Source organism: Micromonospora sp. NPDC047762 (assembly GCF_043204655.1).
Classification (GTDB): Bacteria; Actinomycetota; Actinomycetes; order Mycobacteriales; family Micromonosporaceae; genus Micromonospora.
The window spans coordinates 113,544-223,134 of record NZ_JBIDCQ010000001.1 but is presented as its reverse complement, the minus strand read 5'-3'; the positions used below and the strand labels follow the sequence as shown (position 1 = coordinate 223,134).

Annotated in this window: 117 protein-coding genes, 2 tRNA genes and 2 pseudogenes (2 of these 121 only partly in view); 67 read left to right on the top strand and 54 right to left on the bottom strand. The window is 70.7% G+C overall.

Going from position 1 to position 109,591, the window contains the following annotated elements; all coding sequences use genetic code 11:
- The 3 genes in view from ACGF3C_RS01115 to ACGF3C_RS01105 are tightly spaced (at most 59 nt apart) and all read right to left on the bottom strand, a layout consistent with a single transcriptional unit that may run on beyond the window.
- On the bottom strand, window positions 1-468 hold the start of the coding sequence (locus ACGF3C_RS01115) for a DUF1800 family protein (RefSeq protein ID WP_393217611.1). The gene continues 831 nt to the left of window position 1, outside the view; only the first 468 of its 1,299 coding nucleotides appear in the window; its start codon is at window positions 466-468; its stop codon lies off the left edge, out of view.
- A gap of 59 nt (window positions 469-527) precedes the next feature.
- Complete coding sequence (locus tag ACGF3C_RS01110) at window positions 528-1,319, bottom strand: enoyl-CoA hydratase-related protein (RefSeq protein ID WP_355005093.1); 792 nt, start codon at window positions 1,317-1,319, stop codon at window positions 528-530.
- A 4-nt stretch (window positions 1,320-1,323) separates the two neighbouring features.
- Complete coding sequence (locus tag ACGF3C_RS01105; RefSeq protein WP_091394799.1) at window positions 1,324-2,142, bottom strand: PaaX family transcriptional regulator C-terminal domain-containing protein; 819 nt, start codon at window positions 2,140-2,142, stop codon at window positions 1,324-1,326.
- A gap of 189 nt (window positions 2,143-2,331) precedes the next feature.
- On the opposite strand from ACGF3C_RS01105, the gene ACGF3C_RS01100 reads away from it, so the two are divergent.
- The gene (locus ACGF3C_RS01100; RefSeq protein ID WP_007455245.1) at window positions 2,332-2,499 is read left to right on the top strand and encodes a DUF3117 domain-containing protein; all 168 of its coding nucleotides are present in this window, start codon (window positions 2,332-2,334) and stop codon (window positions 2,497-2,499) included.
- A gap of 147 nt (window positions 2,500-2,646) precedes the next feature.
- Window positions 2,647-4,122 (top strand): leucyl aminopeptidase family protein, encoded by a 1,476-nt coding sequence (locus ACGF3C_RS01095; protein ID WP_393217608.1) that lies wholly within the window; start codon window positions 2,647-2,649, stop codon window positions 4,120-4,122.
- A 54-nt stretch (window positions 4,123-4,176) separates the two neighbouring features.
- Here the strand turns inward: ACGF3C_RS01095 and ACGF3C_RS01090 are convergent, their stop codons facing one another.
- On the bottom strand, window positions 4,177-4,746 hold the full coding sequence (locus ACGF3C_RS01090) for an O-methyltransferase (RefSeq protein ID WP_393219035.1): 570 nt from the start codon (window positions 4,744-4,746) through the stop codon (window positions 4,177-4,179).
- A 315-nt stretch (window positions 4,747-5,061) separates the two neighbouring features.
- Here ACGF3C_RS01090 and ACGF3C_RS01085 point away from each other — a divergent pair, with 315 nt between their 5' ends.
- Both ACGF3C_RS01085 and ACGF3C_RS01080 read left to right on the top strand, forming a co-directional pair.
- A complete protein-coding gene (locus ACGF3C_RS01085) occupies window positions 5,062-6,516 on the top strand; it encodes a trypsin-like peptidase domain-containing protein (protein ID WP_357221836.1) in 1,455 nt (484 codons plus the stop codon).
- Window positions 6,517-6,613: 97 nt separating this feature from the next.
- On the top strand, window positions 6,614-7,039 hold the full coding sequence (locus ACGF3C_RS01080) for a preprotein translocase subunit TatB (protein WP_393217605.1): 426 nt from the start codon (window positions 6,614-6,616) through the stop codon (window positions 7,037-7,039).
- A 128-nt stretch (window positions 7,040-7,167) separates the two neighbouring features.
- Here the strand turns inward: ACGF3C_RS01080 and ACGF3C_RS01075 are convergent, their stop codons facing one another.
- The 3 genes from ACGF3C_RS01075 to ACGF3C_RS01065 form a co-directional block, all read right to left on the bottom strand.
- Window positions 7,168-8,316 carry an Mrp/NBP35 family ATP-binding protein gene (locus tag ACGF3C_RS01075; RefSeq protein WP_357221833.1) on the bottom strand — a complete coding sequence of 383 codons (1,149 nt, stop codon included), beginning with the start codon at window positions 8,314-8,316 and terminating at the stop codon, window positions 7,168-7,170.
- 76 nt (window positions 8,317-8,392) lie between these two features.
- Entirely contained in the window at window positions 8,393-9,043 is a 651-nt protein-coding gene (locus ACGF3C_RS01070) for a DUF1003 domain-containing protein (RefSeq protein ID WP_357221831.1), read from the bottom strand.
- Entirely contained in the window at window positions 9,036-10,322 is a 1,287-nt protein-coding gene (locus ACGF3C_RS01065) for a magnesium transporter MgtE N-terminal domain-containing protein (RefSeq protein ID WP_355005098.1), read from the bottom strand. Before ACGF3C_RS01065 ends, ACGF3C_RS01070 begins: the two co-directional genes overlap by 8 nt.
- Window positions 10,323-10,355: 33 nt before the next feature.
- Here ACGF3C_RS01065 and ACGF3C_RS01060 point away from each other — a divergent pair, with 33 nt between their 5' ends.
- Window positions 10,356-11,225, top strand: coding sequence for a PhzF family phenazine biosynthesis protein (locus ACGF3C_RS01060; protein WP_357221829.1), 870 nt, complete (start codon window positions 10,356-10,358; stop codon window positions 11,223-11,225).
- A 12-nt stretch (window positions 11,226-11,237) separates the two neighbouring features.
- Window positions 11,238-11,768 carry a hypothetical protein gene (locus ACGF3C_RS01055; protein ID WP_357221827.1) on the top strand — a complete coding sequence of 177 codons (531 nt, stop codon included), beginning with the start codon at window positions 11,238-11,240 and terminating at the stop codon, window positions 11,766-11,768.
- A gap of 8 nt (window positions 11,769-11,776) precedes the next feature.
- On the opposite strand, the gene ACGF3C_RS01050 is transcribed toward ACGF3C_RS01055, so the two are convergent.
- On the bottom strand, window positions 11,777-12,496 hold the full coding sequence (locus ACGF3C_RS01050; protein WP_357221825.1) for an HAD family hydrolase: 720 nt from the start codon (window positions 12,494-12,496) through the stop codon (window positions 11,777-11,779).
- A 106-nt stretch (window positions 12,497-12,602) separates the two neighbouring features.
- Here ACGF3C_RS01050 and ACGF3C_RS01045 point away from each other — a divergent pair, with 106 nt between their 5' ends.
- From ACGF3C_RS01045 to ACGF3C_RS01035, 3 genes are all read left to right on the top strand, one after another.
- Window positions 12,603-13,562, top strand: coding sequence for a DMT family transporter (locus tag ACGF3C_RS01045; RefSeq protein ID WP_393217600.1), 960 nt, complete (start codon window positions 12,603-12,605; stop codon window positions 13,560-13,562).
- A 98-nt stretch (window positions 13,563-13,660) separates the two neighbouring features.
- Complete coding sequence (locus ACGF3C_RS01040; protein WP_393217598.1) at window positions 13,661-14,185, top strand: SigE family RNA polymerase sigma factor; 525 nt, start codon at window positions 13,661-13,663, stop codon at window positions 14,183-14,185.
- Window positions 14,182-15,570 (top strand): hypothetical protein, encoded by a 1,389-nt coding sequence (locus ACGF3C_RS01035; RefSeq protein ID WP_393217596.1) that lies wholly within the window; start codon window positions 14,182-14,184, stop codon window positions 15,568-15,570. The genes ACGF3C_RS01040 and ACGF3C_RS01035 overlap by 4 nt, the downstream gene beginning before the upstream one ends.
- Here ACGF3C_RS01035 and ACGF3C_RS01030 read toward each other — a convergent pair.
- Entirely contained in the window at window positions 15,567-15,860 is a 294-nt protein-coding gene (locus ACGF3C_RS01030) for a hypothetical protein (protein WP_357224499.1), read from the bottom strand. The two genes, ACGF3C_RS01035 and ACGF3C_RS01030, sit on opposite strands and share 4 nt — an antisense overlap.
- Window positions 15,853-16,677, bottom strand: coding sequence for an SDR family NAD(P)-dependent oxidoreductase (locus tag ACGF3C_RS01025; RefSeq protein WP_357224512.1), 825 nt, complete (start codon window positions 16,675-16,677; stop codon window positions 15,853-15,855). The genes ACGF3C_RS01030 and ACGF3C_RS01025 overlap by 8 nt, the downstream gene beginning before the upstream one ends.
- 129 nt (window positions 16,678-16,806) lie before the next feature.
- Here ACGF3C_RS01025 and ACGF3C_RS01020 point away from each other — a divergent pair, with 129 nt between their 5' ends.
- Window positions 16,807-17,763: a CoA ester lyase gene (locus ACGF3C_RS01020; RefSeq protein WP_238680411.1), complete on the top strand. Its 957-nt coding sequence runs from the start codon at window positions 16,807-16,809 to the stop codon at window positions 17,761-17,763.
- 75 nt (window positions 17,764-17,838) lie between these two features.
- Here the strand turns inward: ACGF3C_RS01020 and ACGF3C_RS01015 are convergent, their stop codons facing one another.
- Entirely contained in the window at window positions 17,839-18,387 is a 549-nt protein-coding gene (locus ACGF3C_RS01015; RefSeq protein WP_393217593.1) for a DUF4190 domain-containing protein, read from the bottom strand.
- A 118-nt stretch (window positions 18,388-18,505) separates the two neighbouring features.
- Between ACGF3C_RS01015 and ACGF3C_RS01010 the strand changes: the two genes are divergently transcribed.
- On the top strand, window positions 18,506-19,411 hold the full coding sequence (locus ACGF3C_RS01010) for an SDR family NAD(P)-dependent oxidoreductase (RefSeq protein ID WP_091394758.1): 906 nt from the start codon (window positions 18,506-18,508) through the stop codon (window positions 19,409-19,411).
- A gap of 27 nt (window positions 19,412-19,438) precedes the next feature.
- Here the strand turns inward: ACGF3C_RS01010 and ACGF3C_RS01005 are convergent, their stop codons facing one another.
- Window positions 19,439-19,978, bottom strand: a complete 540-nt coding sequence (locus tag ACGF3C_RS01005) for a DUF4190 domain-containing protein (RefSeq protein ID WP_357224483.1) — start codon at window positions 19,976-19,978, stop codon at window positions 19,439-19,441.
- Between the two features lie 177 nt (window positions 19,979-20,155).
- On the opposite strand from ACGF3C_RS01005, the gene ACGF3C_RS01000 reads away from it, so the two are divergent.
- Window positions 20,156-21,352 carry an acyl-CoA dehydrogenase family protein gene (locus ACGF3C_RS01000; protein ID WP_357224481.1) on the top strand — a complete coding sequence of 399 codons (1,197 nt, stop codon included), beginning with the start codon at window positions 20,156-20,158 and terminating at the stop codon, window positions 21,350-21,352.
- A 136-nt stretch (window positions 21,353-21,488) separates the two neighbouring features.
- Here ACGF3C_RS01000 and ACGF3C_RS00995 read toward each other — a convergent pair whose 3' ends face one another.
- Window positions 21,489-21,896, bottom strand: a complete 408-nt coding sequence (locus tag ACGF3C_RS00995; RefSeq protein WP_393217590.1) for a CoA-binding protein — start codon at window positions 21,894-21,896, stop codon at window positions 21,489-21,491.
- A gap of 19 nt (window positions 21,897-21,915) precedes the next feature.
- Window positions 21,916-22,959, bottom strand: coding sequence for an Rv2578c family radical SAM protein (locus ACGF3C_RS00990; protein WP_393217588.1), 1,044 nt, complete (start codon window positions 22,957-22,959; stop codon window positions 21,916-21,918).
- A gap of 92 nt (window positions 22,960-23,051) precedes the next feature.
- Between ACGF3C_RS00990 and ACGF3C_RS00985 the strand changes: the two genes are divergently transcribed.
- Window positions 23,052-23,471 carry a thiol-disulfide oxidoreductase DCC family protein gene (locus tag ACGF3C_RS00985; RefSeq protein ID WP_112620689.1) on the top strand — a complete coding sequence of 140 codons (420 nt, stop codon included), beginning with the start codon at window positions 23,052-23,054 and terminating at the stop codon, window positions 23,469-23,471.
- Here ACGF3C_RS00985 and ACGF3C_RS00980 read toward each other — a convergent pair.
- The 3 genes from ACGF3C_RS00980 to trxA all read right to left on the bottom strand — a co-directional run bounded on the left by ACGF3C_RS00980 (window position 23,435) and on the right by trxA (window position 25,359).
- On the bottom strand, window positions 23,435-24,406 hold the full coding sequence (locus ACGF3C_RS00980; protein WP_357224467.1) for an HTTM domain-containing protein: 972 nt from the start codon (window positions 24,404-24,406) through the stop codon (window positions 23,435-23,437). The genes ACGF3C_RS00985 and ACGF3C_RS00980 overlap by 37 nt on opposite strands.
- Entirely contained in the window at window positions 24,403-24,843 is a 441-nt protein-coding gene (locus ACGF3C_RS00975; protein ID WP_357224464.1) for a hypothetical protein, read from the bottom strand. Before ACGF3C_RS00975 ends, ACGF3C_RS00980 begins: the two co-directional genes overlap by 4 nt.
- A 153-nt stretch (window positions 24,844-24,996) precedes the next feature.
- Entirely contained in the window at window positions 24,997-25,359 is a 363-nt protein-coding gene (gene trxA / locus ACGF3C_RS00970; protein WP_007455291.1) for a thioredoxin, read from the bottom strand.
- Window positions 25,360-25,907: 548 nt separating this feature from the next.
- On the opposite strand from trxA, the gene ACGF3C_RS00965 reads away from it, so the two are divergent.
- The 11 genes from ACGF3C_RS00965 (at window position 25,908) to ACGF3C_RS00915 (ending at window position 34,335) form a co-directional block, all read left to right on the top strand.
- The gene (locus ACGF3C_RS00965) at window positions 25,908-26,423 is read left to right on the top strand and encodes a MaoC family dehydratase (RefSeq protein ID WP_030486570.1); all 516 of its coding nucleotides are present in this window, start codon (window positions 25,908-25,910) and stop codon (window positions 26,421-26,423) included.
- A gap of 95 nt (window positions 26,424-26,518) precedes the next feature.
- Window positions 26,519-27,055 carry a hypothetical protein gene (locus ACGF3C_RS00960; RefSeq protein WP_357224461.1) on the top strand — a complete coding sequence of 179 codons (537 nt, stop codon included), beginning with the start codon at window positions 26,519-26,521 and terminating at the stop codon, window positions 27,053-27,055.
- 51 nt (window positions 27,056-27,106) lie between these two features.
- On the top strand, window positions 27,107-27,730 hold the full coding sequence (locus tag ACGF3C_RS00955) for an RNA methyltransferase (protein ID WP_357224509.1): 624 nt from the start codon (window positions 27,107-27,109) through the stop codon (window positions 27,728-27,730).
- Between the two features lie 10 nt (window positions 27,731-27,740).
- Entirely contained in the window at window positions 27,741-28,487 is a 747-nt protein-coding gene (locus ACGF3C_RS00950; protein WP_357195460.1) for a DUF6758 family protein, read from the top strand.
- A gap of 116 nt (window positions 28,488-28,603) precedes the next feature.
- Entirely contained in the window at window positions 28,604-28,762 is a 159-nt protein-coding gene (locus ACGF3C_RS00945) for a hypothetical protein (RefSeq protein WP_007455302.1), read from the top strand.
- A 6-nt stretch (window positions 28,763-28,768) separates the two neighbouring features.
- On the top strand, window positions 28,769-29,644 hold the full coding sequence (locus ACGF3C_RS00940; RefSeq protein WP_357195457.1) for a PH domain-containing protein: 876 nt from the start codon (window positions 28,769-28,771) through the stop codon (window positions 29,642-29,644).
- 103 nt (window positions 29,645-29,747) lie between these two features.
- The gene (locus ACGF3C_RS00935; protein WP_393217583.1) at window positions 29,748-30,530 is read left to right on the top strand and encodes a SigE family RNA polymerase sigma factor; all 783 of its coding nucleotides are present in this window, start codon (window positions 29,748-29,750) and stop codon (window positions 30,528-30,530) included.
- Window positions 30,527-31,789, top strand: coding sequence for a hypothetical protein (locus ACGF3C_RS00930; protein WP_393217581.1), 1,263 nt, complete (start codon window positions 30,527-30,529; stop codon window positions 31,787-31,789). The genes ACGF3C_RS00935 and ACGF3C_RS00930 overlap by 4 nt, the downstream gene beginning before the upstream one ends.
- Before the next feature lie 53 nt (window positions 31,790-31,842).
- Window positions 31,843-32,715: a PHP domain-containing protein gene (locus ACGF3C_RS00925; protein WP_357224450.1), complete on the top strand. Its 873-nt coding sequence runs from the start codon at window positions 31,843-31,845 to the stop codon at window positions 32,713-32,715.
- A gap of 41 nt (window positions 32,716-32,756) precedes the next feature.
- Window positions 32,757-33,371: a MarC family protein gene (locus ACGF3C_RS00920; protein WP_091394729.1), complete on the top strand. Its 615-nt coding sequence runs from the start codon at window positions 32,757-32,759 to the stop codon at window positions 33,369-33,371.
- A 43-nt stretch (window positions 33,372-33,414) separates the two neighbouring features.
- The gene (locus ACGF3C_RS00915) at window positions 33,415-34,335 is read left to right on the top strand and encodes a RecB family exonuclease (protein ID WP_393217578.1); all 921 of its coding nucleotides are present in this window, start codon (window positions 33,415-33,417) and stop codon (window positions 34,333-34,335) included.
- Window positions 34,336-34,354: 19 nt separating this feature from the next.
- Here the strand turns inward: ACGF3C_RS00915 and ACGF3C_RS00910 are convergent, their stop codons facing one another.
- Window positions 34,355-35,218, bottom strand: a complete 864-nt coding sequence (locus tag ACGF3C_RS00910) for an oxygenase MpaB family protein (protein WP_357231197.1) — start codon at window positions 35,216-35,218, stop codon at window positions 34,355-34,357.
- A gap of 59 nt (window positions 35,219-35,277) precedes the next feature.
- Window positions 35,278-35,706 carry a Fur family transcriptional regulator gene (locus ACGF3C_RS00905; protein ID WP_393217575.1) on the bottom strand — a complete coding sequence of 143 codons (429 nt, stop codon included), beginning with the start codon at window positions 35,704-35,706 and terminating at the stop codon, window positions 35,278-35,280.
- A 202-nt stretch (window positions 35,707-35,908) separates the two neighbouring features.
- Between ACGF3C_RS00905 and ACGF3C_RS00900 the strand changes: the two genes are divergently transcribed.
- Complete coding sequence (locus ACGF3C_RS00900) at window positions 35,909-36,391, top strand: DUF2231 domain-containing protein (protein WP_393219030.1); 483 nt, start codon at window positions 35,909-35,911, stop codon at window positions 36,389-36,391.
- Between the two features lie 34 nt (window positions 36,392-36,425).
- Here ACGF3C_RS00900 and ACGF3C_RS00895 read toward each other — a convergent pair whose 3' ends face one another.
- Window positions 36,426-36,935: a hypothetical protein gene (locus ACGF3C_RS00895; protein WP_393217573.1), complete on the bottom strand. Its 510-nt coding sequence runs from the start codon at window positions 36,933-36,935 to the stop codon at window positions 36,426-36,428.
- 143 nt (window positions 36,936-37,078) lie between these two features.
- Between ACGF3C_RS00895 and ACGF3C_RS00890 the strand changes: the two genes are divergently transcribed.
- Window positions 37,079-37,261 carry a hypothetical protein gene (locus ACGF3C_RS00890; RefSeq protein ID WP_355005124.1) on the top strand — a complete coding sequence of 61 codons (183 nt, stop codon included), beginning with the start codon at window positions 37,079-37,081 and terminating at the stop codon, window positions 37,259-37,261.
- A 126-nt stretch (window positions 37,262-37,387) separates the two neighbouring features.
- Here ACGF3C_RS00890 and ACGF3C_RS00885 read toward each other — a convergent pair whose 3' ends face one another.
- Window positions 37,388-37,585: a hypothetical protein gene (locus ACGF3C_RS00885; RefSeq protein ID WP_357231188.1), complete on the bottom strand. Its 198-nt coding sequence runs from the start codon at window positions 37,583-37,585 to the stop codon at window positions 37,388-37,390.
- A gap of 281 nt (window positions 37,586-37,866) precedes the next feature.
- Between ACGF3C_RS00885 and ACGF3C_RS00880 the strand changes: the two genes are divergently transcribed.
- Window positions 37,867-38,091 (top strand): hypothetical protein, encoded by a 225-nt coding sequence (locus ACGF3C_RS00880; protein WP_393219114.1) that lies wholly within the window; start codon window positions 37,867-37,869, stop codon window positions 38,089-38,091.
- A 14-nt stretch (window positions 38,092-38,105) separates the two neighbouring features.
- Here ACGF3C_RS00880 and ACGF3C_RS00875 read toward each other — a convergent pair.
- Window positions 38,106-38,312 (bottom strand): annotated as a pseudogene (locus tag ACGF3C_RS00875) (FmdB family zinc ribbon protein); the annotation flags it as partial.
- Window positions 38,309-38,986 (bottom strand): 5-formyltetrahydrofolate cyclo-ligase, encoded by a 678-nt coding sequence (locus ACGF3C_RS00870; protein WP_393217570.1) that lies wholly within the window; start codon window positions 38,984-38,986, stop codon window positions 38,309-38,311. The pseudogene ACGF3C_RS00875 and the gene ACGF3C_RS00870, both read right to left, overlap by 4 nt.
- An 84-nt stretch (window positions 38,987-39,070) precedes the next feature.
- Here ACGF3C_RS00870 and ACGF3C_RS00865 point away from each other — a divergent pair, with 84 nt between their 5' ends.
- The 6 genes from ACGF3C_RS00865 to ACGF3C_RS00840 all read left to right on the top strand — a co-directional run bounded on the left by ACGF3C_RS00865 (window position 39,071) and on the right by ACGF3C_RS00840 (window position 45,780).
- Window positions 39,071-41,425 carry a diguanylate cyclase gene (locus ACGF3C_RS00865; RefSeq protein ID WP_393217568.1) on the top strand — a complete coding sequence of 785 codons (2,355 nt, stop codon included), beginning with the start codon at window positions 39,071-39,073 and terminating at the stop codon, window positions 41,423-41,425.
- Between the two features lie 9 nt (window positions 41,426-41,434).
- Window positions 41,435-42,397: a UTP--glucose-1-phosphate uridylyltransferase gene (locus ACGF3C_RS00860; RefSeq protein WP_357226694.1), complete on the top strand. Its 963-nt coding sequence runs from the start codon at window positions 41,435-41,437 to the stop codon at window positions 42,395-42,397.
- Complete coding sequence (glp, locus tag ACGF3C_RS00855) at window positions 42,394-43,707, top strand: gephyrin-like molybdotransferase Glp (protein ID WP_088951399.1); 1,314 nt, start codon at window positions 42,394-42,396, stop codon at window positions 43,705-43,707. Before ACGF3C_RS00860 ends, glp begins: the two co-directional genes overlap by 4 nt.
- Before the next feature lie 111 nt (window positions 43,708-43,818).
- Entirely contained in the window at window positions 43,819-44,469 is a 651-nt protein-coding gene (locus ACGF3C_RS00850; protein WP_393217565.1) for a GNAT family N-acetyltransferase, read from the top strand.
- 200 nt (window positions 44,470-44,669) lie between these two features.
- Entirely contained in the window at window positions 44,670-45,452 is a 783-nt protein-coding gene (locus ACGF3C_RS00845; protein ID WP_357226687.1) for a hypothetical protein, read from the top strand.
- Window positions 45,453-45,703: 251 nt separating this feature from the next.
- Window positions 45,704-45,780 (top strand) — tRNA-Ala (locus tag ACGF3C_RS00840).
- Between the two features lie 62 nt (window positions 45,781-45,842).
- Here the strand turns inward: ACGF3C_RS00840 and ACGF3C_RS00835 are convergent.
- The 14 genes from ACGF3C_RS00835 to ACGF3C_RS00770 form a co-directional block, all read right to left on the bottom strand.
- On the bottom strand, window positions 45,843-47,099 hold the full coding sequence (locus ACGF3C_RS00835) for a tyrosine-type recombinase/integrase (RefSeq protein ID WP_393217562.1): 1,257 nt from the start codon (window positions 47,097-47,099) through the stop codon (window positions 45,843-45,845).
- A gap of 1 nt (window position 47,100) precedes the next feature.
- Window positions 47,101-47,295: an AlpA family transcriptional regulator gene (locus ACGF3C_RS00830; RefSeq protein ID WP_110564460.1), complete on the bottom strand. Its 195-nt coding sequence runs from the start codon at window positions 47,293-47,295 to the stop codon at window positions 47,101-47,103.
- Complete coding sequence (locus ACGF3C_RS00825; RefSeq protein ID WP_393217559.1) at window positions 47,292-47,495, bottom strand: hypothetical protein; 204 nt, start codon at window positions 47,493-47,495, stop codon at window positions 47,292-47,294. Before ACGF3C_RS00825 ends, ACGF3C_RS00830 begins: the two co-directional genes overlap by 4 nt.
- Before the next feature lie 90 nt (window positions 47,496-47,585).
- A complete protein-coding gene (locus tag ACGF3C_RS00820; protein ID WP_393217557.1) occupies window positions 47,586-49,175 on the bottom strand; it encodes a replication initiator in 1,590 nt (529 codons plus the stop codon).
- Entirely contained in the window at window positions 49,172-50,035 is an 864-nt protein-coding gene (locus tag ACGF3C_RS00815; protein ID WP_393217555.1) for a hypothetical protein, read from the bottom strand. The genes ACGF3C_RS00820 and ACGF3C_RS00815 overlap by 4 nt, the downstream gene beginning before the upstream one ends.
- Complete coding sequence (locus tag ACGF3C_RS00810) at window positions 50,032-50,238, bottom strand: hypothetical protein (RefSeq protein ID WP_393217553.1); 207 nt, start codon at window positions 50,236-50,238, stop codon at window positions 50,032-50,034. The genes ACGF3C_RS00815 and ACGF3C_RS00810 overlap by 4 nt, the downstream gene beginning before the upstream one ends.
- Window positions 50,239-50,252: 14 nt before the next feature.
- Window positions 50,253-50,675: a DUF3307 domain-containing protein gene (locus tag ACGF3C_RS00805; protein ID WP_357687221.1), complete on the bottom strand. Its 423-nt coding sequence runs from the start codon at window positions 50,673-50,675 to the stop codon at window positions 50,253-50,255.
- Complete coding sequence (locus tag ACGF3C_RS00800; RefSeq protein WP_393219027.1) at window positions 50,672-51,019, bottom strand: RRQRL motif-containing zinc-binding protein; 348 nt, start codon at window positions 51,017-51,019, stop codon at window positions 50,672-50,674. Before ACGF3C_RS00800 ends, ACGF3C_RS00805 begins: the two co-directional genes overlap by 4 nt.
- Before the next feature lie 770 nt (window positions 51,020-51,789).
- Window positions 51,790-52,215 (bottom strand): hypothetical protein, encoded by a 426-nt coding sequence (locus tag ACGF3C_RS00795; RefSeq protein WP_393217550.1) that lies wholly within the window; start codon window positions 52,213-52,215, stop codon window positions 51,790-51,792.
- Complete coding sequence (locus ACGF3C_RS00790) at window positions 52,212-52,745, bottom strand: hypothetical protein (protein ID WP_393217548.1); 534 nt, start codon at window positions 52,743-52,745, stop codon at window positions 52,212-52,214. The genes ACGF3C_RS00795 and ACGF3C_RS00790 overlap by 4 nt, the downstream gene beginning before the upstream one ends.
- 85 nt (window positions 52,746-52,830) lie before the next feature.
- Window positions 52,831-53,016, bottom strand: a complete 186-nt coding sequence (locus ACGF3C_RS00785; RefSeq protein ID WP_393217546.1) for a hypothetical protein — start codon at window positions 53,014-53,016, stop codon at window positions 52,831-52,833.
- A complete protein-coding gene (locus ACGF3C_RS00780; RefSeq protein ID WP_393217544.1) occupies window positions 53,013-53,882 on the bottom strand; it encodes an FtsK/SpoIIIE domain-containing protein in 870 nt (289 codons plus the stop codon). Before ACGF3C_RS00780 ends, ACGF3C_RS00785 begins: the two co-directional genes overlap by 4 nt.
- 107 nt (window positions 53,883-53,989) lie before the next feature.
- Window positions 53,990-54,919 carry a hypothetical protein gene (locus ACGF3C_RS00775; protein ID WP_393217542.1) on the bottom strand — a complete coding sequence of 310 codons (930 nt, stop codon included), beginning with the start codon at window positions 54,917-54,919 and terminating at the stop codon, window positions 53,990-53,992.
- 120 nt (window positions 54,920-55,039) lie between these two features.
- Window positions 55,040-55,372, bottom strand: a complete 333-nt coding sequence (locus tag ACGF3C_RS00770) for a hypothetical protein (protein ID WP_393217540.1) — start codon at window positions 55,370-55,372, stop codon at window positions 55,040-55,042.
- A gap of 197 nt (window positions 55,373-55,569) precedes the next feature.
- On the opposite strand from ACGF3C_RS00770, the gene ACGF3C_RS00765 reads away from it, so the two are divergent.
- Window positions 55,570-56,319, top strand: coding sequence for a helix-turn-helix domain-containing protein (locus tag ACGF3C_RS00765; RefSeq protein ID WP_393217538.1), 750 nt, complete (start codon window positions 55,570-55,572; stop codon window positions 56,317-56,319).
- 26 nt (window positions 56,320-56,345) lie between these two features.
- Window positions 56,346-56,816 (top strand): NUDIX hydrolase, encoded by a 471-nt coding sequence (locus ACGF3C_RS00760; protein ID WP_393217536.1) that lies wholly within the window; start codon window positions 56,346-56,348, stop codon window positions 56,814-56,816.
- Here ACGF3C_RS00760 and ACGF3C_RS00755 read toward each other — a convergent pair.
- The 4 genes from ACGF3C_RS00755 to ACGF3C_RS00740 all read right to left on the bottom strand — a co-directional run bounded on the left by ACGF3C_RS00755 (window position 56,804) and on the right by ACGF3C_RS00740 (window position 61,708).
- Window positions 56,804-57,358, bottom strand: a complete 555-nt coding sequence (locus ACGF3C_RS00755; RefSeq protein WP_393217534.1) for an HD domain-containing protein — start codon at window positions 57,356-57,358, stop codon at window positions 56,804-56,806. The genes ACGF3C_RS00760 and ACGF3C_RS00755 overlap by 13 nt on opposite strands.
- 73 nt (window positions 57,359-57,431) lie before the next feature.
- Window positions 57,432-58,997: a hypothetical protein gene (locus tag ACGF3C_RS00750; protein ID WP_393217532.1), complete on the bottom strand. Its 1,566-nt coding sequence runs from the start codon at window positions 58,995-58,997 to the stop codon at window positions 57,432-57,434.
- Window positions 58,998-59,971: 974 nt separating this feature from the next.
- Entirely contained in the window at window positions 59,972-60,466 is a 495-nt protein-coding gene (gene sepF, locus ACGF3C_RS00745) for a cell division protein SepF (RefSeq protein WP_393217530.1), read from the bottom strand.
- Window positions 60,467-60,973: 507 nt separating this feature from the next.
- Window positions 60,974-61,708 (bottom strand): hypothetical protein, encoded by a 735-nt coding sequence (locus ACGF3C_RS00740; RefSeq protein WP_357226682.1) that lies wholly within the window; start codon window positions 61,706-61,708, stop codon window positions 60,974-60,976.
- Window positions 61,709-61,767: 59 nt separating this feature from the next.
- On the opposite strand from ACGF3C_RS00740, the gene ACGF3C_RS00735 reads away from it, so the two are divergent.
- Window positions 61,768-62,853, top strand: a complete 1,086-nt coding sequence (locus tag ACGF3C_RS00735; RefSeq protein WP_393217527.1) for a Gfo/Idh/MocA family protein — start codon at window positions 61,768-61,770, stop codon at window positions 62,851-62,853.
- Between the two features lie 120 nt (window positions 62,854-62,973).
- On the top strand, window positions 62,974-63,990 hold the full coding sequence (locus tag ACGF3C_RS00730) for a hypothetical protein (RefSeq protein ID WP_393217525.1): 1,017 nt from the start codon (window positions 62,974-62,976) through the stop codon (window positions 63,988-63,990).
- A gap of 64 nt (window positions 63,991-64,054) precedes the next feature.
- On the opposite strand, the gene ACGF3C_RS00725 is transcribed toward ACGF3C_RS00730, so the two are convergent.
- Both ACGF3C_RS00725 and ACGF3C_RS00720 read right to left on the bottom strand, forming a co-directional pair.
- A complete protein-coding gene (locus ACGF3C_RS00725) occupies window positions 64,055-64,822 on the bottom strand; it encodes a hypothetical protein (RefSeq protein ID WP_393217523.1) in 768 nt (255 codons plus the stop codon).
- Between the two features lie 202 nt (window positions 64,823-65,024).
- Window positions 65,025-65,681 carry a 4'-phosphopantetheinyl transferase superfamily protein gene (locus ACGF3C_RS00720; protein ID WP_357226667.1) on the bottom strand — a complete coding sequence of 219 codons (657 nt, stop codon included), beginning with the start codon at window positions 65,679-65,681 and terminating at the stop codon, window positions 65,025-65,027.
- A 198-nt stretch (window positions 65,682-65,879) separates the two neighbouring features.
- On the opposite strand from ACGF3C_RS00720, the gene ACGF3C_RS00715 reads away from it, so the two are divergent.
- Entirely contained in the window at window positions 65,880-66,149 is a 270-nt protein-coding gene (locus tag ACGF3C_RS00715) for a hypothetical protein (protein WP_357207537.1), read from the top strand.
- Between the two features lie 46 nt (window positions 66,150-66,195).
- Here ACGF3C_RS00715 and ACGF3C_RS00710 read toward each other — a convergent pair whose 3' ends face one another.
- From ACGF3C_RS00710 to ACGF3C_RS00700, 3 genes are all read right to left on the bottom strand, one after another.
- On the bottom strand, window positions 66,196-66,978 hold the full coding sequence (locus ACGF3C_RS00710; RefSeq protein ID WP_357226662.1) for a peptidase: 783 nt from the start codon (window positions 66,976-66,978) through the stop codon (window positions 66,196-66,198).
- Window positions 66,978-68,255 (bottom strand): VWA domain-containing protein, encoded by a 1,278-nt coding sequence (locus tag ACGF3C_RS00705; protein ID WP_357226659.1) that lies wholly within the window; start codon window positions 68,253-68,255, stop codon window positions 66,978-66,980. The genes ACGF3C_RS00710 and ACGF3C_RS00705 overlap by 1 nt, the downstream gene beginning before the upstream one ends.
- A 365-nt stretch (window positions 68,256-68,620) precedes the next feature.
- A complete protein-coding gene (locus tag ACGF3C_RS00700; RefSeq protein WP_393219024.1) occupies window positions 68,621-70,282 on the bottom strand; it encodes a dolichyl-phosphate-mannose--protein mannosyltransferase in 1,662 nt (553 codons plus the stop codon).
- Between the two features lie 140 nt (window positions 70,283-70,422).
- Here ACGF3C_RS00700 and rsmI point away from each other — a divergent pair, with 140 nt between their 5' ends.
- The gene (rsmI, locus tag ACGF3C_RS00695) at window positions 70,423-71,262 is read left to right on the top strand and encodes a 16S rRNA (cytidine(1402)-2'-O)-methyltransferase (RefSeq protein WP_393219021.1); all 840 of its coding nucleotides are present in this window, start codon (window positions 70,423-70,425) and stop codon (window positions 71,260-71,262) included.
- Between the two features lie 31 nt (window positions 71,263-71,293).
- Here the strand turns inward: rsmI and ACGF3C_RS00690 are convergent, their stop codons facing one another.
- Window positions 71,294-72,355, bottom strand: a complete 1,062-nt coding sequence (locus ACGF3C_RS00690; protein WP_393217520.1) for a hypothetical protein — start codon at window positions 72,353-72,355, stop codon at window positions 71,294-71,296.
- A gap of 149 nt (window positions 72,356-72,504) precedes the next feature.
- On the opposite strand from ACGF3C_RS00690, the gene metG reads away from it, so the two are divergent.
- The gene (metG, locus tag ACGF3C_RS00685) at window positions 72,505-74,307 is read left to right on the top strand and encodes a methionine--tRNA ligase (protein ID WP_355005141.1); all 1,803 of its coding nucleotides are present in this window, start codon (window positions 72,505-72,507) and stop codon (window positions 74,305-74,307) included.
- Between the two features lie 42 nt (window positions 74,308-74,349).
- Here metG and ACGF3C_RS00680 read toward each other — a convergent pair whose 3' ends face one another.
- Window positions 74,350-75,597 (bottom strand): hypothetical protein, encoded by a 1,248-nt coding sequence (locus ACGF3C_RS00680; RefSeq protein WP_393217518.1) that lies wholly within the window; start codon window positions 75,595-75,597, stop codon window positions 74,350-74,352.
- A 129-nt stretch (window positions 75,598-75,726) separates the two neighbouring features.
- On the opposite strand from ACGF3C_RS00680, the gene ACGF3C_RS00675 reads away from it, so the two are divergent.
- From ACGF3C_RS00675 to ACGF3C_RS00650, 6 genes are all read left to right on the top strand, one after another.
- Window positions 75,727-76,626, top strand: a complete 900-nt coding sequence (locus ACGF3C_RS00675; protein WP_393217516.1) for a TatD family hydrolase — start codon at window positions 75,727-75,729, stop codon at window positions 76,624-76,626.
- Window positions 76,620-77,489 (top strand): 16S rRNA (adenine(1518)-N(6)/adenine(1519)-N(6))-dimethyltransferase RsmA, encoded by an 870-nt coding sequence (gene rsmA / locus ACGF3C_RS00670; RefSeq protein ID WP_355005144.1) that lies wholly within the window; start codon window positions 76,620-76,622, stop codon window positions 77,487-77,489. Before ACGF3C_RS00675 ends, rsmA begins: the two co-directional genes overlap by 7 nt.
- A gap of 86 nt (window positions 77,490-77,575) precedes the next feature.
- The gene (locus ACGF3C_RS00665) at window positions 77,576-78,523 is read left to right on the top strand and encodes a 4-(cytidine 5'-diphospho)-2-C-methyl-D-erythritol kinase (protein ID WP_393217513.1); all 948 of its coding nucleotides are present in this window, start codon (window positions 77,576-77,578) and stop codon (window positions 78,521-78,523) included.
- Window positions 78,524-78,643: 120 nt separating this feature from the next.
- Window positions 78,644-80,449, top strand: a complete 1,806-nt coding sequence (locus ACGF3C_RS00660; RefSeq protein WP_393217511.1) for an ABC-F family ATP-binding cassette domain-containing protein — start codon at window positions 78,644-78,646, stop codon at window positions 80,447-80,449.
- Between the two features lie 100 nt (window positions 80,450-80,549).
- Entirely contained in the window at window positions 80,550-81,005 is a 456-nt protein-coding gene (locus ACGF3C_RS00655; RefSeq protein ID WP_355005148.1) for a DUF4383 domain-containing protein, read from the top strand.
- Window positions 81,006-81,212: 207 nt separating this feature from the next.
- On the top strand, window positions 81,213-81,689 hold the full coding sequence (locus ACGF3C_RS00650) for a DUF4383 domain-containing protein (protein WP_357227784.1): 477 nt from the start codon (window positions 81,213-81,215) through the stop codon (window positions 81,687-81,689).
- A gap of 6 nt (window positions 81,690-81,695) precedes the next feature.
- Here ACGF3C_RS00650 and ACGF3C_RS00645 read toward each other — a convergent pair whose 3' ends face one another.
- Both ACGF3C_RS00645 and ACGF3C_RS00640 read right to left on the bottom strand, forming a co-directional pair.
- Entirely contained in the window at window positions 81,696-82,394 is a 699-nt protein-coding gene (locus tag ACGF3C_RS00645) for a TetR/AcrR family transcriptional regulator (protein ID WP_357227781.1), read from the bottom strand.
- 223 nt (window positions 82,395-82,617) lie between these two features.
- Window positions 82,618-83,583, bottom strand: a complete 966-nt coding sequence (locus ACGF3C_RS00640) for an acyl-CoA desaturase (RefSeq protein ID WP_357227778.1) — start codon at window positions 83,581-83,583, stop codon at window positions 82,618-82,620.
- Window positions 83,584-83,896: 313 nt separating this feature from the next.
- Here ACGF3C_RS00640 and ACGF3C_RS00635 point away from each other — a divergent pair.
- The 8 genes from ACGF3C_RS00635 (at window position 83,897) to ACGF3C_RS00600 (ending at window position 91,642) form a co-directional block, all read left to right on the top strand.
- Window positions 83,897-83,968 (top strand) — tRNA-Gln (locus ACGF3C_RS00635).
- A 110-nt stretch (window positions 83,969-84,078) separates the two neighbouring features.
- Window positions 84,079-85,611: a bifunctional UDP-N-acetylglucosamine diphosphorylase/glucosamine-1-phosphate N-acetyltransferase GlmU gene (gene glmU / locus ACGF3C_RS00630; protein WP_393217507.1), complete on the top strand. Its 1,533-nt coding sequence runs from the start codon at window positions 84,079-84,081 to the stop codon at window positions 85,609-85,611.
- Between the two features lie 58 nt (window positions 85,612-85,669).
- Entirely contained in the window at window positions 85,670-86,650 is a 981-nt protein-coding gene (locus tag ACGF3C_RS00625) for a ribose-phosphate diphosphokinase (protein ID WP_030329105.1), read from the top strand.
- Between the two features lie 332 nt (window positions 86,651-86,982).
- Window positions 86,983-87,678, top strand: coding sequence for a 50S ribosomal protein L25/general stress protein Ctc (locus ACGF3C_RS00620; protein ID WP_393217505.1), 696 nt, complete (start codon window positions 86,983-86,985; stop codon window positions 87,676-87,678).
- A gap of 95 nt (window positions 87,679-87,773) precedes the next feature.
- The gene (gene pth, locus ACGF3C_RS00615; protein WP_393217503.1) at window positions 87,774-88,364 is read left to right on the top strand and encodes an aminoacyl-tRNA hydrolase; all 591 of its coding nucleotides are present in this window, start codon (window positions 87,774-87,776) and stop codon (window positions 88,362-88,364) included.
- Between the two features lie 132 nt (window positions 88,365-88,496).
- Window positions 88,497-89,327: an inositol monophosphatase family protein gene (locus ACGF3C_RS00610; protein ID WP_357352548.1), complete on the top strand. Its 831-nt coding sequence runs from the start codon at window positions 88,497-88,499 to the stop codon at window positions 89,325-89,327.
- Between the two features lie 75 nt (window positions 89,328-89,402).
- Entirely contained in the window at window positions 89,403-90,314 is a 912-nt protein-coding gene (gene cysD / locus ACGF3C_RS00605) for a sulfate adenylyltransferase subunit CysD (protein ID WP_357199931.1), read from the top strand.
- Between the two features lie 74 nt (window positions 90,315-90,388).
- Window positions 90,389-91,642 (top strand): GTP-binding protein, encoded by a 1,254-nt coding sequence (locus ACGF3C_RS00600; RefSeq protein ID WP_355010213.1) that lies wholly within the window; start codon window positions 90,389-90,391, stop codon window positions 91,640-91,642.
- A 253-nt stretch (window positions 91,643-91,895) separates the two neighbouring features.
- On the opposite strand, the gene galK is transcribed toward ACGF3C_RS00600, so the two are convergent.
- The gene (gene galK, locus ACGF3C_RS00595; protein ID WP_357227766.1) at window positions 91,896-93,065 is read right to left on the bottom strand and encodes a galactokinase; all 1,170 of its coding nucleotides are present in this window, start codon (window positions 93,063-93,065) and stop codon (window positions 91,896-91,898) included.
- Entirely contained in the window at window positions 93,062-93,991 is a 930-nt protein-coding gene (gene galE / locus ACGF3C_RS00590; protein ID WP_393219017.1) for a UDP-glucose 4-epimerase GalE, read from the bottom strand. The genes galK and galE overlap by 4 nt, the downstream gene beginning before the upstream one ends.
- Before the next feature lie 249 nt (window positions 93,992-94,240).
- Between galE and ACGF3C_RS00585 the strand changes: the two are divergent.
- The 6 genes and pseudogenes from ACGF3C_RS00585 to ACGF3C_RS00560 all read left to right on the top strand — a co-directional run.
- A pseudogene (locus ACGF3C_RS00585) lies at window positions 94,241-95,245 on the top strand (hemolysin family protein); the annotation flags it as partial.
- A 198-nt stretch (window positions 95,246-95,443) separates the two neighbouring features.
- Window positions 95,444-96,469, top strand: a complete 1,026-nt coding sequence (gene trpS, locus ACGF3C_RS00580) for a tryptophan--tRNA ligase (protein WP_357199942.1) — start codon at window positions 95,444-95,446, stop codon at window positions 96,467-96,469.
- Between the two features lie 13 nt (window positions 96,470-96,482).
- A complete protein-coding gene (locus ACGF3C_RS00575) occupies window positions 96,483-97,064 on the top strand; it encodes a 2'-5' RNA ligase family protein (RefSeq protein ID WP_387351020.1) in 582 nt (193 codons plus the stop codon).
- 106 nt (window positions 97,065-97,170) lie between these two features.
- Complete coding sequence (locus tag ACGF3C_RS00570) at window positions 97,171-98,097, top strand: YhjD/YihY/BrkB family envelope integrity protein (protein WP_357228017.1); 927 nt, start codon at window positions 97,171-97,173, stop codon at window positions 98,095-98,097.
- Complete coding sequence (locus tag ACGF3C_RS00565) at window positions 98,097-98,483, top strand: GntR family transcriptional regulator (RefSeq protein WP_357228020.1); 387 nt, start codon at window positions 98,097-98,099, stop codon at window positions 98,481-98,483. The genes ACGF3C_RS00570 and ACGF3C_RS00565 overlap by 1 nt, the downstream gene beginning before the upstream one ends.
- An 81-nt stretch (window positions 98,484-98,564) precedes the next feature.
- Window positions 98,565-99,002, top strand: a complete 438-nt coding sequence (locus ACGF3C_RS00560; protein ID WP_357199953.1) for a hypothetical protein — start codon at window positions 98,565-98,567, stop codon at window positions 99,000-99,002.
- Between the two features lie 158 nt (window positions 99,003-99,160).
- On the opposite strand, the gene ACGF3C_RS00555 is transcribed toward ACGF3C_RS00560, so the two are convergent.
- Window positions 99,161-100,795: a glycoside hydrolase family 13 protein gene (locus ACGF3C_RS00555; protein ID WP_393217498.1), complete on the bottom strand. Its 1,635-nt coding sequence runs from the start codon at window positions 100,793-100,795 to the stop codon at window positions 99,161-99,163.
- A 32-nt stretch (window positions 100,796-100,827) separates the two neighbouring features.
- Window positions 100,828-101,874, bottom strand: a complete 1,047-nt coding sequence (locus ACGF3C_RS00550; RefSeq protein WP_357228027.1) for a LacI family DNA-binding transcriptional regulator — start codon at window positions 101,872-101,874, stop codon at window positions 100,828-100,830.
- A gap of 197 nt (window positions 101,875-102,071) precedes the next feature.
- On the opposite strand from ACGF3C_RS00550, the gene ACGF3C_RS00545 reads away from it, so the two are divergent.
- From ACGF3C_RS00545 to ACGF3C_RS00515, 7 genes are all read left to right on the top strand, one after another.
- A complete protein-coding gene (locus tag ACGF3C_RS00545; protein WP_357228029.1) occupies window positions 102,072-103,322 on the top strand; it encodes a maltose ABC transporter substrate-binding protein in 1,251 nt (416 codons plus the stop codon).
- Window positions 103,322-104,962 carry an ABC transporter permease subunit gene (locus ACGF3C_RS00540; RefSeq protein ID WP_393217495.1) on the top strand — a complete coding sequence of 547 codons (1,641 nt, stop codon included), beginning with the start codon at window positions 103,322-103,324 and terminating at the stop codon, window positions 104,960-104,962. The genes ACGF3C_RS00545 and ACGF3C_RS00540 overlap by 1 nt, the downstream gene beginning before the upstream one ends.
- Window positions 104,959-105,888, top strand: coding sequence for a sugar ABC transporter permease (locus ACGF3C_RS00535; protein WP_357228034.1), 930 nt, complete (start codon window positions 104,959-104,961; stop codon window positions 105,886-105,888). Before ACGF3C_RS00540 ends, ACGF3C_RS00535 begins: the two co-directional genes overlap by 4 nt.
- An 86-nt stretch (window positions 105,889-105,974) precedes the next feature.
- Window positions 105,975-106,316 carry a hypothetical protein gene (locus tag ACGF3C_RS00530; RefSeq protein ID WP_210857649.1) on the top strand — a complete coding sequence of 114 codons (342 nt, stop codon included), beginning with the start codon at window positions 105,975-105,977 and terminating at the stop codon, window positions 106,314-106,316.
- Between the two features lie 277 nt (window positions 106,317-106,593).
- Window positions 106,594-107,661, top strand: a complete 1,068-nt coding sequence (locus ACGF3C_RS00525) for a BMP family ABC transporter substrate-binding protein (RefSeq protein ID WP_357228039.1) — start codon at window positions 106,594-106,596, stop codon at window positions 107,659-107,661.
- Window positions 107,662-107,850: 189 nt separating this feature from the next.
- Complete coding sequence (locus ACGF3C_RS00520) at window positions 107,851-109,500, top strand: ABC transporter ATP-binding protein (RefSeq protein WP_393219013.1); 1,650 nt, start codon at window positions 107,851-107,853, stop codon at window positions 109,498-109,500.
- Between the two features lie 76 nt (window positions 109,501-109,576).
- On the top strand, window positions 109,577-109,591 hold the 5' portion of the coding sequence (locus tag ACGF3C_RS00515) for an ABC transporter permease (RefSeq protein WP_355010188.1). 1,350 nt of this gene lie beyond the right edge of the window; the window shows 15 of its 1,365 coding nt (coding positions 1-15); it begins with the start codon at window positions 109,577-109,579; the stop codon falls past the right edge of the window.

Here is a 109,591-nt window from a genome sequence, read left to right as displayed (position 1 = left end):
GATCAGGGCAGGGTCGCGCACCATCGCGGCGACCAGCGGGCCCAGCGGCCCACGACCGTGCCGGCGCAGCGTCTCCAACTGGCCCACCATCAGCCGCGCCGACTTGACCTTCTGGGCGCTGGTCGCCCAGTGCCCGTGCCAGAAGAAGACCAACTTCTCGGTCAGCCCGTCCTCGGCGGCCACCATCCGGTTCAGCCACCACTCGGTGACCTGCTGGAGTTGCCTGCGGCGCTCCGCGTTGGCCTGCTGCCGTTGCTCGCGGGTGGAGTCCTTGGTCAGCCCGGCGTACGGGTCCGGGGGCAGCGTCGGAACCGGCGTGGCCGCCGCACCCCGGTCCGTCGCCGGCGGGGTGAGCAGCCGGTCCAGGGTCGCCGCCGTCCCGGCCCGCTCGGCCGCGTCCACCTCGTCGGCGGTCGGGCCGAAGGTGGCCCGGCGCAGCAGGTGCGCCACCGCTTCACGATCGCTCATACCGGCCGACGCTAGGCGGCCCGTGTTCGAGGACGGTAAGGGCGGCGTCCGGATCGCGTTCAGCGTCCCTCGAAGACCGGTTTCTGCTTGCCGACGAAGGCGAGGGTGGCCGCCCGGTGGTCGGCGGTGGCGCCGCAGATCGCCTGGGCCTGCGCCTCGGCGGCGAGGGCGTCGGCGAGGGTGCCGGCGTCGGCGATGGAGAGCTGTCGCTTGATCGCCCCGTACGCGACGGTCGGGCCGGCGGCGAGGCGGGCGGCCAGCTCCTGGGCGACGGGCAGGACCTGCTCGTCGTCGTCCGTCAACCGGTTGAGCAGGCCCAACCGGCAGGCCTCCTCGGCGCGGACCGGCTCGGCCAGCATCAGCAGCTCCACCGCCTTGGCGTGCCCGACCAGTCGCGGCAACGTCCAGGAGGCGCCGGTGTCGGCGGCGAGACCGACCTTGGCGAAGGCCATCAGGAAACTGGTGGTCGGACCGCCGATGCGGATGTCGGCCAGGAACGCCAACGACGCGCCCGCCCCGGCGGCCATCCCGCGGACCGCGGCGATCACCGGCTTGGGCAGGTTGGCGAGCCGGGCGGCGATCGGGTTGTAGTGCGCCCGCACGGTGCCCAGCGGATCATTGCCGGAGTTTTCCAGGGTGGCCACGTGCTCGCGCAGGTCCTGCCCGGCGCTGAACGACCCGCCGGCCCCGGCCAGGACCACCGCGCGGCAGGACCGGTCGGTCTCCAGCTCGGCGAGGGCGTCACGCAGCGCCTCCTTGAGCGCCACGTCGAGCGCGTTCATCGCCTTCGGCCGGTTCAGCGTGAGGGTGACGACGGCATCGGTCCGGTCGACCAGCAGCGGCTCGGTCACGTGTCTAACGACCCTTCTGTCGGACGATGCGGTTGCCGGCGTCGAGGCACTGTTCGACGTACCGGTCGGCGGCCGGACGCAGGCGGGCCGCGTGCCGGTCGAAGAAACTGGCCGCGGCGGTGCCGGGCCACCGCTCGGGCAGCAGCGCCGGGGGCAACTGCGGATCCTGGAAGAGGAACGTACGCCAGGCGTGCACGAGGCGGAACCGCGTCGCGTACGCCTCCTCGTCGCTGCTGCGTACGGTGACCGCGGCGAGCAGCGGGCGCTGGTCCGCGACGAACCGCTCGTAGGCGCGGCCGATCTCGGCCAGGTTCCAGGCGCGTCGGACCACGCCCATCGCGCCGGGGGTGCCGGAGAAGTGCGAGGCGGTGAACCGCTCGAACCGGATGCCGGTCTCGGCGAGGAGCAGGTCGACATCCTCGGCGGGGCGGGTGGCGACCCAGGTCTGCTCGTCGAGCGTCCCGTAGCCGAGGAAGCTCAGGTTGGCGGCGAGCCGCTGGCGGTCCCGCCGGGAGCCCGGGGCCTCCAACACCAGCAGATCGAACCGGCCGTCCCAGGTGACCCGGCCGGTCCGGTAGATCCGGGCCGCTGCCTCGTCGAGTCGGCGGGCAGCTTTCGGTGTGATCGAATATCCGGGTCCGGAGACCAACCGGAGGGGCTCGAGCCAGCCTTGGCGCACCATCCGGGAGACGGCGGTGCGAACTGCTGGCGGTGCGATTCCCAGCGGCGCCAGTAGCTTGACCAGGGCAGCAACCGGTGCCCGGCCACCCCTCGGACGGAGGTGGTCGCCGTACAGGTCGAAGAGTGCCGACCGTGCCTGCATGACCGCACATTGTGACAGGCCTTCTCAAGATAAGCTAGATGCTGTTACATCAATGCTGCTCCGGTTTGGGTCCGGCGGTGTTCATCAGGGAAAATCGTTGTTGACACCCCCGTGACCGTTGCGGGTGGTCGTGACGAAGTGGCTGTGGGGCAACCCACCGACCCTGGTGTAGGTCTGAGGGGAGACAACATGGCGGCGATGAAGCCGCGGACGGGCGACGGTCCGCTGGAAGTCACCAAGGAGGGGCGGGGCATCGTCATGCGGGTCCCGCTGGAGGGCGGTGGCCGGCTCGTCGTCGAGATGACTCCCGACGAGGCCAACGCGCTCGGTGACGCACTGAAGGCAGCGGCCGGCTGAGTAAGGAGTGCTCCGGGCGGCTCAGGCCGCCCGGAACGTTCTTCAGGCCCTGAGCCACCGGAACCACCGGTGGCTCAGGGCCTTCAACGCTGCGGGCAGGCGCGTTGGCCGCCGACCCGCGACACTTTCCTGGAGGTGCGGTTCCGCGTGCTCGCCATTCGTCTGATCGCCGAGCCCGACCGGCTCGACGTCCTCGTTCTGCCCGTCCGCTCCGCCGATTCGACGGCGGAAGGTGACACCTCGGCCGAGCCGGTACCGACCGCCGTGGCGGGCCCGGACGGCACGGCTGGCGAGGCGACCGCGCTGGTGTCAGCGGCCCGGCTGACCGGCCGAGCCGGCGAGATCCACACCCAGCTGCGCCCCGGGCGTACCCCCGGCCGGCTGCTACTGCTCGGCATCGGCGACGGCGACGAGGCGGCCTGGCGGGCGGCCGGCGCCGCCCTGGCCCGCTCAGCGTCAGCTGAGACGCATATCACCATCGCGCTGCCGGCCGAGGTGACCCCGGCCGCGGTTCGCGGGTTGACCGAGGGGCTGCTGCTCGCCCCGTACCGCTTCCGGCTCACCGAGGCCGGCGACCGACCGGCGCTCACCGCCGTCGACCTGCTGCTCGACGACCCCACCGGGTACGAGGACACCGTCGCCACGGCCCGAACCACGGCCGCGATGACGCATCTCGCCCGGGACCTGACCAACACCCCCTCCTCGGTGAAGACCCCGCAGTGGTTCGCCGACCAGGTGGCCACCGCCGCAGCCGACCTTCCGGACCTGCGGCTGCGGGTCCGTGGCCCGGCCGAGCTGACCACCGAGGGCTTCGGCGGGATCCTCGCCGTGGGCGGTGGCTCCGCCAGCGGACCGCGGCTGGTCGAGCTGGACTGGCACCCCGCCAACGCGCGCACCCACGTGGTGCTGATCGGCAAGGGCATCACCTTCGACACCGGCGGCATCTCGATCAAGCCGGTGGCGTCGATGAAGCTGATGCGCAAGGACATGGCCGGCGCGGCTGCGGTCGTCGCCGCCACGGTGGGCGCCGCCGCGCTGCGGCTGCCGGTCCGGATCACCACGTTGGCCCCGCTGGCCGAGAACATGGTCAGCGGCTCGGCGTTCCGCCCCGGCGACGTGATCCGGCACTACGGCGGTACGACCAGCGAGACGACCAACTCCGACGCCGAGGGTCGCCTGGTCCTCGCCGACGCGCTGGCGTACGCGGTGCAGCAGCTCAAACCGGACCTGCTGCTCGACCTGGCCACGCTCACCGGCGCGAACTCGGTGGCGCTGGGCAAGCGCACCGCCGCCCTGTACAGCGAGAACGACAAACTGGCCACCAGCGTGCTGGCGGCGGCCGAGGCGGCCGGCGAGTCGGCGTGGCGGATGCCGCTGCACACCGACTACGTCGAGTACCTCGGCAGCGAGATCGCCGACCTCTACAGCGCGCCCACCCAGGGTGCCGGTTCGGTGCTGGCCGCGCTCTACCTGCGCGAGTTCACCGGTGAACTACGAGACCGCTGGCTGCACCTGGACATGTCCGCCCCGTCCTGGGCCGACGGAGACCAGGCCGAGGTCAGCCGCGGCGCCACCGGTTGGGGCGTCCGCTCGCTGCTGCGCTGGCTCGCCGACGTCAACTAGGGCGCGGGTCAGAGCCTCGGCGCGACCGGGGCTCTGACCCGTCCTGGGCTCGAATCAGCACTTCACCGCGGCGAGCAGCCCGTGCCCGACCGGAAGCATCGCGGGGATCCAGTGCTCCGACTCCCGGACCGCTTTGATCGTTTCGCGAACCGTCACCGTCTCCGCGTCCCGGGCGGACGGGTCTCCGATCCGGCCGCTGGCCAGCACGCCGTTGAGCGCCAGCACTCCCCCCGGGCGCAACAGCCGCAGCGCCGCCTCCACGCAGGCGTGGAAGCCGGTCGCCTCCGCGTCCACGAAGACCAGGTCGTACGCACCGTCGGCGAGCCGGGGCAGCACGTCGAGCGCCCGACCGGTGATGATCCGGGTACGCCCGGCCGCGAAACCCGCCTCGGCGAAGATCCGCCGGGCGATCCGCTGGTGCTCCACCTCCACGTCGATGGTGGTGAGCACGCCGTCGACGCGCATGCCGCGCAGCAACCAGACACCGCTGACCCCGGTGCCGGTGCCGATCTCCACCACCGCACGGGCGTTGCCGGCGGCGGCCAGCAGCCGCAGCGCCGCCCCCGCGCCGGGCGTGACCGCGTCGAGGCCGACCTCCCGGGCCAGGCTGCGGGCGGTACGCAGAACGAGATCCTCGGTGACGTACGACTCGGCAAAATGCTGGGCCTGTGTCGTCGAACTGCCGGAACCGGCGACCGTGGCGATGGGGCACCTCCGGGGGCGGTGCGTGGTGCGGGGGCGGGTTGGCACTGTGAGCGTAGAGGCGACAGTCGTGGGGCGCGCAGCCGCGCCTCCGCCCGGAGCGATCACCGGGGCAACCGCTGACTGCACCGCGTCCATCCGTGCAATCCTGGAGGCGGTATCCCGTCAGCCGCGACCAGACCGGCCCGTGGCCGGGCGACGCGGCACGGGATCCGGGGACGGACTGGGAGGCACCACGTGACCGACGGCTGGGACTGGCGCCGGGGCGGTGAGACTCCGGCTCCGGCGCGACCGCCCGGGGCAGGAGCCCCGTCGGTGGGGCCGCCGACCATGCCGGGGGCTGACCGCCCGCCCCTCGGCCCGCCAGGCAGCGGGCCGGCACCGGGCTGGCCGGCGTCTTCCGGCGGACCGACACCCGCCTGGCAGCCGTCTTCCGGCGGACCGACACCGGCCTGGCCGGCGTCGGCTTCGGGCGGGCCAGGCCCTGCCGATGCGTCGGCCTGGTGGTCGGACGCGCTCGCCGACCCCTGGCGCGACCCGGCAGCCCCGACCGCTGTGGTGGTGTCCGGGGTGGTGGCTCCCGGCGCCGAGCCCGAGCCGGTCACCGATCCTGATGCGCCGGGCCGGCCGACACTGCGCCACCTGTTGCTCATTCCCGTGATCACCGCGCTGCTGGCCGGCACCCTCGGCGGTGCGTTGGGCTACGCGTTCGCGGTGCGCGGCGGCGCTGGTGCGGCGGTCCTCGGCGGTGCGCCCGCAGAGGTGCCGGCGCTGGCGCAGCGCAAACCGGAGTCGCTGGCCGGGGTCGCCGAACGGGTCCTGCCCAGCGTGGTCACCGTACGGGTGAGCAGCCTCGGCGGCACCAGTGAGGGCTCCGGTTTCATCGCCACCACCGACGGCCATGTGATCACCAACGACCATGTGGTGGCCGGCGGCACCGGCAAGGCATCGGTGGTCTTCAACGACGGCAGCACCGCGCCGGCGACCATCGTCGGCCAGGACGCGGAGTCGGACATCGCGGTGATCAAGGTGAGTCGTCCCGGGTTGCGACCCGTGGAGTTCGGCGACTCCGACGCGCTGGCGGTCGGCGACCCCGTGCTCGCCATCGGCTCGCCGTTGTCGCTGGCCAACACGGTCACCGCCGGCATCGTGAGTGCGCTGGACCGGACGATGCAGGCCGGTGAGCCGGGCGGCCCGGTGCGTTACTACGCGGCCATCCAGACCGACGCAGCCGTCAACCACGGCAACTCGGGTGGCCCACTCGTCGACGGCGCGGGCCGGGTGGTCGGAGTGAACTCCACCATCAAGTCACTGGTCGCCGAGGGGCAGGAGGCCGGCAACATCGGGCTCGCCTTCGCCATTCCGATCAACCAGGCCAAGCGGGTGACCCAGGACATCATCGGCACCGGCAAGGCCCGGCGTACGGTGATCGGCGCGCGGGCGGACGGCCCGACCGGGGTCGTCGGGGGCGGCCTGCGGCTGGCCGAGGTGGAGCCGTCCGGCCCTGCGGACGGTGCCGGACTGAAGGTCGGCGACGTGATCCTCAAGATCAACGGGCGGCCGATGACCGAGCCGACGGATCTGACCGCGTTGGTCCGCAAGTACGCGCCGGGTTCGATCGTGACCGTCGAGTATCGGCGGGGCTCCGCCCGGCAGAACACCTCGGTAACTCTCGCCGCGGACGCGAAGTGACTCAGCGCGGAAGTGAGGTGAACAGCGGCGCACCCCTTGCCCGAAAGCCGTCCACCGTGCGTAGTCTTGCTGCTGACGCCGAGAGGAGGCCCGCGGGATGCTCGACAACCTGAACTGGTGGGAGATCGGTGCGCTGCTGCTCCTGGCGCTGTTGATCTTCGGTGACCGGCTTCCCGCCGTGATCACCGACGGCCTGCGGCTGGTGCGAAATCTGCGCAACATGGCCCGCAACGCCACCGGTGACCTGAGCCGTGAGCTGGGCACCGACATCCAGCTGGAAGACCTGCACCCGAAGGCGTTCATCCGCAAGCACCTCCTCAGCGAGGAGGACGAGGCGGCGATCCGCAAGCCGTTGCAGGGCGTCTACGACAACCTGCGCGCGGACGTCAGCGGCGTGCACAACGACCTGAAGGACGTGGCCAACGCCGCCGACCTGCGGTCGAACGGCAATTCGCCCGCCAGCACGGTCACCAGCACTTCGTCGGCCCCGGCCCCTCGGGCCAGCTACGACGACGCCACCTGACCGACTCGCCGCGCTTGCCTTGATCAACTCGGTTTCCAGGAAGTCGGCCCGTCAAACGGCGCGGGATACCCCGATTTCCAGAAACCCGAGTCGACCATGCGGCCAGCGCCTGGCGGACTACGGACCGGTCAGCGACCGGCGGGCTTGAGACCGAGCGGCTTGCCGAGCAGTGATTCGCGGCGCAGGGCGAGCCGGTCGGCGACCGTGCCGAGCGCCTGAGCGGCCGGGGACTCCGGCTCGGCCAGCACGATCGGGTTGCCGGCGTCGCCGGCCTCGCGGACCCGGGTGTCCAGTGGGATCTGACCGAGCAGCGGCACCTGCGCGCCGATGGTCCGGCTCAGCGACTCGGCCACCGCCTCACCACCGCCGGCGCCGAAGATCTCCATCCGGGAGCCGTCCGGCAGCTCCAGCCAGGACATGTTCTCGATGACGCCGACCACTCGCTGGTGGGTCTGCAGGGCGATCGCCCCGGCCCGCTCCGCGACCTCGGCGGCGGCGGTCTGCGGGGTGGTGACGATCAGGATCTCCGAGTTGGGCAGCAACTGGGCCAGCGAGATGGCCACGTCACCCGTGCCCGGCGGCAGGTCGAGCAGGAGCACGTCCAGGTCGCCCCAGTAGACGTCGGCCAGGAACTGCTGCAACGCCCGGTGCAGCATCGGGCCGCGCCACACGACTGCGGCGTTGCCGGACGTGAACATGCCAATCGAGATCACCTTCACGCCGTGCGACTGCGGCGGCATGATCATGTCTTCGACCCGGGTGGGTCGCGCCTCGGTGCCGAGCATCCGAGGCACCGAGTGGCCGTAGATGTCGGCGTCGACGACCCCGACGGAGAGCCCACGGGCGGCGAGCGCCGCCGCCAGGTTGACGGTGACGCTGGACTTGCCGACGCCACCCTTGCCGCTGGCCACCGCGTACACGCGGGTGCGCGAGCCGGGCTGGGCGAACGGGATGACGGGCTCCTCGGTGGCGCCGCCGCCGCGCAGCTGCGACTGCAACGACTGCCGCTGCTCGGGGGTCATCACCCCGAAGTCGATCTCAACGCCGGTGACTCCGGGCACCGAGGCGACGGCGGCGGTGATGTCCGTACGCAGCTTGTCCTTCAGCGGGCAGCCGGCGACGGTGAGCAGCAGCTCGACGCGGACCACACCGCTGGCACCGATCGTGGCGGAGCGGACCATGCCCAGCTCGGTGATGGGCCGGCGGATCTCCGGGTCGTTGACGGTGGCCAGGGCGGCCTGGATCGCGTCCTCGACGGTGCTCACGGGTGCTGACATGCCCGCAATGCTACGTCGCGGGGCATCCGTTGCCGCCGCTGCCCAGGGCGGTGTGAGCCAATCGATGACCCGTCGGTCAGCTCTCCGACCGGCGCGGGCCGGTGCCGTCCGGCCGGGCGTTGCGGGTGAAGTCGCCGTCCAGGTCGTCGCGGGGTTCTTCCAGGCCGACGCCGTCGGTCGGCCGCTGGCCACGTCGCTCCTGCCTGTTGTCCTTCTCCTGCTGGCGGCGCTCCAGCCGCTGCCGGCGTTGCCCCACCTCGTCCAGTTCCTCGGCCAGCCGGCTCAGCTCGGAGCGGAGGAAGTCGCGGGTGGCGACCTCGCCGAGCGCGATCCGCAGGGCCGCGATCTCCCGGGCCAGGTACTCGGTGTCCGCCTTCTGCGCGGTGGCTCGCCGCCGGTCCTCCTCCAGGGCCACCCGGTCCCGGTCGGCCTGCCGGTTCTGGGCCAGCAGGATCAGCGGGGCCGCGTAGCTGGCCTGCAACGACAGCACCAGGGTCAGGAACGTGAAGGTGTACGGGTCGAAGCGCAGGTTCGCCGGGGCAAGGGTGTTCCAGACGAACCAGATCGCGATCACCACAGTCATGACGACGATGAAGTTCGCGGTGCCCATGCCCCGGGCGATGCCCTCGGACCATCGACCGAACGCCTCCGCGTCGAACCGGGGCAGCTTGATGCCCCGGGGCTCGCGTGGCTGGTCGAGGCGCTCCGTCCGACGCTGGTCAGCCATCCGTGCCGTCCAGCGCGGGGTCGGTGGTGCCCGGGGCGACGAGGGCGTCGCGGTCCCGCCAGTCCCGGGGCAGCGAGTGGTCCAGCACGTCGTCCACCGTCACGGCACCGACCAGCCGGTTGTTGCGGTCGATCACCGGCATGGCGACCAGGTCGTAGGTGGCCATCCGGCGGGTGATCTCCGGCAGCGGCGTGGTGGGGCGCAGCGGGTCGATGTCGTTGACCACCACCTTGCCCAGCAGGTCGGCCGGGGGTTCGCGCAGCAGCGCCTGGAAGTGCACCATTCCCAGGTACCGGCCGGTCGGCGTGTTCTGCGGTGCCCGGGTCACGAAGACCTGCGCGGCCACGGCGGGGGAGAGCTGTGGCTCCCGGATCCGGGCCAGCGCCTCGGCGACTGTGGCGTCCGGCGGCAGGATGACCGGTTCGGAGGTCATCACACTGCCCGCCGTGCCGGGGGTGTACTTGAGCAGTTGGCGTACCGGGTCGGCCTCGTCCGGCTCCATCAGGTCCAGCAGCACGTCCTGCTCGGGTGGGGGCAGTTCGTTGAGCAGGTCCGCGGCGTCGTCCGGGTCCATCTCCTCCAGGACGTCGGCGGCCCGCTCCCGGTCGAGGGCGGCGAGGATCTCCACCTGGTCGTGCTCCGGCAGCTCGCTGAGCACGTCGGCCAGTCGCTCGTCGTCCAGCGCGGCGGCGACCTCGTTGCGTCGCGCGTCGGGCAGATCCTGCAACGCGTTCGCCAGGTCGGCGGGGCGCATGTCCTCCAGGACGGCGAGCAGGTTCGCCGTACCCCGGTTGTCGGCGATGCCGCTGAGCCCGCGCACCCGGTCCCACTCGACCTGGTGCAGGTGGCCGCGGCGGCTGAGCCGACCGGTCTGTTCGCGTACGGCGACACGGGTCAGCGACCACTCCCCACCCCGGGTGCACTCCATCGCGACGTCCACGACGGCGCCGGGCTGGCCGCCGGGGTCGAGTTGCACCCGCCGGTCGAGCAGTTCCTGGAGCACCAGCAGCTCGTTCGGACGTTTCTCGAACCGGCGCAGGTTGAGGGTGCCGGACCCGAGCACGACGGCGTCCGCGTCGATGGAGGTGATCCGGTTGATGGACAGGAAGATCCGACGACGCATCGGCATCTCGGCGACGAGGCCCACCACCTCCGGTGGACGCTTCGTCGCCCGCAGCCGTGCCACGGCGTCACGAACCCGGCCCACCTGATCGCCGTTCGGGTCGAAGACGGCGACTCCGGCGAGACGGGCGATGTAGACCCGGGTCGGCGTACTCACGGGCACCAGCCTAAGCGCCTAGTGTTTATCAACATGTCGACCTTGGCCTACGAGATCGTGGACGTCTTCACCGATCGCCCCTTCGCCGGTAACCCGCTGGCTGTGGTGTTCGGTGCGGAGGCGCTGGCCACCGAGCAGATGCAGGCGCTCGCGTTGGAGTTCAACCTGTCCGAGACGGTGTTCGTGCTGCCGCCGACCCAGGTCGGCGTCACCTACCGGGCCAGGATCTTCACCCCGGTGGAGGAGTTGCCGTTCGCCGGGCACCCCAGTGTCGGCGCGGCGGTCACCGCCTGCCGGCGGGGCATGTTCGGTGTGGGGCAGGTCACCCAGGAGTGCCGGGCCGGTGTGCTGCCGATCGAGGTGACCGCGTCCGGGGCGACGCTGACCGGTGGCGCCCCGACGCTCGGGCCGGAGCTGGACCCGGAGCCGTTGCTGGAGATCGCCGGCCTGGTCGCCGAGGATCACATCGGGCCCGCCCCACGGGTCGCCGGCTGCGGGCTGGAGTTCCCGTTCCTGCCGGTACGGCCGGAGTCGGTGGCCCGCGCGCAGGTGAATGCCACGGCGGCGCAGCGGTACGGGGTTTCGCACGTCAGCGTCTTCTCCTGGGACGCGGCCGCGCAAACCGCGCACGCCCGGGTCTTCGTGCCGGGAATCGGCGTTCCGGAGGACCCGGCGACCGGTTCGGCGGCCCTCGGCCTCGGTGTCTGGCTGGTCGCGAGCGGTCTGCTGCCCGGTGAGGGTCGGTCCGAGTACGCGGTTCGTCAGGGCGTGGAGATGAACCGTCCGTCCGCGTTGGCCTGCACGGTCACCGCGGCGAACGGGGCGGCGGTCGGCGCGACCGTCGCCGGCCAGGTGGTGCCGGTGGCTCGCGGCGAGATCGCCGTGCCACCGTTCGTGGGCTGAGCGGAGGCGCCGATGCGGGAGGATGCGGGTGTGACGGACGAGACCGCCCCCGGGGGCACCCCACTGGTCGACGAGGCGATGAAGAAGGCCGCCGTGGCCTGGGTCAGCGTTGCGGGTGGGCCGGCGCTTGCGCTCTGGTGCGCCCCGCTGGAAGGCGCGCTGCTGGTGGTCAGTGGGCCGGGCGAGCAGGCCGCACCGGGTCTGGCCGACGCGACCGAGGCCCAGGTCACCCTGCGCGGCGACCACGGCGGCCGGATCGTCACCTGGCCGGCCCGGGTGAGCCGGTTGCAGCCGGGCACCGAGGCGTGGGACGTCACCGCGCCGCTGGTGGCGGCGAAGCGCCTCAACGCGCCCGGTCCGACCGCTGACCTGGTGGCCCGATGGGCCGCCGACGGATGTGCGGTGAACCGCCTCGCCCCGGCCGGTACGCCGCTGGCCGGAGCGGAGTTGCCGGCCGACGCGCAGGCCGAGCCGCCCCGGGCGACTCCGGCGGTCCGGGCCACCCGCAAGCCGTTCCGCCTGCACCGGGTCCGCCGCCGCTGATTGGTCGATCAGCCCGTCCGACCGCCGACGCCCGCCACCGCGGCGTCGGCGTCGACGAGGGCGAGCACCTCGCCCAGGGTGCCGAGGGCGGGGCCGCACCAGTCCCGGTCGGCGTTGAAGACCATGTGCGTGGCCAGATCCGGTGCGGCGAGCCGGACGGCGGTCATCCCGGCCCGCTCGGCGCCGGTCAACTCCTGGCTGCCGCCGTCACCGACGTAGAGGCAGTCGCTTGGCGCGAGCCCGAGCCGCTGGCAGGCCGTCAGGTAGAGCGTCGGATCCGGCTTGCACCGCCCGACCTGCACCGAGAAGACCCGTACGTCGAGCAGGGGGGCGACCGCGAGCTGCGGCAGGAAGGCCGGCAGTTCGTGCGTACAGTCGCTGATCACGCCGGTGCGCAGGCCGCGTTGACGCAGAGCCGCCAGCACCGGCACCGCGTCGGCCCGCAGCCAGGTGTCGGCGCGGACCGCCCGGTGCCGGGACGCCACCGCTGCCCGTACCGCGTGGTCGCTGGGGTGTACGCCGGCCTGGGCGCACACCCAGCGCAGTGTCGCCTCCGCGTCGCCGAGCCGGCCGCTGGCCCGCTCGTAGTAGGTGCGGTTCAGCACCTCGGTCAGCACCTCGGTGGGACATCCGAGCAGCTCGGCGGTGCCGACGTGCGCGACACCGCGTTGTACCGAACGGGTCAGGGTGCCGAAGAAGTCGAACAGCACCGCCTGGTAGCTGGGCATGGGAGAGCGCCTCCGGGCGGTCGAGGGTCGCCGGCGCGGAACCGCGTGATCGTAACGGAGTGATGACCCTCCGTGCTGACCGTCATACGTGTGAGGATTACGTCCCGTGCCCCCACCTTCACCCCGACCGTCCCTGGATCCGCTGACCACCGGCGCGGTCGGGCTGGCAGTGGTCGCCGTGTCGTCGTCCGCGCCGCTGATCGCGTACGCCGCCGCTCCGGCGCTGGCCATCGCGTTCTGGCGCAACCTGCTCGCGGTGGCCGTCCTGAGCCCCTTCGCACTGGTCCGACGCCGCGCCGAGTTCCGGAGGCTGACAGTGGGCGCGGGCCGGCGGGAGGGCCTGTTCTGCGTTCTGTCCGGGGTCGCCCTCGCCGGGCACTTCGCGACCTGGGTGCCGAGCGCCCAGCTCACCTCGGTCGCCACGTCCACCGCCCTGGTCGCCACCCAGCCGGTCTGGCAGGGGTTGATCGCCCGCGCCCAGGGGCGTCCGCTGCCCCGGGTGGTGTGGACCGGCATCGCGGTGGCGGTCGGCGGCGCGGCGGTCGCCACCGGGGTGGACGTCGGAGTCTCCGGCCGGGCCGTCCTCGGTGACGTGCTGGCGCTGATCGGCGCCATGTTCGCCGCCGGCTACACCGCCTTCGGGGAACGGGCCCGGGTCAGCATCAGCACCACCACCTACACCACCATCTGCTACGGGATCTGCGCGCTGATCCTGCTGGCCCTGTGCCTGGTCGGCGGCGTGCGGCTGACCGGCTTCGACGGGCGTACCTGGCTGGCCATCCTGGCCCTGGTGGCCGGCGCCCAACTGCTCGGGCACTCGATGTTCAACTACGCCCTGCGGAAGATCCCGGCGACCACTGTGAGCGTGCTGATCCTGCTGGAGGCGCCCGGCGCGGCAGTGCTCGGCTGGGCCTGGCTGGGGCAGGTGCCCCGCCCGTACGCGCTGCTCGGCATGGCGATGCTGCTGGCCGGCGTGGCGGTGGTGGTGCTGGGCGGCGCCCGCGCCGGCCGCCGTGCGGCCGAACCCACAGCCCTGCCCGCCGACCCGACGCCACTGTCCGACTGATCGCCCGACACGGTGCCGCCACGACGTGAGGAACATGGACGCTGGTTCCCTCCGCGAAGGGCCCGCCCGGCGTCTGTCCGGGTGAGGAGGGCGATCCGTTGACGACTGAGGACCGCACCCGGGACGGCTTCGCCGACTTCGTCCGGGCCGAGACCGCCGGGCTGACCCGGCTCGCGTACCTGCTGACCGGTGACCGGCATCATGCCGAGGACCTGGTCCAGGTGGCACTCGCTCGGGTCGCGGTGCGGTGGGAGCGGATCGCTGACCCGCGCGCCTACCTGCGCCGGGTGCTCTGCACGCAGGCGGCCAGTTGGTGGCGCTGGCGGCGGGCCCGCCCGCCGGAGCGGTTGGACGGGGCGTTGCCGGAACGTCCCGGGCCGGGTGACGACACCGATCTGCGGCTGGTGCTGTCGGCGGCGCTGGCCCGGTTGACCGCGCGGCAGCGCGCGGTCCTCGTGCTGCGCTACTACGAGGACCGCACCGAGACGGAGACGGCGCAACTGCTCGGCTGCCGGGTCGGCACCGTGAAGAGTCAGACCCGCCACGCCCTCGGTCGACTCCGTGTCCTCGCCCCCGAGTTGGCCGAACTTGTCGGCCGTGACCCGCAGGAGGTGGCCCGATGACCACTCGGCTCTCCGAAGCGCTGCGTCGCCTCGCGGACGACGTGCCGCCCGCGCGCGTACCGGCGGGGCTCTTCGACGCGGCGCGGACCCGGCACCGTCGTCGCCGGGCAGTCGTCGCCGGCGCGCTCGCCGTCCTGGTCCTGCTCCTGGGCACCGGGTACGCGCTGCACCCGGTCGCCCTGCCGCTGCCCGCCAGCCCTCGGCACGACGCCCCGGGCCTGCCCACCCGGCTCGTCGACCCGCCGCTGCGGACCGCCTCGGTGCGGGCGTCGGCGCCGGGTGCCGCCGCGATGCTCTTCGGCGGTCCCGCCGTGCGCACCAACTGGTTCGAGACCCGGATGGCCGTGGTGGCGGCCGACGACGATCGCTACCGCGTGCTGGACGGCGATCCGGCCGTCGCGGGCTTCGAGGCGATGCTCTCCCCGGACGGCCGGTATGTCTGGATGGGCGCGTCGCTGCTCGATCTCACGTCCGGAAGGACCACTACGAATCGCCCGGACGGCTATCCACTCGCCTTCGCGCCAAACGGGAAACGCCTGGTGTACGCCGATGACGACACCACGTTCACGTCCCCGAACACCTACTCCACCCCGTACGTGGGGATCTACGACCGGGATCGCGGAGCCGACGTGCTGCGGGTGCGGGTCGGCACCACCTGGGTTCCGCCGGGGCGCACGGCCGCGTTGTCGCCGGACGGCGGCGACCTCGCCCTTCAGCTCCGCGACGAGGTCTGGCTGGCCCGGGTGGACGACGCGGGCGCGGATCGGGTCGCCGAGCCGTACCGGAAGCTGCCGTTGGCGGGCGGGCGGCTCGCCGGGGCTGGGTCCTGGCTGCCGGACGGCCGTTCGGTTGCTGTCCTCGGCCGGTCCACCTGCACCGACTGCCCGGTTCCGTCCTACCGACGCACCTGGACACTGGTCCCCAGGTCCACAGTCGACGGCACTCCGCTGGCCGGCGCGGCGTTCCCGCCGCTGCGCTCCCGCTCGTTCGTGCAACTGCTCGGCTGGCGCTCGGCGGACGAGGCGGTCGCGTTGGTCGGCGTACCGGGCCCGACCGCGGTGGACAGCCCGGAGGAGCACGACGTCGCCTGGGGGCCCTATCACGAGGTCGGCACGGAGGCGGTGGAACTCGTGGTGCTACGTCGGGGGGCGACCGCGCCGGAGGTGCTCTTCCGGACGCCGGAGGGCATCACCGACCTGTCGGTCGCCGCCGACCTCGCGATCGACGGGGCGGTACGCGAATCCGGCCGCCCCCACTACGGGCCACCGCCGTTCTGGGCGCTCGCTGTGGGGTTCATCCTGGCGGTCCTGGTCACGCTGCCCGTGCTGTCGTGGCTGCGACGCCGGCGCGCTCGACGGTCAGACCGACTCCTCCGTGGCGGCTAACCTCCGTGCACCTCGATGACCCGGGTCGTCGGGGCGGCCTCGCCGAGGGCGGCACGTAGGGCCGCCCGGTCCGGGTCGGCGAGGAACGACTCGTAGCCGGCCCGTCCGGCGAACCGGATCACGTGCACCTCGGTCTGCCCGTCGGTGCCGTGCAGTCGCCGTTCCAACCGGCCGCCGTGCCGTTCCAGCAGGGCCAACACGGCGTCCTCGTAGCGCTGCCCGGCGGCCTCCGCCCCGACGGTGAACTCGACGATCGCGACGAGTGTCAGCTCATCGGCCCGGTCAGTCATCGAGACCGACCGCCTTGGCGCTCGCCGCCCACAGCCGGGCGGCGAGCTGCGGATCGGCCGCCTTCCGGAGCGGTCGACGCGGGCGTCGGTTGACGTAGTACCCCCCGTTGATCAGCCGGGAACGCTCCTGTCTGGCCAACCACACCAGGGTCTCGGCGCCCTTCTCCGGGCTGCGGAACGGCATGAGACGCATGCCGATCGCGACGATCCTGCTGTCGTTGGCGAACCGGGTACGGACCACCCCGGGGTGGAAGCTGTACGCGGCAACGTCCGGCCAGCGCCGGGCCGCCTCGGCGGTGAACAGGACGTTCGCCTGCTTGCTGGTGCCGTACGCGCCCAGCGGCCGGTAACTACGCAGTGGCTTGTTCAGGTTGTCCGGGTCCAGCGCGCCGAAGCGGTGCGCGCCGGAGGCGGTCACCACGACCCGGCCCACCCGGTCGGCCAGCAGGTTGGTCAGCAGGAACGGGGCCAGGTGGTTGGCCTGGATCGACATCTCGAAACCGTCGACGGTTTTCAGTGGTTGCAGCGCGATCGCGCCGGCGTTGTTGGCGAGCACGTCGATCCGGTCGTACGCCGCCCGGAGCCGCTCGGCCAGACGGCGTACGTCGTCGAGGATCGCGAAGTCGGCCCGGAACAGCTCCGGACGTTCGCCGGAGGTCTCCCGAACCCGTTCGGCCGCGGCCTGCAGGCGGGCCGGGTCCCGCCCGACCAGCACCACCTGGTCGCCCCGGCAGGCCAGGTGCACGGCAGCGGCCAGCCCGATGCCGGAGCTGGCCCCGGTCACCACCACCAGCCGGCGCCCAGTGAGATCTTCCACAGGTCCATTCACCCCGGTCATGGCGCGAGGTTACCGTGGCGTCACAACGCCCTTTGGGATCGTTAAGGTCTCGGATCTGTCGTCAGGTGGCGTCGGCATGCCCGCCGGACGCTGGAAGGAGCGCATCCCATGGCCGCAGTCGGTCGCCCCCGCAGGTCCTGCCTCGCCGTGCCGGGTTCCAGCGTGAAGATGCTCGGCAAGGCCCAGGGCCTCCCGGCCGACCAGGTCTTCCTCGACCTGGAGGACGCCGTCGCCCCACTGGCCAAGCCGGACGCGCGCAAGAACATCGTGGCCGCCCTCAACGAGGGCGACTGGGCCGGCAAGACCCGGGTGGTCCGGGTCAACGACCTGACCACCCCGTGGACCTACCGGGACGTCATCGAGGTCGTCGAGGGCGCCGGCGCCAACCTGGACTGCATCATGCTGCCGAAGGTGCAGACCGCCGCGCAGGTGCAGTGGCTGGACCTGACGCTCACCCAGATCGAGAAGACGATCGGCCTGGAGGTCGGCCGGATCGGCATCGAGGCGCAGATCGAGAACGCCGCCGGTCTGGTCAACGTGGACGCGATCGCCGCCGCCTCGCCGCGCGTGGAGACCATCATCTTCGGCCCGGCCGACTTCATGGCGTCGATCAACATGAAGTCGATGGTGGTCGGCGGCCTGATCCCCGACTACCCGGGCGACCCGTACCACTACATCCTCATGCGGATCCTGATGGCCGCGCGCATGCACGACAAGCAGGCCATCGACGGCCCGTTCCTGCAGATCCGCGACGTCGACGCGTTCCGCGAGGTGGCCAAGCGCTCGGCCGCGCTGGGCTTCGACGGCAAGTGGGTGCTGCACCCGGGCCAGATCGACGCCGCCAACGAGGTCTACCAGCCGGCGCAGGCCGACTACGACCACGCCGAGTTGATCCTCGACGCGTACGAGCACTACACCTCGGAGGCCGGCGGCCGGCTCGGCGCCGTGATGCTCGGCGACGAGATGATCGACGAAGCGTCCCGCAAGATGGCGCTGGTGGTCGCCGCGAAGGGCCGGGCCGCCGGGATGAGCCGTACCTCGTCGTTCACCCCACCGGAGCAGTGACGGGCCGGGCCGGGACGACCGCCGCCGGCTGTCGAACCGGCCCGACAATCGCCGGTACGCCGGCCCGCCCGCTGGTCAGTAGCTGCTGCTGTCGTTGCTCGTCGCGATCGCGTAGACGATCGCGGCAACGTAGAAGAGGATCACCAACACCAGGAACCCGGTGAGGATCCAGCCGACGATGATGGCGGCCTTCGCCATCCCCGCACCGCCCTCACCGCTGAGCCGGATCTGCTTCTGCGCGACGTGCCCGAGGATCGCGCCGATCGGCGCGGTGATGCAGGACGTGAAACCGATCAGGGCCAGCACGAACGCCGCGATGGCCATCCCGTTGGTCTTCGGCGGCTGCGGGTAGCCGTAGCCGGGGTACTGCGGCGGGTAACCGGGCGCGTATCCGGGCGGCGCGTATCCGGGCATCGGCTGGGTCGCCGGCTGCTTCGCGCCGGCGTACGGGTCGACCGGGGCGTACGGGTCCGGGGCGTACGGGCTGGGCGCGTACGGGTCGACCGGGCCAGGTTGCGCGGGCACCGGCTGACCGGCCACCAGGGTCGGATCCGGTGCGGGGCTCGACGGCTGGGCCGACCACGTGGGGTCGCTCCAGTTGCCGGGCGGCGGGGGATTGGTCATACAAACTCTCCGTCAGGTTGGGGTGCGCAGACAGGGTAGCCAGCGCTGCCCAAACCCGACGCCCCCGCTTCCGGGTGCCGCGTTGCTCGGGCCGGTCGTAACGGGCAGGATCCCTGACATGGCATACGACGCGCGCGCCGCGGACCGCTCCGGCAGTCGACCCCGACGGGACGTCAGCCGCCCGGGTGCGGCCCGGCGCGCCCGGACGGCCGCCCCGGCGGGCAGCCCCGGCCCCGACGAGCCGGTCGCGCTCACCGACCCGGTCACCATGCGCCTCGACGGGCGGGTCGCCCTGGTCACCGGGGCGGGCAGCCCGGACGGCATCGGGTACGCCACCGCCCGCCGACTCGCCGACCTGGGCGCGCGGGTGGCCATCGTCTCCACCACCCGACGCATCCACGAGCGGGCGACCGAGCTGGGGGTGACCGGTTTCGTCGCCGACCTGACCGACGAGTCCGAGGTCGGCGCGTTGGCCGATGCCGTCGCCGAGCAGTTGGGCGACGTCGAGGTGCTGGTCAACAACGCCGGCCTGGCCAGTCGCGCCAGCCAGGGGGTGCTGCGGCCGGTAGCGCAGCTGACCTACGACGAGTGGCGCGGCGAGATCGACCGCAACCTCTCCACCGCGTTCCTGTGCAGCCGGGCGTTCATCGGGGGGATGGCCGAGCGGGGTTGGGGTCGGATCGTCAACCTGGCGGCCACGGCCGGCCCGGTCAACGCCCTGCCCACCGAGGCCGCGTACGCCGCGGCGAAGGCCGGGGTCGTCGGGCTGACCCGGGCCCTGGCCATGGAGATGATCGCCGACGGGGTGACCGTCAACGCGGTGGCGCCCGGCACCATCTACACCGCGGCGTCCACCATGGCCGAGATCAAGCAGGGGTTGGGCACGCCGGTGGGGCGGCCGGGCACGCCGGACGAGGTCGCCGCGGCGATCAGCTTCCTCTGCTCGCCGGCCGCCTCGTACATCACCGGGCAGATGCTCGTGGTGGACGGCGGCAACAGCGTCCGCGAGGCCCGCTTCCGCTGACCGCGACGGGCCACACCGGCCCGTTGGTCAGTAGCCGCCGCTGTCCCCGGAGTTGCCGAAGGCCACCAGTGCCAGCCAGCCACAGCAGGCCAGCACTGTGAGCCCGGTGAAGACGTAGCCCAGGATCAGCCCCCAGGTCGCGAGTTGGTCGCCCTCCTCGCCGCTGGTACGGATCTGCCGCTTGGCCACGTGACCGAGGACGGCGCCGGCCGGCGGAAAGACGAAGGCGAACACCAGCGACAGGATCGCCAGCACGTTCGTGCCCCGACCCGGCCCGGCCGGCGGTGGACCGTACTGGCCGTAGGGGCCCTGCGGGGGGTACGGCGGTTGCTGACTCCAGTGCGCCGACTGCTGTGGCCCCTGGTGGCCGTACGGCGACGGTTCGCCCTCCGGCGGTCCGTACGGTGAGCGTTCCGCTGGCAGCTCGTACGCCGGCTGGTCCGGCTGCGGCGCGTACGGTGACTGGCCGGCTGGCGGTGGCGCGTACGGCGACTGGTCCTTCGGTGGCTCGTAGGGTGACGGCGGCGGCTCGTCCTCGGGCGGTCCCGACGGCGGTGGGTAGCTCACAGCTGTCCTCCTCCTGCCGGTGCCGGAAAAGTCCCTCTTGCCGGACGCTACCCGCAGCGGTGAACCTTTTCACAGCGGTTGTGTGGACTGGTCACCTTGGCCTCCTCGACCCGAGGGGCCGATACTGACCCAGCGTTCAGTTACCCATGAGTAGTGCGCGGATCCCCGGAGGCTGAGATGGCCCGACTCGCCCAGACGCCCGGCCTGACCGATGTGCAACAGTCGATCCTGGAGACCGTTCGGGACTTCGCCGACAAGGAGATCATCCCGCACGCGCAGCGGCTGGAGCACGCCGACGAGTACCCCACCGACATCCTCGACGGCATGCGCGAGATGGGGCTGTTCGGCCTCACCATCGACGAGGAGCACGGCGGCCTCGGCGAATCACTGCTCACCTACGCGCTGGTGGTGGAGCAGTTGTCCCGCGGCTGGATGTCGATCTCCGGCATCGTCAACACCCACTTCATCGTGGCGTACCTGATCTCCCAGCACGGCTCCGCCGAGCAGAAGGCCCGGCTGCTGCCGAAGATGGCCACCGGTGAGGTGCGGGGAGCGTTCTCCATGTCCGAGCCGGAGACCGGCTCCGACGTCTCGGCGATCAAGTCCAGGGCCGTCCGCGACGGCGACCGGTACGTGCTCAACGGGCAGAAGATGTGGCTCACCAACGGGGCCTACTCCTCGGTGGTGGCCACCCTGGTCAAGACCGACACCGGCGCGGAGTCCGTCTACGGCAACATGAGCACCTTTTTGCTGGAGAAGGAGCCGGGCTTCGGCGAGACCGCCCCCGGCCTCACCATCCCCGGCAAGATCGAGAAAATGGGCTACAAGGGCGTCGAGACCACCGAGATGGTGCTCGACGGCGTCACGGTGCCCGACTCCGCGATCCTCGGCGGCGCCGACCAGGTGGGTCGCGGCTTCTACCAGATGATGGACGGCATCGAGGTGGGCCGGGTCAACGTGGCCGCCCGCGCCTGCGGCATCTCCATCCGCGCCTTCGAGCTGGCGGTGAGCTACGCCCAGCAGCGCAAGACCTTCGGCCAGCCTCTCGCCAAGCACCAGGCGATCGCCTTCAAGCTCGCCGAGATGGGCACGAAGATCGAGGCCGCGCACGCCCTCATGGTCAACGCCGCCCGGCTCAAGGACGCCGGCCAGCGCAACGACGTGGAGGCCGGGATGGCCAAGCTGCTCGCCTCCGAATACTGCGCCGAGGTCGTCCAGGAGGCGTTCCGCATCCACGGCGGCTACGGCTACTCCAAGGAGTACGAGATCGAGCGGCTGATGCGGGAGGCCCCGTTCCTGCTCATCGGCGAGGGCACTTCAGAGATCCAGAAGACCATCATCTCCCGAGGCCTCCTCAAGCAATACAAGCTCTAACCCCGCCCGCCCCGCCCGCCCCGCCCTCACCCAACCCAGACCCCCGCGATCTTGCACTTTCGGTTGCCCTTTGACCCTTGTGTCACTTATGCCGGGACAGTAAGTGCAAGATCGCGGCGATGGGTGGGGCTTCGGGTTAGGGCAGGCGGGTCAGGTTGGCGGCGGCGCGTTCGACGATGAGGCAGCGGTCTTCGACGTAGTCCATGCCGGCCTCCTCGGCGATCCGCCGCGCCTCGGCCGAGACGATGCCCAGTTGCAGCCAGACCGCGGGAGCGCCGATCGCCGCCGCGTCCCGCACCACCTGCACGGCGTCGGCCGCCGGTCGGAACACGTCCACCAGGTCGACGGGGTGCGGAATGTCGGCGAGGGTCCTGTAGGCCCGTTCCCCGAACAGTTCGTCGACAGTCGGGTTGACCGGGATGATGCGCCAGCCGTACTGCTGCATCTGCAACGGCACGCCGTGCGCGGCCTTGAACGGGTCGCGGGACGCGCCCACGACGGCGATCACGGCGGAGTCGGCGAGGATCTGCTGAGCGGTACGCACCCGCCGACTGTAGCTCCGATCAGAGCAGCGTCAGCTGCTCGGCTGACGGTGGCGGCGACTCGGGCAGGCTGCGGTTGTCGCCCCGCTCCCCGCGGTGCAACCCGTGTCGCCGAGCGGCGATCCGCACCCGTGCGGTCAACTCCCGCTGGTACGCCTGCGGCGTGTACGCGCCGGCCCGGTAGAGCTCGCGGTAGCGGGGCACGAGGTGCGGGTGCTCGCGGGCCAGCCAGTGCGCGTACCACTCCCGGGCTCCGGGACGCAGGTGCAGCGGCAGGGCGGTCACGCTCGTCGCGCCGGCGGCGGCGATGGCTGAGACGGTGGCGTCGATCGACTCGTCGCTGTCGCTGAGGCCGGGCAGGATCGGCGCCATCAGCACCCCGACGGAGAAGCCGGCGTCGGCGAGCGCCCGGACGGCGTCCAGTCGGCGGCGGGGGTGTGGTGTGCCCGGCTCGACGGTGCGCCAGAGGTGTTCGTCGACGAAACCCACCGAGAAGGAGATGCCCACCGTGGTCACCTCGGCGGCCTGACGCAGGAGTGGCAGGTCGCGCAGGATCAGCGTGCCCTTGGTGAGGATCGAGAACGGGTTGGCGAAGTCACGCAGGGCACCGATGATCTGCGGCATCAGTCGGTAGCGACCCTCGGCCCGCTGGTAGCAGTCCACGTTGGTGCCCATCGCCACGTGCGCGCCCCGCCAGCGCGGCGCGGCCAGCTCCCGCCGGACCAGCTCCCCGGCGTTGACCTTGACGATCACCTTCCGGTCGAAGTCCGCACCGGCGTCGAGATCGAGATAGGTGTGAGTATTTCTCGCGAAACAATAAATGCAGGCATGGGAGCAGCCTCGGTACGGGTTGATCGTCCATTCGAACGGGACGCGGGACTGCCCGGGCACCCGGTTGAGGATGGACTTGGCCTGCACCTCGTAGAACGTCATCCCGGCGAACTCGGGAGTGTCGAAGGTGCGGGCGACGGCGCCGGGCAGCGCCAGCGGCAGGGGTGGCGTCGCTGGCGCTGCCCGCTCGGGGTCTCCCTCAACCGGGGGAGCGGTGAGGTTGTCCCAGCGCATGGGCACTATTCGAACACGTGTACGAGACAAGCGCAAGTGACCCGCCGTACACCGGTGGGCGTCCGGGTGGTCGGAGAGGGGAGGATGGGCGCATGGAGACGTCGACCTTCGTCTACGACGGGGACTGCGCGTTCTGCACGAGCTGTGCGGAGTTCATCGAGCGCCGCATCCCCACCGCCGCACGCGTGGTGCCCTGGCAGTTCGCCGACCTGGACGCGCTCGGCCTCAGCGTGGCCGAGTGCGAGGAGGCCGTGCAGTGGGTCGGCGCGGACGGCTCACGCGCGGCCGGTCCGGACGCCATCGCGAAGCTGCTCGCCGCGAGTGGTCCGCTCTGGCGGGTCGCCGGGGCCGGCCTGCGGATTCCTCCGGTACGCGTCGCGGCCTGGCCGTTGTACCGCTGGGTGGCGCGCAACCGGCACCGACTTCCCGGTGGCACGGCGGCCTGCTCCCTGCCGCAGGAGGCCCGGGAGCGGCTCTACGGGCCGGCCGGTCGCCCGACCACCGGCGCCTGATCGTCGCGTGCCGGCCCCGCGCCGGCTGTCACCGGGCCCTGGTCGGCCGGCACCGGGTCGACGTCGGCCGGTGGCGGCGCCGAGGCATCCGTCGTGGCCGCCTCGGGAGAGCCGCGGCCGACGAGCCGGCGCGCCCAGACCAGCGGGCGCACCCGCTCCAGCGGCAGGAAGCTGGTCATCGCGGCCAGGTGCGGCGCGAACGAGATCGTGATGGTCGCGATGGTGACCGCGTGGAACGAGTAGAAGAAGCCGACCATGGCGAGTCGCCAGCGGGGTGGCAGGAAGAAGACCACCGGGCTCAGCAGTTCGAACGCCACGATGCCGAACTGGGCGACGATCAGCAGGTACGGCACCTGGGCGATGAGGTCGGCCAGGTCGGTGCCGCGCCGGATGATCGCGCGGGCCAGGACCGAGCCGGTCAGCCAGTCCAGGCCGCCGAAGCGCAGCTTGGCGAAGGCGGCCAGGAAGTACGTGCAGATCACCGCGATCTGGGTGACGCGTAGGGCCCAGCCGCCGGCCTCGGTGCGGGTGGTGTCGCCGTGTCGGGCGCGGCCGGCGGTGGGCAGCACGGCCAGTGCGACGAGCAGCCCGAACCGGTCGTGGTCGACCTTCCCGTAGCTCATCGCGATGATCATCCACTCCAGGTACAGCGCGCACACCGCCCAGCCGAGCAGCCGGGGCGCTCGGCCGGTGGCGGCGAGGAGGGCGAGCAGCAGCAACGCCCAGAAGATCACCGTCACCAGCGTCTCGGTTGGCGTCGGCAGTGGGAGCAGGCGGCCGATCAGGAGTGGTTGGTACAGGTCGCCGGGCACGCTGACCCGGGTGCGTACCCAGGGGGTGAAGATCACCAGGTCGGCGGCGACGAACAGGTAGATCAGGGTGCGGAAGGCGGCCACCCGGCCCCTGGGTACGGCCTCGGTCAGCCAGCGGTTCATCGGGCGGCCTGCCAGCTCACGACGGTCTGGTCGGTGTGCTGGCCGGTCGGTCGGCCGGCGCGGATGCCGTGCCAGCGGATGACGATGCGGACCTCGACCAGCGCGGGGGCGTCCGGGTGGCGTTCGGCGTACGCGTCGGCGACCTCGGTGAGCAGCGTCGGATCGGCGGCGTATCGGGCCTGCTGGCCCTCGATCTCGGCGCGGCGGATGCCTGTCGCGTTCTGGTCGAGGTCGATCACCGCCCCGGAGCTGTTCACCCCCTCGACGCGGGTGTCAGGGGCGGGTGCGTTCGGCGGGTTGGAGGTGGAGTACATCCGGAACGGGCCGAACGGGAAATCGTCGTCGCTGCCCCAGAAGGTGCCGACGACGAGCAGGACGAGGCCGAGTGCGGTCGCGCCCAGCCGGGTCACGCGCCCGCGGGTGGTCAGATTCTCCATCGGGTCGTGACGATACGGGATGTACCGACGGCCTCGGGTCCCTCCGATGGCCAGTTCGGCCCGACCAGGCAGGTGATCATGGGTGGAGTCGGCGGGTACGACGAAGGCCGGGCCCGTACCGGGCCCGGCCTCGCGTGTCGTCGTGGGGACGACTCAGTGGTTGTGCTCGGCCAGCTGCTTGCGGACGTCGTCCATGTCCAGCGCCTCGACCTGCTCGATCAGGTTCTCCAGCGCGGACTCGGGAAGGGCGCCCGGCTGGGCGAAGACGATGACGCCGTCGCGGATCGCCATGATCGTCGGGATCGAGCGAATGTCGAACTTGGCGCCCAGCTCCTGCTGAGCTTCCGTGTCGACCTTGCCGAAGACGATGTTCTGGTGCTTCTCCGAGGAGCGCTCGTAGACCGGGGCGAACCGCTTGCACGGACCACACCAGTCGGCCCAGAAGTCGACCAGGACGATGCCGTCGTTGCCGGTCACCTCGTCGAAGTTCGTCGAGGTCAGCTCAACGGTTGCCATTGCACTCTCCGATCACCGCGGTTTATCTACGTCCCGTAGAACCAGGGCTGACCGTATCGAATTCCCGGGGGGTGGGGCACGAAACGTGCCCGGGGCTGCCGGGGGGTGCCGACGGTCATCGACAAGCATCTGTTCACACCCGACCTGCGGAACGCAAGTGCATGACGCACTTGCGTGACCTGCGGTGATGGGAGCGTTTCCAGGGAGATCCACGCGATTGAGCACTACGAATCGGTAACTTGGGCCTTGACAAGGAGGTATCCGGCCTGCAGAGATCGCTGATCAACCTCCGCTTCGTCACTCACAGTAGTGTTACAAAAAGATAAATGTGATCGCGACCTCTGTTGAAGCTACGCACCCGTAGGGCAGAATTCCTCACATCAGAGCGTGGGCGGCGGGTGCCGGGGAGGGCCCCGCCGCTCATTGCGTCTCCCCCCAGGCGAGTGACCGGTGTGACATTTCCGCCGCCGTCGCGCCCCGCCGGTCGCCTTAACCATCGGTAAGGCATGCTGTGCCGAACTCCATCGCCGCCCGTCGAAGGGACCAGCATGCAGTTCGGTCGCTACTACGAGGAGTTCGAGGTCGGCGCGGTCTACCGGCACTGGCCGGGCAAGACCGTCACCGAGTACGACGACCACCTCTTCTGCCTGCTCACCATGAACCACCACCCGCTGCACATGGACGCGCACTACGCCGCGACGGCCAGCCAGTTCAAGCGCAACGTCGTGGTCGGCAACTACATCTACTCGCTGCTGCTCGGCATGTCGGTGCCCGATGTGAGTGGCAAGGCGATCGCCAACCTGGAGGTCGAGTCGCTGCGGCACGTCGCGCCGACCTTCCACGGCGACACGATCTACGGCGAGACCACGGTGCTGGACAAGCGAGAGTCCGGCTCGAAGCCCGACCGGGGTGTGGTGTCGGTGGAGACCCGCGGCTACAACCAGGACGGCACGATGGTCTGCGTCTTCCGACGCAAGGTCATGGTGCCCAAGCGGGAGTACGCGGCCGCCGCGGTGCCCGACGGCGTGGATCCGGAGCGGCCCAGCTTCCCCGAGCCGCGCTGACAGGTCGCGGCGGGCTGCGACCCGTCGACGAACACCGGCCTCCTTCCCCAGCGCGGGTCTGCCGGGGAAGGGGTCCGGTGCCCGCCGCGGGGCATATGCTGACGCCGGAGGTTCCGATGAGCCACTCCGTCGCGGGAGAGCCGCCCTCTGCCGGCCGCCGAGCCGCACCCTTGACCACCGCTGTCTACTCCGCCGTCGAGTGGGATCTGCTCACCAGCCTGCCCGGTCGGGTCCTCGTGGCCGCCGCGGCACCGGGGCCTGGCCGGACGGAGCGTGGAGTGATGGCCGGCCTGGCCGGTCTGGATGCCATGGCCGCGGGCCGAGCCTCCGACAGCGATCTGGTCCGGGCGGTGGTCGCCACGATCTACGCCCGCCACGACGGCGCCCCACAACCTGCCGAGCGGCTCACCGACCTGGTGGACCTGCTGGCCGCCTGCCGGGCGGCGAGCCGGGTCCTCCGGCGGCGGGCCGACCCCGCCGACTCGGCCGCGTACCGCCAGTGGGTGCAGTCGGTCGCGGCCCGGGTCTGTCGCTCGGTGCCCGGCACCGGCACGCGCCGGGTGGACCCACCGGCCAGCCCGGCGGACCGGCGCTTCCTGGACCGGCTCGGTGCCGCCCTCGACCTGGGCTGACCGGCAGGTCGGCGTGGCCGACGCCGACGCGGTCCGTACCCTCTGATGACCGTGACCGACGACCAGCTTGAGGTGGGCGTGGGCCCCTGGCCGGGGGACCCGCCGGACGACAGCCGCTACGACCCGCAACTGCTCGCGGAGGGGGACCGGCGCAACGTCGTCGACCGCTACCGCTACTGGCGGCACGAGGCGATCGTCGCCGACCTGGACCAGCACCGGCACGGCTTCCACGTCGCGATCGAGAACTGGCAGCACGACTTCAACATCGGCACTGTGGTGCGTAACGCGAACGCGTTCAACGCCGCCGAGGTGCACATCGTCGGACGGCGACGGTGGAACCGGCGCGGCGCGATGGTGACCGACAGGTACCAGCACGTACGGCACCACGAGACGATCGAGGAGTTCGTCGCCTGGGCGGCCGAGCGGCAACTGCCGGTGTTCGGCATCGACAACCTGCCCGGGTCGCGTCCGCTGGAGACCGGCACCCTGCCGCGGGACTGCGTGCTGCTGTTCGGCCAGGAGGGACCCGGTCTCTCCGCGCCGGCCCGTGCCGCCTGCCACCAGCTCTACTCCATCGCCCAGTACGGCTCGACGAGGTCGATCAACGCGGGCGTGGCCAGCGGAATCGCCATGCACGCCTGGATCCGCGCGCACGCCGGTACGCCGCCGGACTGACCCACGTACGGTGCCGAATCGGACGTTCCGGCTTGACGTGCCGGCGGTCCGGGGAGACGGTGGGGATGTGAGTGTCGCGGTGAGTTGTCCGAGATGCGGGGGCCCGGTACGGGCGCCGGATCTGATGAACACCGACTCGAGATGTGCGCGCTGCGGCCCGGTGCCGCCGTTGCACGTGCCCGAGCACATCGGAGCGGACATCGTGGCGAGCGTGGTGGAACGGATCACCGCGACCGGCGATCCACCGGTGACACCGCTGTGGTGCCCGTGGCCGCTGCCGCCCGGTTGGACACTCACCGGCGTGGCGTACGCCGGGGACGACCGCACAGGTGTGCGGGCGACAGTGGTCGCGTGCGCGGGCCCCGCGCCCCTCGGTGGGGGTCCGGCCGATCTGGTCTTCGTGGCCGAGGAACCCGGTGTCGGCCTGGGCACCCGGCTCGCCGGACTGACCGGGCCGGACCCGGGACCGGAGTTGGTGGACGCGTTGACCGACCCGGGGCCGGGTCACCCCGACCACGTCGGACAGGCGAAGATCAAGGTCGGTGGGCACCCCACTCCACTGTGGTTGGTGAATTCTCCAACGGATCGAAGCGCGTACGCCGGCGAAGCTCGGGGAATGTGGCTCCATGCGATAGCCTGGCCGGCGAGTGCGGGTCACCTGCTCGCGGAAGACGTCGTGCTACACGACCTGACCGAGTGGACTCCGCCCGAGCTCGTGTACGGCGCACCGTCCCCGTATCTACCCGGTAGAGCTTGACAACTCTTCCGGATTGACGGAGAACGGACGCAGATATTCACTGTACGACACCACACTGATACTCTGGGTGCCGCTGCGGTAATGGGACCCGGCGCCGCGCGAGAGGATGGCCCGCCATGGTCAAGAAGGTCCTCACCTGGGCCGGAATCGCATTCTTGATCTTCTTCGTCGCCTATCGACCAAACTCGGCGGCGGACGTGTTCAAGTCGCTCGGCGGCGGGATCATGGATATCGCCCAGGGGTTTGGCGACTTCTTCACCAGCCTCGTCGCCTAGCCGCCGATGGGCAGCCCCTCCGGTCCACCCTTCGACCCGGACGACCCCGACCGGGAACGTCGCGAGCGCGACACCGAGCCGATCCCGCGGATCGGGCCTGATGACGGCCCGGGCTACGGGGCCGGCCCCGGCCTGTCCGACGGTCCGTCCCTTTCGGACGACGTCGGCTATGGCGACGGGCCCGGCTATGCCGGCCAGGGTCGTTCCGGTCGGGGGTGGATCCGAGATCCGGAGGCCAGCTACCAGCCGCCGCAGATCTCCGAGGACGAGCTGGCCGGGTTGCGTGCCGACGCGACCGGGTCGACCCCTCGGCGGGTGCTGCCGCTGGAAGACGAGCCCAGTTCGCTGGTGGCTCGCTACCTCTTCCCCACCGAGCGCTACCGGGGCGAGTGGAAGCGACACTGGATCCACCTCAGCAACCCGCTGTTGATCGGCGTCGCGGCGACCTTCGTGCTCGGCTATCTCTCCGGCTTCCTCGCCGGTCAGGACGTCGGCGCGTTGACCACCATCGCCGTGCTGCTGTGGTTCGCGGTGATGGGCTGGGTGGCGTGGAAGGTCGCCGACTGGTGGTATGACCGGTTCATCCTGACCAACAAGCGGGTCATGGTGGTCAACGGGATCGTCACCCGCAAGGTGGCGATGATGCCGCTGGTCCGGGTCACCGACATGAAGTACGAGCAGACCCCGACCGGTCGAGCGCTCAACTACGGCACCTTCGTGCTGGAGTCCGCCGGCCAGGAGCAGGCGCTTCGCGAGGTCAAGAACCTGCCCAACCCGAACGAGCTCTACCTGCGCGTCGTCGAGGAGATGTACGAGCCGCAGGCCGTCGAGGCGCGGCTCGGCAAGGAGGCCGACGAGGCCAAGGCCGACGACGGGGCGTGAAGGTTTTCGACCGAACATCGGAGCAAGTGCGCACCTTTCGTCATGGACCAGGCCGCCCCTGACGTGGCACTCTGCCAGGACGGCAGGGGTGTGGAGGTGGGCGGTGGCGAGCAAGGACTCGTTGGAGGAGCAGTTCCGCGAGTTCGTCGCGGCCCGCTCCGCCGCGCTCCTGCGCACCGCTTATCTGCTCACCGGCGACTGGGCCACGGCCGAGGACCTGCTCCAGACGGCGCTGACCAAGACCTACCTGGCGTGGAAGCGGCTCGGCGGGATCGAGGCGGTCGAGCCGTACGCCCGGCGTGTGATGGTCAACACGTCGACCAGTTGGTGGCGGCGGCGCTGGCACGGCGAACGCCCGACCGAGGTGCTGCCCGAGCGGGCCGGTGTCGACGAGATCGAGCAGCAACTTGACCGGGATCTGCTCTGGCGGCATCTCCGGGAGTTGCCCAACCGGCAGCGGGCAGTGCTGGTGCTGCGCTACTACGAGGACATGTCGGAGGCGCAGACCGCCGCGATGCTGGACATTTCACCGGGCACGGTGAAGAGCCAGGCGTCCCGGGCGCTCGCCACGCTGCGTCGGCGACTGGGCGCGGACGCACCGGAGCTGGCAGCCGCCGCCGGCATCGCCGGCCGGACTGGCGCTGCCGACAGTGCCGCGGGCGCTATCGGTGCCGGCGGCCGGACGGCGGGCCCGGGTTCCCTTTCCGGGCGGGCCCCGGCCACCGGTGCCGCTGCCTCACCCCGTCCCGGACGGGCGGCCGGCCGACCCGTGCCCCGCCCTACCGCTCCGCGCCCCGCCGTGCCACGTGGGATCGATCCGCAGGTGGTCCTGCCCACCGCCCCGGCGGCCGTGCCCGTCGGCACGGGCTCCGGGGAACAGCAGTGAGTCAGTTCCCCGGCCGACGCGACAACCTGACGGACGGCCCGCAGCGTTCATACCAGGTGCGGCCTGACGAGTTGGAAGGTGCGGTGCGGGAGACACTCTCGCACCAGGTCGCCCTTGCCCGCCCGCTGAGCGTCGACCCGGCCGGCCAGGCCATCCGTCGCGCGAACCGGATCCGGCGTCGACGCACCGCCGCCGGCCTCGCCCTCGCGGCGGTCACCACCGTGCTGCTCAGCGCCGGCATGGCCCAGCTCGGTGCCGAGACCAGACGGGACGGCTCACCCATCGTCGTGATCGGCGACCCCGACCCGACCAGTCGACCGTTCCCGACGGCCAGCATTCCCGGCCCCGACCCCTCGCCCACGGCGTCGACCTCGCTCATCGCCAGCGAAACGCTGGTCAGCGCCGACGGGCGGCGGCTGGTGTTGTCCGACGTCGGGCCGGCCGAACACGTCCAGCCGCTGCCCAGCGGAGGCGGTTGGCTGGTGGTGGGCGCGCCGAGCACCGCCGGGCGCTTTCTGTCGGTGGTGCAGGACGACGGCCTGGTACAGGTGCTGCTGGCCGGTGCCGGCGCGATCGTCCTGGCCCCGGACAGCCGCCAGGTCGCCTGGCGCGACGGAGACGATCTCCTGACGGCGGGTGTGGTCGGCACCCAGCTCATCGGGTCGGTGCGCACCCCGGTGCCGGCGGCGGCGGAGCCCGTCCGGTTCGTCGGTGACAGCGTGCTGGTCCGACTCGACCCGGCCAGCGCCGGTCACACGCTCTGGCGGCCCGGTGCGGGGCCGCTGCCCGACGCCCTCGACCGGAAGAGCCTCAACGTCTACGGGCGGCTGCCCGACGGGCGGCTCGTCGGGCAGGTCAGCACGGCCGATCCGGGCCGGACCTGCCTTGCCATCCTCACCCCGACACGTCACCTGGACCCGGTACGCACGGGCTGCGGTCCGGACCTGAGCCAGGACGGCGTCGGCGGGGTGTCGCCGGACGGGCGGTGGCTGCTGGTCAACGAGAACAGCGGCTCGGCCGGTCGGTCCCTGCTGGTCGACCTGCAGCGGCTCGGGCCGAATGCGACAGCCGTTGCGGCCGGGCCGCCGATGACCGGGGCGATCGTCTGGAGCGACGAGGGCCAGGCCTCCTACCTCGACGGCGACGGCGAGCTGGTCCGGGTCGACGTCGGCCAGGTGCGGGCGGGAAAGCCCGCCGGCCCCGCTGCGGTGCCCGGCGTGCCAGCCGGAGAGCGGCCGATCCTGGTGCAGGGCTTCTGACCCCAGGTGGCCCATGTGAGCCGGGCTCACCGTTTCCTCGGTAACGTCGGGCGGTGACCTCGCGTACCGGCCCCGCCCCCCGGATCGACCTGCACGCCCATTCGACGGCCAGCGACGGCACGCTGACCCCGGCCGAGCTGGTCGGCGCGGCCTCCGACGCAGGGCTGGACGTGCTGGCGATCACCGACCACGACACCACGGCCGGCTGGGCGTCGGCAGTGGCCGCGCTGCCACCCGGTCTGCGCCTGATCCGGGGTGCGGAGTTGTCGTGTCGCTGGTCCGGTCCGCAGCCCGCGGTGCCGCTGCACCTGCTCGCGTACCTGTTCGATCCGGGCCACGCGGAGCTGGTGGCCGAGCTGGCGCGGGTCCGGGCCGCCCGGGAAGAGCGTGGCGAACGGATCGTCGGCCTCCTGCGGGCCGACGGCATCGACGTGAACTGGCCGGACATCCTGGCCGGCGCGGGTGGCGGCACAGTGGGACGTCCGCACATCGCGCAGGCACTCATCCGCGCCGGCCTGGTCGGCAGCGTCCGGGAGGCGTTCGGCCCGGACTGGCTCGGCGAGCGGTACCGGCTGCCCAAGGAGGACATCGACGTGTTCCGGGCCGTTCGGCTGGTCCGGGCGGCCGGGGGCGTGCCGGTCTTCGCCCACCCGCGAGCCACCCGACGCGGCCGGGTGGTGCCCGACGAGCTGATCGCCGAGCTGGCCGCCGCCGGGCTCGCCGGGCTCGAAGCCGACCACGAGGACCACAGCCCGGCCGAGCGGGAACACGTGCGGGCGCTCGCCGCCGAGCTGGGCCTGTTCGTCACTGGCTCCTCGGATTTTCACGGCACCCACAAGACCGTCCAACTCGGCGCGTTCAGCACCGGCGTCGAGGCGTACGAGCGGATCGTCGCCGAGGGGGTGACCGAGGTCGCTTCGGGCTGATCCGGGTATTTCGCCCATCGCGGCGCGGCTAGGTTGATCACGTGGATCTGAAGCTGTTCGGCGAGGTTTTCGTGACTCTGCTGGTGATCACCGACCCGCCGGGCATGATGCCGATCTTCCTGGCGCTGACCGGCCCCCTGCCCGCCCGCGACCGCAACCGGGCAGCCTGGCAGGCGGTCGCGTTGGCGCTCGGCGTCATCGTGATCTTCGCGGTGGCGGGGCAGACCCTGCTCGACTACCTGCACGTGGACCTGCCGGCGTTGCAGGCAGCCGGTGGGCTGCTGCTCGTGCTCGTCGCCCTTGAGCTGCTGACCGGCAAGGCCGACGACCCGAGCCAGCAGGTCACCTCCAACATCGCCCTGGTGCCGCTGGGCACGCCGTTGCTGGCCGGCCCGGGTGCCATCGTGGCCACCATGCTCTTCGTCCAGCAGGCCGACGGGCTGGGAGAGTTCAGCGCCATCGCCGTGGCGATCCTCGCCGTGATGGTCGCCGTCTGGATCGTCCTGCGCTTCTCCGGCGGCATCGTGAAGATCCTCCGGCCGGGCGGGATCGAGGTGCTGACCCGGATCGCCGGCCTGCTGCTGGCCGCGATCGCCGTGCAGCTCATCGCCGACGCGGTGGCCGCCTTCGTCACGCAGTACGTGAACATGGCCTGACGGCACACGCGCGATGTCGGAGATGGATGGCAGGATCTGAGACGTGCGACGATCCTCATCAGCGGGGCGGCCGGCCGCCGGCGGCCGGGCCCCGCGGCAGCGCGCCGGCGACGCCGAGCAGCTCGGCTTCGAGGGCATGCCCGAGCGGCTGTTCGTCTGCACCCCGAGCAAGCTGGGCGCGTACTTGGACTGCCCGCGTCGCTACCGCTACTCCTACGTCGATCGGCCCGCCCCACCCAAGGGCCCGCCGTGGGCGCACAACTCGCTCGGCGCCAGCGTGCACACCGCCCTGAAGAACTGGTATGCGCTGCCCGCCGACCGAAGGCGTCCCGAGGCGCTGGCCACACTGCTCAAGGGCACCTGGGTCCGCGAGGGCTACCGCGACGACGAGCAGGAGCGGGCCGCCTACCGGCGGGCGTTGGGGTGGCTGGAGTCGTACGTCGAGACGCTGGAGCCGGATTCCGACCCGCTCGGCGTGGAGCGGGTGGTGGCGGTCAAGACCGCGGTGCTGGCGTTCAACGGTCGTACCGACCGGATCGACTCGCGGCCCGGCCCGGACGGGCCGGAGCTGGTCATCGTGGACTACAAGACCGGCCGCACCGGGCTGGACACGGACGACGCCAGGGGCTCGCAGGCGCTCGCGCTCTACGCGTACGCCGCCGAGCGGGTGTTTCGTCGGCCGTGCCGCCGGGTGGAGCTGCACCACTTGCCGACCGGCACGGTCGCCGGCCACGACCACACAGTCGAGTCGCTGGCCCGACAACTGACCCGCGCGGAAGAGACGGCCCGCGACATCATGGCCGCCGAGCGGGCAGTCGCCGACGGCGCCGACGCGGACGAGGCTTTCCCGGTGGCACCCGGCCCGCGCTGTGGCTGGTGCGACTTCCGGCGGCACTGCCCGACGGGCGCACAGGTCCCGGGCAAGGAGCCGTGGGCGGCAGTGGACCGGCCGGCCGACGGCTGATCTCCTGCCGAGGGTCGGGTCAGCCGGCCAGCGAGGCGGCAGCGTGCCGCGCGGCCCGCTCCTTGGCCGCCTGAATCAACGGCCCCTCCAGGTAGCGGCGGGGGACGGCGGCGAACGCGAGCCGCAGCGCGCGCACGCTCAGGTCCGCCGACAGCGCGGTGGTCGGTAGACCGGGACCTCCGTACATCCGGCGTGCCCACGCCGGCAGCAGCGCGAACGCGGTGCTGGCGATCCCCAGGTACGCCCAGCGTGGCGGGCCCAACGTGAGCCCCAACCGGACCGGCAGGCTGAGCTTCCACGGCAGCGGCGGGGCGGTGAGGAACACCGCCGTCTCGGCGGCCTCCCGGGTCATCCGCAACTGTGGCCGTACGGCCTCGTAGTAGTCAGCGACCTCGGCGGCGGTGCCCGGGACGGTTGCCGGGTCCAGGCCGACCAGGGCTGCGGCGCGGCGCTGCTCGGTGTAGTAGCCGTCCACCTCGTCGTCGCTCAGCGGCAGCCCGGCGCGTCGGGCCGTGCTCAGGAACGACTCGACCTCGGTCACGTGCACCCAGCGCAGCAGGTCCGGTTCGTCGATCCGGAACTGTTCACCGGTGAGCGTGTCGGTGGCCCGCAGGCGGTCGTGCAGGCGGCGCAGCCGGGCCCCGGCGGCCTCCGCCTCGGCGGTGGTCCCGTAGACGGTGGTCGCCACGTAGGTGGCGGTGCGGAGCAGTCGACCCCAGGCGTCGGTGCGGTAGTTGCTGTTCTGCGCGACCCCGGCCATGGCCCGGGGGTGCAACGCCTGGAGGTAGAGCGAGCGCAGGCCGGCGACGATCAGGATCGGCTCCTCGTGCACCTTCCACGTGACCGAACCCGGACCGAAAAGGCCGAGGTCATCGGAGTCCACCGCACAAGAGTGCCACGATCGGGCCGACCTCGCCGGTCACGTGCCTCCGGTGCAGATGGTCAGACGTCGGCGGAGCGGCGGGCCCGGCAGCCCGGGCAGAGGCCCCAGAAGGTCACTTCGGCCTCGTCGACCTCGAACCCGTGCGCGCTGTTCGGCTCCAGGCACGGTGCGCTGCCCACCGCGCAGTCGACGTCGGCGACCTCGCCGCAGCCTCGGCAGACCACGTGGTGGTGGTTGTCGCCCACCCGCGCCTCATAGCGGGCGGGACTGCCCGCCGGCTCGATCCGCCGGGACAGCCCGGCTCGGGACAGCGCGCCCAGTACGTCGTAGACCGCCTGGGTGGAGACCGAGTCGAGGCGTTCGCGCACCCGCCGGGTGATCTCGTCGACCTCCAGGTGGCCGCCGTCAGCCAGCACGTCGAGCACCGCGAGGCGTGGCCGCGTGACACGCAGACCTCTCGACCGCAGCAGCTCCTCGGCACCGGACATTGGCCAATGACAACACGCCCGACCCGCATCGACAACCGTCGCCCGCTCCGGGTGGCCACCGACACAGCCAGGCAGGATCGGGAGTACGGCCCCAGCGAATGAACCCGATCGACGCGGCGCGCGTGTCATCCGTCGAGAGCCTGGGGACGATCGGCGGACCATAGGCTGACCACCCCTGACCATGATCCACCTGGAGGGTTCGATGTTCGAGGAGATCCTGGGTCTACCGGTGCACGTCCTGGTAATCCACGCGGTCGTCGTGTTCGTACCGCTGCTGGCGGTGCTGGCCATCGCGTACGTGGGGCTACCGCGGTGGCGGCACCGGCTGGACTGGGCCCTGGGCCTCCTCGCCGTGGCCGCGCCGGTGACCGCCTTCGTCGCGGTCAAGTCGGGTGAGGCACTCACCGACGCGCTGGTGGCCCGGGGCTTCCAGGGGCCGATCCTCGATCAGATCTTCGAGCACAGCCGCTACGGTGACATCCTGTTACGCGTCGTGGTGCCGCTCGGGATCGTGGCCATCCTGCTGCTCGTGGCGACAAGTGGGCACCCCCGGGTGCCGCAGCTGCCCGCGCTGGTCACCCCCGTGCTGGCGGTAGCGGCCGTGGGGCTTTCCATCGCCGCCCTGATCTACGTCTACCTGACCGGCCACTCCGGTGCCGAGACGGTGTGGGGCACCACCCTCTGAGCTGCTGGCCGCTGCTGCCGCCCGGGGATGGGCATCAGAAGATGACCCGCGAGCAGAGCAGACAGAGCAGCACCAGCAGCACCACGCCGGCCGCCGCCCCGAAGCCGTAGGTGACCCGCTGCGATCGCTGTTCGGCCGCGTCCAGGTCGGCCATGTCCTGCGGTGGCAGCCGTCGTGGCGGCGCCGGCTGCAGGTGTACGGGTGGACGCCAACCCGTCGGCGGCGGCACGCTCGGCGGCGGGCCGGAGTATCCGCCGGCCGCGCCTCCCGTCGGCGCTGCCGCGGTTGGTGCGGGCGGCGGGCCCGCGTTCCCGCTGACGGGGCCTCGCGTAGGTGCCGGTGCGGGCGGCGGCGGGCCTGCGTTCCCGCTGGGAGGGCGGCCCGTCGATGCTTGGCTGGCCTGCTCGTTCTGCTGTGGGTCGGTGGGCCCGGCCGGTGGTGTGGTCGCGGGCGCGGCGGGAAGTTGGTCGGCCACCGCGTCGTCACCGGTGTCGGGCCGTCGCCAGTAGTCGTCCGGGTCGCTGCCACCGCTGGGGGTCGTCACGCCGTCCGACGCTACCAACGCCACCGGCGGCCCGGTCGCTTCTGGCCGGCGCGCCCACTGTCGGCGGTCCGGCCGGCTCTGGCCGGCGTGCCCACCGCCGACGGCCCGGTCCACCGCCGTCGGCTGAGCTAGTCTTGCCGCTCGTGAGCACCGAGGACCCTGGCACGCACGGCGCACCGCGAGACGATGACCGCGCCGTCGACCTGAGCGAAGACTTCGTGGTGCTGCCCGAGCAGACCACCGACGACACCGACCGTGGTTGGGGTGAGCGGTCGGGCGGCAACGACGACTGGCTGCTCGCCGAACGCCCCCCGCACTGGGAATGACCCCCGCAGGCTCGGCCAGACCCTGACGACCTCGATCCGCCAGCCGACCCGCAGTGGGCGGTTGCCGCTGCTCGACCGGGGGCGGATGCCTGTCCTGCTGCGCTCGCCCGACCGACCTTGGTCGGCCTACCGGGTCGGGTCGTCCGCCACCGATGGCGCGTCGGAGGGCACGGCGGTCGGAGGGCATCCGGTCGGGGTGTGCAGGACCGCGGCGGCCAGGCCGAGCAGCGCGGCGACCAGACCGGCCCGGAGCAGGGTGCGCCCGCCGGGCAGAGTGAGCTGGCGCAGCGGGCGCAACGCCCGCGCGGAATCCGGATCGACCATCGCCTCTGCCGCCTCCCGTCCCCGAGCGCCGCAGTGGCACCCATGTACGGGAGGCTAGGCAGTTCCCGCCGCCTTGGCCGACCCACGGCCGCCGCCTGTGGACAACCGCCCGGCCTGTGGAAAACGCGCATCCGTCGGCGCGATCTGCTAGGAGAACCGCTTTGATCGACTCGGGATCAGGGAAAGCGGGCGGTCAGAGCGACGGGGACAGGCCGGCTTGCTGGAACCCGAGTGGATCGAGGCCCGACCCGTGGTGGGGTCGGGCCTTCGGCGATCAGGACGTGGAGCTGGCCGTCGCCGCCTTGCCGCCGCCCGATGAGCCCGACGACCCGGAGGACGACCCCGAGGAGGACGACGACCCCGAGGACGAGGACGACCCGGACGAGGACGAGGACCCCGAAGAGGACGACGAGCTGTCAGCGGAGGACGACTCGGACTTCGCCGGCTTGGTGGTCGTGCCGCCGGCGGTCGTCTCGGAACCGGACGCCCGGGAGTCGGTGCGGTAGAAGCCCGAACCCTTGAAGACGATGCCGACCGAGTTGAAGACCTTGCGCAGCCGCCCCTGACACGCCGGGCACTCGGTCAGCGGCTCGTCAGAGAAGGACTGCACCGCCTCGAGCTGCTCACCGCACGTGGTGCAGGCGTACTGGTACGTGGGCACGTTCTCCTCCGGATCTGGGCTCAGCCAGTTGGCACTCGACGTATTCGAGTGCCAATGGTGCGTCATTCGCCCCGGGTTCGTCCAGCAGACGTGTGGGGCGCGACACCGTGCGCCGCACCCGGGCCGCCGTCAAGCGTACGCACCCCGTCGGCGGGAGTGACGACCGCGCGCACCCGACGGTCGTGGGGCTCCGCCGGCAGCGCCTCGACCAGCTCACCGTCGTGCAGCGGCACCACCGTCAGGGCCGCCGCGGGTACCCGGGCGAGGGCGCGGTCGTACGACCCGCCACCGCGCCCGAGCCGCCGACCGTGGTGGTCGACCGCGAGAGCCGGAACGACCACGAGTGCCGCGTGCGCCACGGCGGCCACCCCGAGACGGGCACCGAACGGTTCTCGGATACCCCGTCCCGCAGCGATCAGGGCATCGGGCCCGGTATACGCCGCCCAGTCCAGATCCAGGTCACCGAGGAGCACCGGCAGCAGCAACTCGGCGTCCGCCGGCAGCGCCGCCCGCAGCACCTCGGGCAGGTCGGCGCCGCCCGGTTCGGAGCCGACCGGCACGTACGCCGTCATCCGGTGTGGGCGCAGTCGGCGTACCAGGGCGACCAGCTCGGCCTGCACGCGCCCGGCGGCGGCTGCCCGGGTCGTGGCGGGCAGCGACCGGCGGCGGGCGAGCAGCTCGACGCGGACGTTCCGCTTCGCCACTCGGGTCACTTCCGCTTCATCAGAAAATTCCGGCACGCAACACTCCTGACGCAACGCCTCTCCCACGGTTGCACTGTGTCAGCATCGCAAGCAACGGAGGCGGAACTTCCGGGGGGACGAGTGACGCTACGCGGGCGGTTGACGGCAGCCTTCCTCGTGGTGGTGCTCGGGCCCGTCCTGCTCGGAGCGCTCTTCGTCGCCTCCACCGTCGCGGCGGTGGACCGCAGCCGCTCCACCGAGCGCCTGGCGGTGGCTGCCTCCACGGTCCGCACCTCGGTCGACGCGCTCTGCCAGCAGCTACGCGCCACCGCCGACGCGGTGGCGCTCACCGCCGACCCGGCCGTTGCCGCCGCGCAACTGGTCGGCCGGGGTCTGGCCGCCGCGGTGCTGGTCAGCGACGTGGCCGGCCAGGTCACCTACCTGTCGCCCGGTGCTCCGTCGACCCCGTGGCAGGACTGCGCCGGCTCGGCCGAGGGCACGAACGGAGGCTCGAACCCGGGCTCGGCCGGCCCGGTCCGTGCGCTGGCCGCCCAGGTAGACCTGCACGATCGCGCCGGCACCCGGCTGGGCACCGTGACCGCCGCGCAACTGGTCGACCCGGCCTTCGTGGCCCGACTGGCGGCGGTGACCGGGGTGGCGGTCACCCTCCTCGACAGTGGGGCGAGCGCCGCGCGGGTCACCCACACGACCGAGTCCCGTGACGTCCGCGACGCGGTGCTGGCCGCCGCCGTCGGCGTACGGGGCGAGCAGGTCACCGAGACCAACGGGGGCCGGTACGTGCGCAGGCTCGGGCCCTCCGACGCGCAGCCGCTGCCACTGGTGCTCTCCGTGCCCAGTGAACGGCCACCGGGGTTGCACGCCACGCTGCTCGGGGTGGTCGTGCTGGCCGGGCTGCTCGCGGTGCTGGCCGCCTGGCGGCTGGCCCGGGTGACCACCCGGCCACTGGCGGAGCTGGCCGGTGCCGTCGACCGGGTGGCCCAGGGCGACCTGACCGCCCGGGTGCCGGTGCGCAGTCGTGACGAGTTGGGTCGGTTGGCCGCCGCGTTCAACCGGATGACCCGGGAGACCGGCTCCTACGTCGCGGCGTTGACCAGCAACCGGGACCAGCTGCGCGGGCACCTCGCGGTGCTCGGCGACACACTGGCCAGCACACACGACCTGCAACGCATCCTGCGGGTGATCCTGCGCAGTGCCATCGGGGCCACCGGCGCGCGTGCCGGTGCCGTGCTGCTGGTGGAGACCGGCGGGGTGCTCGTCGCGCAGTGCACGGAGGGGTTGGACGGGCGCTGGCCGGCGGAGGAGGCGGACGGGACGCAGACCCTCCGGGTGCCGGTCGGCGTCGGAGTGGTCGGTGAGGTCGCCGCCACCGGGGAACCGCAACGGGGCAGGGCGGAGCAGACCGAGACGCCAACGGGTGAGCCACGCTGTCGCACCTACGTCGCGGTTCCGTTCGCCGCCCCGCCCGGCGGTGCCACGGCCACCCTCGGCGGATCCTCGGGGCCGGTCGACGAGGCGGGCACGGCGGCCGCCCTCGGCGTGCTGGCCCTCTACGACCGGCTGGGCGCCGACGAGTTCGACGACGACGACCTGGCCACCCTGCGCACCTTCGCCGGCCACGCGGCCGTGGCGGTGGACAACGTCCGGGTGCACGAGGAGGCGCAGCGGCTCTCCCTCACCGACCCGCTCACCGGGCTGTGGAACTACCGCTACCTGCGCGAGTCGATCCGGCGGGAGGTGGAACGGGCCAGCCGCTTCGGGCGGATGCTCAGCGTCCTCGCGTTGGACCTGGACCGGTTCAAGGACGTCAACGACACCTACGGGCACGCCGCGGGGGACACCGTCCTGGCCGAGTTCGCCCGCCGGGTGCGCGGGGAGATCCGGGAGGTCGACCTGGCCTTCCGCCAGGGCGGTGAGGAGTTCGTGCTGCTGCTGCCGGAGACCGACGCGCGGGGAGCGGCGATCGTGGCCGAGCGGCTCGGCGCGGCGGTGCGCGACACGCCCATCGCCGTCGAGGCGTACGCCGGGCCGGTCCTGGTGACAGTGTCGGTGGGCATCGCCGTCTTCCCGGACCACGGCAGCACCGGGCGGGAGGTGCTGGAGGCCGCCGACGACGCGCTCTACGCGGCCAAGGCGGCGGGCCGTGACACGTACCGGGTCGCCGAGGTTCGCTCGGATCTGCCGACCCGGGAAATTCCCGTGCTCGCGTGCGCGGTGAGCCCAACCGACGGGCTGCCGCGCGCCGGCCAGCCGGTGCAGGCGAGCCGGGAGCCGGGCGGGCCCGCCCGGTCCGGCCCGGCGGTGGGCGTACCGGAATCATCGCTGGCGGGCCCGGCGCAGGCCCGGCCGGATTCGGCCGACGACACGCCGGACGTCGCGACGGACGCGGCGCGGGCCGGCCCGGACGCGGCGCGGCCGGGGCCGGGTGGCGGCGCGTCTTCTGGGCCACACCCGCCGCGGCAGAGCCGTGGCCGATAGTCTCGCGGCATGTCGGAGCACTCAGCGAACCCCTCATCGACGGTCGCCGCAAACGGCCGTCCCCTGGCGGTCAAGGCCGTCATCCCGGCCGCCGGACTGGCCACCCGGTTCCTGCCGGCCACCAAGGCGGTGCCCAAGGAACTGCTGCCGGTGGTGGATCGGCCGGTGTTGCAGTACATCGTCGAGGAGGCCACGCAGGCTGGCATCGGTGACGTGTTGCTGATCACCGGTCGGGGTAAGACGTCGATGGTGGACCACTTCGACCGTCGCCCGGACCTGGAGACCAGGTTGGAGGAGAAGGGCGACTCCGAGCGGCTGGCCGCCGTACGTCGGCCCAGCGAGCTGGCCGAGATCTACACCGTGCGGCAGCCCGAGCAGCTCGGGCTCGGCCACGCCATCGGGTACGCCGAGTCGCACGTCGGCGACGACGCCTTCGCGGTGCTGCTCGGCGACGAGTTCGTCAAGCCGTCGGAGCCGCTGCTGCCGGCGATGCTGGAGTTGCAGGCCCGCACCGGCGGTGTGGTGCTCGCCTTCTTCGAGGTCGACCCGTCCGAGACCAAGCGGTACGGGATCGCCTCCGTCGAGCCGGCCGAGTCGGAGCTGACCGACATCGGCGAGGTCGTCAAGGTGACCGGGATGGTGGAGAAGCCGCAGCCGGAGGACGCCCCGAGCAACCTGGCGGTGCTCGGCCGCTACGTGCTGCCGGGCAAGATCTTCGACGCGATCCGGCGGACCAAGCCGGGCAGTGGCGGCGAGATCCAGCTGACCGACGCGATGGAGCTGCTGCGTACCGAGGGCACCCCGGTGCACGCGATCGTCTACCGGGGCACCCGCTACGACACCGGCATGCCGCTGGGATACCTCCAGACGGTGGTGCAGATCGCCGCCGAGCGCGAGGACCTGGGCACCGAGTTCCGGTCCTGGCTGGCCGACTTCGTCAAGGCCGACGCGGCAGGCGGATCTGGTACATGACAGCGACGGCCGACGCCGAGGCGGCCGCGAACGAGTTGACGCCGCTCGCCGACTACCTGGGCAGCGTGCTGCGCAGGTTGCGCGCGCTGCCGCCACTCGACCTCGACCTCACCCAGGCGCACGGCAACGTCCTCGCCGAGGACGTCGTCGCGCCGCACGCCTTCCCGGCCTTCGACCAGGCGGCCGTGGACGGCTACGCCGCGCGCTGGGAGGACATCTCCGGAGGGGGGAGGGGGCCGAGCTACGTCCCGGCCCCCTCCGGCACGCCCGGCGGTCGCACCATCCGGCTCAACGTGGTCGGCGATCTCGGCGCCGCGAGCTGGCGGCCGGTCCGGCTCACCCCCGGCTCGTGCTTCTCGGTGGCCGCCGGGGCGCCGCTGCCGGTCGCCGCTGACGTCGTGGTCCCGGTGGAGTGGACCGACCAGGGCATGGCCGCAGTGGAGATCTTCCGCACCCCCAAACGGGGGTACGGGGTACGCCGAGCGGGTGAGGAGCTGCCCGTCGGCACCCTGCTCGCTCGGGCCGGCACCTACGTGTCCCCGGCCCTGGTCGCCGTCTTCGCGGCGACCGGCATCGGGCACGTGGTGGTCCGGCCCAGTCCACGGGTGGTCATCGTGGCCACCGGTGACGAACTCGTCGACGTCGGCCGGGGCAGTCAGCCCGGTCAGGTGGTGGACGCGAACTCGCACGCGCTGACCGCCGCGGCGGCCGAGGTGGGTGCGCTGGCATACCGGGTGGGAATCTGCGACGACGACCCGGAGGGGCTGCGCGGGCTGCTGGAGGACCAGACGCTGCGTGCCGACCTGATCATCACGACCGGGGGCACCGGCACCGGCCCCGGAGACATGGTGCGTCGGATCCTCTCCCGCCGTGAGGGCGGTCGCGCCGGGCCGGTCACCTTCACCGACGTGGCGCTCTACCCCGGCACCGCGCTCGGGTTCGGCACTGTCGGCGCCGAGGAGGTGCCGGTGGTCTGCCTGCCCGGCGACCCGGGTGCCGCGTTGATCGGCTTCGAGGTGCTGGCCCGCCCCGCCATCCAACTGCTCGCCGGTGCCGAACCGGTGTTCCGACCCAGTGTGCGGGCACACCTGCTGGAGACCGTGTCGTCGCCGACCGGGCTTCGCGAGTTCCGGCCGGCGCACGTCGCCGAGCGGCGCGGCGGCGGGTACACGGTCCAGCCGCTCAGCGGCGGACCGTTCACCCTATCCGGGTTGGCCGAGGCCAACGGGCTGCTGGTGCTCGGCGAGCGGGTCACCACGGCCGCGGCCGGCTCCACAGTGGACGTCCTGCTGCTGGACCGCCGCCGGTGACGCCTCCCGGCCGGCCCGCTCGCGGCCCGCGTCGGGTGATCGTCGGATCTGTGCGGTGAACGCGGTGAGGCCACTTGTGCGCGACACGGTCCCGCGCGGGAGACTGTCCAGGTGAGTCTCTTCGGACCCGCGCGGGCGCAGGGCTGGCCGGTGGAACTGGCCGACGGCCCAGTGCTGCTGCGGCCGTACCGGCGCTCAGACGCGGCGGCGTGGTCGGAGGTGCGGCGGGCCAACCGGGCCTGGCTGGCACCCTGGGAGTCGTCACTGCCCGGCGGCTGGGACGAGATGAACTCGCCGGCCGCGTTCCGCTGGGTGCACCGTGACCAGCGGCGCTCGGCCCGCGAGGGTGAGGGCATGCCGTTCGCGGTCTGCCTGCGTGAGGCCGACCGGGACCGGCTGGTCGGGCACATCAACGTGGGCAGCATCGTGCGGCGGGCGCTCTGCTCCGGCTACGTCGGCTACTGGGTGGACGCCCGGGCCGCCGGCCAGGGTGTGATCCCGACTGCGCTGGCGCTCGCCGTGGACCACGCGTTCGGCCCGGGCGGGCTGCACCGGGTGGAGGTGAACATCCGTCCGGAGAACCGGCCGTCCCGGCGGGTGGTGGAGAAGTTGGGCTTCCGCGAGGAGTCGTACCACGTGCGCTACATGCACATCGACGGCGCCTGGCGGGACCACATCGGGTACGCGATGACGAGTGAGGAGATCGCCGCCGAGGGTGGCCTACTGGCCCGCTGGCACCGGGTTCGCGCCAACGCGCGGTAGGAGGATTTCCCGACATCCGCCCGCTCGTCCCACGGACGGGATCGGCGCGGCGCGGTGGCAACCCGGTCGGTGCGCCGTAACCTCAAGTAACTGCAAGCTGCGGCAAGCGCTCCCCGGCCGGACGATCCACGCGCCCAGGCGTGATCGATGGAAGATCCTGCGGTCGGGTGGCGGTTGCTTCGAATTCGGTGACGGGAGGGGTGAGGGTGCCGACCTCGGTGCTCCTCGCCGTCCTCGCCGCCGCCGGCCTGCTCGCCCTGGCCCCGGCGTTGGTTCGCCGGTACGACGCCACCGAGCGGCTGGTGGCGGAGCGGGCGCAGTCGACGGCGCGGGTGCTCCAGCGCCGCCGACGGCGCCGCACTGTGCCGGGACGGCGACCCGTCCATCCTCCGCGCTCACTGGTTGTCACCCTCAGTGAAGATGCGACTACCGGTGTGTTGGGTGCGCCGGTCTCCGCGCCGCCGGCCGTCCGCCGCTCCGGTCGACTGCGGGCCGTGCCCGCCGCGCCGAAGCGGTCCCGTCGCCGCCCGCCGCCGCGCCGGCAGCACACCCCCGCCGTCTACCGCCGTCGCCGCGTGCTCGCCGCACTGCTGCTCCTCAACGTCGTCGAGTTGATCGGTGTGCTGTTCGTCAGCCCCGGCTTCTGGGTCGGCTTCGGGGTCACCTTCCTCCTCCTGGCCCTCTACGTCGTGCACCTGCGGGGTCAGGCCCTGGCCGGGCGCCGCCGCCGCCGCGCCCGAGCCCGGGAGGCCGCCTGGTTGGCCGCCCGGCAGGCCGAGGTGCGCCGGGAGCAGGCCCGTAGGGCCGCGGCCCGCCGGGAGGCGCAGCGCCGCCTCGCCGCCCAGCGCGAAGGGGTACGCCGAGCCGCCATGGGCCTGGACCGGCCGGGAGACCTGCCGGCGGCGGTCAACGGTGGATCGGTCTCGTACCGGCGGTCGGGCGGCCTGCGTGGCCGCCCCTACGAGGCCGGCCGAGGCGCCTGACCCGGCCCCGGCCGCGCCTGGCCGTGCCTCGGTCCCGGCCGCGCCCGGGCTGGCTTGATCGACTCGGGTTCCTGGAAGTCGGGTGGTTGGGGCGTCCGGGATGCCCCGATTTCCAGGAGCCCGAGTCGATCTCTGGACCGGCCGGAGCGCCGGGCCGGGGGCGGATTCGCGGTGGAGGCCGACGACCTGTTAGCCTTGCTGCCGGCCCGCCCGGTGTAAGCCGGGTGGGACCGAAGCCGGTTCGCCGGCGGGGGGCTGTGGCGCAGACTGGTAGCGCACCTCGTTCGCATCGAGGGGGTCAGGGGTTCAAATCCCCTCAGCTCCACCAGCACGACGGTTTACCTGGGGAAACCCGCCGACCAAGATCGGTGGGCACAGATCCGGCACAAATCAGCGAGAATCCAGGGCCTTCGGGCCCTGTTTTCGTTTGGCGCTGGCGTCGCGGAGAGCACCGCTGATGATGTTGCGGCGGCGGTCCTTCTTCGGCCACCAGTGGACGTAGGTTTCCAGCGTGATCCGCAGGCTGGAGTGCCGTAGCGCGTTCTGCACGTCGGTGGGATCGGCACCCGAGGTGATCAGGCGGGTGGCAAAGTAGTGCCGCAGCGAGTGGAAGGTGCCCTCATCGGGCCAGCCGGCCGCCTTGCACCAGGTCCGCCACATCTGCGACCACCGTTGGTCATGGATCGGCCGCCCCCGGTCGTCGGTGAACAGCAGCGGGACCATCCGGCGCTTGGGCTCTCGACCCGGGTCGGGGGTGCCGGCAGTGATGTCGGGCAGCTCGACCAGGCAGGGTGGGTAGGTGCGGACGTGCTGGGCGAAGACCGCCGCAACGTGGTCGTCCAGGTCGACATCACCGACCGAGCCTGCCTTAGGTGGGGCGAGGTAGAAGCCCCCATAGGCGACCTTGTGAAACCGCAGTTGCTGAACGACGTGCAGTTCCTGACGGTCCGGGTCGACGCACCGGGCGCTGTCCTCCAAGCCCAGGACTTCCCCGAGTCGCATTCCCTCACCCGCGCCGGCCCAGATCGCGGCCTGATACTCGTCGGGCACCACGTCGACCAGGGCGAGCACGTCGTCGTCGGTCGGTACCCACTTCGGCGCGCGGGAGAAGCCCCGCAGGATCGCGAACAGCCGGATCGAGTTGCAGGGGTTGTCGGGAATCACCTTGTCCGCGACGGCGGAGTTCATGATGTTGTTCAGCAGGTCAAAGTAGGTCTTCACCGATGATTGGGCGACGTTGTTGCGGAGCAGCGTGGCGACCCACTCCAGGACATCGGTAACGGTGATCGCGCGGATGGCCCGGTCACCGAAGTGCGGGTAGTGGTGGTGGCGTAGCCGAGATTCGGTGTGGCGCTGGTAGTCGAGAGCCTGACTGATCTGGCGGGACAATCGCCACCGCTCGCCGTAGTCCTGGAAGGTCAGCCGGCGCTCTGCCTGGTCGATCCGGGTTTCCTCGGCGATTCCGGCGCGGGCGTTGGCATCCCAGGCTTCCGCGTCGGCCTTCCGGTCGAAGAGGCGTTCCCGGGTTTCACCGTTGCGGTCCACGTACCGGCAGCGCCACCGTTTACCCCGCCCATAGCGCTTGGACTTCAAGCGCTCCTTGTTGGGGCCGCGCTTGGTCAGGTACCAGAGGTCATCGATTGCCATGTCATGCCGCCTGGTCTTCCAGCCAGGCCCGGACGTCGGCCGGGTCGTAGCGCAGGTGTCGGCCGACTTTGAAGGCGCGCGGGCCGGTCCGGCGGTGCCGCCATTGGTAGAGGGTGCCGACGGGGATGCGCAGGAACGCGGCCGTGTCGCTGATAGACCAGAGGTCCGGCAAGGGGAGTGGGGTGGGTGCGGTCATCGTGGCTCCTTCCGAGTGATGGTGATGTAGGTGCGGCTTTCGCCGCTGTAGCCGGCGGGGCGGGTGCTGGTGCGGCAGGTGACCCGTTCGCGGCCGTAGTAGGCGGCGAGTTGGGCTGCGATGGTCGCGGCGTGGGCGGCGACGGTGGCGGTCGGGCCGATGAGGCGGACCGCGACGAGGGGGCGGGGGCGTGTGGGCATGGCGTGCTCCTTCCATGTCGTGCGGGTGGGGGTGTTGCGTGCGCTGTGGAGTTGTCAAGGAACGGCTTCACGGGCGTTGACACGTACGTGTCAAGCGGCCAGGGGTTGGACCGCGCGAGCGGCGGTGAGTTCGTCGGCCAGGGCGTCGATGCCGGCGAGGTGTTGTGCGCGGGCCATGGCGGCGGCGGTGTTGGCGAGCAGTGCGTCGCCGGTGGTGATCCAGCCGGTGGCTTGGTAGCCGAGTTCGTAGATGACGCGTTCGGTCTGTTCGTCGTCCCAGGTGTGGGGGTGGCCTTCGGTGCGCCGCCAGATGGTGCGTTGCAGGCGGAGGAAGCCGAGGGTGACGGAGAAGGCGCGGCTCTTGGTGGCGATGTGTCCGCCGTAGCCGAACTGGTGCGCCCACCGCCGAAGCCGTGCGTAGTCGGGGTGCTCTCCGATGTCCCAGCAGGCGCGGATCAGCCGGCCGAGGTGCGTGCCCGGGTCGCCGTGGATTTCCACGGAGAGGTCATCGACGCGGCGCAGGCTCAGCCCGGTTACCTCGGTGCTCTTGGTGACGTACTTGGCGATGTACCCGGTGATCTGGGCAAGGTTGACCTCAGTGCCAGGCGCGTTGACGTGCTTGAGGTCCAAGCCCTTGTCACCCCACGCGATGCGCCAACCCTGGTTGCCGTTGGCGGGGTGCGGCCCGGAGGTGTAGGAGGTCTTCACGAACGCGGCCCGGACGGCAGCCTCGAACATGTCCCGGTCGACCGCGCGGGGAGGTGGGACGATCGCCTCAGGGCAGTCGGGGTTGTAGCCGTCGAGGCGGATGAGGGCGTGGTAGTGGATGACGCCGCGTACCTGGAATTCGTAGACCTTGATGTAGCGGCGGCGCAGGTCGACGCCGTGGGTGCGGCCGAGGCGGCGTAGCTCCCGGTCGGCTTGTTGGATGGTGCGGCGCCACAACTCGGGTGCTTCGTGGTTCCAGACAACCTGGCCGACGTGGTCGTAGCAGTCCAGGCACAACGGCTGCCCGAGGTGGGTGTCGGCGGCCTTGTGGCGCTGCCCGCAGCGCAGCTCCACACCGTGGGGGCAGGTGCGGCCGAAGGGGTGGCACACCGAGGGCCGGCAGGTGCAGCCGTCCTTCTTCCGGCAATCCGCCGCGTGGACCTTCACCACGCGGTGGTGCACCGGCCCGAACGAGGGGGCGGTGGCGGTCAGAAAGATCGCGATGTGCTCGTTGAGCGGGGGTAGGCCCCATCGGTCGCCTTGCAGGCCGGCTTTGATGAGGTGGTAGGTGTCGCGGCGGTACAGCTCGGCGCAGGACGGGCAGACGGCGGCGCGGCGGTTGCCGCAGGGGGTGTAGATCGCGCCGTCGGGCATGTCCTCGGTGTCGACGGTGGCCATGCGGTTGCCGTCGGCGTCGTTGACGTGGATCTGCCCGGCGAGGCGGATCGGGTGCTTGCAGGCGGAGGCGGCGCGGACGTGGCCGAGCCATTCGGGGTAGTCGGGGTCTTGAGCGCGGGCGCGGGCCGAGGCGACGGTGCGGGGGTCGTGGCCGTGTACCCACCCGTCGGCGGCGGGGTTGCGGGGGCCGGTGGTGGGGGTGGCCCAGGGCCAGTAGCTGGCGGACTCAGCGGAGGCTCCCGTGCCCGAAACCGTGGTGGTTTCGGGCGCGAGAGGCAGCGTCGAGGAGGTCACGCGGTGGCTCCGACGGCGGTGCCGTTGTGTGCCTTGTCGTTGATGGTCGGTTGGGTGGTGAGGGCCGTCAGGATGTCGGCGGCCGTTTGGGTGGGGACGCGCAGTCGCACAGCGAGTTGACCCGGGGTGATCGGTTCACCGTGGGCTTTCGCGTGGGCGTCGGCGACGATCCGGGCACCTGAGAGCAGCGCCGCAGCGGGCTTGACCGCCGGAATGGCGGGTGCAGCCGGCGGGGTCGCCGGGGCCGGGGTGTCCTCGGTCGGGGTGGTCGGTGGTGCTGCGATCGCGGGGGCGATCTCCTTCGCCTCAGTTGCGGGCTCGTCGGTTGTGATCTCTTCGGTGGGTGCGGTGGCCGTGGTGGTCGCGGCTGCCGGGCGGACCTTCGCGTCGGCGGTGGTGTCGGGTGACGACGCCGGGGCGGAGGTGGCCGGCACGGGTGCCGGGACAGGGTTGGTGGGCCGGGTTGCGGTGAAGACGAGCTTGGACAGGGCGAAGAAGGCCAGCGCGGGCAGCGCGGAGACCATCCAGCCGAAGACGGTCGGCTTGGCGACGGCCAACTGTGCGGTCAGGGACAGTCCGACGGCGGCGATGAGCAGGAACATCGGGTAACCGATCGGGCCGCCGGCCTTGCGGCGGCGGATGATGACGATCATTGCGGCGATCGGGATGAGCTCGGTGATGACGGCGTTGGCCCACCCGAACCAGTCAGCGGTTCCGGTCGGGCTGTTGCTGATGGTCCAGTCGTGGACGTGGTTGAACGAGGCGGCACCGGCCATGGCACCGACGAGCAGCACGATGAGGACCAGGACGCCGTCCTGGAGACGTGCGATGAACGGGGACTTGGGCGTGGGCGTGGTCACGACGCCGCCTGCGTGGGGGCGGGGGTGAAGAGGGAGAAGGCGATGATGAAGGGCTCGGTGTAGCCCTGGTTGTGCAGGTGAGTGGTGATGAGCTGGATGTCTTCGACCGAGCTGATCGGCCGGGCGGTGGGGTATTCCAGCGCGGTGAAGTCAGTGCTGCCGTTGGCGGCGGTGTGGGAGAAGGTGAGCATGTAGCGGTACATGACGGTGTCCCCTTTCAGAGGCAGGCGATGAGCAGGGCAGAGACCCAGAGGCAGGCGTAGTGAAGGGATTGGTCGGCGAGGTACATGCCGCAGACCGGGGTCTGTCGGTCGGCGAAGGCGGCGGAGCCGGTGGCGTGCAGGATCAGGCGGACCGTCCAGCGGCGGTCCAGGAGCGCGTGGGTGATGGCCGAGAAGGCCAGGCCGGCGGTGAGTCCGAGAGCGGACACCGGCAGGTCGAGCAGGGCGACGGTGACGGCGAGCATGGCCGCGACCGTGAGGTGGTAGGTGGTCACGTGGATCAGAAGGTGACGCCAGCCGGCCCAGCCGGGCTCGGCTTTGTGGGACGCGTCAGCGTCGGTTTGCACGATGTGGTCGGCGAGTTGATGCGCCGGGATGAGGACGGCGGTGATTACCGCGAAGACGAGTGCGGGGTTCATCGGGTTACCTCCGGGTTGCAGTCAAAGCAGGAGCCGGTACGGCGGGGGATGTAGTAGGGCTTGACCTGCCGGCAGTCGGGGCAGGTGCGCCGCGCGGTGAGCGCCTTGTCGATGGCCGTCAACTGGGCGGGGGTGGCGGTGCGCTTGGGCATCGCGAGGTCGAGGCGGAACAGGTAGGCGACGCGCTTGCCGCGACGCCACATGAGTTGCGCGGCGGGGTCTTGGCCGCCGGGGCGCAGCTGTCGGGCGCGAAGCTGACGGCGGGTCAGCAGCCCGTCGGGTGCGAACTTGTAGGGGTAGGTCGGCAGGCCGTAGCGCTCGCCGGTCGGGTCGTAGAACACCATCGGGTCCTCCGAGTCGTCGTCGGCCTGGTCCTGGTCGTCGTCGCCGGCTGGGGTGCCGGTGGCGAAGGTGGGGTGTTCGTAGGTGTCGCGGTCGATGTCCTCGGGCAGGAACGCCGCCGAGCAGAGGGCGCAGACGATCGGCCCTTCCTCGAAGGCGGCCTTGGAGATGCGCAGCTTGCGGGGGCACTCGCATTCGCACGAGACGCCGTTGTTGTTGTTCGTGCGGGTTTTGCCTTCCCCGGTCGGTTCGGGGTGGCGGTAGAACCGCAGCGCCTCAGTGAGGCCGGTGATGGTGGCCTTGTAGCGGGCGCGGGTGAGGTCGGTCAGGGTGCAGGGCGAGTAGCCGAGCTTGTCGTCCTTGGTCGTGGACAGGCCGAGTTCGGCGGCGAGGGTGGCGAACTTCTTGTTGTGCCAGCGGCCCTGCCGGGAGGTGTCCTGAATGCCGCGCACGTCGGCGAGGGCGTGGGTGGCTTCGTGCAGGAGCGTGGTGAACACGGCTTCCGGTTCGCGGGACAGGCCCTCACCGGAGATGAGGATTTCGGGTAACTGGGTATCGCCGGCTTGCCAGCGCAGGGCGGCGAAGTGGCCCCACTTCATGCCCTGACTGGGCTTGGTGGGAGAGCCAGAGCCGACCACCAGAACGGCGGCCGGAACTTCGGCGTGCTGGGCGCGGATGGCCGCCCAGGCGGCTTCCAGGGCGGCGACGAGCGCAGCGGTAGAGACCGTGTCTTGACACGTACGTGTCACGTCGGGGATGTGGGCGGCAGTGCTCATGCGGCGGCCCTCCGGATGGTGTGCTTGCGGTAGGCGATGGCGGCGGCGCACAGCGCCTGCGTGACGTCGGCCGGGGTGCGGCCACGGGCGGTCTCCCAGGCGAAGACCGAGGTGTGCAGGCCGGCGTGGCCGACGGCGATGAGGTAGGTGTTGAACCACTCGACGGCGGCGCTGTAGGCGTGCTGGTCGGCGTCGGTGATGCCGGTCAGGTACCAGCGGGGGCGGCCGAACACGGCGGCCCGGATCGCGCCGAGGATCGACGCCGGGTAGGTGCCGGTGCGGTGACAGGCGCACGTGGCGCGGCAGGCGTCGTGGGCGTCATAGAGACCGGTCGGGGTCCAGCCGTAGCGGCCCAGGTAGAGGGCGGCACGGTCGAGGACGGCGTGAACGTTGCCGGTGGGCAGAGCGGACACGGTGCTCATCGGGCCGCTCGCCAGACGAGGAAGCCGGCGCGGGTGGGCAGCCGTTCTTGGCTGTACTCGTGTTCGGCGTAGGTTTCGAGCTGGTCTTCGGTGGCGTGGGTCCAGTCGTAGTCATCGGCGCAGGCGCGCAGGACGTCGAGGACTCCGGGCAGGGTTTCGGTGGCGTCGTCGTTCCAGTCGGCGACGGTCTCCGTTGCCGAGGTCGAGGGCGAGTTGTCGTCGAAGTTGGGCGTACGGCCGTCATGCCGGAGGAAGTCGGCCAGGTAGGTGACGGTGGTGTCCCACAGGTCGGCGGCGGCACCGTCGCCGCAGTAGCGGTCCTCGATGGAGACGGGGTGGCCGTAGATGGCCATGGCGATGGCACCGAGGGTGCAGGCTGGCGGGAACGCCGAGTTCTCGGCCAGCTCGTAGGGGTCGCCCTGGGTCCAGCCTCGAATTTCGAGGTAGCGGGCGGCGCAGCGCAAAGTGTCGGCCGGGGTCAGGTCGGCCAGCGCGGCGGGGGTGGTGGGCTGTTTTTGGGTAGGGTTCATGGCGGCCACGTCCTTTCGTGGGCGGTGGTTGGGTCGGCGAGCCGGGGTTGCTTTCCTAGGGCTGGTCCCGGTTCGTCGGCCGCTTCTATCGGTGGTGCAGGTGGAGCCGGAGAATCACCCGTTGCCTGCCGTCGCTGACAAGAGCGGGTGCGGAGCGGTAGACCAGGGCGCCCGACTGGCGGGCGATGAGGGTCAGGGCGGCGATGTCCTCGCCGGTCCCGACGAGCACGAGGTCCAGGACGCGGGTCGGGGTAGCGGTCGTGGTGTTCATGCCGCTGCCCGCAGGTCGGCGGGGGCGACGAGGCCGCTGCGGCGGCGGGTCCAGGTGGCGTAGTCGGCGACGCGGATGATGTCGGCGTCAGTCATGTAGGCGGCTTTCACGCGGTTGGGGGTGCCGCCTTCGGCGATGAGGTAGCCCTCGCCTTGGTTGTTGGGGTCGATGCTGTTGGAGGAGAAGCCGCGGGCGTACCAGCCGTGGCCGAGGACGATGTCGGAGGACACGTCGTTGGTGCAGCGGCCGGCGAACCGCCAGGCGAACAGGTCCCGCAGCGACGGCGGGATGATGTCCGACGACGGGCGCTGAGTGGCGGCGGCCACGATGATGCCGACGGCGCGTCCCCGGGCGACGATGTCGCGCAGCAGCGCGGCGAACAGATCCTGGTCCTTCTTGTCCCCGGCGGTGGCGGAAAAGTAGGCGATCTCGTCGCAAGCCACGAGGATCTGCCCGAACACGTCGTTCGGGCCGATCTTCCGGCGACGCCGGGCCAGCAGGAACGAGTACCGGTTGTCCATCACCGTCTGGACGCGGCGCAGGGTGCGGATGGCGTGGTCTATGTCCGGGCCGACGAACACGTCGGCGGCGTCCTTCCACAAACCCAGCTCAACCTGCTTGCCATCCAGCAAGCACAGCCGCACATCAGGGCACAGCGCCGCGTGCCCAACGATGGTGTTCAGCAGCGACGATTTGCCGGCACCGGGTTCACCGCCGATGAGGATGTTGCGGTAGATCATCGGCAGGTAGGCCGGGTGGCCGAACTCGTCGATGCCGAGGAAGACCGGGTCGAAAATGGACAGGCCCGCGCCGACCGGCACCGTGTCCGCCGGGGTGGGTAGTTCGATGGTGTCGGTGAGGTCCACGACGACTCCCGAGGGTTGGTTGACACGTACGTGTCAGGCGGGTGGGGGATGGGTGTGGCGCGGACTCTTGACCCGTCAGGGGTGCTTGGTCCGCGCCGTCCCGGTGGTTAGGCGTAGTCGGAGGGGTCGAACCCGTTCGGGCTCGCGGTAGTGGTGGGGTTGCGCGGCTTGCGCTGGCGGGGCGCATCGGTCGATGCGGTGACCGGCACGTCGGGTACGTCGGGCAGGTCCAGGCCGACAGGCGGCATGCCCGGAGAGGTAGGGGCGTTGGCCGGGATGTCTGTGGGGACGTAGTCCGGCAGCGGCGACACGATGGTGTGCGCCAGGGGTTCGCGGCGGGTGATGTCCAGCCGGATGAACGCGGCGTACTTGCGACCGGCGCGCATGACGCGGACCTCGTTGGCCCAGCACGCCACCGCGAGCTTCTGCACCTGGCCGTCCTGCTCCAGATCCCGCAGAGACAGACCAGGGCGCAGCCACACCCAGACCCGCTCACCGGCCGGGGTCGGCCGGGCGAGCAGGATCAGCGGCAGCGAGCCGTGCCGGTTGGTGGCGATGAACGCCGCGAAGCACAACCGCAGCCGGTGCCGCACGATCAGGCACCACACCCAGGCCATAACCCGACGGCGAACCGGGGCGATGGCGGCGGGGACGCCGACGACCAGGGCGACGACGAGCAGCGAACCCCACAGCGGGGTCGACTGCATCAGCGTGGTCCAGCCGTAGACGGCGGCCAGGCCGAGCAGGATCTCTGGCAGCCAGTGCCAGAAGACGCGCAGGACCGGCCACGCCACGATCAGCGCGGACAGCGCCGCGCCGAGCACCGCGCCGAGGACGACGCCGAGCAGGCCACCCAGGATCGGGTGCATGTACTCCGAGGCCACCGTGGCGGCCAGGAGGCCGACCACACCGAGGGTGACCCAGAACGCGATGGTGGCCCGGCGACGGTACGAGCGGGCAACCGGCGCTTCGATGACAGTGACTTGCCCCCCACGGTTCGACCAGCCGAACGGGGACCTCTGGCTAGACTTGGACACGACAAGTCCTCCCTAGTAGGGACCTTGTTGGACAGGACGCGGGGTCGCAGACGACGCCAATCAACGGCGACCCCGTGTCCACCTCTTCGCTTCTGTGGAGCCGAACAGGAACACCGGCCGCTAGACGGCGGCGGTCTCCATCGCGGTCAGCGCCGAAGCCCGGAACGCCACGCCGGAGCGGACCTTGCCGTCCCGGTCGTTGACCCAGGGCAGCGCCTCCAGGTCCATCGGCACCACCGGCTGACGAACAGCCACCGCCGGCATCACCGGGCTGACCACCGTCACGTTGATGACCTCCGCGCTTCCCTCCGACAGGGCGTAAAGCTGCACCGCCCACATCGGCTGCTTCGACTCACGGTCGAACTTCTGCTGACCCGTCTGGTCCAGCTTCGGAACCGGGTTCACCGCGACCTCGTACGACACCCGCGAGGTGTCCAGCAGCAGACGTCCCATAACTGACTCCTTCATCTCGTGAGCTGAGCCCTTTCGGTGGGCCGATCGCGTCCTATCTGGACGACAGCTCTTGTGGAATCAGGGTCCGTCGACCGGTGGTGACAACTTCACCACCAGGCATGGACGAGTAGGGACGTCCAGGCTAGGATAAGTCGTCCCTCAAGTTGTCCCTCGGCAGTGAACGAGCAGGAGCCGCGATGCCGAACGACCGCCTTCGCAACGGGTTGCTCAAGAAGGGCCTGACGTCGGCCATGCTTGCCGACAGGCTGGGTGTTGATCCGAAGACCGTTGAGCGGTGGGTCACGCAGACCCGCAACCCGTACCCGCGCTATCGCCACACCATCGCCGAGCTACTGGACGAGAGCGAGTCGTACCTATGGCCGGACGCCCTGCCGACACAGCGAGCCGTGCAGGTCAGCCAGTCAGAGATCGTCCACATCTACCCGCGCCGCGGAGCCGTCCCCACCGACCTCTGGCAGCGGCTCCTGGAGCAGGCCACCCGACAGGTCGGCGTCCTCGTGTACGGGGGACTGTTTCTCCCCGAGTTCAACCACCGATGGGTTCCGACGCTTCGCGAGAAGGCGTTGGCCGGGGCCCAGGTGGAGCTGTTATTCGGCGACCCGGAGGGCAAGAACATCGCCGAACGCGGGGACGATGAGGGAATCGGCGAAGCCATGTCGAGCAAGATCCTGAATGCCCTGGCCTTCTATAAAGACCTACGAGACCTGGACAACGTCGGGATCTACTACCACGACACGATCCTCTACAACTCCATCTACCGGTTCGACGACGAAATGCTGGTCAACACCCACCTCTACGGCACACCAGCCGCCTACGCCCCGGTGCTGCACCTACGCCGGCTCGGCGGCGGCGACCTCTTCGATAGCTACGTCGCCAGCTTCAACCGAGTCCTCGGCAAGAAGCGGGCCGTCTGGCCTGAACACTGAGTCGCGTGCGGTGAGAGGCTGGAGGCATGGCCCGGATCGAGCACTTCAACAACCCGAACGCCCCGAAGCCGAACAGCATCGTCGTGGCGGTCACCGTCTTTGTCCAGGACGAGCAGGGGCGGGTGCTGCTCATTCAGCGGACCGACAACGGCCTGTGGGCGCTGCCTGGCGGCGCCCAGGACTTCGGCGAGTACATCGCCGAGACGGCCGTACGCGAGACGCGAGAGGAGACCGGCGTCGAGGTCGAGGTAGCGGACATGGTCGGGATCTACTCCAACCCGAACCACGTCGTGGAGTACAGCGACGGCGAAGTGCGGCAGCAGTTCTCAATCTGTCTCAAAGGTCGATACTTGGGTGGTGCGCCGACGACGAGCGACGAGTCGTCGGCGGTTCAGTGGGTCGCACGAGATGAGCTGGGTAACCTGCAAATCCATCCTTCTATGCGGCTCCGCATCGACCACGGATTCGATCGTCGGGCAGCTCCTTACATCGGTTGATCCGCAATACGCTCCCGAGTCCGCCGAATGACCTCCATAAGCGCTGGTTCCGCTCGCCGCCAAAAGCGAGTCACGAGGTGTTCTGGGCCATACCGCACTCGGATTTCGGCCAACCGGTCCTCTGCGCTTAGGTTCTGTCCATCAGGTCCGGTCGTCATGTCGGCGTACCAAAGGGTGTCCGCTACAGTCGACTCTTCAAACGGAAACTCTTTCTTAAGGGCCTCGCTCAAGCCCCGTTCGTCGGCCTCATATGACGCGCAGGAGTGGTAAGCAACAAGCCCAGCAATGCGGAGACCGAAGCTGTGGCGGAGCAGCCATCGCGCTCCGTCCAGTGAGTGGAAACCGGTGTCAACGACTTCCCGCGCGTAACCGATATCGTGCAGCCATGCAGCAGCAACCAGGGTGTCTAAATCCTCGCCGACCAGGGGGCCCAGCTGTCGTGCCTTAGATGCGACCGCTTGGACATGCAGCCATCGGCGAGGTAGTTCGGCCGAAAGCTTCTCCCCGGCAATCTGTTCCGCTTTCAGCGCAAAGTTCTTCACCGCATCAGCCTAGCCGAGAAGCACCGGTCGACCAAGTATCGGTCGACGGGCATACGCGAGCTTGGAATGGGGATTAACGCACGAACCGTGACGCAAGCCCACACTCGGTCTCCATTCCAACCAACGACATCGCATCACGCCAAGCCGCGCCGGGCGCAAGGTCGGGAATCTTGTCGATTTCAAGTGGGATCACACCTTCGTTCTTGCCCGATCGCCGCACGTAGTTATTGACGACGCCCTGTACATCTGCGTCGGCCCCGAACGGTTCAACCTGGATGACCGAGAATGACTCAGGGTCTAGCAGCCACCAGGACTTGATGACGCCGCTTTCGAAAAATGCGACACACTCAGCGAAGGATGTGCTGGGTGTGAGTGGATTTCCGTTTATCCTAGACCTTTCTCTATTGAGGACGGAGCGCCACCTTTGGAATCGCTCGTGGTGTTCTCCGGCTTCGGCATGGTAATACTGATCCGCAGCATCTCTTTGCCGTTTGGTCGAAAGCTTCTCCTGATTGCCAGCGACCAAGAGTGCTGACAATGCTGGGTAGAAGCGCCGCGCCTTTTCACGATTCGCGAGTTCGCAGATGAAGTCGTACAAACCCCTCGCGGCCTCAATGGCCAGCTCTCCCTCCTGCCTTGAGGCGTGCCTACCTCCGTGCGCGACGCGATTGCGCGGATCGGCGATGTTCACCTTCCAGTCATGCACTGGGCCGGTGCTACCGTCCCATGAGCCGCCAAGCCTATCCCCGTAATTAGGAATGTGCTTGACCCGCGCTACTATGCCGCCTTTGAATAGCTCGGCCGCATGTTCTGCGCTCATACCGTCCCACCACAGCATGTGTTGCAAAGTGAGGTCGAGCAACGCTTCGGACGCTTGAGCGGAAAGAATGAGACTGCCGGATGCTTGGTCATGGAATTGTAAAGTGCGGATCGAGTCGGCTACAAAGTCAACATAGAGAGCAAGTTCCCGATGGCGTGCCACTGCCCACATGGCGGTGCTAAAGCGCTCCACCATTGGTTCTTCTAAGGTCACCGGCTCTAGTGGGGTGATGCTGTCAGTGACGAAGCTTTCCGCTTCTGAAGTTCGATCATTTGTTGATGCGTTGTACTCGATAACATCAAACCAGCGATCTGCGCTCGGCATTGGGCGTCGTTTGACGTTTACAGGCCTCATGGTCGCGTATGTATACGCTTGCTCCAGCGTGTCGAGAAAGCTGTCGAGCGCGCGACCTGATCTCTCCACCGCATTGTTTTGGCAATCCTTGCAGCCTAAAGTGGCGTGAGATGCGACGAGGGCCTCTGCAACCTGTGCCATTGTCGAATCCGAACCATCCGCTGATCCAGACTCTCTCGCGTCGTAGTGGATCGTATCGTCCTCGTGTCGCACTGCGACGTCGATAAGCCGCGCGTAGAAGCTGCCGCTCCTCCAATGCTCGTGAAGAACCAATTCGTCGTCAGCGGCCCCAGCGCTAATGCTGCCAATTATTGCACCGTGACGCATTTCGGTGAGCGGGTGTCTTAGGTCAAATACGGTTCCGCTGGGTATTGGCAGTCGTTCCCCGAGAACCGACACCATTCGAACGACAGTGAAACCGTTCCGTGGGTGGTCTTCTGGGTTCGCGTCGGGCGAGATAGTCACCAGGCAGACGTTACCGAAAGAGGTTTCAGGTTGCGGGTCACGGTGAGCCCGTCGGAGGCGGTAAATGATCATAGGCTAGGTTGAGTCCCCTTTGTGAGAACTTTCTGTACGGGATCAAGGCGGCCCGCTTCGCAGGCCGCTCGCGCCGCCGACCAGGGGCCGACCGACACCGGTCGCCGATCGGGGACCCCGCGCCTCTTAGCGCAAGCGCACGAGGCGCACCCCGAACGGTTGCAGCCCCGCCGACGGCGCGACATACGAAGAAGCCCCGGGCCGCCATGATGAGTGGCAGATCCGGGGCTCCGGTGTTGAAGACGACGACCAGGGCGTGCCTCCGGCGGGGCGCTCAGGCGCTCTGGGATGGTTGGTGCCATCCCGGACAACCTCCGTCCGGGCGGAGCCGAGCAGGTGGGGCCTGCCCGGTCAAGGTCGTTCAGACAGTGGGGTGCTCCACCTTGACCGGGCAGGCCCCACCCACTCCACGATGTGCGGACGAAGGCCGACGGGATGGCTTAGGTCGCAATGGGGCGGTGAAGCCGGATCTGTCACACCGATTGCTAACTCGCCTGCTCATCGATTTCCGAGGCATCACTCAATTGCTCAGGCTCTGCTTTGTCTTGAGTCGTCGCGCTGGATCGAGCGCGACTTCCGGCTAGAAACACAGTCGCAAGGGAGACTGGAGCAGTAGCTGCTATCGTCGCGCCTGCGATGTCATGTCCTAGGATAATGACCGTAGTTCCAGCGGACAGGAATAGGCCAGCCAGGGCCAGCGCGAAGGTCTGGGCGCGGCGAGCTAGAGCAATTGACGATCTGCCCATCTCGTGCCGATATTCCTGCTCCATTCGGAGGTAGTGCTCCTTGAAAGAGCCCGGCGCAGTTTTCCGGCTTTCTTGCTTAGGAACCGGGGGCGTATTGCTCATATGTGTGCCCCTGCCTGAGTCTCCCGATTGCTTGCCGACCTCGGTGTCATAGCCTCAGGCCGTCCCTTTATTGAAACCAGAAGCCTCGGGTCCGCTCTGCTTTCTTACCTGCACTGAGAGCCCGTGGGGGACAAGTAAGAATACTCCCGGAACTACCGGCATCATTGAGCCGCGCAAGCCCAATGCCAGCCCTGCCGCGAAATCTACGGAACGCCGAGCATCGTCGATGTCGCATGCACGTAGATCGATCACAACCAACGTGCCGTTCCTAAAGTGTCGCGTGGCTTCTTCGATGTCTCCGTAATCCCTCAGTTGGACGGCAACGAGAGAGCCGCCGGGAGGAAGCTCTATGTTGTCCAAGGGAATTGGCGACAGCTCAGGCTTTGCAGACCGCTTTTTCGGCGGAGATGCCCATGCTTTGGTCGGGCCTGCCAGTAGGTCGTAAGCTGCTTCGCCCCGACTGAGCCTGGCCTCATCCGAGGCTAGCGTGCCCTCCGCGTCGACGATCGAAAGAAGGGCTTGCCGAGTGCCCTCGCCCGAGAGGTCCATGAGCGATGCAGCTCCGGTGATCCACGACCAGCGATGCATTAGGCGGGTGCGCCGCGTTGCAAAGGGGGGCCCGGCGGTGCGAGACGTGCCTTTGCCCACAACATCACCTCATCACATGCTGTAACCGAAAGCTACACGAGACGCACTCGCTCCGGCCAGTGGCCTCGCCGATCCCTCTGCCCAGAGGTGCTGGGTGGTGGGCGGGTGTTGCAGCCCCTTGTCTCGGGGGCGAAGGGTTGGTTGAAGATCATCGGGCACAGATCCGGCACAACTGGGGCCGAAAAGCCGTGTCAAATGTCGAGAGGCGTTGATGACGGTTGTGCAGGCCAGCTCAGCGATCCGTCCGATAGTAGATGATCTATTAGAGTCGGAGGTGTAAGGGGTTCAAATCCCCTCAGCTCCACCCCAGGTCAAAGGCCGTTTCCGCGAGTCGGAGACGGCCTTTTGCGATCTTCGGGGTGCGTGACCGACCCAGGGCCAGGTCGTGACGACCCGGCGTTGATCCACCTAGGCGAAGCGTTCGGTCGTCACCGGTATCAGGCCGTGCTGGCGCAGGACGTTCGTCAGCTCGGACAGGGTCGAGCCGAGCGCCGCGGTGGCGTCGGTCCCCAGCAGCGCGGTCACGTCGAGAGACCAGGCGAGGGAGTGGCCGACGCGGCGCAGATCCCAGGTGAACCGGTCGCCGTGCTCGTCGAGACGACCGCTCGCGGCGGACGCGACAGTGCCGTCCGCCGGTGTCCGCCAGGCCGTCCGGAGGCTCGCCACCTGCTCGGCGCGGAGATCCTTGGCGAAGAGGACGCGGTACACCCGCCGCTCGTGGAAGCCGGCCGGTGGCTGCGTCGGGCCGAGCCGCAGCGGTGGGGCGGCGGCGATCGGTTGATGGTCGAGGAAGTGCGTACGAAGCACCGCCTCGGCCGGCAGTTGCCCGCCATCGAGCGCGCGGTGGACGTCCTCGGCCTCACGGCGGGAGGTGGGGAGCACCCGGGTCAACACCTCGGGGTCGGTACGCATGGCGCGGCTCAGCGCGGCGGAACTCCACCAGCCGGCCTCCGGTGTCCAGGCCGCGTTGTCCAGCCCTGTCGTGGTGAAGTCGTGGTGGCGGGTGAACTCCTCGACGACTATCCCGTCCACAGTGGTGGCCGGGGCGCTGTCGTCGGGTCGAGGTAGGACCAGGTAGTAGTCCAGGGGTGGTCCCGCGTCGGGCACCAGCACGGGCGCGGCCCGCAACGGCTCGGTGTTCATCAGCGCAACCGTAGCGAAGTGGAACGGTTAGCATCCGGACCTCTACGTGAGGAGCCCAGATGACTTCGGTGGCCCAGACCCGGTTCGGCATCATCGGCAGCGGCTGGCGAGGTGAGTTCTTCCTACGCCTGGCCCGGCTGCTCCCCGACAGTTTCCGGGTGACCGGGGTGGTGACGCGTACCGAATCACGGGGCGCCGCCGTGACGGCCGACTGGGGCGTGTCGACCTTCCGCACGGCAGCGGAGATGCTCGCCCACGAGCGGCCGGACTTCGTCATCGTGTCGGTGCCGTGGCCGGTGACGCCCGAGGCGACCCGGGAGCTGGTCGCGGCCGGCGTACCGGTGCTCGCCGAGACGCCGCCCGCCCCCGACCTGGCGGGTCTGCGCTCGCTCTGGGCTGACGTCGGAGGCAGCGGCCTGGTGCAGGTCGCCGAGCAGTACCTGCTGATGCCCGGGCACGCGGCGCGGCTGGCGTTGGTCCGCTCCGGGGTGCTCGGTGAGCCGACCTCGGTCCAGATCTCCTCGACCCACCTGTACCACGCGGTCTCACTGATCCGGGGTCTGCTCGGCGTCGGTCACGAGAGCACCGAGGTGAGCGCGCGCGCCTTCGTCGCGCCGCTGGCCAACCCGCTCTCGCCGGCCGGCTGGAGCGGCGACGACACCCCGCAGCACCTCTCCACCACCCTCGCGACCATTGACTTCGGCGGGCGGATGGGGTTGTACGACTTCACCGACAACCAGTGGTGGAACCCGCTGCGCACCCGCCGGTTGGTGGTCCGGGGCTCGCGCGGTGAGTTGGTGGACGACCGGGTGGTCCGCCTGATCGACCCGAGCACGCCGGTGGAGTCGTTCCTGACCCGGCGGCAGACCGGTCTCGACCTCAACCTGGAAGGGCTCGACCTCAAGCACATCAGCTTCGACGGCGACGTCGTCTACCGCAACCCGTTCGTCGGCAGCGGAATGTCCGACGACGACATCGCGGTGGCCGACATCGTCGCCCGTGCCGGGGCGTGGGCGCGGGAGGAAGGCCCGGCTCCGTACCCGCTTGCCGAAGCCTGCCAGGACCACCTGATCAGCCTCGCCGTCGAGGAGTCGGTACGCACCGGCCGCCCGGTCGTCACCGCCACCGAGGCATGGGGGCGGTAACTCCGGCGGTTCCGCTGTTGTCTCTTGGCTGACAGTGCGCAACCGTGCAGCCAGCTCACCTGTGAAGCCAGGTATCAATCAGATGCCTGGGAGTACCCGGGCCCCACACGGGGAGCAAGGATGAACCGAAGCACTCGACGCCGGATGCTCGCAGCCACCGCGACCGGTCTGCTGGCCACCTCTCTCGGGGTCGCCGTCTCCGCTACGGCGACCGCCGCGCCCAGCGGGGCGACCCCCCGCACCTGCAGGATCAGCACGCTGCCGTACCCGACCGACACCTATCGGGCCGACGCGAACGCGGTCGACCCGACGGGGCGCTACGTCGCGGGCACCGCACTGCGGGTCCGTGAGACCGACAACCAGTACCTGCTGCTGTTCTGGGACGGGCAGCGGGTCACCGAACTGGAGTCGAAGAGCACGGACACCCCCGTCGACATCAACACCGACGGCGTCGTGATCGGCAACGGATCGGCGGAGAGCGGCTACGGGCAGCCGTGGAGGTACCGCAACGGCAAGCTCGAGCAGTTGCCGGTGCTGCCGTCCACCGGCATCTTCGTCAGCGCCATCAACGATGCCGGCGACATCGTCGGTTACGGCTCGGACATCGTCCCCGGGCAACTGGTCGCGTTGCGCTGGCCGGCCGCCCGTCCGGGCACTGTGGAGGTGCTCGACGCCCCGGTCGACGCGCAGGCTGGTGGGATCACCGACAACGGGACCATCGTCGGCAGCGCCGGACCCTTCGGAGACTGGAACAGCTGGGTCCGCCGGCCGAACGGCCGGATCGACGCGCTCACGATCCCCGGCGCCGAGTGGAGCACGGCTGGCGCGGCGGCGGGTCGCTGGGCGATCGGTCAGGCCTGGCTGAACGGCACCACCTCGGCCAGGGTGCGGTGGGACCTTCGCAACGGCTCGCACACGTTGCTCGACCAGGAAATGCCAGCATTGGCCGACGTCAACGCCAAGGGCGTCGTGGTGGGTGGTGACCGTGTTGCCCGGGGCTCCACCTCCCGGGTCCTGCCGGGCGGCGGCACCGGGGTGGTCGTCGGTGCGCGGTCCATCTCCGACTCGGGCACCATCGTCGGGTTCCGCAACGTCCTCGCCGACCGGGTGACCCCGGTGCGCTGGACGGGCTGCTGACCCGCCGAATCGCCCACCGCGTGGGGCCGGCCCGGACGGGTCGGCCCCACGTCGTGTCAGCGCGTCACGGCTTCCAGGAACCGGCGGTCTGGAACTGGTCGTGGTACTCCAGCGCGCCGGAGGTGTCGTGCACGTCGAACACCACGCTGCCGGTGCTTCTGGTGCCGGCGGTCAGGTCGTCGACGGCCGGCATCGGTTTGCCACAGCCGGAGAAGGCTCCACCGATCGCTGTGGTCTTGGTGCCGTCGGCGGCGACCCACTGGAAGTAGAGCGGGTTCGTGGACGCGGTGCCCTTGGTGACAGCCACCGTCACGTCGGCGATCACGTACAAGCCCTCGCCGGGCTTCAGTCCGTGGGACTTGCAGGGTTTGGTGGCGCTGCTGAACTTCGTCACGGTGATCTCGACGGTGCCGGCCTCGCGGTTGACGACCAGGGTGTCGCCCGGCGACATCCCGCGGGTGTCGGCGTTCGTCGGCGGGGTCGGCGGGGTGGCCTGTGCCTCGCTCACCGTGGTCGAGGTGCCCTTGGTGCCGATGACGACCGCCACGATGCCGCCGGCGCAGGTGAGCAGGGTGAGTACGGCCGCGGTGACCGCCACGACCACGACGGACTTCTTGGCGCGGTCCGTCAGCGCCGGTGGTGGTGCGATGATCGGGTAGCCGGAGCCGCCGGGTGCCCGATATCCGCCGCCATCGCCCGTGTTCCCGCCGGCCGCCGGGTACGCAGCCCCCGAGAACGGCGGCTGCGGTGTCGCCGCGAACGAGCGGGTCGGCGGCTGCGGGTTCGGCTGTCGGGGGTCGTGCGGCGTGGCGCGAGGCTGGGGGTGGGTCACCGTACTCCTTGACGCTTCGGTACGTGCGGTGCGAGAACTCTTCGACGTTACCGTGGGTGGCGGAGCGTCCGATCGCCACGCTGGAGGGCTTCCCACCGCGAGGATGCGAAACCCATCTGGCCAGCGTGGACGGTGTTCAACTGGTCACCGATAGCCAATGTGGATCGGTATTCCATTCATCGCTATGAGTAACCGGGCGAGGTCAACGCGCCGGAAGCACGGCGGCGGTGCGGACCAGCCCGTCGGCGATCACGAACCGGCCGCTGATCGATGCCGGTGGGTCGTCGACCCCCGCCGCGTCCACCCGGGCCGACGCGATCCGGGCAGTGAAGGTGCCGGCATCCGGATCGATGTCGAGTTGGGCGTCGTGGAAGTCCAACCAGCCACGGACGACCGGATGCCACACCTTGTAGACGGTCTCCTTCGCGCTGAACAGCACGATCGGCCAGTAGGTGCCGCTGGGCAGCCGGGCGCAGATGGCCTCCTCCTCGGGCAGCAGCACGAGTCGGCGTACTCCCGGATTGACCTCGCGGTGCTGCTCGGCATCCATTCCGACGGACCGGATGTCGGTGGTGTGCGCCGCCGCTGCGGCGCAGTAGCCGGCGGTGTGGGTGATGCTGCCGACGATCCCGGCCGGCCAGACCGGCGCGCGGTCGGCGGCGGCCGGCACGGCGGTCGACGGCAGGCCGAGGTCGCGCAGTGCCCTGCGGGCGCAAATCCTGCCTGCGGCAAAGTCCCGCCGACGGGTCTGCACCGCCCGCTCGCCGAGGCATGCCTGCTCAGCGGGGAGCAACTCTCCCGTCCAGTCCTCCGGCCCGGCGACGGCGACGGCGACCGTCGATGGCAGCAGGTCACGCATTCCGGTGACCTACTGGTCGGTAGGAATGACGCATCACGTTAACCGTCAAATTTCCGACTCCCACGACGGACGAAGGTACCGCAAAGATGTAACACCGGAGGGACGCGCAGCGCTCTCCCTGATGGCTCCGGGGGGACCACCATCAATGCTGGCCGGCACGGCAGCCGCCAGTCCCGTGGACATCTGGAAGGACGTGCGATGACCGATGGTCTGGAACGGCCGGGGGTGCGGGCCGACGAACACGCCCCAAAGACCCCCTGCTGGAGCTGCGGCTCCTGCGGTGACGAGTGGCCGTGCGCGACGAAGCGCACCCGGCTGCTGGCGGAGTACGGAGGTGACCGCGCCATGCTCAGCGTCTATCTGGGCTCCTGCCTCGCCGCCGCCACCGAGGATCTGCGCGCGGCTCCGGTGATGTCGCTCCAGGACAGGTTCATCGGCTGGTTGCCGCGCGGCTCCCGGCGGCGCTGAACCTCCGGTGGCCCCGCCGCTGGGCGGGGCCACCAGAGGGGGCGTCTCAGCGACGTCGAGGGCGTCGGGTCAGCGCGAATCCGAACACGCCGGCCACCGCGGCGAGCGCGCCGCCGATGCCGGTCCAGACCCAGCGCGAGCCGAGATCCGGCAACCAGTCCGTCAGCGAGCCGCTCTCGTCGTCGGCCTCCGCGTCCACCGGGGGTACGGCGTTGAGCACCGTGCCGGCCTTGGTGTTCGGCACCAGCGGGGCGGCCAGTTCGCCGTCGTCAGCCGAGGCGCCCCGGTCGGCGATGGTGCCCACCAGCAGATCGACGTCGATCGGCGCACCCAGATCCGGCTCCGGCAGCTCGATCACCGAGAGTCGGACGACGTACGTGCCGGGCAGCGGGTCGGCCGACCAGGGCTCCGCCCACGGCCGCACCTCGCGCAGCGTGCAACCCAGCACCACGTTCGACGCCTTCGCGTCCACTGTCGGGGTCTGGGCCCCCGCCGTGCACGCCTGGCGTCGGCGCAGCCCGTCGAAGACGTCCATCGTCCAGGTGGAGGCGCCGCTGCGTCCCTTCGGGAAGGTGACGGTGGCGCTGATCTCGTGCACCTGGCCGGCCGTCGCCGGGAACGACCAGTAGAGGTGATCGCCGATCGAGGCATCCACCCGTACCGGTTGTCCGGCGGTGATCGGGGTGGCGGTGAGGAACGACGTGCCGGCACGGTTCACCGGCGTGGCACCCGGGGAGGGGGTTGGTGCGGCGGCGGCCGCAGTGGGGAGCAGAGCGGCCGTGCCGGCGGCGAGCAGCGCCGCCATCGACCGGAACAGTGCGGTACGCATCAGTTCTCCCTCCAGGTGGCGACCCACCAGCGGGTGAGCAGACCGGCGAGCAGACCGGTGAGCAGACCGGCGATGGTGAGCAGCGCGAGCAGCACCCAGCCCCGGCCGAGGTCCGGTCCGTCCGGTGCGGGTGCGGCGGCGACCACGTCGATGGTCAACTCCACCGGCATGCCGGGGGTGGCCGCGGTGCCGGGACGCGGGGCGAACGAATTGCTGACCACCAGGCAGACGGTGGTGGGTTCGATGACCGGCGCGGCGCTCTGCTCGGTCTCGGCGGCATCCTCGTCGTCGGCGGTGGCCGACCAGCGCAGCCCGGCGGAGAGCACGTCGGCCCGCCCGCTGCCGGCGTCCGCGCCGCGGACGAGTTCCCGGCCGTCGGCCGCGGTGGCCCGCAGCAGCACCCCGTAGTCCCGGTTGACGGCCCGGTCCAGCGCCATGCTCACCGAAGCTCGCAGCTCCTGCCCGGGGCGGATCGGCACCCGGTAGTAGCGATGCTCGGAGAACGCCTCCCGGTCGGCGTAGACGCCGGGGGCGAGCAGTGGCGCCGAGTCGCACGCGCTCGTGCCGCCGACAACTGTCGGGGCCCGGGTGTGCGTGTCTCCGGCCCGCTCGACGAGCTGTTTGATCCGGTCGGTCAGCTCCTCGGCGCTCTGCGCGGCGGTGTAGGTCCCGCCGGTGGCGCTGGCGATGCAGAGCAGTTGTCGGCGAACCTTGTCGTCGGGGGCCAGGCCGAGGGTGTCGACGACCAGGCTGGTGCCCTGGGCGGCCAGTTCCCGGGCCACCTCGCACGGGTCCGGCGGAGCGCAGGTGTCCTCGCCGTCGGTGATCAGCACGATCCGCCGGGTGGTGGCCCCGGCGCCCAGGTCCTGCGCGGCGGAGCGCAGCGCAAGCCCGACCGGAGTGAACCCGGTCGGCCGAAGTGTCGCCACCGCCGCCTTGGCGGCGGACCGGTTCACCGGCCCGACCGGCACGATCTGCTGGGTGTCCTGGCAACCGACCTTCTTGTCCTTGCCGCGGTAGGTCGCGCCGAGCACCCGGATGCCGAGCTGTGTCTCCTCGGGCAGCGCGTCAACCACTTCATTGAATGCCTGCTGGGCGACCGAGATCCGGGTGCGTCCGTCGATGTCGGCGGCGCGCATCGACCCGCTGACGTCGAGCACCAGCTCGACCCGGGGCGGCTCGGGCGCCGGCTCCTCGTCGGCCTGTGCCGGGCCGGTCAGCGCGGTGGTCGCCAACAGTCCGAGAAGGACCGCCGTCGATCGTCTGAAGTTGATCACGACCCGCAGTGTAGTGAGATCCACTTTGGATGATCGTTTGGGTGCGGGCGCGCGGAAACGGCGACGCCACCCACGTCGGGGTTCGCCTCTGATCGGCGGCACCCGCGCTCAGGGTCCATGCCGGGTCACCCTCGGTCAACTCTGAGAGGGAAGGGGTCGGCTCGGCCAGCCTCCGTCGGAAATCTGACCCAAGTCGACCCGTTGTGCCGGTGGTGCGCGGTGGTTAAGCTCTTCATGCGCGCCCCAATCGCCCGCTTCCCCCGTGGCAGGCGATCGGGGCGCGCGTCTTTGTCAAGAAGGGCCCGCACGCTTCGGCGTGCGGGCCCTTCTTCCGTCGCGCTGTGCGGCGCGTCGCCTGTCGATGCTTATATCCACCGACCGTCGAGCCACATCCGGGACAGCCAGTCCGAGTACGGAATCACCCGGCCGACAAAAATCGGATAGAAGTACGCGAAGCAGAGCGCCACCAGCAGCACGTACGCCCCCGCCGCGATGCTGCCCACCAGTCGGCGCTCATAAGCCGGGTCACCGGGCACCAGCGGCGTCACCGTACCCACGTCACCCCCGGCGGGCGCGATCAGCGCGCCCAGCACATACACCACGGCCAGCACCAGGAACGGCACCGCCGGCGCGGCATAGAACGAGAACATCGTCCGGCCGTCGAGAGCGAACCAGAACCACGGCAGCAGCCCCGCGGCCACGGTGAGCAGGATCGCGCCGGCCCGCCAGTCCCGACGGGCCACACCCAGCCAGGCCAGCGCCACCAGAGCCGGCAGGAACGACCACCAGAGCAGCGGGGTGCCGAGCAGCAGAATCTCCGAAGCGCAGCTCGCCGCGCCGCAGACGCCGTCGCCGGCGTAGTGGAACGCCACCGGCCGGCCCAACAGCAGCCACTGCCACGGCCACGACTGGTACTTGTGCGCGTCATCAAGCTGGGCGTGGAAGCCGTACGCCGCGCGGTGGTATTCGAAGAGGTTGATCAGCGGGCCGATGAACGGGCGATCGCTGAGGGGTGCGCTCGGGTAGGCCGACGCGAGCCGGTAGTAACCGTCGTCGGTGAGCAGCCAGCCCGACCAGGTGGCGAGGTAGGTGCCCACCATCAGCACGCCGGCGAGCACCAGCCAGGGCAGCTCGTCGACGAGCGCGTCCCGCCAGGGCCGGCGGACCCCCGCCGAGCGGCGGACGCCGACCTCCCAGAAGAGCACCAGCAGCGCGAAGGCCGGCACGAAGTACAGGGCGCTCCACTTCACCGCGCAGGCGCAGCCGATCAGCACCCCGGCCGCCAGCCGCCACCACGGCCAGGTGCGCCAACCGGTCGGCGGGCGCCCGGCCCGCCCCGGCTGGCTCGGATCGAGCCCGTCGTCCAGGGCCCGTGCCCAGCGTCGACGGCGGGCGTCCCGATCGAGGACCAGTGCGCCGAACGCCGCCAGCACGAAGAACAGCAGGAAGATGTCGAGCAGGGCCGCCCGGGACAGCACCAGGTGGAAGCCGTCCAGGGCGAGCAGCAGGCCGGCCGCGCAGCCGAGCACCGTCGAGCGGAACATCCGCCGACCGATGCGGACCAGCAGCAGCACCGACAGCGTGCCGAGCACCGCCGCCGAGAATCGCCAGCCGAACTCCGGTGCGGTGGTCATCAGGTGACCGGGAACGGAGACCTTCGAATCCGCGTCCTGGTAGCCGAAGGCCCACTCGCCGACGCCGATCAACCACTTGCCCAGCGGGGGGTGCACCACGTACGACGGGACGTTGTCCTTGTAGTTCCACTCCACGCCACGGGAGATCAGGCCGTAGGCGTCCTTGGCGTAGTACGTCTCGTCGAAGATCTTGCCCTTCGGGCTGGACAGCCCGACGAAGCGCACGATCGCCGCGATGGCCACCACCACTGCTGTGGCCAGCCAGGAGAACCTGTCCGCCTGAGTGTCGACGGTGGCGAACCGTCGCCGGACCACGGCGACCACCCCGCCGCCCTCGGCGCTCGGTGCCGTCGGCTCCTGGGGGGCACTGGGCTCGCCCGTCGCCTGGATCATCTTGTCCGGATCGGCGCTCGGGGTCTGCGCTGTCGACGCACTCGTCACCCGGCGATCGTAGGCTGCCAAGGTGTCCGGTGGCGCCCGTCGTCCCTGATACCGGTATTCCCTGCAATGAAGGAGACGAATTCGTGGGTGAAATGTCCGAAGTTGGGCGCCTGATTCTGCTCGGTGCCCCGCTCGGCAACCCCGCCGACGCCTCGGCCCGACTCCGGGAGGTGCTGATCAGTGCCGACGTGGTCGCCGCCGAGGACACCCGACGGCTCACCCGGCTGGCCCGCGATCTCGACCTCACCGTCGGCGGTCGAATCGTCTCCTACTTCGAGGGCAACGAGGAGCGGCGCACCCCCGAACTGGTCGAGGTCATCCTCAGCGGGTACGTGGTGGCGCTGGTCACCGACGGCGGGATGCCCAGCGTCTCCGACCCCGGCTACCGGCTGGTCCGTGCCACGTTGGATGTCGGTGCGCCGGTCACCGTCGCCCCCGGGCCCAGCGCTGTCACCACAGCGCTGGCCGTCTCCGGGCTGCCCTGCGACAGGTTCTGCTTCGAGGGCTTCCTGCCGCGCACCCCCGGTGGCCGTCGGTCCCGGTTGCGCGCCCTCGCCGCCGAGGAGCGCACCCTGGTCTTCTTCGAGGCCCCGCACCGGATCGGGGCGACGCTCACCGACCTGGCCGACACGTTCGGGGCGGACCGGCCGGCCGCGCTCTGCCGCGAACTCACCAAGACCTACGAGGAGGTGCTCCGCCGCCCCCTCGGCGAGCTTGCCCTTTGGGCCACGGAGGGGGACCCGCGTGGAGAGATCACCCTGGTGGTGGCCGGAGCCCCGGTGACCGCTGCCGAACGCCCCGACGACGACACCCTTCGCGCCGCCGTCGCCGAGCGGGAGGCCGCCGGCCGGTCCCGCCGGGACGCCATCACCGACGTCGCCACCGAGTACGCGCTGCGCCGCCGGGACGTCTACACGATCGTGCACAGCTGATCGAGGTGGTCCGGCTCGCCGGACGACCGGGTCACCACGCGGCGATCAGGAAGCCGACGGTGATCAGTGTGGGGCCGGCGACGGCGGCGGCCACGGCCCAGCGGCGGTGCCGGCGACCGGGCAGCCGGGCCGACCCGGTCAACCGGACGATGCCGGCGGCGCAGGCCAGCACCACCAGCAGACCGGGCAGCCACCGCAGGTGCCGGCCCACGCCGACGTCCGCGTACGCGGTACCGCTGCCCGGGCCGGTCATCCGTGCCGGCAGCGCGGTGCCGGCCGTGCTCCCCTCGGCGGGCACGCCACTGACCCGGACACCATGGGTGATGAACCGCCCGTCCTCGGCCGTGAAGATCCCCCGGCAGCGCAGGGTGAGACCGTCGCCGGAGCAGCCGTCGATCACCACGGTGCCGGTCCGGGCGTGCCCGACCGCTAGCCAGAACGGGCCGGCGCTGACCCAGGCGAAGAAGGCCGCGACCAGGCTCAGCACCACCAGCGCGGCGAGCCCGGGCAGCGGGTCCGGCGGCAGTGGCGTGCGGTGAGGTGCCCGGCGCCGCGCCAGCCGGAAGCCGCGGAACCGCGCCGGTGCCGCGTCCTTGCGAATCGGGGTGCCGTCCCAGTGCACCTGCTCGATCGGCGCCCAGAAAGCGCCACCGTCGTCCTCCGGCGGGTCGCCGTCGGGACCATGGCCGCGCTGCCGGCGGCCCTGCTGCCGGACCGGCACCCGACGCGGCACCGCGTCCACCGGCGCGCCGGTGGTCGGCTCCACCTCGACGGGCTCGGCGCCGGCCGGCGCCGAGTCGGCCGGCGGGCCCGACGAGCCGGGCCGGGCCGGGCTGGGTACGGGTGCCCCCGGGGTCGGACGAGTCGGTGTGGGTGACGGCGCCGCCGGCGCGGGGCGGGCCGCTGCGGCGGACCTGCCCGCCGGGGTGGGCCGCAGCGCACCCGGGTCGGCGCTGGACACGAGCCGGGGCTGCGGCGCGACCCCGGCGACCCGGGACGCGGCCGGCCCGGGCCCCGGGTCGTCGCCGACCGCCGACCCGGTGGGAGGGTCCTCGTGGTCCCGCGCCGCTCCTCTGCCCGTCACGACGTTCATTGCACACCGCACCAGGAGGTGAAACGGGCAGGTGAGCCGCGTGTCGACGACAAATCGGACCAACGGGCGAGGTGGTCGGCCCGGTCCGCCGGTCGGGCACCCCCTATTGGTTCGCGAACGCCCCGGACGGGTCACTAGGCTCACTGCTCATGAGTCACGTTCTCGCGGCAGTGGCCTGGCCCTACGCCAACGGCCCCCGCCACATCGGCCACGTCTCCGGTTTCGGCGTTCCCTCCGACGTCTTCGCCCGGTACATGCGGATGGCCGGCCACGACGTGCTCATGGTCTCCGGCACCGACGAGCACGGCACCCCGATCCAGGTGCAGGCCGACGCCGACGGGGTGACCCCGCGCGAACTGGCCGACCGGTACAACAGGGTGATCGTCGAGGACCTGCACGGCCTCGGTCTCTCGTACGACCTGTTCACCCGCACCACCACCCGCAACCACTACGCGGTGGTGCAGGAGTTGTTCGAGGGGATGTACCGCAACGGCTACATCGTGCCGAAGACCACGATGGGCGCGATCTCCCCGTCCACCGGGCGCACCCTGCCCGACCGCTACATCGAGGGCACCTGCCCGATCTGCGGGTACGACAGCGCCCGCGGTGACCAGTGCGACAACTGCGGCAACCAACTCGATCCGATCGACCTGATCAACCCGAAGTCGCGGATCAACGGAGAGACTCCGAAGTTCGTCGAGACCGAGCACTTCTTCCTGGACCTGCCGGCCCTGGCCGAGGTGCTGCGGCAGTGGCTGGACACCCGCGAGGGGTGGCGGCCCAACGTGCTGCGGTTCTCCCGCAACCTGCTCGACGACCTCCAGCCCCGGGCGATCACCCGTGACCTGGAGTGGGGCGTACCGATTCCGCTCGACGGCTGGCGCGACCGGTCGGACAAGCGGATCTACGTGTGGTTCGACGCGGTGATCGGCTACCTGTCCGCCTCGATCGAATGGGCCCGTCGCTCCGGCGACCCGGACGCGTGGCGGAAGTACTGGTCCGCCGACGGCGCGGGCAAGGACGCCCGGTCCTACTACTTCATGGGCAAGGACAACATCGTCTTCCACTCGGTGATCTGGCCGGCGCTGCTCTCCGGCTACTCCGGCGAGGGCTCCCGCGACGGTGAGCCGGGCGAGCTGGGTCGGCTCAACCTGCCCACCGAGGTGGTTTCGAGCGAGTACCTGACCATGGAGGGGCGCAAGTTCTCCTCGTCCCGCAAGGTGGTCATCTACGTTCGCGACTTCCTGGAGCGCTACGACGCCGACGCGCTGCGCTACTTCATCGCCGCCGCCGGCCCGGAGAGCAACGACACCGACTTCACCTGGGCCGAGTTCCTGCGCCGCAACAACGACGAGTTGGTCGCCGGTTGGGGCAACCTGGTCAACCGGTGCGTCTCGATGGCCGCGAAGAACTTCGGGACGATCCCGCCGGTCGACCCGGCCGGGCTCACCGAGGCCGACGAGGCGCTGCTCGCCGTCGCCCGGACCGGGTTCACCACCGTCGGCGACCTGATCGGCCGGCACCGGCAGAAGCAGGCGATCGGTGAGGCCATGAAGGTGGTCGCCGAGGCCAACAGGTACCTCTCCGAGCAGGCGCCCTGGAAGCTCAAGGACGAGGCGGACAAGCCCCGGATGGGCACCATCCTGCACGTCGCCCTTCAGGTGATCAGCGATGCCAACACGCTGCTCACCCCGTTCCTGCCGCACTCCGCCCAGCAGGTGCACGAGCTGCTCGGGGGCACCGGGGTGCACGCGCCGATGCCGGTGATCGAGCAGGTCGACGACCTGGACGGCGGCCCGGCGTACCCGGTGCTGACCGGGGACTACACCGTCGGCGCGCGCTGGGAGTCGGTGTCGATCGAGGCGGGCCGTCCGCTGGCCGCCCCGAAGCCGGTGTTCCGCAAGCTCGACCCGTCGATCGTCGACGAGGAACTGGCCCGGCTCGCCGACTGACCGCACGGCGCGTGGTGGCGGGTGCACCGCCGCCGCGCGCCGTCACATCGCGTACCGGGTGTCCATCACCTGGTCGTCGGTCACCTCGGCGCCCGGCGCCCAGGCCTCGTAGACGCCGCGTTCCTGGCACTGCGCGCCGGTCGTGACGACGGTGTCCGGGTTCGGGTAGCGCAGGCGCACCCGCAGCCAGCCGGCCTCCTCCCGCAGCACCAGGCACGGCACCCCCCGCCACTGGGCGAACCGGAGCCGGCGGGCCACCGCGTCGACCGGGTAACGGGCCGCCCGGGTCATCGCCAGCACCCGGAACCCGCCGGGCAGGTCGGCGACCGCCTCGTACTCGCTGTCGCCGTACATGCCGACCAGCTGGGTGGAGCGGGGGACCTCGGCGTTCGGCACGTACTCCTGGTCCGGGGAGAGCCCCGGCACCGCGGCCAGCAGGTGCCGCCACTGCGGGCCCACCATCCGCAGCCACCCGCGCTGCTCGGCCTGGTAGGTGTAGAGCACCACCTCCATCCCCTCCGCCGGGTACGCGATGAGGGCGGCGTTCGCCGGCATCGGCAGATCGGCGAAGTCCCGGGTGACGAACTCCGGGATGAGCTGACCGTTGCTGGGCACGAAGCCGGTGCCGAGCACCGGGGCACCGAGCCGGTCCCGGGCGGCCAGCGCGGTCAGACCACGGTGTGCCGGGCCCACCGGCACGTCGTAGTCGCCCGGGTCGGACGCGCGCCAGCGCAGCGCGTACGTCACGTCCGTGCCGTCCCGGCCAGCGTCACCGTCCGTACGCAGCACCGTCGTCGCCGCCGGCGTACGCAGGTGCGCCACATCGTGCTCGCGGTAGCAGAAGCCGTGCGGCAGCCAGCCCCGTACGTAGCCGGCGAGCTGCTGGGCCGAGAGCACCTTCATCATCCGGGTGCCCCGCCGGACCACCGCCGACGCGCGCGCGGCCACCAGCATCGGGTCGTTCGCTGCCGCCGGTTGCTGGCTGAGCTGGTGCAGGTACGCCCAACCCCGCTCGCGGTGAGCGGGCATCAGCAGCGGCGTCTCCGGCTCGTCGGCCGGCTCCGTCAGCCCGTGCACGGCTGTCACCTCGGTGACGTGCACGAACCGGTGCCACGGCAGGGCGCTACCCGGGCGGGGTGCCCACTCGAAGCCGGCCACCTCGTCGGCGCTGAACAACTCGTACGCGGCGCCCCGGGCGATCTCCTCCGCCGGGTACACGCCGCCACCGAACGCCACGTTCAGTCCGGTCCGTTCGCCGGCGCTGCCACCGGCCTGGGGAGTGACGCTCATGCCGTCGCCTCGCTGCTCGGTGGGATGAGGTCCGCACGCTGTCGCGTCCGCTCGTGAGCGACCGTAGAGTCGCGCGGCGTAGTCGGGGTGAACGTCGGGTGGCGGGCAGATGGACAGGCCCGGTGTGTGATGCTGTCGCTGATGAGCGAGCCCACTGAATCCCGCCGCGAGCGTGCCGCCCGGCGGGCCGGAGAGTTTCCGCCCGCCCCCGAGTCGTTGCCCCGGGCGGTGCTGGACAGCCACACCCACCTGGACATCACGGTCAGCGAGGCCGGTGTGCCCGGCGGCGGGCCGGCCGACGACCCGGTCGCCGTGGCCATCGCGTTGGCCACGAAGGTCGGCGTGGACCGGCTGGTCCAGGTGGGCGTGGACGTCGCCTCGTCCCGGTGGGGCGCGGACACCGCCGACGAGTACCCCGCGGTGCTGGCCACCGTGGCGCTGCACCCCAACGAGGCACCCCGGCTCGGCGACCTCGACGAGGCGCTGCGGGAGATCGAGTCACTCGCCGCCCGCGACCGGGTCCGGGGGATCGGCGAGACCGGAATGGACTTCTTCCGGACCGGCGACGAGGGACGTGCCGCGCAGGAGCACAGTTTCCGGGCGCACATCGCCATCGCCAAGCGGTACGACAAGACGCTCGTCATCCATGACCGTGACGCGCACGCCGACGTGCTGCGCATCCTCGAGGACGAGGGTGCTCCCGACCGGGTGGTGCTGCACTGCTTCTCCGGCGACGCCGACTTCGCCAGCGAGTGCGTCCGCCGCGGCTACCTGCTGAGCTTCGCCGGCACCGTCACCTTCGGCAGCGCGACGGCGCTACGCGAGGCCGCCGCGCTCACCCCGCTGGATCAGATGCTGGTGGAGACCGACGCCCCGTACCTCACCCCGATGCCGTACCGCGGCCGGCCGAACGCGTCGTACCTGATTCCGCTCACCGTCCGCGCGCTCGCCGCGACCACCGGCAGCGACCTGGACGAGCTGTGCGCGGCCATCTCCGCCACCGGCGAGCGGGCCTTCGGCCCGTGGTGAGCCTGCTCGGCCCGGCGGAGATCCGGGAACTCGCCGCCCGGTTGGGCGTCGCGCCCACCAAGAAGCTGGGCCAGAACTTCGTGCACGACCCGAACACGGTGCGTCGGATCGTGACCGCCGCCGGCCTCACCCCCGACGACGTGGCCCTGGAGGTGGGGCCCGGGCTCGGCTCGCTGACCCTGGGGCTGCTGCCGGTCGCCGGGCACGTGCACGCCGTGGAGATCGACCCGGTGCTCGCCGGGGCGCTGCCGGAGACCGTCGCGCGGCACGCCGAGGGCGATGCCGCCCGGCTCACCGTGCACCGCGCGGACGCGCTGCGTATCGCCGCCGCCGAGCTGGGCGACCCGGCACCGACGGCGCTTGTGGCGAACCTGCCCTACAACGTCGCCGTGCCAGTCGTGCTGCACCTGCTCGCCGTGCTGCCCACCCTGCGCCACGGCCTGGTGATGGTGCAGAAGGAGGTCGCCGACCGGCTCGTCGCCGGTCCCGGCTCCAAGGTGTACGGCATCCCGTCGGTGAAACTCGCCTGGTACGCCCAGGCCCGGAGCGCCGGCAAGGTGCCGCCGAACGTGTTCTGGCCGGTGCCCAACGTCGACTCCGGCCTGGTCGCCTTCACCTGCCACGAGCCGCCCCGCATCGACGTACCGAGGGAGCGGGTCTTCGCCGTGGTGGACGCCGCGTTCGCGCAGCGGCGCAAGACGCTGCGCGCCGCGTTGGCGGGCTGGGCCGGTGGTGCGGACCGGGCCGCCGCGGCGCTCACCGCCGCCGGCGTCGACCCCGGCGCCCGTGGGGAGTCACTGACCGTCGAGCAGTTCGCCGCCATCGCCGCGTCGGCCCCGGCCGGTACGCCGGCCGGGAAGTAGGCTGACGCCGTGCCCGCCCAGGACGCTGAGGAGCTGATCGTGGCCAAGCCGTTCGACATCCGCCTGCCCGTGCGGGACATCACCCCGTGACCGAGGCCTGGCGACCGGACGACGACGAGCGACGCGGAGCCATCGGCCCGGTGCGGGTACGGGTGCCCGCGAAGATCAACCTGCACCTCGGGGTGGGCCCGCTGCGCCGGGATGGCTACCACGAGCTGAACACCGTCTACCACGCCATCTCGATCTACGACGAGCTGACGGCCCGCCGGGGCGACACCCTCGCCCTGACCATGGAGGGTGAGGGCACCGGCGAGCTGGCCCTGGACGACACCAACCTGGTGATCCGTGCCGCGCACGCCCTCGCCGGGTACGCGGGTGTGCTGCCGCACGCCCGCCTGCACCTGCGCAAGCAGATCCCGCTCGCCGGTGGGTTGGCCGGCGGCAGCGCCGACGCGGCCGCCGCGCTGGTGGCCTGCGACGCGCTCTGGGGCACCGGGCTGTCCCGCGACGAGCTGGCCGGCATCGCCGCCGACCTCGGCTCGGACGTGCCGTTCCTGATCTACGGTGGCACCGCGCTGGGCACCGGCCGGGGCGAGGCGGTCAGCCCCGTGCTGGCCCGCGCCACCTCCTGGCACTGGGTGGTGGCGATCGCCGATGTCGGCCTCTCCACCCCGGCCGCCTACCGGGAGCTGGATCGGCTCCGCGACTCCGGTGCCGCCGGTACCCCGCTGGGCAGCACCGACGCGCTGCTGGGCGCGCTGCGCCAGCGTGACCCCCGCGTGCTCGCCCGTACGCTCGGCAACGACCTCCAGGACGCCGCCCTGGCCATGCGCCCGGCGCTGGCCGACACTCTGAAGGCTGGCGAGGCGGCCGGCGCGCTCACCGGCATCGTCTCCGGCTCCGGTCCGACCTGCGTGTTTCTCGCCGCCACCGCAGCCGACGCGGAGCGGATCGCCGCCGAGCTGGCCGCCGCGGGTGTCTGCCGGGAGGCGCGGGTCGCGCACGGTCCGGTAGCCGGCGCCCGCGTCGGCTGACGACCCGTTCCACCGGAGCTGCCGGCGCGCGGCGCGGGCGTTCGGGGCTTCCGCGTACCCTTGGGACAGGCGTCCAGGTGCCCGCCGGCACCGGGACGCCTTGATCATGAAGGGTGGAACGTGGCGAACATCGTCAATCTGGACCGGGTGTCCAAGGGGTACGGCGCCGCCGGGCGGCTGCTCACGGACGTCTCGCTCGGCCTGGACGACGCCGACCGGATCGGCGTGGTCGGCCTCAACGGCGCCGGCAAGTCCACCCTGCTGCGGCTGCTCACCAAGCAGGAGGACCCCGACGACGGTCGGGTGACCCACCGCCGTGACCTGCGTGTGCTCTGGCTGCCGCAGCAGCTCACCCTCGCCCCCGAGGCGACCGTCCGGGACGTGGTGCTCGGCACCGCCTGGCTCGCCGAGGGCATGGGCGCCGAGCACGAGTGGGCCGGCGACTCCGGGGTGCGGGCCATCCTCGACGGCCTCGGCATGCCGCACCTCGGCCTCGACCAGCCGGTCGGCCCGATGTCCGGTGGCGAACGCCGCCGGGTGGCGCTCGCCGCGCTGCTCGTGCGCGACTCCGACCTGCTCATCCTCGACGAGCCCACCAACCACCTGGACGTCGGCGGGGTCGACTGGCTGGCCCGGCACCTGGTCGGCCGCAAGGGCGCCCTCGTCGTGGTCACCCACGACCGGTGGTTCCTGGACGCGGTCTGCACCAACACCTGGGAGGTCGCCGACCAGACCGTCCGCGCCTACGAGGGTGGCTTCGCCGCCTGGACCCTCGCCCGCGCGGAGCGCGAGCGGGTCGCCGCCGCCACCGAGGCCCGCCGGCAGAACCTGCTCCGCAAGGAGATCGCCTGGCTGCGCCGTGGCCCGCCCGCGCGGACCTCCAAGCCGCAGTTCCGCATCGACGCCGCGAACGCGTTGATCGCCGACGTGCCCCCGGCGCGCGACACCATGTCGTTGCAGCGGATGGCGGTTTCCCGCCTGGGCAAGCAGGTGTACGAGCTGGAGAACGTCGAGCTGCACGCCGGCCCGAAGGAGATCCTGCGCGACACCTCCTGGCTCGTCGGCCCCGGCGACCGGATCGCCATCCTCGGTGCCAACGGCGCCGGCAAGACCACGCTGCTGCGGATGCTCGCCGGCATCACCCGCCCCGACGGCGGTCGCCTCGGCACCGGCGCCACGGTGCGGCCCGCTTTCCTCTCCCAGGAGCTCACCGAGCTGCCCGGGCACCTGCGGGTGCTGGAGGCGGTGGAGGATGTCGCCCGCCGGGTTCAGCTCGGCGACCGGGAGGTCTCCGCTTCGCAGCTCGCTGAGGTGTTCGGCTTCGACGACCGCAGGCTCTGGACGCCGGTCAGTGATCTCTCCGGTGGGGAGCGCCGCCGGTTGCAGATGCTGCGGCTGCTGGCCGGCGAGCCCAACGTGCTGCTCTTCGACGAGCCCACCAACGACCTGGACACGGACACCCTCGCCTCGCTGGAGGACCTGCTCGACTCGTGGCCCGGCACGATCATCGTGGCCAGCCACGACCGCTACCTGATCGAGCGGGTCACCGACACGGCGTACGGAATGTTCGGCGACGGTCGACTGGTGCACCTGCCGGGCGGTGTGGACGAGTACCTCGCGCGGACCGCCGAGCGGGCCGGCTCTCCCCGGGCGGGCGTGACCTCGACCTCCGCACCCGGTGCTCCCTCGGGAGGCGGCATGACCGCCGCCGAGGTCCGGCAGGCCCGCAAGGAACTGACCCGGCTGGAGCGGCAGCTCAGCAAGCTCGACCAGCGCGAGACCACGCTGCTCGATCAGCTCGCCGCGGACGCCACCGACTACGCCCGGGTCGCCGAGTTGGACACCCAGCTGAAGGATCTGCGCGCCGAACGGGAGCGAATCGAGGAGAGCTGGATGACCCTCGCCGAGGACCTGCCCGAGAGCTGACCGGCCGGGCGCGCCGGCCCGGCCCCCGTGTGCGGCGTCACACCACCACATGCGAGACAATCGTCGGCGACACCTACCCCACGGCGTTGGAGACACAGACATGGCACACACCCCCGTCAACCACCCCGCGCGGCCGATCTACCGGGCGATCGGCGGGCTGACCGGTCTGTACCTGGTCGTCTTCGGGGTGCTCGGCATCATCGCCAGCACCGGCAACGAGATCCTCGCCCAGGACGACACCCGGGTCCTCGGTCAGGGCACCAACCTCGGCTTCTCGCTGTTCAGCGTGCTGGTCGGGGTCGTCGTGCTGGTCGGCACCGCGCTCGGCCGCAACATCGACGTGGCGATCAACCAGTGGCTGGCGTACGGCCTCATGGTGGTCAGCCTGGCCGGTCTCGCGTTCATCCGGACCGACGCCAACATCTTCAACTTCAGCATCACCACTGTGGTCGTGGTGATGACGGCAGCCCTGGTGCTGCTCATGGTCGGCATGTACGGCAAGGTCGGCACGGATGATGAGGCGGAGGCGTTCCAGAAGGCTCGTCTCGTTCTCTGATCTTCTTGGGTTGCGGTCTAGGGTTTTCCGCCGGAGCCCGAGCTGCTCCGGGCGGTCAGGCTTGATCCCTGCGCAGCTCGGGCTCCGGCGGAAAACCTGACCTGGTCCAGCCATTCGGCGGACGCTTCCGGCATCGGGGTTCTTCGGACAGTTGGGTCTACCCTGGGCGACAATTCCCCTGAAACGGTCACTTCAGGGGGTCTGGGTATGCCGCATTTTCCGGTCAACCATCCGGCACGGCCGCTCTACCGGGTCCTCTCCGGGCTGATCGGCGTCTACATCCTGGTCTTCGGCGTGTGGGGCGTCGCCGAGACGATCGGGGATCCGCTCTTCGCCCGTAACAGCACCTGGGCCCTCGGGCTCCGGACCAACCTGGCCTTCTCACTGGCCTCGGTGGTCTTCGGGGTCGTTCTGATCATCGGGGCCTCGCGGCGTACCAACCTCGGCCACTACATGAACCTCACGGCGGGCGTGGTGTTCCTGGTGACCAGCATCCTGATGATGTCGGTGCTGCAGACCGGAGGGAACTTTCTCAACTTCTCGATGTCGACAGTGATCGTGTCGATGCTGTTCGGCCTGATCCTGCTCGGCACCGGCCTCTACGACAAGGTCGGCCCACCGGAATCCGCCGAGGCGGAGTTGGAGCACCGTAAGCACCCGGTGGCCGACGTGCACCGCCGCTGATCGGGGTCAGTTGCGCCGCGCGGTGATCAGCGTCGGCTTGGCCTCCAGGTGCGACAACCCGTTCCAGGCCAGGTTGACGAGGTGCGCCGCCACCGTCTCCTTGCGCGGCTTACGCACCTCCAACCACCAGCGACCGGTCAACGCCACCATGCCGACAAGCGCCTGCGAGTACAGCTCGGCGAGCTTCGGGTCGTACCCGCGGCTCTTGTACTCGGCGCCCAGGATGTGCTCGACCTGGTGCGCCACGTCGTTCATGACGCTGCTGAAGGTGGCCGTGCCGGACATCAGCGGCGACTCGCGGACCAGCACCCGGAAACCGCTGGTCTCCTCCTCGATGTAGGTCAGCAGGGCGAGCGCCGCCTGTTCCAGGAGCTCCCGCGGATGCCCGGCGGTCAACGCCGTGGTGATCCGGTCGAGCAGGGCCCGGACCTCCCGGTCCACCACCACCGCGTAGAGCCCTTCCTTGCCACCGAAGTGCTCGTACACCACCGGCTTGGAGACCTTGGCGCGGGCCGCCACCTCCTCGATGGAGGTGGCGTCGAAACCGCGTTCCGCGAAGAGTTGCCGGCCGGTCGCGATCAACTGTTCCCGGCGTTGGGCCGCCGACATGCGGATCCGGGAGGGAGGTTTGGCTTTCGGTGCCGCCGTCGGCGTCGCCCGTCGGCCGCCGACAGCTGCCGCCGCCTCGTCGCTGACCTCAGGCATGTCGCCGCCTCGCTGGCGCTCGGTGACGCCCTGCCGTGGAATGGTTCCTCCGCTGTGCCCGTTCACGTCGTCGCCTAACTGTCGGGCGGTTCGACCGCCCTGACGCGCCGTTCGACCGTACCCGGATCGGGCTCGGCTCCCGCCCACCGAGCCGCCTGGTGCCCCCGCATGGCTCGGTCACCCGGCCATCCTGCCAGGCGGCATCCTCGTGCACCGCCCGGTTTCAGCGGGGTGCGACCGGCTTCACCAGCTTGGCGGCGAGGCGCTCGGGCTTTGGCCAGCGCACCTGTGTTGCCGCGCCGGTCTTCTCGAACAACCAGATCACCCGGGCGGAGATGTCCACCTGACCGCGCAACACGCCGTGCCGGGCGCTGGTCGGGTCGGCGTGGTGCAGGTTGTGCCAGCTCTCGCCGAACGACAGGATCGCCAGCGGCCAGAAGTTCGACGCGCGGTCGCCCTGGCGCATCGCGAACGGACGCTCACCGTAGACGTGGCACACCGAGTTGATCGCCCAGGTGACGTGGTGCAGGAGGCCGATCCGGACCAGCCCGGCCCAGAAGAACGCGGTCAGCGCGCCCTGCCAGGACCAGGTCACCAGGCCGCCGATCAGCGCCGGGCCGAGCAGCGAGATGGCCACCAGCGCGGGGAAGAGTCGGTCGACCCGGCTGATGTCCCGGTCGGCGATGAGGTCCGGTGCGAAACGCCCGCGGTTGGACAGCTCCCGGCGGAAGAGCCAGCCCACGTGTGCGTGGAACAGGCCCCGGGTCAACGCCCAGAAGCTGGTGCCGAAGCGCCACGGCGAGTGCGGGTCACCCTCCAGGTCGGAGAACGCGTGGTGGCGCCGGTGGTCGGCGACCCACTGAATGATCTCGCCCTGTACCGCCAGCGAACCCGCGACCGCCAGAGTCACCCGCAGCCACCGCTTGGCCTTGAACGAGCCGTGGGTGAAGTAGCGGTGGAAGCCGACGGTGATGCCGAGCCCGGAGACGACGTACCAGACGAGGCCGATGATCACGTCGGTCCAACCGAGCCAGCCGCCCCACGCCACCGGAACGGCGACCAGCAGAGCGACGAAGGGGATCACCACGAAAGCCCAGAGGGCGGCCAGGATGCCGGGGGACTGGCTGCCGTCGGTGAGTGGTTTGGGGCCGGATCCGGCGGTGTTGGGATCGAGTACAGCAGTGGACATGGGACCTCGCAGGGGGATGGTGACGATCACTAAGTTACGCCTACGTCACCGTAACTTACGGCACCGTAGATCGCATCTGGAAGTTTGGAATCGCCTTCGCTTAACTATGTGAAGTAGCAGGTCAAACGGGCCGGTGGCGCAGACTCGGCCGACCCGGTCCGAGGGTGGCCGAGGTGCGGGCCGACCACCCCTGGTCCGTTCACGGCATCGACCGCTCGCCGTGCGGTGGGATGAGCGCTGGCGCCCGAGGGCCGGGGCGCTAAGGTGTAGCGGCGGGGTGTCCATCCCTCGTGCGACGTGCTCGCGTCGGTGATCGGCCGTGGTGTAATTGGCAACACCCGGGTCTTTGGTACCCGTATTTCAGGTTCGAACCCTGGCGGCCGAGCTGCCCACCTGCGTCCCTTTTAGGGCCTGGTGGGGGTAAGAGGGGAACGTGCCGGGCCTCGCGGCTAGCATGGCCGCGAGAGTGTCCGCCGTCCCGACGGGAGCCACGTCGTGCCCCAGCCCCACCTCCGTACCGTCGTCGTGCTTGCCGCCGGTGAGGGCAAGCGGATGAAGTCGACACTGCCCAAGGTGCTGCACCCCCTGCTCGGCCGGACGCTCCTCGGTCACGTGCTGAGCGCCGCCGCCCCGTTGGGCGCGGACCGCACCGTCGTCGTGGTGGGGCACGGCGCCGACCAGGTGCGGGCGCACCTGTCCGAGATCGCCCCGGACGCCACTCCGGTGCTCCAGGCCGAGCAGCTCGGCACCGGGCATGCCGTACGGATCGCGCTGGAGGCCGTACCGGAAGGTGCCGGCACCGTCGTGGTGATCAACGGTGACGTGCCCCTGCTGCGGCCGGAGACGGTGGGCGCGCTGGTGACCGCCCACGAGGAGGCCGCTGCCGCGGCCACGGTGCTGGCCGCCGAGGTGCCCGACCCGACCGGCCTCGGGCGGATCGTCAGGGACGCCGACGGGTGCCTGGAGCAGATCGTCGAGGAGCGCGACGCCGACCCGACGCAGCGCGCGATCCGGGAGATCAACGCCGGCATCTACGCGTTCGACGCGGTGCGGCTGCGCGAGGCGCTGGGCAAGCTCTCCACCGACAACGACCAGGGCGAGGAGTACCTGACCGACGTCTTCGGTCTGCTTCGTTCCGCCGGCGAGCCGGTGGCGGTGCACGTCGCCGTGGACCACGTCGAGACGTTGGGCTGCAACGACCGGGTGGAGCTGGCCACGCTGCGTCGGCTGCTGCGCGACCGGATCAACGAGGCGTGGATGCGCACCGGGGTGAGCCTGCTCGACCCCGCCACCACCTGGATCGACGTGACGGTCGCGCTGGACCGGGACGCGGTGATCGACCAGAACACCCAGTTGCGCGGCGGCACGGTGATCGGCGCGGGCGCGCTGATCGGGCCGGACGTCACCCTGATCGACACGATCGTCGGCCCCGCCGCGTCGGTGATCCGCAGTCACGCCGTCGGCGCCGAGGTGGGAGCGGGCGCGACCGTCGGGCCGTACGCGTACCTGCGGCCGGCCGCCCAGCTGGCCGAGAAGGCGAAGGTCGGCACGTTCGTCGAGGTGAAGAACTCGCAGATCGGTGCCGGCGCGAAGGTGCCGCACCTGACGTACGTCGGCGACGCGACGATCGGCGAGCAGACCAACATCGGTGCCGCGTCCGTCTTCGTGAACTACGACGGGGTCAACAAGCACCGCACGGTGATCGGCAGCCACGCGCGGACCGGTGCGGACAACATGTTCGTGGCGCCGGTCGAGGTGGGCGACGGGGCGTACACGGCGGCTGGTTCGGTGATCGTCGACGATGTGCCGGCAGGGGCGATGGGCGTCGCCCGGGCTCGCCAGCGCAACATCGAGGGCTGGGTCGTCAAGCGACGCGCCGGCACTGCCGCGGCGGAGGCGGCGCAGCGGGCCCGCGACGCGAAGGGTGCGGCCGGTACGACTGGTGCCGCAAGCCACAGTGAGGCAATCCACGGGGCGACCGAGACGGTGGGCGGCGCATCCGGCGCGGGAGATACTGCAACCGAATAGTCCCCGACCCACCACCACCGGGTCGGGTACCGCCGACATAACGGGAGCAGACGGGCCCATGGGCAGCATCGTCGCCGAAAACCGCAAAAGCCTGATGCTCTTTTCCGGACGTGGCTTTCCGGAGTTGGCCAAGGAGATCGGCGAGGTGCTCGGCGTCGCGCCGACGCCCGCCGACGCGTACGAGTTCGCCAACGGCGAGATCTTCGTACGGTTCAAGGACTCGGTACGTGGTTCGGACGCCTTCGTGGTCCAGTCCGTCACGCACGGGGTTAACACCTGGGTCATGGAGACCCTGATCATGGTGGACGCGCTGAAGCGGGGGTCGGCCAAGCGGATCACCGTGGTGCTGCCGTTCTACCCGTACGCCCGCCAGGACAAGAAGCACCGCGGTCGGGAGCCGATCTCGGCCCGCCTGGTGGCCGACCTGCTGAAGACCGCCGGCGCGAACCGCATCCTCACCGTCGACCTGCACACCGCGCAGATCCAGGGCTTCTTCGACGGCCCGGTGGACCACCTCTTCGCGATGGACATCCTCGCCGAGTACGTGGAGCACAAGTACGCCGGCCGGCCGATGACGGTGGTGGCACCGGATTCGGGGCGGGTGCGGGTGGCCGAGCGGTGGACCGACCGGTTGGGCGGGTGCCCGCTGGCGTTCATCCACAAGACCCGTGACCCGATGAAGCCGAACCAGGTAGTGGCGAACCGGGTCGTCGGCGAGGTGGAAGGGCGGGTCTGCCTGATCGTCGACGACATGATCGACACCGGTGGCACCATCGCCAAGGCCGCGGACATCCTCAAGGAGTCGGGCGCGGCGGAGATCGTTGTCGCGTCCACCCACGCGCTGCTGTCCGACCCGGCCACCGAGCGGCTGAAGAACAGCTCGATCAGCGAGATCGTGGTGACGAACACCCTGCCGCTTCCGCCGGAGAAGCAACTGGACAAGCTCACCGTGCTGTCGATCGCGCCGCTGCTGGCGCGGGCGATCCGCGAAGTCTTCGACGACGGCTCGGTGACCACCCTCTTCGGTGGCCTGAGCTGAGCCTGAGCCCCGTTTCCCCACTCGGCGTGCCGGTGGGGGGCGGGGCTGTCAAACTGGTGGAAACGGGGCCGGCACGCTGGTGGGAACGCCACCGACGCGCCGGTCCTGAGCCGTGATCGGGGACTGCCGGAAACCCTGGAAACAGCTCGGGTAGACTGGTGCGGTTGCCACGGCGAGGGTGCCCGGCGGGCCGCTGAAAAGCGCCGCACGGAGGCACCGTCATCGACGCGGTGCTCCGGGCAGTCGTTCATGACGCATGAGCCCCAGCGAGCCCCTCGCCCAGCACCGTTAGACGACAAGCCGCCGCAGCGAAAAGCATCAGGAGTTTCCCCGTGTCCGAGGTAAAGATCAGCGCCGAGCCCCGTACCGAGTTCGGCAAGGGTGGTGCCCGCCGTACCCGCCGGGCCGGCAAGGTGCCCGCCGTGCTGTACGGCCACGGCGAGAAGCCGAAGCACATCGCGCTGCCGTCGCGGGAGTTCGCCGCCGCGATCCGCAAGGGCGGTGCCAACCAGCTCTTCGCGATCGACATCACCGACGGCACCCAGGTGCTGGCGCTGCCGAAGGCGATCCAGCGTGACCCGATCCGCGACACCTTCGATCACGTCGACCTGATCCTGGTCCGCCGGGGCGAGAAGGTCACCGTCGAGGTCCCGGTCCAGCTGACCGGCGAGGCCGCCCGGGACACCCTGATCGTGCACGACCACGACACCCTGTCGGTGACCGCGGACGCCACCAAGGTTCCGGACCACCTCGAGGCGTCGATCGAGGGCATGGAGGCGGGCACCCAGGTGACCGCCGGCGATGTCACGCTGCCCTCCGGCGTCGAGCTGGCCGCCGACTCGGAGCTGACCGTCGCGTCGGTGACCGCCGCCCCGACCGCCGAGCAGCTCGAGGCGACGCTGCCCGACGTCGAGGTTGCCACCGACGAGGCCGAGGCCGAGGTCGGCGAGACCACCGAGGGCTCCGAGGGCGCGGACGAGGCCCCGGCCGAGGGTGCCGAGACGACCGAGGCGCGCACCGAGGCCTGATCGGTTCGTACTGTGCGACAGGCGTCCCCGGATGTTCCGGGGGCGCCTGTCGGCATATCGGGAGTCGCTGCGTTGGGTGTCGGAAGGGACGGGTCGTGACAGACGAGGCGGGGCCGTGGCTGGTGGTCGGCCTGGGCAACCCGGGCCGGGAGTATGCCGGCAACCGGCACAACGTCGGGTTCATGGTGGCCGAACTGCTGGCCGGGCGGGTGAGTGCGCGTTTCGGCCGGCACAAGCGGGCGGTGGCCGAGGTGGCCGAGGCGCGGCTGGGGTTCGGTGGGCCGAAGCTGGTGCTGGTCAAGCCACTGACGTACATGAACCTGTCCGGTGGGCCGGTCGCTGCCCTGGCGCAGTTCTACAAGGTGCCGGCCGCTCAGGTGATCGCGGTGCATGACGAGCTGGACATCGGCTTCGGCCAGGTGCGGGTCAAGTTCGGCGGCGGCGAGGGCGGGCACAACGGCCTGCGCTCGATGTCGAAGTCGTTGGGGACCAAGGACTACGCCCGGGTGCGGTTCGGCGTCGGCCGACCGCCGGGGCGGCAGGATCCGGCGGATTACGTGCTGTCGGATTTTGGCGCGGCCGAGCGCAAGGAGTTGGATTTCCTGGTGGACCGGGCCGCCGACATGGTGGAGTCGGTGATCGTCAAGGGCGTGGAGCCGACCCAGAACCTCTACCACGGCGGCTGAGCCGGGCGGGGCGTACCCGAATCGGAAACGGGGGGCCGGTAGTCTGCGCCTTTCAGCGTGCCGCGACCGGCGACGCGAGTCGCGGCGGATCGGCCCGTGCGGGCAGCGCGGCGAGGCGACGGGAGCGGACAGATGAGCAGTCCTCCGATGATCGATGGCGCGTTCGCCCGATGGTTGGCGTCCCGGGCCGGGCAGGCGCTGCTCGACCTGCGCACGGAGATGGGTTTCGCCGACGCCGGTGCGCTGAAGTCGGCCGGAGACAAGGTGTCGCACGACCTGATCCGCACGGAGTTGGCGAAGTGGCGTCCGGGTGACGCGGTGCTCTCCGAGGAGGACGAGGGGTCGCGGTTGGCCTGGGCCGCGGAGGTCAACACCGGAGCGGTGTCCCGGCTGAACGCGGACCGGGTGTGGATCATCGACCCGTTGGACGGCACGCGGGAGTTCTCCGAGGAGGGCCGTTCGGACTGGGCGGTGCACGTGGCGCTCTGGGCGCGCAACGCGCCGAGCCCGCACGGGCTCGTCGCCGGGGCCGTGGGGTTGCCGGCGCAGCACCGGGTGCTGGGCACCGACTACCCGCCGGCGTACCCGCCGATGACAGTGGAGGCGGCGACGGCCGGCGAGCGGAAGATCCGCCTGGCCGCGAGCCGGAGCCGTCCGCCGGTCTTCCTGACCGATCTGGCCGAGGACGTCGGGGCGCACCTGGTGCCGATGGGCTCGGCCGGCGCGAAAATCGCCGCAGTGGTCACCGGCGAGGTGGACGCGTACATCCACGCAGGTGGGCAGTACGAGTGGGACTCGGCGGCCCCGGTCGCTGTGGCGACGGCCACCGGACTGCACGCTTCCCGGATCGACGGTTCTGCGCTGAAATACAACGAGGCGGATCCGCGGCTGCCCGACCTCCTGGTCTGCCGCAAGGATCTCGCCACCCGGTTGCTTGCAGCGCTGCAGAAACATTCCGGGTAGCCTGAGCGCACTTTCTTGACATGTCCGACCGGAAAGGTCTGGAAATCGGATGAGCGAGCGAATCGAGCCGGTGTCATGACCACCCCCGCGGCGTACCAGGTCTCCCACCTGGACGCCTTGGAAGCGGAGAGCATCTTCGTGATGCGCGAGGTGGTCGCCGAGATGGAACGCCCGGTGATGCTCTTCTCCGGTGGCAAGGACTCGATCGTCATGCTGCGGCTCGCGCAGAAGGCGTTCGCCCCCGCCAACATCCCCTTCCCGGTGATGCACGTCGACACCGGGCACAACTTCCCCGAGGTCCTGGAATACCGCGACCAACGGGTCGCCGAGCTGGGGTTGCACCTCGTGGTGGCGAGCGTGCCGGAGGCCCTGGCCAGCGGCATGGTCCGGGAGTCCGGTGACGGCATGCGCAACCGGATCCAGACACCGGTGCTGCTGGACGCGGTGGAGAAGCACCGCTTCGACGCGCTGTTCGGTGGCGCCCGCCGGGACGAGGAGAAGGCCCGGGCGAAGGAGCGAGTGTTCAGCTTCCGCGACGAGTTCGGTCAGTGGGACCCTAAGAACCAGCGGCCGGAGCTGTGGTCGCTGTACAACGGCCGGCACCACCCGGGCGAGTCGATCCGGGTCTTCCCGCTGTCCAACTGGACCGAGCTGGACGTGTGGCACTACATCGCCCGGGAACGCATCCCGCTGCCGTCGATCTACTACGCGCACGAGCGCGAGGTGATCGAACGGGACGGCATGTTCTACGCAGTCAACGAGTTCTTCCGCCCCCGCGCGGGTGAGGAGCGGTTCAAGGCGCAGGTGCGCTACCGCACCGTCGGCGACGCCTCCTGCACCGCCGCGGTCCGCTCCGACGCGGACACCGTGGAGAAGGTCATCGAGGAGGTGGCGGCCACCCGGATCACCGAGCGCGGCGCCACCCGTGGTGACGACCGGGTCAGCGAGGCCGCCATGGAGGACCGCAAGCGGGAGGGCTACTTCTGATGAGTACCGAGATCGTGGCCGCCGCGAGCGCGGACGCGCGGGCTGTTGCCGGCGCCGGGCCGGAGGCCCGGCCGATGGACCTGCTGCGGTTCGCCACCGCCGGCAGCGTGGACGACGGGAAGTCGACCCTGATCGGGCGGCTGCTCTACGACACCAAGTCGCTCTTCACCGACCAGTTGGCCGCCGTGGAGGCGGTCAGCGCTGCTCGCGGTGACGAATACACCAACCTGGCGTTGCTCACCGACGGTCTGCGTGCCGAGCGGGAGCAGGGCATCACCATCGACGTGGCATACCGGTACTTCGCCACCCCCCGGCGCAAGTTCATCATCGCCGACACCCCGGGCCACATCCAGTACACCCGCAACATGGTCACCGGCGCTTCGACGGCGGACCTGGCGTTGATCCTGGTGGACGCGCGTAAGGGCCTCGTCGAGCAGTCCCGCCGGCATGCGTTCCTCTGCTCTCTGCTGCGGGTGCCGCACCTGGTCCTCTGTGTCAACAAGATGGACCTCGTCGACTGGTCGCAGGAGGTCTACGAGCGGATCGCCGACGAGTTCACCGCGTTCGCGGCGAAGCTCGACGTACCGGATCTGACAGTGGTTCCGGTCTCCGCGTTGCGCGGCGACAACATCGTCACCCGGTCGGACAACATGCCCTGGTACGAAGGCCCGTCGCTGCTGCACCACCTGGAGCGGGTGCACATCGCCAGCGACCGCAACCTGGTCGACGTCCGGTTCCCGGTGCAGTACGTGATCCGTCCGCAGTCCACCACTGTCACCGACTACCGCGGCTACGCCGGCCAGGTCGCCTCCGGCGTGCTGAAGCCGGGCGACGAGGTGATGGTGCTGCCCTCCGGCTTCACCAGCCGGATCGCCGCCGTGGAGACCGCCGACGGGCCGGTCGCGGAGGCGTTCCCGCCGATGTCGGTGACGGTACGACTGGCCGACGAGATCGACATCTCGCGGGGTGACCTGATCTGCCGGCCGAACAACGCTCCGGCGGTGGCCCAGGACATCGAGGCGATGGTCTGCTGGATGGACGAGACGGCCCCGCTACGGGTCGGCGGCCGGTACGCGATCAAGCACACCACCCGGTCGGCACGGGCGATCGTGCGCGGGTTGCACTACCGGCTGGACATCAACTCCCTGCACCGCGACGAGTCCGCCGACGAGCTGCGGCTCAACGAGATCGGTCGGGTGCGACTGCGCACGACAGTGCCGCTGCTGGCCGACGAGTACCGCCGTAACCGCACCACCGGCGGCTTCGTCATCATCGACGAGGCGACCAACCGCACGGTAGGCGCCGCCATGATCGTCGAAGCGAGCTAACCCCAACCCGCGCTGCCCGCGCTGCCCGCGCCCGCGCGCAAGACGCGCTCGATCCAGGATGTAGTGGCCTCGCCCGTTGGGCGAGGCCACTACATCCATGAACCAGCACGATCTCCACAGCCGCCTCCGCCCGACCCCCGCCCGCCTGAGGCGGGTGATCAAGAGGTTCGCGTCAGATTCCGGGCTCGAATTGACGCAAACCTCTTGATCACCGCCGGCCCGGGTGGGGTGGGGGTGGGGTTGGTGGGTTGGGTTAGGGCAGGCGGGTGGCGCCGGGGGAGGGGAGGACCGTCACGGTGCCGGGGGCGGTGAAACCTCGTTGCGCGTACGCGTCGGACACGGCAGCGGCTACCGCGTCGGCACTGTCAGCCTCGATCAGCGCGAGTACGCAGCCGCCGAAGCCGCCGCCGGTCATCCGGGCACCCAGCGCGCCGGCTGCCAACGCTGCCTCGACCGCGGTGTCGATCTCCGGGACGGTGATCTCGAAGTCGTCGCGCATCGAGACGTGGGAGGCGGTCAGCAGCGGGCCGATGTCTCGGACCCGGGCGGCGCGGAGCAACGCCACCGTGTCCAGTACGCGCTGGTCCTCGGTCACCACGTGCCGGACCCGTCGCCGGGTCTCCTCGTCGTCGAGCCGTGCCAGCGCGGCGTCGAGCTGGTCGATGCTCACGTCCCGCAGCGCGGTGACACCGAGCGCGTTGGCCCCGGCCTCGCAGGAGCGACGGCGGGCCGCGTACTCCCCGTCGGCGTGGCGGTGCGGCGCGCGGCTGTCGATGACCAGCACAGCCAGCCCGTCGGCGTCGAGGTCGAACGGGATGTGCTCGACCGACTCGTCCCGACAGTCCAGGAAGAGGGCGTGCCCGGCGCGGCAGCGGATCGCCGCGGACTGGTCCATGATGCCTGTCGGCGCGCCCACGTAGACGTTCTCCGCCCGTTGCGCCAGCCGGGGTTGCAGTTCCGGGGCGAGCTCCAGCTCGCCGAGGTCGAGCAGGGCGGCCAGCACTGCCGACTCCAGCGCGGCCGAGGAGGAGAGCCCGGCGCCCAGCGGCACGTCGGAGGCGATCGCCAGCCGGGCGCCGGGCACCGGGTGACCGGCCTCGCGTAGCGCCCAGACCACACCCGCGACGTACGCGCCCCAGCCGGAGACGCGACCCGGCTCGGCGACGTCGTCCGCGCCGAAGGTGATCGACTCGCCGGAGAGTTCGGACCAGACCGTCCAGTGCTCGCCGTCCTGCCGGTCGGCGGCGACGACGGTGCGCATCGGCAGGGCGAAGGGCAGCACGAAGCCTTCGTTGTAGTCGGTGTGCTCACCGATCAGGTTGACCCGCCCAGGGGCGGCCCAGCGGCCGGTGGCCTGGGCACCGAACTGCGCGGAGAAGCCGGCCGCGGCCCGCTCGGCGACATCGCTGCTCGGGTTGGTCATGACTGGCCCAGGATGTGCGTGCGGTAGAACGCCCAGGCATCCCCGACCATGTCGTGCAGGGTCGGCTTCTGCGGCACCCAGCCCAGCTCGTCGCGGGCCAGTGCGGAGGATGCGACCAACTCGGCCGGGTCGCCCTCGCGGCGCGGCGCGACCTCGACGGGCAGGTGGTGCCCGGTGACCTCGCGCACCACGTCGACGACCTGGCGGTTGGTGAAGCCGTTGCCGTTGCCCAGGTTGTAGATCCGGTGCTGACCGCCGGTGGCCGCGCCCAGCGCCAGCAGATGCGCGCGGGCCAGGTCGGCGACGTGGATGTAGTCGCGGACACAGGTGCCGTCCACTGTGGGGTAGTCGTCACCGAAGAGCTGGAGCTTGTCCCGCCGGCCGGCGGCGACGTCCAGTGCGATCGGGATCAGGTGCGTCTCCGGGTCGTGCCGCTCGCCGAGGGTGATGTCGCCGTCGAGGTGGGCGCCGGCCACGTTGAAGTAGCGCAGCGAGACGGCGGCCAGCCCGTGCGCGATCGCCTCGGAGGTGAGTGCCATGTCGACGGCGAGTTTGGTGGCGCCGTACGTGTTGGTGGGTGCTTTGACCGCGTTTTCGGTGATGGGCAGCTCGGTGGGGTTGCCGTAGACGGCGGCGGTGGAGGAGAAGACCATCCGGGGCACCCCGGCGGCCCGGACCGCGTCGATCAGGGCGAGCGTGCCGATGGTGTTGTTCTGCCAGTACAGCTCCGGCTTGACCATCGACTCGCCGGCGGCGATCAGGGCGGCGAAGTGCAGCACCCCGTCGAAGCCGGCGTCCGCGGTGATGACCTGGGCAGCGTCGTGGATGGACGCCTCCACGTGGGTGGCGTCCGGCGCGAGGGCCTCGCGGTGGCCGGTACGCAGGTCGTCCAGGATGACCACCTGGTGACCCGCGTCGAGCAGCATCCGGGTCACCACGCTCCCGATGAAGCCGGCGCCCCCGGTGACGAGCAGTTTCACGTCGTTGCCTCCTGCCTGGCCCGCCCGGGACGTGGCCCTTCGGTGATCACACTAGGGCGGTGGCCGGCGCTCTCGCCGTCGCCACCGCCAACCCCATTCCATCATAATCTCTCATGATTAAACAGAGCCGAACATCTCTCCACCGCTCCGCGTGATCCCCGGTGCGGCGGGCCCACGGTGTCTACCATCTCTGTCATGCGGGAAGCGGCCCGTACCGGGCTCCGGCGAAACGCGCGGGCACACCCCCGCCGCGACCCTGGCCCGCTCGCCCGGGGCGTAGCCCGGGTGCTGGTTCGCGCCGCGGATGGCGCCACCCGACTCGTCACCGATCTGCTCGGGACCGGTCCGACGGCCGGTCGGGAACACATCTCCGAGGCCGATCTGCGGGACCTTGTCGCGGCGAACACGGTGCTCGACCCGGACGAGCGTCGGATCATCGACGAGGTCCTGGTGGCCGGTGCCAGTCTGATCCGCGAGGTGATGATGCCGCGCACCGAGGTGGTCTTCCTCCCGGCACGGATGACCATCGTCGAAGCGGCCCGACTGGTCCGTGCCGAAACGCACACCCGTTACCCGGTCACCGACGGCACGCACGACGACGTGGTCGGCTTCGTGCACCTCCGTGACGTACTGCTGCGCCCGGACGCCGACCCGTGCGTCACCGTCGGCGAGTTGGCCCGGGAGGTGAAGCGGCTCCCGGGCAGCAAACGGGTGCTCGCCGCGCTGACCGAGATGCGCCGGGAGGGCCAGCACCTCGCTGTGGTGGTCGACGAGTACGGCGGCACGGCCGGGATCGTCACGCTGGAGGACCTCATCGAGGAGTTCTTCGGCGAGATCCACGACGAGCACGACGCCACCCCGGACCCGGAGCGTGCCGGCCTGCCCGCCGTGGTGGACGGCCGCCTCAACCTCGCTGACTTCGCCGAGCGGACCGGGGTGGCCCTCCCCGCCGGGCCGTACGAGACGGTGGGCGGGTTCGTCATGGCCGCGCTGGGCCGGCTCCCGGTGACCGGTGACGAGGTGCCGGTGTCGGGTGAGCCCGCCGAGGTCGGCGCACCCGATCCGGCCGAGCTGCCAGCCGGCTGGCTGCTGCGGGTGATCACGTTGGACGGCCGCCGGGTGGCGCAACTCGCCGTCTCCGCCGCCCGCAGCGCCGACCATCGCCGAGAGCAGGGCGCCGGCAAGCGCCTTGAGTACGACGCCGCGTCGGCCTCGGCGGGCGGCCCCGAGCTGGCTCGGGAGGCGGTGACGGGGCAGCACCGCCGGGTATCGGTCGGGCCGACGCGCCGGGTCGGCGCTGGCGAACCACGCGAGGTCAGCACCCCGGCACCGGCGGGCCGGAGCCGACCCGCCGGCCCGTCATGACGGACCGGGTTGCTTGCTGACAGAATTATCGCCATGTCCGACGTTCCCGCCCGGCCCCGCGTCTTCTCCGGCATCCAGCCGACAGCCGACTCGTTCCACCTCGGCAACTATCTCGGCGCGGTGCGGCACTGGGTGGCGCTACAGGACACCCACGACGCGTTCTACTGCGTGGTGGACCTGCACGCCATCACGGCGGGGCACGATCCGGCGCTGCTGCGCCAGCGGACCCGGGTGGCCGCGGCCCAGCTCTTCGCGGTCGGGCTCGACCCGGAACGCAGCACGCTGTTCGTCCAGTCGCAGGTGCCCGAGCACCCGCAGCTGGCCTGGGTGCTCGGCTGCATCACCGGCTTCGGCGAGGCCAGTCGGATGACCCAGTTCAAGGACAAGTCGCAGAAGCAGGGCAACGAGCGGGCCAGCGTCGGGCTGTTCACCTATCCGGTCCTCCAGGCCGCCGACATCCTGCTCTACCAGGCCAACGCGGTCCCGGTCGGCGAGGACCAGCGCCAGCACCTGGAACTCTCCCGGGATCTGGCCCAGCGCTTCAACTCGCTGTTCGGCGCGACGTTCACGGTGCCCGCGCCACACATCGTCAAGGACACTGCCAAGATCACCGACCTGCAGGACCCGACCGCGAAGATGTCGAAGTCGTCGTCCTCGCCAGCCGGCATCATCGACCTGCTCGACGATCCGGCCCGGTCCGCGAAGAAGATCCGTTCGGCGGTGACCGACACCGGTCGGGAAATCGTCTTCGACACCGAGACCAAGCCGGGTGTGTCCAATCTGTTGACCATCTACTCGGCGCTCAGCGGCCGCAGCATCGACGAGCTGGTGGCCGCCTACGCGGGTCGTGGCTACGGCGATCTGAAGAAGGAGCTGGCCGAGGTGGTGACGGACTTCGTCCGGCCGATCCAGGAGCGCACCCGCGCCTACCTCGACGATCCGGCGCAGTTGGACAAGCTGCTCGCGGCCGGCGCGGAGAAGGCCCGCGCGGTGGCCGCGGCGACCCTGCGGTCCGCGTACGAGCGGGTCGGGTTCTTCCCGCCCGTGCGCGGCGAGTAGCTCCGCGGTACAGGTGGACGGCTCGGTGCTCGGAGGGGCGGCGCGAAGCGTGGATCGCAGTGGCGGGGTGCCGCCGACCGGCGACACCATCCAGATCGGCATCGCCGTGGACATCCCCGAGCCGTGGGGTGCCCTGCTCACCCGGCGGCGGGTCGAGGCCGGTGATCCGCTGGCGGTGCCCGCGCACGTGACGTTGCTCGGGCCCACCGAGATCCGGACGGCCAACCTGCCGGCGGTCGAGCGGCACCTGGCCGCCGTCGCCGCCGCACACCTGCCGTTCACCCTGCACCTGCGGGGCACCGGCACGTTCCGTCCGGTCACCCAGGTGGTGTTCGTCGCGGTGGCCGCCGGGATCAGCGAGTGCGAGCTGCTGGCCGCGGCCATCGCCGCGGCGCCGGGCCTGCACCGCGAACTCCGCTTCCCGTACCATCCGCACGTCACAGTGGCTCAGGACGTGGCACCGGAGGCCCTGGACCGGGTGTACGAGGATCTGGCCGACTTCTCCGCGATGTTCGAGGTCGACGGGTTCACCCTCTTCTCGCACAGCGGGCAGGCCAGGTGGCAGCCGCGTCGGGACTTCTGCCTCGGCACCTGAAACGCCGGCATTCGAGCCGCCAGCACCTGAAGCAGCGACGCGCCAGCCGGCGAGCATCGGGAGCCGGTTGCCACTACAGCGGTGGGAGATCGGCGAGGATGACCGCGTGAACGTGATCGGCCGGATCGAGACGGGCATCGACCGCTGGGTGAGCGCCGCGCGCCACCGGTCGGGGCTCTTCGATCATGTGTGGCGGGCCGGGGTGCTGTACGGCGAGGTGCTGGCCGGCCGGTTGGCCGCCGCGATCGCCTACTACGGCTTCTTCGCCGTGTTCGCCCTCGCCCTGGTCGCGTTCTCCGTCTTCGGCGCGATCCTGGAGGACAACGACGAGGTCAGCGCGGCGGCGGCCGGCTTCCTCAAGGAGAATCTGCCGTTCCTGGACGCCGAGCAGATCGCCAACTCCAGCGGCACCGTCGGCGTGGTCGGCCTGGTCATCCTGGTCTTCACCGGGATCGGTTGGGTCGAGGCCATCCGGTCCTCGCAGCGGCTGATGTACCAGCTCAACCAGCAGCCGGGAAATCTGGTGGTGCGGCGGCTCGTCGACCTGGGCGTGATGATCGGCGTCTTCGTGCTGCTCGGCGTCTCGGTCGCGGCGGTGGACGCGTTGGAGTCGCTGCTGCGTTTCCTGCTGCGCAGCACCGGCTCGGTGGGTCTGACCACCATCAGCGCGGTGCTCAGCGTGCTGGTCAACACAGTGCTCGCCACCGCGTTGCTGCTCGCCGTGCCCCGGCTGCGGATGAGCCGGTCCCGGCTGCGCCCGGTGGTGTTGCTCGTCGCTGTCGGCATCACGCTGCTGAACACCGTCGGCCGGTACTACGTGGTGCGGACCGAGCGGAACCCGGCGTACACCGTGGTGGCCGGCGCCGTCGGTCTGCTGCTGTACCTCTACCTGCTCAACCAGTTGGTGCTGTTCGGCGCGGCGCTCCTGGCGACCAGCACCACCGGCCGAGTGGTGGACCTGGCGGAGACCCCCGCCCCGCCGAAGGATGTCGACGAGGGCATCGACCCCGGTACGCCGGGCGGTGCGGGCTGATGACGGAGGGCGCACAGGTGCTGATCTCGGTCGACCCGGACTCGTCGGTGCCCCCCTACGAGCAGGTGCGCGTGCAGCTCGCCGAGCTGATCGGCGACGGCCGGTTGCCGGTGGGCAGCCGCCTGCCCACCGTCCGGCAGCTCGCGGCCGACCTGCGGTTGGCCGCGAACACGGTGGCCCGCGCCTACCGGGAGCTGGAGGCGGCCGGGCTGTTGGAAACCCGGGGGCGCAACGGCACCTTCGTCGCCCCCGGTCGGGACGACGCCGTCGACCGGTTGCAGCGGGCGGCGGCCGGCTACGCGGCGGAGGCGGCCCGGCTCGGCGTGCCACCGGCCACCGCGCTCGCTCTGGTCCGCGCCGCCCTGGACGCGGCCCGCCCCGGCTGACCGGCTGCCGATCGACCGTCGGACGGGCGATAACTGAGCAGAACTGCGCCGCCGCTCGCGTTCGCGGACCATGATGAGCCGGTGGGCGCACTCATGACACTGGACCTGCCGGCGGACTCGCCGCTCCTCGGTTTGCCGTGGATCATCACCTTCGGTCCGCTCGGTGATATCGACGAGTGGGAGCCGGTGGTCTGCGGGCCGTACGAGCGACCGCACGCGTTGGCCCTGGCCGAGGCGGTGGTGGCCGAGGAGCAGTTGATGGCCGTGGTCGAGCCGCTGCTGCCGGCGCTGTCCGCTGACGAGATCCGCAGCGAGATCGCCGCCGCGCAGGTCGCCGCCGAGGACGAGGCCCGGCAGGTGGAGGGGGCCGACCTGTACGGCGACTTCGAGGACGTGATCGACGAGGAGTTGGACGCGGCAGCCGACGAGGCCGGCCACGGTGAGCCCGTCGAAGCGCCGGACGAGGCCGAGGTACGTGCCGGCTTCACCCGGATCGCGGCGCTGCTCACCGCGAAGTGACGACGACCTGGGTCGGCGGCGCACGGACACCGGCGCCACGCGGAGCGGACTCCGCGCGGCGCCGGTGGCACCTCACCCCCCACCACAAGGGGCCGGTAGCCCAGTCGCCCGTCGGCGCGGGGCACGACGAACGACCAGGTCGAGAACGAGTTACCCGTTCAGCGCCGTTCCAACCAGACTGCCGCGTCAATTGGCAGCAGCCGGCCGGAGCCCTGTTCGGTGAGCTCGTCGCTGGCGACGAGCGGCTGACCGTACCCGTCGATCAGGACCGGCGCGCCGCTCATGTTGACGACGCAGGTCAGCACTGTCGCGCCGGCGGAGCGGGAGAAGGCCAGCACGCCCGGCTCGCTCTCCTGCCAGGTGACCCCGTCGGCGTCGAGGGCGAGCGCGGGATGAACGTGGCGGATCCGCAGCGCGGTCCGGTACAGCTCCAGGGTCGAGCCGGGCACGCCGGTCTGCGCCGTGACGGACAGCGCCCGCCAGAGCGCCGGGGCGGGTAGCCAGCTCAGCTCACTGCCGGCCGGTCCGAAGCCGTACGGAGCCAGCTCGCCGTCCCACGGGATGGGCACCCGGCAGCCGTCGCGGCTCTCGCCGGTGCGCAGGAACGCCGGATCCTGGCGGAGCTCGTCGGGGAGGTCGAGGACCTCCGGCAGGCCCAGTTCCTCGCCCTGGTAGAGGTAGGCGCAGCCGGGCAGGGCGAGCATCAGCAGGCTGGCGGCCCGGGCTCGACGCAGCCCTTCGACGCCGTCGCCGTACCGGGTGACGTGCCGCTGCTTGTCGTGGTTGGACAGCACCCAGGTGGTGGGCGCTCCGACGACGGTCGCCTCGGCCAACGCGGTGTCGATCACCTTGCGGAACGAGTCGGCCGACCAGGTGGCGTCGAGGAAGTCGAAGCTGAACGCCTGGTGCAACTCGTCCGGGCCGATGTAGCGGGCCAGGCGCTGTGGCGTCTCGGCCCACGCTTCGGCGACCGCCATCCGACCGCCCGGGTAGCTGTCCAGGATGGGCCGCCAGGCCCGGTAGATCTCGTGCACCTCGTCCTGGTCGAAGTACGGCAGCCGGCCCTTGCCGAGCAGTTCGACCTGGCGCTGACCGGTGGTCGCCGTGCTGAAGCCGACGTCCGGCAGCCCTTCCGCCTTGATCATGCCGTGCGCCACGTCGACGCGGAATCCGTCGACGCCCCGGTCCAGCCAGAACCGCAGCACGTCCTCGAACTCGGAGCGAACCTCCGGGTGACGCCAGTTCAGGTCCGGCTGCGAGCTGTCGAACAGGTGCAGATACCACTGACCGTCAGCGATCCGGGTCCAGGCGGGGCCGCCGAAGATGCTCTCCCAGTCGTTCGGGGGCAACTCGCCGTGCGTGCCCTGACCGTCGGCGAAGAGGTAGCGGGCCCGCTCCGGTGAGCCGGGGCCGGCGGCGAGCGCCGCGGTGAACCAGTGGTGCGCGCTGGAGGTGTGGTTGGGCACCAGGTCGACGATGATCCGAAGGCCGTGGGCGTGCGCGTCAATGATCATCGCGTCGAAGTCGGCGAGTGTGCCGAACATCGGGTCGACGTCCCGGTAGTCGGCCACGTCGTAACCGCCGTCGATCATCGGCGAGGTGTAGAAGGGGGTCAGCCAGAGCGCGTCCACCCCGAGGTCGCGCAGGTACGGCAGGCGCTGCCGGATGCCCTGGAGGTCGCCGGTGCCGTCACCGTCGCTGTCGGCGAAGCTGCGGACGTACACCTGGTAGACGACCGCGGAGCGCCACCAGTCGTCGTCGGTGGTCTGCGGTGGGGTGGCGGTGCTGATCATTCGAGCAATATGCCGGCCCGCCGTTGCAAGAGTCAAGCAGATCTTGCGTAAGACAAGCGTGCGGAACTCGGCGCGACAGCCGTGGAGCCGCGCACCACCAGCTCCGGGCGGAACAGGTACTCCGAGTGCGGGGCGCCGTGCCCGTTGATCTCGTCCACCAGGGCGCGGACGGCGGCCACCGCCATCGCGGTGACCGGTTGCCGCATGGTGGTCAGCGGCGGGTCGGTGAAGGCCATCAGCGGGGAGTCGTCGTAGCCGACCACGGAGAGGCCGCCGGGCACGTCGAGGCCGCGTTGACGGGCGGCCCGGATCGCGCCGAGCGCCATCAGGTCGGAGCCGCAGACCACTCCGGTGACGCCGCGGTCCAACAGGCGGCCGGCCGCCGCCTCGCCACCCTCCACTCCGAACAGTGACAGCTCGGCCAGCGGGCCCAGGTCGGCTTCGGCGACGCCGGCCAGCCGGGTCATCGCGGAACGCCAGGCGGCCACCTTGCGCTGTACCGGGACGAACCGGTCCGGGCCGGTGATCAGGCCGATCCGACGGTGCCCGAGCGCGACCAGGTGGGCAACTGCCAGTTCGGCCGCCTCCCGGTCGTCGCAGGAGACGAAGGGCGCGCCGATGCCGGGCACGTACCCGTTGATCATCACGACCGGCATCGGCCGGGCGAGCAGCGCCCGGTAGCGGTCGTGGTTGGCGGCCGTGTCGGCGTGCAGGCCGGAGACGAAGACGATTCCGGAGACCTGTCTGTCCAGCAGCATCTCCACGTACTCGTCCTCGGTCACGCCGCCGGCGGTCTGGGTGCAGAGCACCGGCGTGAATCCACTCTGCGCCAGAGTGGACTCGATGACCTGGGCGAAGGCGGGGAAGATCGGGTTGTCCAGCTCCGGCACCACCAGGCCGACGAGACCGGCGCTGCGCTTACGCAGCCGGGCCGGCCGCTCGTACCCGAGCACGTCGAGGGCGGTGAGGACGGCCTGCCGGGTCTCCGGGGCCACGCCGGGGCGGTCGTTGAGCACCCGCGACACCGTGGCCTCGCTGACTTCGGCCTGCTGGGCGATGTCGGACAGTCGAGCGCGCATGGCGGCACTTTAGCCCACCGGCAAGTTCTTGCGGGGTCCTCTGCAAGCCCTTCCATTACTTGCAACGTCTTGCTAACGTCCCCGCAACATGCGAGAGCGGCGGCGCAGCATCCATGCGCCGATCGGCAAGAACTTCCAGACTTTCCACTGGCGAGCCGCCCGTCCCCCGGCGAGCCGCCATGACGACAGGAGTACCGATGCGCATCCGTACCGCGGGTGTGGTCGCCCTCTTCGCCCTGGCGCTCGCCGCCTCAGGCTGCGGTGGCGACAGCGACGAGCCGGCCGCGAAGGAAACCCCCAAGGCCGCCGGCGGCAAACTGGTGATCTGGGCGGACGACAAGCGGACCGCCGCACTCAAGCCGTTCGCCGAGAAGTTCGGCCAGGAGAACGGCGTCAGCGTCGAGGTCCAGGCCGTCCCGAACGAGGACCTTCAGAACAACTTCGTGACCGTGTCGAGCCAGGGCGGCGGCCCGGACGTGGTGATCGGCGCACACGACTGGATCGGCAACCTGGTCCAGAACGGTGCCATCGACCCGGTGCAGCTGTCCGACCAGCAGAAGGCCGCCTTCAACGAGACCGCCGTCAAGGCCGTCACGTTCAACGGCCAGCTCTACGGCGTGCCCTATGCCCAGGAGAACCTGGCGCTGATCCGCAACACCGAACTGGCCCCCGAGGCACCGAAGACGATCGAGGACCTGGTCGCCACCGGCAAGCAGCTCAAGGCGCAGAAGAAGGTCACCGAGACGCTCTGCCTCCAGGTCGGCCAGAAGGGCGACGCGTACCACATCTATCCGCTGTACACCTCGGCCGGCGGTTACCTCTTCGGCACCACCGCGAACGGCGACTACGACCCGAAGGACCTGGGCGTGGGCAAGCCGGAGTCGATCGCCGCGTTCAAGAAGATCGCCGCGCTCGGCGAGAAGGGCGAGGGCGTGCTGAAGCGCTCGATCGCCGACACCAACTCCACCGCCACCTTCACCGGCAAGAAGTGCGCCTTCCTGGTCTCCGGGCCGTGGGCCACCGCCGACGTGAAGAAGGCCGGCATCAAGTACGACGTCTCCGCCGTTCCCGGCTTCGCCGGCGGCAAGGCGGCCGCGCCGTTCGTAGGCGTCCAGTCCTTCTACGTGGCGGCCAAGGGCAAGAACAAAGCTCTCGCCCAGGAGTTCGTAGCCAACTACGTCAGCACGCCGGAGCTGGCCGTGGCGCTCTACCAGGCCGACCCGCGCCCGCCGGCGCTGACCGCCGCGCTTGACCAGGTCAAGAGCAGCGACCCGGACCTGGCCAAGTTCATCGAGGCCGGCAAGAACGGGCAGGTGCTCCCGGCCATCCCGGCCATGGCCGCGATCTGGGACCCGTTCGGCAAGGCCGAGGCCGCCGTCATCGGCGGCGCCGACCCGACCAGCACGGTTACCGCAGCCGGCAAGACGATCGCCGGTTCGATCAAGTAATGAGCACACCGCTGTCCGGCCCGGGGCCTGCCCAGCAGGCCCCGGGCCAGGGGCCCGTCCGCACCGGGTCCCCGCGCACCACCCGTACCGCGCGGAACCACGCGCCGATCACCGCGACCGGCCTCGCCGCGAAGGTGATCCTGCTCGGCCTGGTGGCCGGGATCGCGATCTGGGCGGCCTTCCCGCTCGTTGCGGCCGAGAAGTGGGTCGGGCTGGCGGTGCTGGTGCTGACCACCGCCGCACTGTTCTATCTGTACCTGGGCCGCCGGCACGTCCCGGCGAAGTACCTCATCCCCGGCACGCTCTTCCTGATCGCCTTCCAGGTCGTGCCGGTGTTCTACACCGCGAGCACGGCCTTCACCAACTTCGGCGACGGCCACCGAGGCAGCAAGGACGACGCGATCGTCGCGATCCAGAGCTCCTCGGTCAAGCAGGTCCCGGGGTCCACCCAGTACCCGTTGTCGGTCGCCACCAAGGGCGACCCGGCCACCGGTGCCCTGGTCTTCCTGATCACCAAGCCAGGAACCGACACGGTCTCCGTCGGCGACGCCGGGGGCCTTCGCCCGCTCGATCCCGGCGCGGCCACCGTCGGCCCCGGCGGGAAGGTCATTGCGGCCGACGGCTACACCGTGCTGAACTTCGGCCAGGCCAGCGCCCGCAGCAAGGACATCACGGACCTGGTGGTGCCGACGGCCGGAGGCGCGCTGCGCTCGTCCGGCCTGTCCCGGGCGTACGAGGGCAAGGCCGTCCGGGCGTACGACGCGGGCTGCGACTGCGTCAAGGACAGCGACAGCGGCAGGACCTGGACCGCGGACGGCGAGGTCGGCGCGTTCGTCGCCGCCGACGGCGAGCGGCTGGCCCAGGGTTGGAAGGTGAACGTCGGGCTGTCCAACTTCACCCGGGTGCTCACCGACGAGCGGATCTCCGGGCCGTTCCTCCGCACGCTGATCTGGAACTTCGCCTTCGCCATCGGTTCCACCGGCGGCACGTTCATCCTCGGCATGGCGATCGCCCTGGCGCTGCACTCGCCCCGAATGCGGGGCACCAACCTCTACCGGATGTTGCTGATCCTGCCGTACGCCATGCCGTCCTTCGCGATGCTCCTGGTCTGGCGGGACATGTTCAACACCGACTTCGGGCTGATCAACAATCTGTTCGGGCTCAGCGTCGACTGGTTCGGGCAGGGCTGGTCGGCCCGCGCCGCGGTGATCCTGGTGCAGCTCTGGCTCGGCTACCCGTACATGTTCCTGGTGGCCACCGGCGCTCTACAGGCCATCCCACGGGAGTTGACAGAGGCCACCTCGGTCGACGGGGCGTCTCGCTGGCAGTCGTTCCGGGCCGTCACCCTGCCGCTGCTGCTGGTCGCGCTCTCGCCGCTGCTGATCTCGTCGTTCGCGTTCAACTTCAACAACTTCAACGCGATCTACCTGACCACCGAGGGCGCGCCATTCCCGGCGGACAACCCCAGCAACGGCGCCACCGACCTGCTGATCACCTACACCTACCGGCTGGCGTTCGGTGGGCAGGCCGCAGAGTTCGGCTTCGCCGCGGCCATCTCGCTGTTCATCTTCGCCATCGTCGCGGTGGTGTCGGCGGTCAGCTTCCGGCGGACCCGCCAACAGGAGGAGGTGTACTCATGACCATGCTCCCCGGCGCCGCCGTCACGGGCGGCGCGAACGGCCCGGCGACGGTCGACCGCAACGCGGGCAGGCGTAAGAAGCGATGGTTCGCCGAGGTCGGCTGGCGACACCTGGTCGGCCTGCTCGGCGTGCTGTTCAGTCTCTTTCCGCTCGTGTTCGTCGTCTCGGCGGCGCTCAATCCGCTCGGCACCCTGTCGTCCACCGAGTTGGTGCCGACCGGCGGGGTGTCGTTGGAGAACTTCGGGAACCTGTTCGCGCGCACCGAGTTCGCTGACTGGTTCCTGAACTCGCTGCTCATCGCCGGTGGAGCCGCGTTCGCCTCGGTCTTTCTCTCCGCGCTCGCGGCGTACGCCTTCTCCCGGATGCGGTTTCAGGGGCGACGGGTGGGGTTGCTGTCACTGCTGTTGATCCAGATGTTCCCGCAGTTCCTCGCGATCGTTGCGATCTTCCTGATCTTCGGCACGATCACCGACCTGTGGCCGGCCATCGGCTTCAACACCCCGTGGGGTCTGTTGCTGCTCTACCTGGGTGGCGCGCTGGGCGTGAACACCTGGCTGATGAAGGGCTTCTTCGACACCCTGCCCCGCGAGCTGGACGAGTCGGCCACCGTGGACGGCGCCTCACACGCCCAGGTCTTCTTCCGGATCATGCTGCCGTTGGTGGCACCGATCCTCGCGGTGACCGGGCTGCTCGCCTTCATCAACACCATCAACGAGTTCCTGATGGCGAGCGTCTTCCTCACCGACACGGATGCCAAGACCCTCGCGGTCGGCATGCGGGGCATGTTGCAGGGCGGCGAGCGGAACACCAACTTCGGGATCTTCGCGGCCGGCACCCTGCTGACCGCGATCCCGACGGTGCTGGTCTTCCAGTTCCTCCAGCGGTACATCGTCTCCGGCCTCACCTCCGGTGCGGTGAAGGGATAGGTCGTCGGCCGTGGCCGGGCGGCCTGGACGCGCCGACCGGCCACCCCACTACTACAAAGTGTCGTTGATAGGGGAGGATGGGAGGTGTGGAAGCACTCCGACTCATCCTTCTCTACGTCCATCTGATCGGGTTCGCCCTGCTGCTCGGTGGCTCGATCGCCCAGTACGCCAGCGGTCGGCTCCGGATCAACCAGGCCATGCTGTGGGGCGCGGTGATCCAGTTGCTGACCGGGCTCGGCCTCTCCGCGCCGCTGCGCGACGGCGACGAGCCGGCACCGGCAAAACTTGTGACGAAGTTGGTGATCGCACTGCTGATCTTCGTCATGGTCTTCTTCTCCCGGAAGCGGGACGTGGTCAACCGCGGTCATTTCCTCGCGATCGTCGGTTTGACCCTGGTCAACGCGGCGGTAGCGGTTTTTTGGCGGTAACGTCCGAGGAGGGAAACGCCTCCAGAAAAAGGACGTTGCGGACGCTGCGGCGCACGGTTACCAGCACGAAGAGTGACGTGCCCCACGCAAGGGTTACACCCGGGTAACAGGCGCTCAACAGTCGTGCACGATTGTCGGCCGGTGGGTGGGCGCGGGCGTACGCTCCCGTCCGTAACGTGGGACAGCCGGCGGCACACCCGCAGGCCGGCTGATGGGCTGCCACCGCACAAGGCGCGGTGAGCAATGGGAAGGAGACGTCTTGCGCTCGGTGCGTGGGATGCGGATCGCTTCGATCTTCGCGGTGGGTGGGCTCGCGCTCACCGCCGCTGCTTGTGGCGAGGCGCCCAAGGATGACAACAACGCCGGCAGTGGCGGCAAGAAGTTCAGCGCCTGCATGGTGACCGACGTCGGCGGCATCGACGACAAGTCGTTCAACACCTCGGCCTGGAAGGGTCTGCAGGAGGCCAAGGCCGCCAACGACAACATCGACATCAAGTTCGTCGCGTCGAAGGCCGAGGCCGACTACGAGCCGAACCTGACGCAGTACGTCAACCAGAAGTGCGACTTCATCCTGGCCGTCGGTGGCCTGATGGGTGACGCCACCTCGAAGATCGCCAAGGCGAACCCGAACCAGCAGTTCGGCATCGTCGACGCCAACCCGGGTGACGCCAACGTGTACCCGATGCAGTTCGACACCGCCCAGGCCGCGTTCCAGGCCGGTTACCTGGCCGCCGGGATGAGCAAGAGCGGCAAGGTGGGCACCTACGGTGGTCTGCCGATCCCGCCGGTGACCATCTTCATGGACGGCTTCGTCGACGGTGTGAAGTACTTCAACACCACCAAGGGCAAGAACGTCCAGGCGCTGGGTTGGAACAAGGAGACCCAGAAGGGTTCCTTCACCAACGACTTCGCCAAGCAGGACGAGGGCAAGAAGGTCTCCGACGCGCTGGTCGCCCAGGGCGCGGACATCATCATGCCGGTCGCCGGCGGCTCCGGCCTCGGCACCACCGCCGCGGCCAAGGCCTCGGGCGGCAAGTACAGCACCATCTGGGTGGACGTCGACGGCTGCGAGAGCACCCCGGACTGCTCGGCGATCGTCACCACCGTGGTCAAGAACATCCCGGAGGCCGTCAAGGAGGCCGTGGTGAAGGCCGCCGGTGGCGAGAAGCTGGAGGCCAAGCCGGGCTTCGTCGGCACCCTGGCCAACACCGGCGTCTCGATCGCCCCGTACCACGACTTCGACAGCAAGGTCCCGGCCGAGCTGAAGGCCGAGGTCGACAAGATCAAGGCGGACATCGCCGCCGGCACCATCACCGTCACCTCGAAGGCCCAGCCGACCAAGTGACAACCGGCCGGCCCCTCCGGTGAGATCATCGGGAGGGCCGGCGCGGACAGGTACGACCGATCGGCCGCTCCGGCTCTGCGGATACCCCGCGGGGTCGGAGCGGCCGATCGCGCACCACGGCAGCCGGCCCGGCCCGGTTGGTTCCACGGCAGCTAGGCTGCACCATCGCTCGCACTCCAGGAGGTTGCGCTGAGACTCGAACTGCGCGGCATCACCAAGCGGTTCGGTGATCTGGTCGCCAACGATCACATCGACCTGACGGTGGAGCCTGGAGAGATTCACGCCCTCCTCGGCGAGAACGGCGCGGGCAAGTCGACCCTGATGAACGTGCTCTACGGGCTCTACCAGCCCGACGAGGGCGAGATCCTGGTCGACGGCAAGCCGCTGAAGCTGAAGGGCCCGTCCGACGCGATCGCCGCCGGGATCGGCATGGTGCACCAGCACTTCATGCTGGTGCCGGTCTTCACCGTCGCCGAGAACGTCATGCTCGGCGCCGAGCAGGTCAGGGGCGGCATCGCCGGCTTCCTGGACCGGCGTCGGGCCCGGCGCGAGGTCACCGAGGTGTCCGAGCGCTACAACCTGCAGGTCGACCCGGACGCGGTGATCGAGGACCTGCCGGTCGGCATCCAGCAGCGCGTCGAGATCGTCAAGGCGCTCACCCGCGACGTCGACCTGCTCATCCTGGACGAGCCGACAGCGGTGCTCACCCCTCAGGAGACCGAGGAGTTGCTGACGGTCATGCGGTCGCTCAAGGCGGCCGGCAAGTCGATCGTCTTCATCACCCACAAGCTTGGCGAGGTCAAGGCCATCGCCGACCGGATCACCGTGATCCGGCGCGGCAAGACCGTCGGCACCGCCTCACCGGAGGCCAGCCGGGACGAGCTGGCCGCGTTGATGGTCGGGCGCAACGTCCGGCTCACCGTGGACAAGACCCCGGCCACGCCGGGCGACCCGGTGCTGGAGGTGGCCGGGCTGGTCGTCGACGACGACCGGCAGATCCGCGCTGTCGACGGCGTCGATCTGACGGTCCGCGCGGGCGAGGTCCTCGGGGTGGCGGGCGTACAGGGCAACGGTCAGACCGAGCTGATCGAGGCGATCATGGGCCTGCGCCCGGTGCTGGCCGGCACGATCAGCCTGGCCGGTGACCAGATCAACGGCTGGAAGCCCAAGAAGGTGCTCCGGGCGGGCGTCGGTTACGTACCTGAGGACCGCAGCGTGGACGGCCTGGTCAAGGAGTTCAGCGTCGCGGAGAACCTGGTGCTGGACATCTACGACCGGCCGCCGTTCGGTGCCGGGCTCGCGCTGAAGCCGGACGCTATCGCCGCCTCCGCGAAGGAGCGGATCGAGCAGTTCGACGTCCGTACCTCATCGGCCGACGCGGCGGTGGGCACCCTCTCCGGGGGCAACCAGCAGAAGGTGATCGTGGCTCGGGAGCTGTCCCGGCCACTGAAGCTCCTCATCGCCGCCCAGCCGACCCGTGGCGTCGACGTCGGGTCGATCGAGTTCATCCACAGCCAGGTCATCCGCGAGCGAGACATCGGCACCGCCGTTCTGGTGGTCTCCAGCGAACTCGACGAGGTGATCGGGTTGGCCGACCGGATCGCGGTGATGTACCGCGGCCGGATCATCGGCATCGTCGGCCCGGACACCCCGCGTGAGGAGATCGGTCTGCTGATGGCCGGCATCAGCCCGGACGAGGCCCACGACGCCGTCGCCGAGAAGCCCGACGCGGCAATCGCCGCCGACGAGTCCGGTGCGGCACCCGCCACCGACAAGCCCGGCGCGGCAGACGGGAGCCCGGCGCGCGACGCGGGCTCCGCGAGCGAGGACGAGGCATGAGCGAGCGCCAGCGAGCGAACAGTCGACACTGGGGTTTGGTGCCTCATGGCGTCACGCAGCGAAGCGGAGTGACGGCATGAGCGACCCCAAT

Coding starts and splice junctions, on each gene's coding strand:
- ACGF3C_RS01060 (WP_357221829.1), top strand. CDS start 10,356: ATGTCGACCTTGGCCTACGAGATCGTGGACGTCTTCACCGATCGCCCC.
- ACGF3C_RS00655 (WP_355005148.1), top strand. CDS start 80,550: ATGGCACACACCCCCGTCAACCACCCCGCGCGGCCGATCTACCGGGCG.
- ACGF3C_RS00810 (WP_393217553.1), bottom strand. CDS start 50,238: ATGTACCGCTACATGCTCACCTTCTCCCACACCGCCGCCAACGGCAGC.
- ACGF3C_RS01010 (WP_091394758.1), top strand. CDS start 18,506: ATGGCATACGACGCGCGCGCCGCGGACCGCTCCGGCAGTCGACCCCGA.
- ACGF3C_RS00985 (WP_112620689.1), top strand. CDS start 23,052: ATGGAGACGTCGACCTTCGTCTACGACGGGGACTGCGCGTTCTGCACG.
- galK (WP_357227766.1), bottom strand. CDS start 93,065: ATGACCAACCCGAGCAGCGATGTCGCCGAGCGGGCCGCGGCCGGCTTC.
- galE (WP_393219017.1), bottom strand. CDS start 93,991: ATGCTGCTCGACGCGGGTCACCAGGTGGTCATCCTGGACGACCTGCGT.
- ACGF3C_RS00645 (WP_357227781.1), bottom strand. CDS start 82,394: ATGCCTGAGGTCAGCGACGAGGCGGCGGCAGCTGTCGGCGGCCGACGG.
- ACGF3C_RS00675 (WP_393217516.1), top strand. CDS start 75,727: ATGCTGTCGCTGATGAGCGAGCCCACTGAATCCCGCCGCGAGCGTGCC.
- ACGF3C_RS01020 (WP_238680411.1), top strand. CDS start 16,807: ATGGCCGCAGTCGGTCGCCCCCGCAGGTCCTGCCTCGCCGTGCCGGGT.
- ACGF3C_RS00715 (WP_357207537.1), top strand. CDS start 65,880: ATGACCGATGGTCTGGAACGGCCGGGGGTGCGGGCCGACGAACACGCC.
- ACGF3C_RS00760 (WP_393217536.1), top strand. CDS start 56,346: ATGGCCCGGATCGAGCACTTCAACAACCCGAACGCCCCGAAGCCGAAC.
- ACGF3C_RS00830 (WP_110564460.1), bottom strand. CDS start 47,295: ATGACCGCACCCACCCCACTCCCCTTGCCGGACCTCTGGTCTATCAGC.
- ACGF3C_RS00545 (WP_357228029.1), top strand. CDS start 102,072: ATGCGCATCCGTACCGCGGGTGTGGTCGCCCTCTTCGCCCTGGCGCTC.
- ACGF3C_RS00975 (WP_357224464.1), bottom strand. CDS start 24,843: ATGGAGAATCTGACCACCCGCGGGCGCGTGACCCGGCTGGGCGCGACC.
- ACGF3C_RS00960 (WP_357224461.1), top strand. CDS start 26,519: ATGCTGACGCCGGAGGTTCCGATGAGCCACTCCGTCGCGGGAGAGCCG.
- trxA (WP_007455291.1), bottom strand. CDS start 25,359: ATGGCAACCGTTGAGCTGACCTCGACGAACTTCGACGAGGTGACCGGC.
- ACGF3C_RS00550 (WP_357228027.1), bottom strand. CDS start 101,874: ATGCGCGCTCGACTGTCCGACATCGCCCAGCAGGCCGAAGTCAGCGAG.
- ACGF3C_RS00625 (WP_030329105.1), top strand. CDS start 85,670: ATGGGCAGCATCGTCGCCGAAAACCGCAAAAGCCTGATGCTCTTTTCC.
- ACGF3C_RS00785 (WP_393217546.1), bottom strand. CDS start 53,016: ATGAACACCACGACCGCTACCCCGACCCGCGTCCTGGACCTCGTGCTC.
- ACGF3C_RS00690 (WP_393217520.1), bottom strand. CDS start 72,355: ATGAACGTCGTGACGGGCAGAGGAGCGGCGCGGGACCACGAGGACCCT.
- trpS (WP_357199942.1), top strand. CDS start 95,444: ATGTCCGACGTTCCCGCCCGGCCCCGCGTCTTCTCCGGCATCCAGCCG.
- ACGF3C_RS00860 (WP_357226694.1), top strand. CDS start 41,435: ATGTCGGAGCACTCAGCGAACCCCTCATCGACGGTCGCCGCAAACGGC.
- ACGF3C_RS00945 (WP_007455302.1), top strand. CDS start 28,604: ATGGTCAAGAAGGTCCTCACCTGGGCCGGAATCGCATTCTTGATCTTC.
- ACGF3C_RS00740 (WP_357226682.1), bottom strand. CDS start 61,708: ATGAACACCGAGCCGTTGCGGGCCGCGCCCGTGCTGGTGCCCGACGCG.
- ACGF3C_RS00770 (WP_393217540.1), bottom strand. CDS start 55,372: ATGGGACGTCTGCTGCTGGACACCTCGCGGGTGTCGTACGAGGTCGCG.
- ACGF3C_RS01030 (WP_357224499.1), bottom strand. CDS start 15,860: ATGACTGACCGGGCCGATGAGCTGACACTCGTCGCGATCGTCGAGTTC.
- ACGF3C_RS00710 (WP_357226662.1), bottom strand. CDS start 66,978: ATGCGTACCGCACTGTTCCGGTCGATGGCGGCGCTGCTCGCCGCCGGC.
- ACGF3C_RS00600 (WP_355010213.1), top strand. CDS start 90,389: ATGGACCTGCTGCGGTTCGCCACCGCCGGCAGCGTGGACGACGGGAAG.
- ACGF3C_RS00965 (WP_030486570.1), top strand. CDS start 25,908: ATGCAGTTCGGTCGCTACTACGAGGAGTTCGAGGTCGGCGCGGTCTAC.
- ACGF3C_RS00540 (WP_393217495.1), top strand. CDS start 103,322: ATGAGCACACCGCTGTCCGGCCCGGGGCCTGCCCAGCAGGCCCCGGGC.
- ACGF3C_RS01070 (WP_357221831.1), bottom strand. CDS start 9,043: ATGGCTGACCAGCGTCGGACGGAGCGCCTCGACCAGCCACGCGAGCCC.
- ACGF3C_RS00730 (WP_393217525.1), top strand. CDS start 62,974: ATGAACCGAAGCACTCGACGCCGGATGCTCGCAGCCACCGCGACCGGT.
- ACGF3C_RS00525 (WP_357228039.1), top strand. CDS start 106,594: ATGCGGATCGCTTCGATCTTCGCGGTGGGTGGGCTCGCGCTCACCGCC.
- ACGF3C_RS00940 (WP_357195457.1), top strand. CDS start 28,769: ATGGGCAGCCCCTCCGGTCCACCCTTCGACCCGGACGACCCCGACCGG.
- ACGF3C_RS00680 (WP_393217518.1), bottom strand. CDS start 75,597: ATGAGCGTCACTCCCCAGGCCGGTGGCAGCGCCGGCGAACGGACCGGA.
- ACGF3C_RS01075 (WP_357221833.1), bottom strand. CDS start 8,316: ATGTCAGCACCCGTGAGCACCGTCGAGGACGCGATCCAGGCCGCCCTG.
- ACGF3C_RS00700 (WP_393219024.1), bottom strand. CDS start 70,282: ATGATCCAGGCGACGGGCGAGCCCAGTGCCCCCCAGGAGCCGACGGCA.
- ACGF3C_RS01035 (WP_393217596.1), top strand. CDS start 14,182: ATGACCACTCGGCTCTCCGAAGCGCTGCGTCGCCTCGCGGACGACGTG.
- ACGF3C_RS00790 (WP_393217548.1), bottom strand. CDS start 52,745: ATGAACCCTACCCAAAAACAGCCCACCACCCCCGCCGCGCTGGCCGAC.
- ACGF3C_RS00555 (WP_393217498.1), bottom strand. CDS start 100,795: ATGATCAGCACCGCCACCCCACCGCAGACCACCGACGACGACTGGTGG.
- ACGF3C_RS01100 (WP_007455245.1), top strand. CDS start 2,332: ATGGCGGCGATGAAGCCGCGGACGGGCGACGGTCCGCTGGAAGTCACC.
- ACGF3C_RS00610 (WP_357352548.1), top strand. CDS start 88,497: ATGAGCAGTCCTCCGATGATCGATGGCGCGTTCGCCCGATGGTTGGCG.
- ACGF3C_RS01015 (WP_393217593.1), bottom strand. CDS start 18,387: ATGACCAATCCCCCGCCGCCCGGCAACTGGAGCGACCCCACGTGGTCG.
- metG (WP_355005141.1), top strand. CDS start 72,505: ATGAGTCACGTTCTCGCGGCAGTGGCCTGGCCCTACGCCAACGGCCCC.
- ACGF3C_RS01080 (WP_393217605.1), top strand. CDS start 6,614: ATGCTCGACAACCTGAACTGGTGGGAGATCGGTGCGCTGCTGCTCCTG.
- ACGF3C_RS01050 (WP_357221825.1), bottom strand. CDS start 12,496: ATGCCCAGCTACCAGGCGGTGCTGTTCGACTTCTTCGGCACCCTGACC.
- ACGF3C_RS00800 (WP_393219027.1), bottom strand. CDS start 51,019: ATGGTGTTCTACGACCCGACCGGCGAGCGCTACGGCCTGCCGACCTAC.
- ACGF3C_RS00565 (WP_357228020.1), top strand. CDS start 98,097: ATGACGGAGGGCGCACAGGTGCTGATCTCGGTCGACCCGGACTCGTCG.
- ACGF3C_RS01000 (WP_357224481.1), top strand. CDS start 20,156: ATGGCCCGACTCGCCCAGACGCCCGGCCTGACCGATGTGCAACAGTCG.
- ACGF3C_RS00735 (WP_393217527.1), top strand. CDS start 61,768: ATGACTTCGGTGGCCCAGACCCGGTTCGGCATCATCGGCAGCGGCTGG.
- ACGF3C_RS00990 (WP_393217588.1), bottom strand. CDS start 22,959: ATGCGCTGGGACAACCTCACCGCTCCCCCGGTTGAGGGAGACCCCGAG.
- rsmI (WP_393219021.1), top strand. CDS start 70,423: ATGTCCGAAGTTGGGCGCCTGATTCTGCTCGGTGCCCCGCTCGGCAAC.
- sepF (WP_393217530.1), bottom strand. CDS start 60,466: ATGGACCTCTCGGGCGAGGGCACTCGGCAAGCCCTTCTTTCGATCGTC.
- ACGF3C_RS00835 (WP_393217562.1), bottom strand. CDS start 47,099: ATGGCAATCGATGACCTCTGGTACCTGACCAAGCGCGGCCCCAACAAG.
- ACGF3C_RS00720 (WP_357226667.1), bottom strand. CDS start 65,681: ATGCGTGACCTGCTGCCATCGACGGTCGCCGTCGCCGTCGCCGGGCCG.
- ACGF3C_RS00795 (WP_393217550.1), bottom strand. CDS start 52,215: ATGAGCACCGTGTCCGCTCTGCCCACCGGCAACGTTCACGCCGTCCTC.
- ACGF3C_RS00825 (WP_393217559.1), bottom strand. CDS start 47,495: ATGCCCACACGCCCCCGCCCCCTCGTCGCGGTCCGCCTCATCGGCCCG.
- ACGF3C_RS00885 (WP_357231188.1), bottom strand. CDS start 37,585: ATGGTCGATCCGGATTCCGCGCGGGCGTTGCGCCCGCTGCGCCAGCTC.
- ACGF3C_RS01105 (WP_091394799.1), bottom strand. CDS start 2,142: ATGCAGGCACGGTCGGCACTCTTCGACCTGTACGGCGACCACCTCCGT.
- ACGF3C_RS00650 (WP_357227784.1), top strand. CDS start 81,213: ATGCCGCATTTTCCGGTCAACCATCCGGCACGGCCGCTCTACCGGGTC.
- glp (WP_088951399.1), top strand. CDS start 42,394: ATGACAGCGACGGCCGACGCCGAGGCGGCCGCGAACGAGTTGACGCCG.
- ACGF3C_RS00765 (WP_393217538.1), top strand. CDS start 55,570: ATGCCGAACGACCGCCTTCGCAACGGGTTGCTCAAGAAGGGCCTGACG.
- ACGF3C_RS00535 (WP_357228034.1), top strand. CDS start 104,959: ATGACCATGCTCCCCGGCGCCGCCGTCACGGGCGGCGCGAACGGCCCG.
- ACGF3C_RS00980 (WP_357224467.1), bottom strand. CDS start 24,406: ATGAACCGCTGGCTGACCGAGGCCGTACCCAGGGGCCGGGTGGCCGCC.
- ACGF3C_RS00805 (WP_357687221.1), bottom strand. CDS start 50,675: ATGAACCCCGCACTCGTCTTCGCGGTAATCACCGCCGTCCTCATCCCG.
- ACGF3C_RS01055 (WP_357221827.1), top strand. CDS start 11,238: ATGCGGGAGGATGCGGGTGTGACGGACGAGACCGCCCCCGGGGGCACC.
- ACGF3C_RS00640 (WP_357227778.1), bottom strand. CDS start 83,583: ATGTCCACTGCTGTACTCGATCCCAACACCGCCGGATCCGGCCCCAAA.
- ACGF3C_RS00900 (WP_393219030.1), top strand. CDS start 35,909: ATGTTCGAGGAGATCCTGGGTCTACCGGTGCACGTCCTGGTAATCCAC.
- cysD (WP_357199931.1), top strand. CDS start 89,403: ATGACCACCCCCGCGGCGTACCAGGTCTCCCACCTGGACGCCTTGGAA.
- ACGF3C_RS00905 (WP_393217575.1), bottom strand. CDS start 35,706: ATGTCCGGTGCCGAGGAGCTGCTGCGGTCGAGAGGTCTGCGTGTCACG.